The sequence below is a fragment of the Pseudomonas sp. EA_5y_Pfl2_R50 genome (assembly GCF_963970475.1).
Classification (GTDB): domain Bacteria; phylum Pseudomonadota; class Gammaproteobacteria; order Pseudomonadales; family Pseudomonadaceae; genus Aquipseudomonas.
Map to the genome: position 1 here is coordinate 115,344 of NZ_CAXAPT010000009.1, position 112,935 is coordinate 228,278.

Below are 112,935 nucleotides of genomic sequence, written 5' to 3' on the forward strand. Positions count from 1 at the left end.
CCGATCCTTATGCCGCCTATCGCAACGCGTTCTTCGACCGCAGCTACGACGATTACGCCGCCACCGTGCAACCGCAATGGCTGACAGCCCATGACGCCGCCGGCGAGTTCGTGAAGGAACACTTCGCACAACCTGGCGCCGATGCCGCCGTCGACAAAGCGCTGCGTCTGGACAGCACAGTGATGCTGGTGGACGACCCGGTCAAACGCGTCGACAACATGACCATGGCTTGGGGCCTGGAAGCGCGCACACCGTTTCTCGACTATCGACTGGTCGAACTGTCGGCCCGTGTACCCGGCCAATTCAAACTGCCTGACGGTGGCAAACAAGTCCTGAAAGAGGCTGCGCGCCGGGTCATTCCAAGTGAAGTGATCGACCGCAAGAAAGGCTATTTCCCGGTACCGGGTCTCAAGCATCTGCAAGGCGAAACGCTGAACTGGGTGCGTGAGCTGCTGCTTGATCCGAGTCAGGATCGCGGCCTGTTCAACCCGGCCATGCTCGACAAGCTGCTGACTGATCCGCAAGGCCAACTGACGCCGTTGCGCGGTTCGAAACTGTGGCAACTGGCAGCCCTGAACCTGTGGCTCAGTGAACAAGGAATCTGATCGATGAAACCCCACGCCACGGCCATCAACCAACGGCTGATTCGCGGTCAGACCCCGTCCTATGAACGCTTGCAGGCACGCCTGGCCGAAGACGGCAGCGCCCTCGCCGCCGATCCGATTGCCGTGCATTGCGGCTGGGGCCGGTTGTTGATCGGCCACACGTTTCCCGACGCGGCCTCACTGGCCCGGGAGCTGCTCAAGGAGCAGCCGGGCGAGCGCGATATCGCCCTCTACGTGGCTGCGCCGCAGCAGATTCTCGGTCTGGAGCCGACACAACTGTTTCTCGATCCGTCGGACACCCTGCGTCTATGGTTCAGCGATTACCGCCAGGCCACCCGGGTATTTCGCGGGTTTCGCATTCGCCGGGCGCAGAGCGAGGCGGACTGGCAGGCGATCAATCTGCTGTATCAGGCGCGGGGCATGCTGCCAATCGATGCCACCCTGCTCACGCCCCATCATCAGGGCGGCCCGGTGTATTGGCTGGCGGAGGACGAGGACAGCGGCGCGGTGATCGGCAGCGTTATGGGCCTGAACCATCACAAAGCGTTCAACGATCCGGAAAACGGCAGCAGCCTGTGGTGCCTTGCGGTCGATCCGCAGTGTTCGCGCCCGGGTGTCGGCGAAGTACTGGTGCGGCACTTGATTGAACACTTCATGAGTCGCGGTCTCAGCTACCTGGACCTGTCAGTGCTGCACGACAACCGCCAGGCGAAAAGTCTCTACGCCAAGCTCGGTTTCCGCAACTTGTCGACCTTCGCCATCAAGCGCAAAAACGGCATCAATCAGCCGCTGTTTCTTGGGCCGGGGCCGGAAGCGAACTTCAATCCCTATGCGCGGATCATCGTCGAGGAAGCCCATCGTCGTGGTATCGACGTACAGGTCGATGACGCCGATGCCGGGTTGTTCACCCTTAGCCACGGCGGTCGGCGGGTGCGTTGCCGGGAGTCGCTGAGCGACCTGACGAGCGCGATCAGCATGAGCCTGTGCCAAGACAAAAGCCTTACCCATAAAGTGTTGAAAGGCGCCGGTCTGAATCTGCCGTCGCAACAACTGGCGGGTAACGCCGACGACAATCTGGTGTTTCTCGATGAGCATCAACGGGTGGTGGTGAAGCCGCTCGACGGTGAACAGGGCCAGGGCGTGGCGGTGGATTTGCAGAGCATCGAAGAGGTGCAGCAAGCCATCGAAACGGCGAAGCAGTTTGACAGCCGCGTGCTACTGGAAAGTTTTCACGAAGGCCTCGATCTGCGGATCCTGGTGATCGGCTTTGAAGTGGTTGCGGCCGCCATTCGCAAGCCAGCGGAAGTGGTCGGCGACGGTCACCATTCCATCGGGGCATTGATCGAAGCGCAGAGCCGGCGTCGGCAAGCGGCGACCAGTGGCGAAAGCAAGATCCCGCTGGACCAGGAAACCCAGCGCACCTTGCACGCGGCCGGTTACGACTACAGCAGCATCCTGCCCGCCGGCGAGCATCTGTTTGTGCGGCGCACGGCGAATCTGCACACGGGCGGCACGCTGGAAGATGTCACGGCGATCCTGCATCCGACGCTGGTCGACGCGGCGGTACGCGCGGCGCGGGCGTTGGACATTCCGATGGTCGGCCTCGATTTGATGGTGCCGGCGGCGGATCAGCCGGAGTACGTGTTCATCGAAGCCAACGAACGCGCGGGTCTGGCCAACCATGAACCGCAACCGACGGCGGAGCGCTTTGTCGATCTGTTGTTCCCGCATAGTCAGCCGGCTGTTTCTTGATTCTGCTTTGTCTGGGCTGACGCCATCGCGAGCAGGCTCACTCCTACAGGGGAACGCATTTCAAATGTGGGAGTGAGCCTGCTCGCGAAGAGGCCCTCAGATTCATCACCCTTTTTCCTCATCGAAACCATCGATGTGCTCAACCCATCAGGAGTTTCCATGACCAGCAAAATCCCTGAACCGGATCTTAACTACCTGCAAAAAGTCCTTCTGGAAATGCTCGCCATTCCCAGCCCCACCGGCTTCACCGACACCATCGTGCGCTACGTCGCCGAGCGTCTGGAGGAACTCGGCATTCCCTTCGAAATGACCCGGCGCGGCACCATCCGCGCCACCCTGAAGGGCCGCAAAAACAGCCCGGACCGGGCCGTCTCCGCGCACCTGGATACGATCGGCGCCGCCGTCCGCGCGGTCAAAGACAACGGACGCCTGACCCTCGCACCGGTCGGTTGCTGGTCGAGCCGGTTTGCCGAGGGCAGTCGCGTCAGCCTGTTTACCGACAACGGCGTGATTCGCGGCAGCGTGTTGCCGCTGATGGCCTCGGGACACGCGTTCAATACGCAAGTCGATGAGATGCCGATCAGCTGGGATCATGTCGAATTGCGTCTGGACGCCTATTGCGCAACCAAGGCCGACTGCGATTCGCTGGGCATCAGCGTCGGCGATGTGGTGGCGTTCGACCCGCTGCCGGAATTCACCGAGAGCGGGCATATCAGCGCCCGTCACCTCGATGACAAGGCTGGCGTTGCAGCGCTGCTCGCATCGCTCAAGGCCATCGTCGACAGCGGCGAGGAATTGATGATCGACTGCCATCCGCTGTTCACCATCACCGAGGAAACCGGCAGTGGCGCGGCGGCAGCACTGCCTTGGGACGTCAGCGAATTCGTCGGCATCGATATTGCGCCGGTTGCCCCAGGCCAGCATTCCAGCGAGCACGCGGTGAGTGTGGCGATGCAGGACTCCGGCGGTCCTTACGACTATCACTTGTCGCGGCATCTACTGAGCCTGGCCAGTGAAAACGAATTGCCGGTGCGCCGCGACATGTTCCGCTATTACTTCAGCGACGCGCATTCGGCAGTGACGGCCGGCCACGACATCCGCACCGCCCTGCTGGCCTTTGGTTGCGATGCGACCCACGGCTACGAGCGCACGCACATCGACAGTCTGGCGGCGCTCAGTCGCTTGCTCGGCGCGTATATTCTGAGTCCGCCGGTATTCGCCAGCGATGCGGCACCCGCCAATGCATCGCTGGATCGCTTCAGTCATCAGATTGAACATGACACGCAGATGGAGAGCGACACCCGGGTGCCGTCGGTGGATAGCCTGGTGGGGCAGCGTTCCGACAGTTAAATCTTTGTTGGCAGGACCATCGCCTTCGCGAGCAGGCTCGCTCCCACATTCGGAATGTAATTGCCCGAGGGAGCGAGCCTGCTCGCGAATAGGCCAGAACAGGCAACACAAAACTGGCAGGCCAACCGCAATCGCCGTAGCATCCCGCCATTGATTCAGCCGAGGTGCCCCATGCTCATCCCCTACGACGCTCTTGAAGTCGACACCCTCACTCGCCTCATCGAGGATTTCGTCACCCGCGACGGCACCGACAACGGCGATGACACGCCGCTGGAGACTCGCGTGCTGCGCGTGCGTCAGGCTTTGACCAAGGGTCAGGCACTGATCGTCTTCGACCCGGAAAGCGAGCAATGCCAGTTGATGCTCAAGCACGACGTGCCCAAGCATCTATTCGACTGAAAATCCTCAGCGGATCCTCTCCACACCCTGCTTGCGCTTGATCCGCTCATACACCTCCGCACGATGCACATTGACCTTTTGCGGGGCCTCGACGCCGAAGCGCACGCTGGAACCGTTCACGGACAGAACGCGCAGGGAAATGTCGTCGCCAATGGAAATCAACTCACCGACAACACGGCTGAGTACTAGCATGGGGTTCGTCCTTCAGAATTAGCAAACCCTGAAGATGCGCGGCTTGCAGCCGCTGTTCAATGTGCGGCGAGCAAATCAGTTTTGCCTTACAGACCAGATAACACCGAGCCGTAAGACGCTTCCCACAAATGACGTCTCAGGCTGCAGAGAACCGTGGCCCGAACAGAATCACGCTGGCGCCGATCACGCACAACGCCACGCCGATCCAGTCCGAACCCAATGGACGAACCCGCTCGACCACCATCAGCCAGCCAATTGAAGCGACGATGTAAATTCCGCCGTAAGCGGCATAGGCACGTCCGGCGTAGTTGGCTTCGACACGGGTCAGCAACAGCGCAAACAGCGTCAGGCTCAGCAGCGCGGGAATCACCCACAGCGCGCTTTTGCCCTGACGCAGCCACATGAAGAAGGCGAAGCAACCGGCAATTTCAAACAATGCCGCGAGGAAGAACCACAGGTAATTGAGCATTCAGGTGTCTCGACAGGGTGACCATTGCGGCCACCCTAACGACGCCGCACACAACGAACAAGATCAGCCGTTGTTTTGTTTGGCCTTGGCGCGCATTTTCTCGGCCATCGAAGTCATTTCGTTGTAGAGCAGCTGCGGGTTTTTCTGCTTGATCGCCCACGCCATGCGCCCCTGTTCGTGGGGCAGAATCATGAACTCGCCGGCGGCGACTTGCTGGTAGATGTAGTCGGCGATATCCGCGGCGGTGATCGGCGAACTTTCCAGCAACTTGCCGACCTGCGCTTTCATCGCCGGGGTCGGACCACGGAACGAATCGAGCAAGTTGGTCTGGAAGAATGACGGGCAGACCACGTGCACGCCGACTTCCTGTTGCGCCAGTTCGATCAACAGACTTTCCGACAGCGCCACTACACCGGCCTTGGCCACGTTGTAGTTGCTCATGGCCGGGCCTTGCATCAATGCGGCCATGGACGCGATGTTGATGATCTTGCCCTTGCTTTGCTCCAGCAGCGGCAGGAACGCCTTGCAACCTTTGACCACGCCCATCAAGTTGATCGCGATCTGCCAGTCCCAGTCTTCCAGCGACAACTCGCTGAAGAATCCGCCCGACGCCACTCCGGCATTGTTGACGATGATGTCGATGCCGCCAAGTTTCTCTTCGCAGGCCTGGGCGAAAGCGGTGAGCTGGCTGTAATCACGCACGTCGCAGCGCTGGATAAAACCATCGCCGCCCGCCTCGCGCACCCTTTTCAGGGTTTCCTGCAGGCCCGGCTCGCTGACGTCGGACAAGGCCAGTTGCCAGCCTTCACGCGCCCAGCGCAGCGCGATTTCGCGACCCAGGCCTGAGCCCGCGCCAGTGATCATCATGCGATTTTGCATAGCAGACAGCCTTGTTGTTCTGGGGAAGATGCGCCGAGTGTAGCGAAGGATCGACGGGGGCCCACGCTCCATCAAGTTGCTGAATGGAGGATCAAAAGATCGCAGCCTTCGGCAGATCCCAAACCGATTCCTGCAGGAGTTGCCGATGGCTGCGATCTTTTGATCTTTCGCTTCAAAGGAAATAAGCGAGTAATCCAAATACATTAAAAAAACATTGAATTTTTGTTCATTCGCTCAGGTCGGAATTTGTAAGCCGTCTGGAATTACTTAGTCTCCAGTCGCCCCTTGAACAACAAGACTTCTCGAACTCTCTCAACAAGGAAATCGACATGGGCACAATTCTTATCATTATCCTGATCCTGTTGCTGATCGGTGGTCTGCCGGTCTTCCCGCACTCAAGAAGTTGGGGTTATGGCCCGTCGGGCATTATCGGTGTGGTCTTGGTGGTGCTGTTGGTGCTATTGCTACTTGGCCGGATATAACGATTTAACCGACAAAAAAAGAGGCCCTTTTCAGGGCCTCTTTTTTATTGCGCGAACGATCACTGCATAGAGCGTCAGTCCGGTTTGCCGTTAACCACTCCGGCGGTGTTGTCCATCAGGCTCTTGGTCGCCGTTTGCAGGAACGCCTCGAGTTTTTCTTTCAATTCGGCCGTGCGCGGTGCGTTCGCAATCACCTCGGCACTTGGGTTCGCGCCCAATTGGTACTGATAGATCTTCGGCGCCATTTCTTTCTCTTTCGGCAACACGAGAATCTGGTCAGCGGTGACGATGGCGGTCGTCTGCTCGCTGCCCGACGGCTTGATCACACCGAAACCGGTGTCGCCTTCCGGCAGGTTGAGCAGGTCGCGGCCCCAGCACTGGTGACGCACTTCACCACCGAGACGGCCCATGATGGTCGGCACGATGTCGATCTGTGTGCCCACGGTGTGGTCGCGGGTACCGAACTTCTCTTGAATGCCCGGCGCAATCATCAGCATCGGCACGTTGAAACGGCCCAGGTCCATTTCGGTGATCTGGCGTTCGTTGCCGAAACCGTGGTCGCCGACGATAACGAACAGGGTTTCCTTGAAATATGGCTCTTTACGCGCCTTCTCGAAGAATTGACCCAGTGCCCAGTCGGAGTAACGCATGGCGGTCAGGTGTTCGTTGAGGCTGCCACGGTCGGTCACGCGTTCAACCGGCAATGGCGTCGGCAACGCGTAAGGCGTGTGGTTCGACAGGGTTTGCAGCAGCGCGTAGAACGGCTTGCCGTTTTCCCGTGCCTTCAGCTCGACCAGACCACGATCAAACATGTCCTGGTCGGACACGCCCCAGGTCGGATCGGAGAACACCGGGTTGACGAAGTCGTTACGGCCAACGAAGTTGGTCATGCCCTGATTGCTGAAGAAGCCCGACTGGTTGTCCCAGGCGAAGTCACCGTTGTAGACATACACATCGTCATAGTCACGGGCGCTGAGCAACTGCGGCAGACCGGACAACTTGTGGCTGCCTTCCGGGGTCTGCATCAGGTACTCGAAACCTGGCAGGTTCGGGAAGCAAGCCATGGTGGCGAACATGCCCTGATGGGTATGCGTGCCATTGGAGAAGAAACGGTCGAACAGCAGACCTTCCTTCGACAGTTTGTCCAGGTATGGCGTGATGTTGCCCGGCGCGCCCAATGCACCGACCGAGTGACCGGCCATGCTTTCCATCAGGATCACGACAACGTTCTTGATCGGCAGGGTCTTGTCGGCCGGCGGGGTGTAGTCGCGACGTACGGCGGCGATGTCGTCATCGACCAGTTTGTCATCCGGCATCACCAGCATCTCGCGCACCACTTTCTGCGCTTGTTCCTGCGGCAGCGTTGCTTTCCAGATGTTGTCGCGATCCTCGCCCATGCGGTCCTTGGCGGCCGCGATCAGCGACAGCGTGCCGTTGAGGCCGAGCTGGTTGGCGAAGTTCGATTCCGTGGTGTACACGTCACCCCACCGCAGCGGCGGGCCCTGACGCAGGGTGCCGCGAGCGGAGACGACGCAGATCAGCAGGCAGACCACGAACACCGCAAGACGCGTGTACCACGGCGCGACCTGACGGGTGCCGACGCTGCCGCCACTGAACGGGCCGCGTGGACGGGTGGCACGGTCGGCGCCCTTGAACGCCAGGGTCAGAATGACGGTACCGATGACCCACGCCAGCAGATAGCGAACGACCGGAAAACCGTACCAGAGCATGCTCATTACGGTTTTCGGATCTTCCTTCACGTATTGGAAGACCAGGCCGTTGAGGCGCTGGTGAAACTCGCGGTAGAAGTCCATCTCCATCAGGCCAAGGAACAGCGCGATGCTCGAGGCCACGGTCAGCCACAGGCGGAAGAAACCGCGCGCAGCCATGGCACGGGCACTGAACAGTGCCAGCACCAGCGGGATGCACAAGTAGACCACCAGGCGCAGGTCGAAACGCAGGCCGTTGGCGAAGGCTTCAAGGAACGTCGAAGCCGGGGTGTCGAGGATCATCTCGCGGTTGTAGACCAGCAGCGCGAGGCGCAGCACGGAAAACATCACCATCATGACCAGCGCGCACAACAGCGTGTAGGCCAGATGCGATTTGACGGTCGGTTGCAGCAGGCGACTGGAAGATCGCTGCTGATTCAGGGCGTCCGGGTGTGCCATGTCGTTTTAGGACCCATTGGAAGTTGAAGTTGCAAAAATACAGCGGCGCCATGCCCTCTATTGGTCATTCCAGACCCCGGGGCGTGCGCGGTGCGCAAATGTTGCACGATCACCCGCACCATTGCCATTGATTACTGCCCCGCTGCCAGACACTTTCATTCAATGCGAAGGCAGAGCGGGACAGCGTGCAAACAGCGCGGGCGAATTGTCTTGAACGCTTTGTGAAAATTTCGTTCAACGCATATCTGGAAACACAATAAAGCGGCAAAACAAAACGCCCCGAATCGTTCGGGGCGTTTTGTCTGAAGGCGCGGTGATTACTTCTCGGCGCGTTCTTTCAGAGCTTTAAGCGTGTTGAACGGTGCATCTACCACGAACTTGTTGGCAACCATTGCCGGCACGCTGCCACCAGGCTCGGTGTGCACTTGATAGGTCACTTCGACCTGATCGCCTTTGGGCACGAACTTCCAGAAGCCTTTGACCTGCGTGACGCGGACAAAGCCTTTTTCTTCCGGAATGTACTTCGGCAGACCTTCGAGGTTACGGGTCAGGCTGCCATCAGCGCCTTCAACGGTGGTTATTTTCAGCACCGAGTCACGCGGGGTGACCGGCCAAGGGGTATTGAACTGGGTGTAGGTCCAGCTCTGGTCACCTTCGTGCTTGAGCAGCTTCTGGGTCTTGCATTCGTGAATCCAGGCGCACGCGCCGGAAACGTCTTCCTGCAATGCGCGCAGTTTGGCGACGGTGGTCTTCATCAGCGCAACGCCCTGGTAGGACTTGTAGTCCGAACCTGGCACTTCACTCAGGGAAACCTTGATGCCGTCCTCGTTCTTGGCGACTTTCCAGTCTTCAGCCTGAGCAACGGAGGTCGCCAGCACGGCGGTCAAACCACACAACACAGCGATACGATGCAGCGAACCCATAGTCTTGTTCCTTATTGTTGAAGTTCCGTTCGTTTGACACATCACGCCGCCGTCATTTGCTCCCACCAGCCGATCAGTCTGATCGCTTCTTCCGAGCTGCTGCCGCAGACTTCGACATCCGCCGCGAAGCCGGAACAGACTGGCGGGCGCTCCGGCTGACCGAAAATGCTGCACAGGTTTTCGACCGAGAGTTGCACGCAACGTTCGCCGGCAGGTTTGCCATCAGGCATGCCGGGAATCGGCGAACTGATGGACGGGGCAATGCAACAGGCGCCACAGCCTTCACGGCATTTCATGACGAACAAATCCTCGCGACGGGCGATGTGTAAAAGGGACGCGGAACAGAGTAACCGCTAAAACGGCTGTTTCAAATTCCTGAACCGGGGTTTTTAGCGATAACTGGATGTGACTGGCCAGTCTCCGACAAAGCGTCTGCTCTGCGGGTCACGGACGGTTTGGATTTACTGTTTGAATTCGAAATCCAGCGCAGCGCCTTCGACTTCGCGGCGCTCTTCGTTGCGCAGTTGCAACTGCATTTCGTTGCTGAGCAGACGGCCGTTGAGCTGGAAGCCGTTGTTCTTCTCGCCAAACATCTGCGGGAGGATCGCCTCGCGCTTGGGCAACTCAACCGTGCCTTGGGGTTTCAATTCCTCAACCATGTCCTTGGGCAGGCTCAAATCAAGTTTGGCCGACGGCAACCTGGTTTTTACCACTTCGCTGGCGGGTTTCGATTTTGAAGCGACTGGCTTGCGTTTCTTTATGACTTTTTGCTGGGTTTTCTTCGCGGAAGCCGCCTTCTGCGCTGGCGTGGTTTTTTTCGCCGCACTCGTCGCCGCTGGTTTGTCCTGAACCACAGCGGCCACGACGCCCGGCGCATGACCGGTCATCAGCAGACCCAGCAAAACCCAAGCGGCAGGAGCAATCGCTTTCATGAACCCAACAGTGGCAAACGGCAGAAGGCCATATGCTCGCTTGTCGGGCGCCACAAGACAAGCCTCACCCTCCGCTCGTTCAGAATCCGCCAGCGGTTTCCTGGCACAGTTGAGTCGCCAGCAGACCGAGCGTCATCAACGCCCGCTCCGCCTCGCGGTTCCACGGAATCCCGCAGTTCAGGCGGATACAGTGGTTGAATTGCTCGGTATTGCTGAAGATCAGCCCCGGCGCAATGCTGATGCCCTGCTGCAATGCCCTGACATGCAACTCCTGCGTATTGACCCGCCCCGGCAGACTCACCCAGAGGATGAAACCGCCGGTGGGCCGGGTCATTTGCGTGCCTTCGGGGAAGTACTGCTGCACCGCCAACTGGAAGGCGCTAAGGTTTTTTCGGTATTCCTGGCGGATGTAACGTAAATGCCGGTCATAACCGCCGTTTTCCAGATAAGCGGCGATGGCCATTTGCGTGACGCTGCAGGCCGAGTGGGTGCTGAACGTCTGCAGGCGCTGGATTTCCTGCTGATACTTGCCGGCGATCATCCAGCCGATGCGCACACCGGGCGACAGGGTCTTGGAGAAGCTCGAACAGTAGATCACCCGATCCAGTCGGTCGTAAGCCTTGAGGGCTTTGGTTTTGCCTTGCTCGAACATCAGTTCGCCATAGATATCATCTTCGACGATCTGGATATCGAAATCCGACGCCAGGCGCAGTAACTGCTTCTGCCGCTCTTCGGGCATGGTGCCGCCCAGCGGATTGCTCAAGCGCGTAGTCAGCACCAGCGCTTTGATCGACCATTGGTTCGCGGCGAGTTGCAGGGCTTCCAGGCTCATGCCGGTGGCAGGATCGCTAGGAATTTCGATGACCTTCAAGCCGAGCAGATCGGCCAGCTGCAGCAGACCGTAATAAGTCGGCGACTCGGCGGCGATCAGATCGCCCGGGCGGGTCAGCACGCGCAACGACATCTGCAAGGCATCAACGCAACCGTGGGTGATCACCACCTCGGACGGATCGACCACCACGCCGGCATCACGCATGCGGATCGCGACTTGCCGACGCAACGGCTCGAATCCGGGGCTGAACATGTAACTGAATGCGCGAGGACTATGGAACCGCGTCACTTTGGCCAGTTGCTGGTGCAAGGCGCGCACGGGCAAGTAGTCCACACTCGGCACCGCTGCGCCCAGCGGAAACACGCCTTCGCGTCGCGACTCGACGAGAACCTGTTGAATGATGCTGCTGCGGGTGACCAGACCTGGCCGCTCGACCCTGGCGATGTCCGGCGTCGGCGCCGTCAATGCTGGCGTCTGGTGCACGTAATAACCGGACTGCGGGCGCGCTCGAATCAGCCCCTGATCTTCGAGATTGGCGTAAGCCTGCAGCACCGTCGCATGGCTGACGTTGAGCTGCGAACTCATCTTGCGCACCGAAGGCACGCGCTCCCCCGGTTGATAGACACCACGGCGAATGTCTTCGGCCAGTTGCTGAGCAATACGTTGGTAGAGCAAGAGATTGGTCATGACGCAGCACTCGATTTCACGGGCATTTTATTCTTGTGTGAAACAATACCGGAACAGTTTAGAAGTGTACTGGGACAGTTGCCACATTACTCGACCATACAGTGCGGTGTCTGCCCCCGACTGTACGGATTTGCGAGCCATTCGACAGACGTAAAAAAGCCCGGCACTGCATGACAGGCCGGGCTTCCCAGAGACGCAACCCTCAGCGGGCGGCGCCGAGCTGGCCTTTTTCGTCGGAAAACACAATTTCTACTCGACGATTCTGCGCACGCCCCCGCTCGGAAGCGTTGGCGTCCACCGGATATTCGTCACCGTAGCCTTCGACCTGAATGCGTTTGTCGTCGATGCCCAGATCCATCAGCACATCGGCCACCGATTGCGCGCGGTCGCGGGACAGTTTGAGGTTTTCCTGCTTGCCGCCGGTGCTGTCGGTGTAGCCCTCGATGCGCACTACACGCTTGGGGTTCAGTTGCAGGAACTGGACAATTTTCAGCACCACGCGGTTGGCCGAGTTTTTCAGCTCGGCTTCCCCGGTGTCGAACAACACGTCGCCCAAGGTCATCACCAGACCACGGTCGGTTTGAGTGGTGGCCAGCGCGACGATCTGTTCTTCGAGCCACTTGCCCTGCTGCTGCACACTGAGCAACTTGGATTCACGCAGAGCCAGTTGCAGGCGCTGACGTTCCAGTTCGAGCTTGGCCGCGCGCTCTTCGTTGAGCACCTGATTGGTGTGCTCGCGGGCAATTTCGCTGTAGCGCCGGCTCAGGTAGGCGTAATGCACCACGTCCGAGCCACTGCCCCAATAGGTCGACAGGCGATCAGCACGGGCCAGGGACTCGCCGGCGCGGATCACGTCTTTCGGCGCGATGCGCAACACGTTGGAGTCTTCCTTGACCTTCTGGAAGTCGATCCCGGCCTCCTGCAGGGCGGATTCGCTGTGCTGCCCGGCGCAGCCATAAAGGCTGGCGCATCCGGCGAGGATCAAACCGCCGAGGAGTTTCGACTGGAGGCTCATTGGGCATCTCCCAGTTGCTTGCGCAGTCGGACGATGCGGGTGTTCAGCACATTGACCTGTTCTTCGCTTTTCTGGGTCAATACCTTGGCTTCAGCCAGACGAGCATCGAGTTCAGCCTGTTCGGCACGCATGCGCGCATTGCGGTAGGACTCGTCTGCCATGTTGCCTTTGGCGCGGTCGTACTTGGCTTCGGCCAGTTTCATTTCCGGCACTTCGTCGGCGGTGGCGCCTACAGCCTTGGCCTGGGTGATGGCCTGCTCGGTCAGACGCATTTGTTCATTGGGTGCCGGATCGGTTGCGCAACCGGCCAGGGCCAGAACGGCCACAGCCGCGAAAAGAGGTCGAATACTCACTAAGAATCCCTACTGTTTTGGGGCACTGACGGGTTGTTGCGGCTGTTGCTGCTGCGCCTTCCAGCGCTCGATATTGCGTTGCAGCACAGCCTCCGTCAGTCCGGACGCGGGCAATTCTGTCATCTTTTTGGCTAGCTGTCCGCGCAACCACGGATCGTTGCAGGCCGAGTTATGGGAAATCGCGAGGAACAGACCCGGTCGGTCGATGGGTTGCTCGAACGCCAGCAGATCATTGGCCATGCCCAACGCCTGTGCGGCGGCCATCCCGGAGTAGCGTCCGGCGAGTACATATTCCACTTCCCCCAACAGAAGTTTCTGAAAGGCTTGAGTGAGGCTGGCTGACCGCGTGAGGGTCAGATTCTGCTCGGCGAACGCGCTGAATGCCTGGGTAATTCGAGACTTTTCCGACAATGCGCCGGGGTGGCCGTGCAGGTCCTTCGCCTCGCTGTAGACCAGTGTCGAACCCTTGCGCGTCCACACCAGATAGTCGTTTTCCAGCAACGGTGGATAGATGTAGTCGAAGTGTTGCAGCTCGTTCAGCGTCAGCGATGCATCGGCCAGCATGTCCATGCGCCCGCTGCGCGTTTCATCAAGGGCTTGCGAGCGTTTGCCGGCGTAGAGCAACTCGACCTTAATGCCGAGATCTTTGGCCACTTGTTGCAACAGATCGGCACTCGCGCCGATCAGCTGTTTGGGATTCTGCGGGTCTTGCCACAAGTACGGCGGCGCATCCGGGCTGCCGGTGACGACAAGGCGCTCGCATTTGCCAGCAGCCATTGCCAGCCCCGGCAACAGCGCCAATCCCAATAACATTGTGCAGCGCAGATCCATGGCGAAACGCTCCCACTCAAATCCGAGACAAAAAAAAGCCCGACCAACAGGTCGGGCTCTTTATAAGTGAAGCCGCTGGATTAGACCAGCTTCTCCAGCTCAGGGACGGCTTCGAACAGATCCGCCACGAGACCGTAATCGGCGACCTGGAAGATAGGCGCTTCTTCGTCCTTGTTGATCGCAACGATCACTTTGGAGTCTTTCATGCCGGCCAGGTGCTGGATCGCGCCGGAGATGCCGACGGCGATGTACAGCTGTGGCGCAACGATCTTGCCGGTCTGACCGACCTGCATGTCGTTCGGTACGAAACCTGCGTCGACGGCGGCGCGCGAAGCACCGACCGCAGCGCCCAGCTTGTCGGCCAGGGCGTACAGGTGTTTGAAGTTGTCGCCGTTCTGCATGCCACGGCCGCCGGAAACGACAATCTTGGCAGCGGTCAGCTCTGGACGGTCGGACTTGGCCAGTTCTTCACCAACGAAGCTCGAAGTGCCAGCGTTGTGCGCAGCGGCTACAGCTTCAACAGCGGCCGAACCACCTTCAGCCGCGACCGGGTCGAAACCGGTGGCACGCACGGTGATCACTTTGATCGCAGCAGTCGACTGCACGGTAGCGATGGCGTTACCGGCGTAGATCGGACGCTTGAAAGTATCAGCGCTTTCGACCGAGATGATCTCGGAAATCTGGTCAACGTCCAGCTGCGCAGCAACGCGCGGAAGGATGTTTTTGCCGTTGGACGTCGCGGCAGCCAGGATGTGGCTGTAGCCAGCGCCAAGCTCGGCTACCAGCGGAGCTACGTTTTCCGGCAACTGATGCGCGTAAGCGGCGTTATCAGCGTTCAGGACTTTGCTCACGCCTGCGATTTTCGCAGCGGCTTCAGCCACGGCGCCAGCGCCTTGGCCTGCAACCAGAACGTGGATGTCGCCGCCGATTTTGGCAGCAGCAGCCACGGTGTTCAGTGTGGCCGGGGCCAGCACCTTGTTGTCGTGTTCAGCGATTACCAAGATAGTCATGATCAGATTACCTTCGCTTCGTTTTTCAGTTTCTCGACCAGTTCAGCCACCGACTTGACCTTGATGCCCGCGCTGCGTGCAGCCGGCGCTTCGACTTTCAGGGTCTTGTTGGTGGAGGCGGTGGAAACGCCCAAAGCGTCCGGAGTCAGCACTTCGAGAGGCTTCTTCTTGGCTTTCATGATGTTTGGCAGGGACGCATAGCGCGGCTCGTTCAAACGCAGGTCGGTGGTGACGATTGCTGGCAGTTTCAGGGAAACGGTCTGCGCGCCGCCGTCGATTTCGCGAGTCACGGCAACGCTGTCGCCGGAGACTTCGACTTTCGAAGCGAACGTGCCCTGACCGTAGCCGCTCAGTGCAGCGAGCATCTGGCCGGTCTGGTTGTTGTCGCTGTCGATGGCCTGTTTGCCAAGGATCACCAACTGAGGCTGTTCCTTGTCGACCACAGCCTTGAGCAGCTTGGCCACGGCGAGCGAAGTCAGCTCTTCAGCGGATTCGACGAGGATGGCGCGGTCGGCACCCAGAGCCAGTGCGGTACGCAGTTGCTCCTGAGCGGTGGTCGGGCCGATGGAGACGACGACGATTTCAGTCGCAACACCTTTCTCTTTCAGGCGCACGGCTTCTTCCACTGCGATTTCGCAGAACGGGTTCATCGACATCTTGACGTTGGCGAGATCGACGCCGGAATTGTCCGCCTTGACGCGAACCTTGACGTTGTAATCCACAACGCGTTTGACAGCTACAAGAACCTTCATGGATTCCTCGTTACTCTCCGGTGAAAAGAAAGTCGCCTAGGCGAACCTGGCGGTTGATGCTCATCAGGCTAAAAGGGCACCTCTAAAAACCCCGGCTCGGGTGTCAGGTAGCTGCACGGCATGAAGACCTGCGACCGTTCGTCAGGGGTGACCGACAAGTCATTGATCTTCATGCGGTGTAAACTGCGCGCCAGACTGCGCTACGCATCACCTTCCACTGCCTCTGCCCTGTCTTTAGACGTGCTCTTGAAACCGCCAGTCTGCCTACGACGAGCGCAAAACCGCCCGTATCTTGACCGGAACGCCCATTCCGGTCAATACAGCAAAATGACCATTCATAAGCCGCGCTTCTTTGATTTCTCTGGGCTGGAGCCGATTCAAACAAACGTTTGTATTGGACGCTTGGAGTGGTGTAGATATAATGCGCCGCCTAGAGAGAAAGGTCGGTTCCCCCTACTCCCCTTGACGTTAACGTAAAGGAGTAGCGGATGCGACACCAAACCTCCAAATTAGAAAAAAAACTGTTGAGCCTTGAGTAGGAGATAGCCTGTGGAACGCGAATACATGGAATTCGACGTGGTCATCGTCGGTGCCGGCCCCGCTGGCCTGTCCGCCGCCTGCCGTCTGAAGCAGAAGGCCGCCGAAGCCGGTAAGGAAATCAGCGTCTGCGTGGTCGAAAAAGGCTCCGAAGTCGGCGCACACATCCTCTCCGGTGCCGTGTTCGAACCACGGGCTCTGAATGAACTGTTCCCGGACTGGAAAGAACTCGGCGCGCCGCTGAACACGCCAGTGACCCGCGACGATATTTTCGTGCTGAAAAACGCTGACAGCGCGCAGAAGATTCCTGACTTCTTTGTGCCCAAGACCATGCACAACGAAGGCAACTACATTATTTCCCTCGGCAACCTGTGCCGCTGGCTGGCCCAGCAGGCGGAAAACCTCGGCGTGGAAATCTACCCGGGCTTCGCCGCTCAGGAAGCGCTGATCGACGAACAAGGCGTGGTTCGCGGGATCATCACCGGTGATCTGGGCGTCGACCGCGAAGGCAACCCGAAGGAAGGCCTGTACACCCCGGGCATGGAGTTGCGCGGCAAATACACGCTGTTCGCCGAAGGTTGCCGTGGCCACATCGGCAAGCAGCTGATCAAACGCTACAACCTCGACAGCGATGCCGACGCCCAGCACTACGGCATTGGCCTGAAAGAAATCTGGGAAATCGACCCGACCAAACACCAGCCAGGCCTGGTGGTGCACACCGCCGGTTGGCCGCTGGACATCATGGGCACCGAGAACACCGGCGGCTCGTTCCTCTATCACCTGGAAAACAACCAGGTAGTGGTCGGTCTGATCGTTGACCTGTCCTACAGCAACACGTACCTGTCGCCGTTCGACGAGTTCCAGCGCCTCAAGCATCACCCGGTGCTGGCTCAGTACCTGGAAGGCGGCAAGCGTGTCAGCTACGGCGCTCGCGCCATCTGCAAAGGCGGCCTGAACTCGCTGCCGAAAATGGTCTTCAAGGGCGGCGCACTGATCGGTTGCGACCTCGGCACCCTGAACTTCGCCAAGATCAAAGGCAGCCACACCGCGATGAAGTCGGGCATGCTCGCCGCTGAATCGGTAGCTGACGCGCTGTTCGCTGAAAAGGACGGCACTGAAGAACTGACCACTTACGTTGACGCGTTCAAGAAGAGCTGGCTCTACGACGAACTGTTCGCCAGCCGTAACTTCGGCCCGGCGATCCATAAGTTCGGCGCCATCGTCGGCGGCGGTTTCAACTGGCTGGATCAGAACATCTTCGGCGGCAAACTGCCGTTCACCCTGCATGACACCAAGCCGGACTACGCTTGCCTCAAGCTCGCGGCCGACTGCAAGAAGATCGACTATCCGAAGCCGGACGGCAAACTCAGCTTCGACAAGCTCAGCTCGGTGTTCATCTCCGGGACCAACCACGAAGAAGAACAGCCTTGCCACCTGAAGCTGACCGATCCAAGCATCCCGATCAGCAAAAACCTGCCACTGTACGACGAACCGGCGCAGCGTTACTGCCCGGCCGGCGTGTACGAAGTCATCACCAAGGAAGACGGCGAGAAACGCTTCCAGATCAACGCCCAGAACTGCGTGCACTGCAAGACCTGTGACATCAAGGACCCTTCGCAGAACATCACCTGGGTCACACCGGAAGGCGCCGGCGGCCCGACTTATCCGAACATGTAAGTCGAACCACTGAACAACGAGGCTCCCGAAATGGGGGCCTTTTTGTTGCCCAGAATTCCACTAACACCACAAAACAACTGTGGGAGAAGGCTGGCTCCCACAAGGGATCTTCGCTGAATCAAGCGACGCGTTCGTCTCCCGGGCTACGTTCGAAGTAGCGCTTGTACTCGCGACTGAACTGCGAAGTACTCTGATACCCCACTCGATGCGCCACCTGCGCCACACCCAGCCCTTCGGCGACCAGCAACGTCTGGGCCTTCAATAACCGCAAACGTTTCAGGTACTGCACCGGCGACAACAGCGTGCTGCGCTTGAAATGCTCATGAAAGGTCGACACGCTCATGTTCGCGCAACCGGCCAGGGTCTCGACGTTCAACGGCTCGGTGTAATGCGCATGCAGATGACTGATCGACGCGGCCACCCGGGCGAATTGCCCCTGCTGCTCGACCAGTGCGCGCAACACATCCGCCTGCGGCCCGCGCAAGGCGACGAACAACAATTCCCGTACCCGCGCCGGGCCGAGAATCTGGCATTCCAGCGGATCGTGCAGACAACTGAGCAGCCGCTCGACACAGCCGCGCATGTCATCGTCGAGCACCACCGAGGTCATCGACTCCGGCGTCTGCGCCGGAATATGCCGCCCCGGCGCCAGTCCCATCGCGAGCACCAGTTCGCCGAGCAATACGCGATCAATCGCCACCGACACACCGAGCAACGGCGCATCCGGCAGGGCAAAGGTCTCGCACTCGAACGGCACCGGCAGTGCCTGGATCAGGTAATGTCCGGCGCCGTATTCCATGGTGCGAGGCCCGAGGAACGCCAGCTTGCTGCCCTGAGCGATGATCATCAGGCTCGGCTCATAAATGTGCGGACCACGGGCAACGTCGCAACTGGCGCGCAACACTTGCACACCGGGCAATCCGGTCTGGGAATAACCGTCGCGTAGCGCCAGCGGTTCGATCAGCGAAACCAGACGCGCATTGGCATCAAGATGACGGGTCAATTGCATCGAATTGTTCTTCACAAAAAATCACGAAAATGAGGGATGAAAACATCATCGCAGATCCTTTTGCCAATGCGACCGATCAAACCCGCATGCCGGAGGATTAGGCATGAGACCCGGAGGAATCGTCATGGCCGCCCCGTCAGTCGACGCCCAGAATGCGCCGCCTCACTTGTTCCTGCTTTTGCGAGGTTTCACATGTACACCGCCATCGGTTATGCCGCCCAATCGGCCACCACTCCCCTCGCCCCGATCAAATTCGAACGTCGCAGCCCGCGCGCCGACGACGTCGCGATTGAAATCCTGTACTGCGGCGTCTGCCACTCCGACATTCACCAGGCACGCAACGAATGGGGCATCGCCGTTTACCCACTGATGCCTGGCCACGAGATAGTCGGAAAAGTCACCGCCATCGGTGCGAATGTCACCCAACACAAAGTAGGCGATCTGGTTGGCGTTGGCTGCATGGTCGACTCTTGCCGCACCTGCGAAGCCTGCCAGTCGAACCTCGAGCAATACTGCCTCGAAGGCCCGACCATGACCTACGCCACCCCGGATCGGGTCGATGGCAGCAACACCATGGGCGGCTACTCGGACAGCATCGTCGTCAGCGAACACTTTGTGGTGCGCATACCGGAAAAGCTGGCACTGGCCAGCGCTGCGCCAATTCTCTGCGCCGGCATCACCACCTACTCGCCGCTCAAGCACTACGGCATCAAGGCGGGCGACAAGGTCGGGATTCTCGGCATGGGCGGCCTCGGCCACATGGGCATCAAGTTCGCCAAGGCCATGGGCGCGGAAGTCACGCTGTTCACCCGCTCGGCGAGCAAGGCGCAAGAAGGCCGCCGTCAGGGCGCCGATCATGTGATCGTTTCCACCGACGCCGAGCAGATGAAAGCCGCTGCCGGTTACTTCGACTTCCTGCTCGACACCATTCCGGTGCAGCACGATCTCAACCCGTACCTCGACACCCTGCGTTTCGACGGCGTGCACATTCTGGTGGGCCTGATCGAGCCGGTTGATCCGCCAGTACACGCCGGCAAACTGGTGATGAGCCGCCGCGTATTGGCCGGTTCGTTGATCGGTGGCGTCGCCGAAACCCAGGAAGTGCTGGATTTCTGCGCCGAGCACAACATCACCTGCGACATCGAAATGCTCGACATCCGCCAGATCAACGAGGCTTACGCCCGCATGATCGCCGGCGACGTGAAATACCGCTTCGTGATCGACATGGCGACGCTCAAGGTTTAAACCTTTAAACCCAGTTCCGCCGACAGCCGGGCTGTGACCCCTTTGATCAGGGGAATCAGCTCGGCCATTTTTTCCAGCGGCATGTACGGCACGGTGCTGGCGATACTGATCGCCGCCACAATGCCCTTGCTCGCATCGCGAATCGGCGCCGCCACGCAGCGGATCGACGGTTCGTTATCCTCCAGATCGAAGGCGTAGCCACCGGCCACGTATTCGGCCATGCGCTGCTCAAGCTGCTCCCACGACTGCTGGGGATGCTGCGGCCAGAACTGACTTTTCCCACCCGCCGGCAGACTGATGTCGTACAGACGCTGCCAATCTTTCGGCGAGTCATCAAGCATCAACGCCTTGCCGATCCCGGTGCGCGCAAGCGGCATGCGATGGCCGACCCGCGAACGCATTTCCGGGCCATTGCGCCCCGGATTTTTCAGCAGGTACAACACCTCATCGCCTTCACGAATGCCCAAATGCACGGTGTCGCCGGTCAGCGCAGACAACTCATCCAGATACGGCCCGGCAAGGGTCACCAGCGGCAACTCTTCGCGCGCCTGGAAACCCAGTTCGATCAGCTTCGGCCCGAGCAGGTAACCGACTTGCGGCACTACGCGCAGGTAGCGCTCGTCAACCAGGCAACTGGCCAGACGATGGGTGGTGCTGCGCGTGGTGCCAATCAGCCGGGCAATCTCCTTGAGATCGCGGGCGCCACTGGCCACCGCTTGCACCACACCCAAGCCACGCAACAGCGTTTGGGTGCCGGTGGGTGCGGCGTCCTTGGTTTTTTCCGGGGCGTCTTCCTGCATATCCAGCCTTTTACCGTTGAGCGAAGGAACGGGCGGCATTATGGTCGCCCGACGCTGACCACTACAACTCGATACGCTCGACCTTGCCGACCAGCAACACGTAGGACAAAGCACCGATCAACGCGAGCACCGCGATATAGGTAATCGCCGGCGCGAACGAATCACCGCTGGCGAGGAAGCCGATGACGATCGGCGTGGCAATCGCCGACAGGTTACCGATGAAGTTGAACACCCCGCCGGTCAGCCCGAGCAAACGCGCCGGCGCCAGCGTCGAGACCAGCGACCAGGTGATCGAGGCCAGACCGTTGCCGAAAAACGCCAGCGCCAGAAAGGCAATCACCAGCGGCGTCGACTCCACAAAGTTAGCGCCGATGATCGAGGTGGAAATCAGCAGTCCGCCGATGATCGGCAACTTGCGGGCAAAACCGACGGTATAGCCGCGCCGAATCAGGAAGTCGGAAAAGAACCCCGAACACAGCACGCCGACGAATGCGGCCAGAAACGGCAGCGATGCCAGCAGGCCGGACTTGATGAAGTCCATGCCGCGATACTTCACCAGATAGGTCGGGAACCAGGTCAGGAAAAACCACAGCGTCGAGTTCAGGCAGAACTGGCCGAGATAGATGCCCCACAACTTGCGTTTGGTCAGGACGATACCGAGATCGGTCCAACTGAACTTGGCTTTGACCTTGGCAGACTCTTGTTGGATATCGACCAGACCACCGCCCTCGCGGATCAGATCGATTTCGGCCTCGTTGGCGCCGGGAAAATCCCGTGGCTCGCGATACACCGCGTACCAGATCACCGCCCAGAGAATGCCGACGGCGCCGGTGGCGACAAACACCATGTGCCAGCCGAATGCGTGTTGCAGCCAGGCCAGCACCGGGGTCAGGAATGCCAGACCCACGAATTGCCCCGAGGTGTAGAAACCAATCGCGGTGGCGCGTTCACGCTCGGGAAACCAGGTCGTGACCACGCGGCTATTGATCGGATAAGCCGGTGCTTCCAGCGCGCCGACCGCCATGCGCAACACGAACAGGGCAATAAAACTGGCAGCGAAACCGAGCATCACCGTGGCCAGCGACCACAGCAGCAACGCGACGCTATAAAGAATGCGCGGTGGCACACGGTCAACCAGCCAGCCACCGGGAATTTGCATCGCGGCGTAAGTCCAGCCGAACGCGGAGAAGATCAGGCCAACGTGGATAGGGTCGATGCCCAGATCACTGGTCAGCGCTGGCGCGGCAATCGACAGGTTGCTGCGGTCGAGGTAGTTGATGACCACGGTGATAAACAGCAACACCATGATGAAAAACCGCTTGCGGCTGGGCGTGACTAAAGACGCCTGCCCGGTGAGGGTTTGCGGTTGCATGAGAGAGGCCTCTTCTTATGTTTATTTGAGGTCATGACACATGATCTCCCATCCGGTGGAGATCAATTTGTGGGAGCCAGCCTGCTGGCGATGGCGGCGTGTCAGTCACATTGATGTCGGATGTGACATGGCATTCGCGAGCAGGCTCGCTCCCACAGGGGGCACAGGTGATTCAGCGACTCACCACTCGGCGAAGCTGCCGTCGGCATGACGCCAGATCGGGTTGCGCCAGCGATGACCGACGGCTGCGCGCTCGATCACGTATTCCTCGTTGATCTCGATACCCAAGCCCGGTCCGTTCGGGATCTTCACGAAACCTTTGTCGTAATCGAACACCCGTGGGTCCTTCACGTAGTCGAGCAAGTCGTTGCTCTCGTTGTAATGGATGCCCAGGCTCTGCTCCTGGATAAACGCGTTGTAACAAGCCGCGTCCAGTTGCAAACACGCCGCCAGCGCAATCGGCCCCAACGGGCAATGCAGCGCCAACGCGACGTCGTAGGCTTCGGCCATGTTGGCGATCTTGCGGGTTTCGGTGATGCCGCCGGCGTGGGAGGCATCCGGCTGGATGATGTCGACGTAACCTTCGCTCAACACGCGTTTAAAGTCCCAACGCGAGAACAGCCGCTCGCCGAGGGCAATCGGCGTGCTGGTCAGCGGCGCCAGCTCTTTCAGCGCTTCGTAGTTTTCGCTGAGCACCGGCTCTTCGATAAACATCAGTTTGTACGGATCGAGTTCCTTCATCAGCACCTTGGCCATGGGCTTGTGCACCCGACCATGGAAGTCGACGCCGATGCCGACATTCGGCCCGACCGCATCACGCACAGCGGCGACGTTGGCCAGCGCCAGATCGACTTTTTCGAAAGTGTCGAGGAATTGCAGTTCTTCGGTGCCATTCATTTTCACGGCGGTGAAACCTCGGCTCACCGCCTCTTTCGCCGCTCGCGCGGTGTCGGCCGGCCGGTCGCCGCCGATCCACGAATACACGCGAATCTTGTCGCGCACCTGGCCGCCGAGCAGATCGCTCACCGACACCCCGAGGGCCTTGCCCTTGATGTCCCACAGCGCCTGATCGATACCGGCCAGCGCGCTCATGTGGATCGCGCCGCCACGGTAGAAACCACCGCGATACAGCACCGTCCAGATGTCCTCGATATTGCGTGGGTCTTTGCCGATCAGGTAGTCGGACAATTCTTCAACGGCAGCGGCCACGGTGTGCGCGCGCCCTTCGACCACAGGCTCGCCCCAACCGGTCACGCCTTCGTCGGTTTCGACCTTGAGGAAGCACCAGCGCGGCGGGACGATGAAGGTGGTGAGTTTGGTGATTTTCATCTTTTTGTCTCTCTTGTAGATGCAGCGCACGCAGCGCCAAAAAGTCTCAGCGAAGGGCCTTCCACGCGGCAACGTAGGCCTTGGCATTCACGGCCACTTGTTCTGGCGTCATGCCCGGTTTGAACAGGCCGGAACCGAGACCGAAACCTTTCACGCCGGCATCGATAAATGCCTGCATGTTATCCGGGGTGATGCCGCCGACCGGCGCCAGCACCGTCCCGGATGGCAACACCGCGAGCCAGGCTTTGACGACCGCCGGGCCCATCTGCTCGGCCGGGAACAGCTTGAGAATGTCCGCGCCCTCCGCCAGCGCCGCGAACGCTTCAGTCGGCGTAGCCACACCCGGCGACAGAAACAGCCCGGCTGCTTTCGCCGCGCGCAACACCGTGGCATCGCTGTGCGGCATGACGATCACTTGGCCGCCCGCCTCTTTCACCCGCTCGACCTGTTCCGGCGTCAACACTGTGCCGGCACCGATCAGGCAATCGGCGGGCAAGGTCTTGCGCAGGATGCGGATACTTTCGTAAGGCGAAGGTGAATTGAGCGGTACTTCGATGACGCGAAATCCAGCGGCATACAGGACTTCTCCGACAGCGGCGGCTTCCTGGGGATGCAGGCCGCGCAGAATCGCGATCAGACCGTTTTGCGCCAATGCTTGCTTGAGCATGTCAGGCCTCCAGTCAGGGTTAACGGGATGAGGAATCGATCAGTCCGGCGGCCAGCGCCAGTTGCCACAAACCACGCTCTGTGGCTTGCTCGGCCAGCGTCACGTCGACAAAGCCACAGGCATCGAGGGCACGGCTGTAGCGCGTGCACAGCTGCACGTTGCCGATGAGGATGATCGCGGGAAGAACCGGTGTGGAGCGGCGACGTCGTTGCACCGTGGCGAGTGCCGCCAGTTCATGGCCGATCATCAGGCCGGACAGGTAATCCACTTGCGCCGTGGCGCTGAGCTCACCGGTCAGGCCCAGGGTGCGCGCACTGAACAGCGTCGACAGCACGCCGAGTTCGCCGTCAACTGACTGCGCAATCTGCACGCCCCGATCAAACGCCTGACTGTCGAACGTCGCACTGCGTTGTTGGGTGCGACCGAGGATGCTGTGCTCACTGAGCACGGCGAACACTTCGCCGGTCATGAACGTATCGAAATGGGTGATGCAGCCATCGACCACGTCCACCCATTTCGAGTGACTGCCCGGCAGGCCGATCAGCAGATCAACGCCCGCCTCAAGTGGCAGGTTCTGCAGCACGCCAAGCACTTGGGTTTCTTCACCGCGCATCACATTCGGCAGACGCGAACGCTGAATCACCCCCGGCACGATATGCACCACGGTGCCGCGCAGGCTGACAACTGTTTGTAGGGAGTTTCCGAGATTGGCGACGTTTGCCGGCGTCTCGCAGTAGGCTGCTTCGCGCCAGCCCTGTGCGCTGCCGACCATGCCGCAAGCGATCACCGGCAGATCTGGCTGCGCATCGAGCCAGTCGCCGCACGCCTCGTCGAAGGCCAATTCAAAACCATCGGCGCATTCGCGACCGTTGATGATTCGCGGGGTCTTGGGCAACTGCATGATCCCGGATGACAGCGCGCGCTGCTCCAGCACCACACCATCGGCCGCGAGTTTGTAAGCACGTAATGAGGTTGTCCCCCAATCGAGCGCGATCAATTGCGCCAGCATCGCTTCACCTGTTTTGTTTTTGGCAGTGAGTGCGACGGACTATAAACCCACGAACCAACAAATCTCAATATATAAATATCACTCCCATATTATGGGATTTACAAGTGTGCCAACCATTGCTCCGGCATGACTTTAAAAAGCCGACCCGCACGCCTGCGAAGCGGCCAGTCTCGAACGCTCAAGGACGCAAAAATGAAATCAGCTTCAAACATGCTTTTGCTGTGTAGCGCTCGCGAGGATTTGCGTGCGACACGAACGCCCGAATGACGGTGCCGCCCGCAGTTCGCCTATCGCCGGTCACTCATGGACGCAGCGCAGGCTCCACGGGCGTGGAGAAATTGTTCCAGAGGCATTGCAGGTGACGTCCGTGAGCGCGCAAAAATGGCGCTTGGAATGCCGGGCTAGAGGGTTGTCGACAATCGAATCAGGATTGGATTCAGCCTTCGGCAAAATCACGCAGAACCTTGCCATCCATGCGATACCGCACCCACTCTTCCTGGGGTTGCGCGCCGAGGGATTTGTAGAAATCGATGGCAGGGGTGTTCCAGTCGAGCACGCTCCATTCGAAGCGACCACAGTCGTTGTCGCAGGCGATTTTCGCCAAGTGACGCAGCAGGGTTTTGCCGGCGCCGCCACCGCGTTGATCCGGAGTGATGTAGAGGTCTTCGAGGTACAGGCAGTTGCTGCCCAGCCAGGTCGAATAGCTGAAGAAGAACACTGCGAAACCGATGGGCAGGCCGTTGCGCAGGCAGATCAGACCGTGGGCGGTGGCGCCTTCGCCGAACAGGCTGCGCTCGATGTCGGCGACGCTGGCGATGACTTCATGGCGGGCCTTTTCGAAATCGGCGAGTTCAGTGATGAAGGCGAGAATCTGTGGCGCATCGCTGGGGGTCGCCGGGCGGATTTCAATCGACATGGACGGGCCTTGCTGGAAATGGAAAGCGCCATACTAAGGCCATGCGTGGCGCTCGTCACATGGCAAAACACACCCTACCCTGCGCAATGTTGCAAACACTGCAGTCCCTTGTGGGAGCGGGCTTGCTCGCGAAGGCGTCCTTTCAATCAGCACCTCAGGCGACTGAAAGAATGTATTCGCGAGCCTGCCCGTTCCCACCAGGGATCTCGACAATCTGAAAGGATGCTTATGAACAGTGAATGTTTTACACCCGTGGCGGCACTGGCAGCAGAACTACTGCCCCATGCGCTGGAACCGTCCGACGACGGCGCCCACGACCTCGCCCACCTCCAGCGTGTCTGGCATAACGTGCGCACGCTGCATGCAGAAGAAGGCGGGGATCTGCAGGTGCTGCTCGCCGCCGTGCTCCTGCACGACTGTGTAGCCATCGAAAAGAACTCATCGCTGCGCGCACAAGCGTCGCGTCTGGCGGCGGAAAAGGCTTCGGCAGTACTGGCCACGCTGGGCTGGCCCGACGAAAAAATCAGCGCCGTGTTTCATGCCATCGAAGCCCACAGCTTTTCCGCCAACATCACTCCGCTCACTCTCGAAGCGAAAGTCATCCAGGACGCCGACCGTCTCGACTCTATGGGCATGCTCGGCGTTGCCCGCACTTTTTACGTGGCCGGGCGCATGGGTGCGGCCCTGTATGACCCGCAGGACCCTGAAGCGAAACACCGCGACTACAACGACACGCGTTTTTGCCTGGATCACTTCCAGACCAAACTGCTGCACCTCGCCGACGGCTTCCAGACCGCCGCCGGCCAGCGTCTGGCGCAGATTCGTCATCAACGCCTGAAGGAATTCATGGCGCAGTTCAAGGAAGAGATCGGCCTCGGCTGATGCTCCTGTGATTCGACCGTTCGTCGTTCATCAGGCACCAATCCGCGACGAGGGCAGACCAACAACAGGTAAGGATTTCAATCACTGGAGAAACCCTATGATCCCGTCAAGGTTGACCGCATTCGTATTCAGCGCCCTGCTCTGCCCCGCCGTTTTCGCAGCTTCCAGCACTGCTGCGGGCACCGGCCCTACCGATCCGACTCCGCCACGCGCGCCCGCCATCAACAGTGCTCCCGGCATGAACACCGATGGCTCGGGCGTGCCCCTGATCAATCAGCCTCCCGCCACCGGCACCGACCCGCGTACACAGGGCAGTGATCCGGGTCGTCAGGGTGGCATGAACACCCCCGGCGCCCCGGCCACGCCAGACAACGCGGGGCCTGGGGTCGGCTCTAAAACCACCACGGGTGGTTCCGGTTCCGAAGGCGCCGGAAAGTAGTTCGCCGACGCGAGCGTCCTATTCACTCCCATGAAGAGGTAACCATGAACGTCGATAAAAACCTGGAAAAAGAAGTCCTGACCCGCCTGCTGCACGCCCACCCAAGTGGTTTGGGCAAGGAGGTGCTCGACAATTACCGGGGCGAAAAAGTCGTGGCCAGCGCCCTCGCCGCTTTGCAGGAGCGTGGCCTGATTCATCATGGTCATGTGACCTGCAACGAAGCTGGCGAACATTCGTTGAACCTGCCGATCAAGCTCAGTGCAGCCGGGGTTGAAGCCGCGCGCAAACTGGATCTGCAATAGTGCTGAGGTCGCTCGCTGCCGGAGTGGCGAGCGACCGCATCTGCGCACAAGAGGAGAAATCCATGCCTCGTGGAAGCAAAGACACATACACCGCCGAGCAGAAGCGCAAGGCCGAGCACATCGAAGACAGCTACGAACACAAAGGCGTGCCTAAGGATGAAGCCGAGGCGCGAGCCTGGGCGACGGTGAACAAACAATCGGGCGGTGGCGAAAAGGCCGGCGGTTCGGCACGCAAAAAACCGGCGCCTGCCAAAGCCGAAGATCGCAAGGAATCATCGCGGCGCGCAGTGGCCAGCCGCGAAGGACATTCGCGTAACAGCAAGGCTTCGAAGGACACACAGACAGTGGACAGTTTGATGAAGGAGGCCCGGGCGAAGCAGATCCCCGGGCGGTCTTCTATGCGTAAGCAGGAGTTGATCGAGGCGTTGCGCAAAGCGGGCTGAGTGTTGCTGATGCTGATGGCCTCATCGCTGGCAAGCCAGCGATTGCCATAGATCAGACATCGCCGGATTCACGGATATAGGCATCCACCTCCGCCGCCCCCGGCGATGTCGCCGGCCCCCAGCGCGTCACCGCCAACGCCGCTGCCGCATTCGCCCGTCGCGCCGCTTCCCGGGCAGACAATCCCTGCGCCAGTCCGGCGACAAACACCCCGGCATGCGCATCGCCGGCACCATTGCTGTCTACCGCTTTCACGGCAAACCCCGGCACATGCAGACGTTCATCGCGCTGATGAATCCAGCAGCCTTGCGGCCCGTCTCGCACCACCATCAACACCTTCTCAGGCAGGTGTTCAGCGAGACGATCCAGCGCCCCCGCAATGTCCTCAGCCCCGGTGAACCGCAGCGCTTCAACGCTGTTGCTGGTCCACACGTCAATGCGCGGCAGCAGCGCCTGCATCATCGGTGCATCCGGCGATTCCACCAACGGGCCCGGATCGAACACGACATTGATCGACGCCGGCAACGCCAATGTCCAGTCGAGCAATGCTTGGGCTTTACCCTCGTGGAGCAGGCTGTAGCCACTGAGATAAACGTAATCGCCCGGTTCGACGGCGACGCTGTTCAGGTCCTCTTCAGTCACTTCACCTTCAGCGCCGATGTAGGAAATGAAACTGCGCTCCGCCGACGCATCCGTCAGCGCCACACACAAACCCGTATCGCGCTGCGCTGGCTGGTCGATGCCGATATGAATGCCTTCAACCTGCATCGCCTCACGCGCCAGATCGCCGAAGCGCCCCGTGCCATGCCGCCCGAGATAGACCACAGGGAGACCGTTGCGCACCGCCGCCGCCATCACATTGAACCCGCCACCGGCTTCAAAACCCGCCGACTGCGCGAGGACGTCACCGCCAATCTGCGGCAGTTTATCCACGGCCATGACCAGGTCGATGATGACCTGGCCGGTGTGCAACATCTTAGGCATGAGCATTCCCGGTTTGCGCGGCGCGGCGATCTTTCGCTCCGCCGAGGACAAAGTAAATGCCACCGGCCACGACGAAGGTCACGATCCAGCCGAGGCCGTTGTGGCCCAGCCACGAATCGGACAAAAAGCCTTTGAACCAGACGTTTTCAGCGGTGGTGCCGATGGTGGTGAAACTGAAACCGAGGACGATGGCAATCGCCCACGCACCGAATGCGCGCCATTCGATGCCGCCGCGATACCAGTAGGCGCTGCTCGGGCTGACGTCGAGCAGGTCTTTCGGGCTGTAGTAGTGACGGTGAATCAGGTCGACCACGAAGATCCCGACCCACGCCGTGATCGGCACCGCCAGCAGGGAAATAAAGGTAATGAACGGGCCATAGAAACTGTCGGCGATCAGCATGAAGTAAATCGAACCGGCGAAGATCGCCACGATGTCGACCACCACCGCGTAGACGCGCTTGACTCTGAGTCCGAGGGTCAGCGTGGTCAAACCGGCGGAGTACACCGACAGGTTGTTCGACAGCAGCAGGCCACCGAACGCGGTGATCAGGTACGGCACGGCCATCCAGGTCGGCAGCATGTCGCGGATCGCCACAATCGGGTCAGTCGCCGAGGCGAGATCGTTGTTGCCCACCGAAAGCAAGCCGCCGAGGGTGATCAGCAGCACCAGCGGAATACCCGCACCGAACGCGGCGGACGCCACCAGACGCACAGCCTTGACGCTGCGATGCTGATACCGCGACATGTCCGCACCCGCGTTGGCCCAACCGATACCGGTGCCGGCGGCCATGGTGCCGATGCCAATGATCATTGCGCTCATCGGTGCGGGCGTAGCGTTGAACACCGCGCTCCAGTCGATGGTCGCGCAAAGGAAGCCGCCGACCAGAATATTCAGCGCGCCGAACACGTAGGTCGCCCACTTCTGGATCACCAGCAAGGTCGCGTGACCGAGGCCGGACACCGACAGGGTCAGGAGGACGAAAATCGCGATGAAGATCAGCGTCAGTATCGGCGCACTTTTCGCCTCCACCGGTGAGCCGAACAGGATCGAACACAGCGACAGTAATACGAATGCAGCGGTGGTGGTGTTGACCGTTTCCCAACCCAGACGCGACATCAGCGAGACCAGCGTCGGGCCGATATTGCCGCGCACGCCGAAGATCGCCCGCGACAAGGTCAGGCTCGGCGCACGGCCACGGCGGCCGGCAATCGAGATGATCCCGACCACTGCGAAAGAGCCGGCGGCGCCGATGATCGCGACGATGATTGCCTGCCAGATCGCCAGCCCGCGAAACGCCACCAGCGTGGCGCCCAATGGCAGACCGAGAATGGAAATATTGGCGGCGAACCAGACCCAGAACAGCTGCAGCGGATGCCCGTTGCACTCGGCTTCCGGCACCGGTTCGATGCCGCGGGTTTCCAGTTGTCCGGCGCTTTGCCCGGCGTTTGATGAACTCATGAAGATGCTCCTGTTTGCCTTTTTTGTGGTTGTGGCAATGACGCAGAATGACAAGACATCGCGGCCGTCCCGGGCCCGTCTGCGCGATCCATTGCGGGGTGAATGATTCAAAAATCGTGGCGCGCCTATCGCTGGCAAGCCAGCGATGGCGTCAGTTCAATCAGCGCAAGACCAACAGCCCCTGCACCAACGGTTCCAGCTCCAGATGATTAACGGCCTTAACCGTCTCGATCATCTCGGCAGGCCAACACTCAAGGCCCAGGCAGGCCCCCAGCATTGCACCGAGAATCGCCGCGATGGTGTCAGTATCGCCGCCGAGGCTGGCCGCCATGCACAGCGCGTCGAACGCACTCATTTCACCGATAGCCACTTGCTGCGCCAGGGCGAACGAGACCACCACCGACTCCTGCGACGCCACCGACGTGCCGATCACGTCGTAGAGCAGATCGGCGAGCAACGCCTTGTCACTATCCACGCTGATGCTGCGCGCCCAACTGATCCGCGAGCCGATGCGGCCGCCGGCGACCCAGTGCCCGTGCGCCTCGGCTTGCTGAGCTATGTGCTGACCGAGGTTCAGCGCCTCGCCCAGATCCATGCCATTGATGCCGGCAGAGACCACCGCCGCCACCGCCGCCGCGCTGGAAATCCCCAGATTGGTGTTGTGCGTGACCTGGCAGGCCTGGACCACCGCCGCGATAAACCGCTGAGGGTCGGAAACATCCGCCGCGATGCCCACCGGGGTGATGCGCATCGCCGCGCCGTTGGTGGTGCCGTAACGCCCGGCGTCCTCCGGCGAATGGCCGGCGAGAATCATTTCAATGGCACGCTTGGTCGACGGGCCGAGCAGGTCCTGCGAGCCCTTGGCCTGCATCTCGGCTTCCCACTCGATCAAGCGTTGCGCGAGGATCGCCGGCTCGATCCGGCCCTTGCCTTCGACCAGCAGTTCACCGACCAGAATCGCCTGTTCGGTGTCGTCGGTGATCGAGCCTTTGGGCATGTTCGCGGCAATCGGCTGCAGCGGCCCGGCGTCCTGCAGATCGGTAATGGTGCCAAAGCGGGTCTTGATGGTTTCGCGGTTCAGCGATTGGGTCGGCATGCCCAGCGCGTCGCCGAGTGCCAGGCCATAAAAAGCGCCGAGGGCACGGTTGAGCGGGGTCATTTCGCTTCTCCAAATTGCAGGTGCAGACGGAAATGCACCGGGTCGAGCAAGCTTTCGACCTGTTCCATGAAGCGGTTCTGCCGGTCGTAGGTGGTGCGCAACGCTTTGAGAAAAACAGTGCCGACCGGGCGGCCGAGCAGTTCGGCGTCTTCGGCATTCAAAGGTTCGGCGCCGATCCATTGATCGCCACGTTCGCCGATGTAGCCGTAGGCGGCCAGGGTGATGGTCAGGGAATTGTCGATCAGGCCGACGCGGGGCAGGCTTTCCAGGCCGCCGCTGGCCGGCATCAATGAACGCTCGAGGGATACCAGCGTACCGTCAGTGGCACGCCGCCGACGGTCGAGGGTGATGAATTGGTCAGTGCCGAATCGCGAGAGCAAATCGGGGCGGGTCACCGCTTCCAGACGCAGCACTTCGGTATTGATCATCGCCCCGCTGTCGGCCAGGGCCTGGGCCCAGCCGCTGCGCTGATCGAGCACCACGCCGTCGAACGTGACGATAGAGCCGACCCCGCTTTGTGTAGCGATGTATTTGCGCCGTTTCAATTCGGCCAGCGCTTCGCGCAACGTGCCACGGCTGACGTTGAATTCTTGAGCCAACTGATGTTCGCCCGGCAACAGAAAACCGTCCTCCATGAGGCCGCTTTCGATGCGTCGGACGAGCTCGTCGACCACCCGTTGTTTCTTGTCAAATCGTACCTGTCTAATCATGTACAAAGTGATAACCGAAACGGGTGTGAGCGGGCAAGGGAAATTTGGGGATAGTGACGAAAGGCGGGAGAATCAAAAGCCCCTCACCCTGGCCCTCTCCCGGAGGGAGAGGGAACCGAACGGGGGATATTTTGGAGATACATCGACCTGAAAGTGCTTTGCCGAATCCATAGTCGACGACAACTTTCAGGTCGATGCAGGACGCAAAACACCTCGGTCGGCCCCCTCTCCCTCCGGGAGAGGGTTGGGGTGAGGGTAGCTGTTGATTCAGCGTTGTTTCAGGCGGTCAATCACTACGGCCAGCAACAGAATCGAACCGCGAATCACGTATTGGTAGAAGGTGTCGATGTTCTTCAGGTTCATCGCGTTCTCGATGATCGCCAGAATCAACACCCCGGCAATCACATGCCGAATCATGCCGATCCCGCCGCTCAGCGACACCCCGCCCAGCACGCAAGCCGAGATCACCGTCAGCTCGAAGCCCTGACCAATCATCGGCTGCCCCGAGGTCATCCGCGACGCCAGAATCACACCTGCCAGCGCACCAATCAGACCGTGCACGGCGAAGATGATGATCTTGGTCCGGTCAACGTTCACGCCCGCGAGCAGCGCCGCTTCCTGGTTGCCACCGATGGCCATGGTGTTGCGCCCGTAGGTGGTGTAATTCAGCAACCAGCCAAAAAACAGGAAGCAAACGATGGTGATCAGAATCGGCACCGGCACGCCAAACAACTGGCCGTTACCGAATACGAAGAACGATTCCTGAGACACACCTACCGCTTTACCGTTGGCAAAAATGTACGCCAGACCCCGAACTATCTGCATGGTCGCCAACGTGGTGATCAACGCATTGACCCGCAACTTGGCAATTACAATCCCGTTGATCAGACCAACAATCAGGCCCATCAGCAACGCCGCGCTGACACCGAGAAACACGCTGTCGGTGTCGCGCATTACCACCGCCGCAACCACCCCGGCGCAGGCAATCACCGAACCGACCGACAAGTCGAAATGCCCCGACGCCAGGCAGTACAACATCGTGCACGCCGCAATCCCGGTGGTGGAAATCGCCAGGCCCAGGCCGCGCATGTTCAGCGGCGACAGGAAGTTGTCGATCAGCAGCGTGCAGGCAATGAAGATGCCGACGGCCGCCAGCAGCATGACCCAGTCATCGAGGAAGCGGCGCATGTCCAAAGGTTTGCGCTCGGTCGGCAGGGTTTCGTTTTGGGTTGTCATCATAGTCACCTCTCAGTTCGCCGCGCCGTCAGCGCGGTGGCGCGGCAAAGCCAGTTGCAGCAGGTTGGATTCATTGGCCTGGTCGCGGTCGACTTCGCCGCTTAGGGCGCCTTCGCACAGCACCAGAATGCGGTCGGAAATGCCCATGACTTCCATCAGGTCGCTGGACACCACGATCACCGAAATACCCTCGGCGGCGAGGTTGTGGATGATCTGGTAAATCTCGGCCTTGGCGCCGATGTCGATGCCGCGCGTCGGTTCGTCGAGCAGCAAGACCTTCATCGGCATCGACAGCCAGCGACCAAGAATGGCCTTCTGCTGATTGCCGCCGGAGAGAAATTTGATCTGCTGCCCGGCGTGGGGCGTTTTGACTTTCAGCGCCTTGATCTGTTTGTCGGCGTTGCCCTTTTCCCACATTCCGCGCAGCAGACAGCCCAGGCCGGAGTTGGCACCACGGGCACTGATGTTGATGTTCTCGGCGACGCTGGCCAGGGGGATGATGCCTTCCTTCTTGCGATCTTCCGGGCACAACAGAATCCCGGCGGCAATCGCGTCACGCGGTGAGCGCAATTTCAGCTCATGACCACGCAACTGCAGGCGTCCGGCGGTGTTGCGCTCCAGGCCGCTGAGCAGGCGAAACAGCTCGGTGCGCCCTGCCCCGACCAGCCCGAACAAACCGAGGATTTCACCTTTGTGCGCCTCGAAGCTGATTGGCTCACGCAGGCCCGGGCCGAGCAAACCGTCGACCTTCAGCGCCACGGCGCCGCGCGGACGATGGCGGTAATCGTAGATGTCCTGAATGTCGCGACCGACCATGCAGGTCACCAGTTGATCGTGGGTCAACTGGCTCATGTCGTCGAAAGTGCGCACGTAGCGACCGTCCTTGAACACCGTCACGGCGTCGCAGATGCGGAACACTTCTTCCATGCGATGGGAGACGTAGAGCACGACTTTGCCCTCGTCACGCAGACGACCGATGATCGCCATCAAGCGGTCGATCTCGCGGGCCGAGAGGCTGCTGGTCGGTTCGTCGAAGGCGATCACATGGGCGCCGCGTGACAGCGCTTTGGCGATTTCCACCAATTGGCGCTGGCCGAGGGACAGGCGGCCGACCTTGGTCTGCGGATCGATTTCGTCGGCCAGGCCTTTCAGGCAGCTCAACGCCTGCTGACGCAGCGCACCGCGATTGATCAAGCCGAAACTGGCCGGCAGATGGCCGAGAAACAGGTTCTCGGCGACGGTCATTTCCGGCACCAGATGCAGCTCCTGGTGAATCACCGCGACGCCGCTGCCGATGCTCTCGGCGGTCGACTTGAACGCCATGGTCTGCTCGCCGATCTGCAACTCGCCGCTACTCGGAATGTAAGCGCCGCCAAGGATTTTCAGCAGGGTCGATTTTCCGGCGCCGTTCTCGCCCATCAAGGCGTGAACGGCGCCGGGGTGGGCAACAAAGCTGATGCCGTCGAGCGCCTTCACACCGGGAAACGTCTTGCCGATCCCGTTGAAGCGCAGGCTACCGCTGGCGCCGTGCTGTTCTTGTGTCTGTACTTGCGCGTGCATAAAGCCACCTCTTCACACCAATCAAACGGCCCGGCGACCCGGGCCGTTGTTTGCGTCAGTTCCACAAGCCGATTTTTTCCAGCTCTTGCTTGAAGTTGTCGCGGGTGATCAGGGTGACGTCGTCCATCGCGGTGTACTTCGGCGGCTCTTTGCCGGTGGTGACCCACTCGTACATCATCTCGGCAGTCTTGTAGCCTTCGATGTGCGGACTTGGCAGCATCGAGCCAAAGAAACCGCTATCAGGTTTTTTCAGCTCGCCAATGGCGTCGGTGCCGTTGATGCCGATGCCGATCACGTTGGCCGCCGCAAAACCGGCTGCTTCGGTGGCACGCACGCCGCCGAGCACGGTGTTGTCGTTCATGCCGCCGATGATCAGGTTTTTCGCCGCGCGCGGCAGTTTCACCAGCGCCGAGTTGGTGGCGTCCATGCTGCCCGGTACGTCGAGGGTTTTCAGGGCGGCGAAGAGGATGTGGTCTTTCGGCATCCCGGCGTCTTCGAGGGACTTCACCGAACCGTCGGTGCGCTTCTTGCCGGTGTCGAGTTCGTTGTAGGTGTTGACCACCGCGTAGGTGTCTTTCCAGTCCCAGTTGCGTTTTTTCGCTTCGGCGACCATGGCGTTGCCCTGCTTCTGGCCGACTTCGAACGCAGCCATGCCGAGGTACGGCACGTCTTCCATGAACTTGCCGCTGGCGTCGACGAAACGGTCATCGACGGCAATCACTTTCAGGTCATTGAGTTTGGCCTTGGCCATGATCGCTGGGCCGAGCGACACGTCCGGCGGGCAGATCACGAAGCCCTTGGCGCCGTTGGCCGCGAGGCTGTCGATGGCCGACAGGGTTTTCTCGCCGTCCGGTACGGCAATCTTGATCAGTTCGAAGCCCTTGTCCTTGGCGGCTTTCTCGGCGAAAGCCCACTCGGTCTGGAACCAGGGCTCTTCCGCCTGCTTGACCAGAAAACCGATTTTCACGGTGTCGGCAGCGAACAGCGAACTGCTCAGGCTGAACGCAGTGACTGCCAGAGCGGTACTGCACAGGGTACGAATCCCGAAACGACGTTTCATAAGCTGACTCCTTGTTATTTTTTTTGAGCAATGTTTGAAAAGCGTTAAAGCGTGTTACTGCAAAGCCTGTTGAAAATAGTCATATCGTATGATGATTGGATTTCAAGCGGCATTATCCGCAAGAAAGCCGCTTCGTTCAGTCGTGGTACATCACCGAACGCCCACCATCGATCGTGATGCATGAAGCATTGATGAACGGCGCTTCATCACTGGCCAGAAAGACGGCGGTCATCGCCACTTCAATCGGCTGACCGATGCGCTTGGGCGGATGCAGGTTCAAGGCGCGCTGCCGCTCGGCGTGCGGATCAGCGAAGCCGTTCCAGTAATCGACGTTCAACTGCGTTTCGATATAGCCCGGAGCGATGGCGTTGACGCGAATGCCCTTGGCCGCGTACTCGATACCCAGGGCGCGGGTCAGGCCGAGCAAACCGTGCTTGGCCACCGGGTACGGGAAGCAACCGGGGATGATATGCGAGGAATGGGTCGAAGCGATGTTGATGATGCTGCCGACACCCTGCTCGATCATCTGAGGCAGGACTGCCTTGCAGCCGAACCAGGCACCATCGAGGTCGATGGCGAAACAGCGGCGCCAGTCTTCCTCGGTCATCTCCAGAGGATCACGGAACACGTTGACCCCGGCACAATTGATCAGCACGTCAATGCGCCCGTGCAGTTCGACGGCGCGTCTGGCCATGGCATGCAAATCCACCTGACTCGACACATCAGTCTTCAGCGCTTGTACGTCGTAGCCCTGCTCGCGCCAGTGGGCGGCCACCTTCTCGACCTTGTCAGCCTGAATATCGCTGATCACCAATCTGGCTTGCTGCGCAGCGAACGCCGCGACGATGGCTTCGCCGATACCTTGTGCAGCGCCCGTCAGCAGCACCACTTTGTTTTTCAGACGCTCGCCCTTCGGCGGTGCGGGCACCGGCGGCAGGGAAAGAGGTTCAGCCATGGATCTGGACTCCTGTTTCGCAAGCGCAAAAAAACCGGGCATCTGACGATGTCCGGTCTGGAAGACGCTGGGAACGAAACAGGCAGGCGCGGCCGACAGCATGGGGCCGTTGCGAGACGCGGACTCCGCTCGGGAGTGCGAGAAAGATTCGCTGCATCACTTCACCTGTTTTGTTCTTTTTAAGTGTGAGTGCGTGTTACTGCTGGAGCCGACTATAAACCCGACCACCAAATAATCTCAATATATAATTTTGCATCCCATATTATGGGACTTAACCGGCAAATCGCGTACAGAGCTTTCCGGCCACATCGACGCGCATCGACAGCACCGCGCCATCCAGCGCATGGTTGTGCGGGCTTGCGGCGCTGGTGATGTACAGGGTTTTCAAGTCTTCGCCGCCGAACACGCAACTGGTCGGGCGGCTGATCGGTAGCTCGATTTTTCGATCAACCTTCCCGTCAGACGTCAGGCGCAACAGACAACTGCCATCCCAGCGGGCATTCCACACATAACCTTCAGCATCCATCGCCGAACCATCCGGGCCGCCCTGCGGGTCAGGGCCGTACCAGGATTGAGCATTGTCGAGATTGCCGTCGGCGTGAATGAAGTAGCGATAAAGCGTGCTGTCGAGACTGTCGCCGAACAGCACCGTGGTGCCGTCATCGCTCCACAACAACGTATTGGGAATCCCCAAACCGCGCAGCAATGGCGTTACGCGCTTATCCGGATCGATGCGGAACAGCCCTCCGGAACGTCGGGTGATCGGTAAATCTTCACCCTGCTCGCCGATATTGTTTTGCATGGTGCCGAGCCACAGCCGACCTTGGGCATCGCAGCGCGCTTCATTGGGACGATTGCCCGGTTGCGGGTCGGCGACACAGAACAGGCTCAGGCGGGGTTCGAGACCGGGCGAGTCGAGATCCAGGCGATAGACGCCGCTAGTCAGTGTGACCAGCGCATCGCCGTTGCTGCACGGGATGAACGCGGAAATATGTTCAGGCATCTGCCAGATCTGCACGTTCTGACCGATCAGGCGCAACGCCTGTTTGCCGGCGATATCGACCCAGTAAAGCGCCTGGGTCGGCGCGTCCCAGAACGGGCCTTCGCCGAGTCGGGCGCGGTGTTGGGTCAGGGCGGTCCACGGCATATAACGGTCTCCATTGTTCTTGTTATTAGTGTCGGGCCAGCCTGCTGGCGATGTCGGGCGACACCTGTTTCGCATGTGCTGCCGTCATCGCTAGCAGGCTAGCGCCCACAGGGAAAACGGGATGTTCAACTGGCCTTTCTGTCGGCCATGGCTTTCGGGTAAAACCGTTTGATCGCCAGGTCTGCATTGTCGATCAGGGTCATGCACGCCCACACGCCCCGCGCAGAATCGCGGGCGGTGATGGCGTCGGCCATGTCTTTGTGGATCGGCAAGGTGCGGCGCAATTCATCGGGGTCGGCAGCGGACACCTCGAATGACACCGCCAGTAACGCGCCGAGGGCCGGGACCATTTGTTCAATGAATTGATTGTGGCTGGCGGCGAGAATGCACTCGTGGAAGGCTTGGTCGGCGCGGTTGTAATCGACACCACTGTCCACTGCCCGCTCAAGGGCGTTGTAGGCCAGTTGCACGGCGTCGATCTGTTCCTGGGTCGCGCGCTCGCAGGCCCAGCGCACGGCCATTGGCTCGATGGTGCGGCGCAGATCGAGCAGGTCATCGACGAAGTTTTCCGGCAAGCCATTACGCGACAACCAACCGACGACTTGCGGATCGAACAGGTTCCAGCGTCGCACCGGCAGCACACGGGTGCCGACTTTCGGGCCGACTTCGAGCAGGCCTTTGGCGACGAGAGTTTTGATGGCTTCGCGGATGACGGTACGGCTGACGCCAAGCTGTTCGCCCAGATCGGCCTCGACCTTGATGGTCTGCCCCGGCTTGACCTGGCCGGCAGCGATCCAGCTGCCAAGCCAATCGACCGTTGACGCATGAAAGCTGCTGGACATGAACACCTCAAAGCAGATCGCGATGGGTGATCAAGCTAATGATCATATGATTAACAGTCAATCAGGATTTTTCAGGCAATCCACAAAACCAATGAGGGATTTGTGTTTACGGTTCGAGGCCGATACGGAAGAACTCGCCGCCACTCCACACGCCCAGCCAGCGCTGACCCTCGATCTCGCGGCTCACCGCCAGTTCCACCAGCTGATAGAACACATTGCGGTGAATCAACGCTTCAAGGTTGGTGCGCACGTGCACGTAAGGCGCAGGCTCTTGGGTCACCGGATCAATTTCGACACGAATCGGATGCTCAGGCCCGGCCTCGGCGGTTTCCTCGACGTTGGTGGTGAAGCGCAGGACCTGCGCCTCGCCCTCGCCTTCAACTTCGACGGCGATTGCCACGAACGGCGCGTCGTCGACCGTGATCCCGACTTTCTCGACCGGGGTGATCAGGAAGTAATCATCACCGTCGCGGCGAATGATCGTGGAGAACAACTTGACCATGGGCTTGCGCCCGATTGGCGTGCCCAGGTAATACCAGGTGCCATCGCGGGCGATGCGCATGTCAATGTCGCCGCAGAAGTCCGGGTTCCACAAGTGCACCGGCGGCAAGCCTTTGGTTTTGGGGATTTGTCCCAACAAGTCATTGGCTTTTTGCGGGCCACTCATGGCGTTCTCCTTGAATTACTGGTCGCTGACGCCCAACAGGCTGCGCGCATATTGAGCCAGCGGCGGGCCGATCAGGTCTTCGGGTTTGCTGTCGTGGAATGTCAGTAAACCGCCACGACTCTTGATCCGTGCAGTATCAATCAAATACTGGGTATTGGTCTCGATCAACATGATCTGAATCACGCCGCCGTCGATGCCCAAGCGATCCACGGCCTCCTGATCGAGCCACTCATCGGAATTGCCGATTCGGTCATCAGCCTTGGCGAAGCGCGTGTACAGCAGATAGTGCGCGCCGGCATCGCGAGCTTCACCCATCGCTTGATCAAGACCTTCCGGCGCACGTGCGCGGCGGACCATCGGGAAGTATTCGACGAAGCCTTTGAAGGCTTCTTCGGCGACCACGTTCGGACGCGGATAGGAACCACCCGGCGGGGCGAACGCGCCTTGGGCGATGTAGATGAAGGAGTCCGGCTGAATGCGGAAGTTGTTCACGCGACGACTGTCGCTGTGGTCCAGCAAACCGGCATCGCTCATCTGGTAGCGAGTGCCTTCGGCCATATCGCTGACAGTCATACAGCCGCCAAGCGCCAAAACGGCCAGCAGCAAAACCAGGCTACGCATCCTATTCCTCCAGAGGCCGGTGACGGAAAACCGGCGAATGGCCATTGGATGCAGCTTTTGCGCCAGCTCGGGATCCTTATCGAATGATGGATTGCTTTCGCGAGCAGGCTCGCTCCCACAGGATTGCGAAAAACCCTGTGGGAGCGAGCCTGCTCGCGAAAAAAAGGTATCAGCCGCCGATGATTTTCATGACGGTGGCACCGCCAGAAAACGCCACTTCCTGCTTGTCCCCCAACGCCTTGACCAGCAAACGCTGAAGCGCCGGCAACGCCTGATGGCGCGGCTTGTCGAGCAGATCGCCGACATAGTGGCGGTTGCTCGACGACAGGCAGCCATGCAGCCAACCGGTCGACGACAGGCGCAAGCGCGAGCAGGTCCGGCAGAACGGCACACTCTCGTTGGCGATCACGCCGAAGTTGCCCAGGCCGGGAATCGCGTAACGCACGGCGGTAGCGTCTACGGGCGCGTCGGTTTGCGCATACTCGTAGCGCTCGCCGATCAGTTCCAGCAATTGCTGCAGGCTGACGAACTGTTGCAGGAACGCGTTGGAGTCCTTGGCCAGGTGGCCCATGCGCATCAGCTCGATAAAGCGCAGTTCGTATCCGCGTTCCAGGCAGTAATCGAGCAAAGGCATCACCTGATCGAGGTTCTGCCCGCGCAACGGCACCATGTTGACCTTGATCTTCATCCCCGCCGCTTTCGCCTGGTCCATGCCGTCGAGCACTGTGGCCAGGTCGCCACCACGGGCAATGCTGCGGAACGCGCCGGCGTCCAGGGTATCGAGGGACACGTTGATCCGGCGCAAACCGGCATCGACCAGCAGCGGCAGTTTTTTTGCGAGGAGTTGCCCGTTGGTAGTCAGGCTGATGTCTTCCAGGCCCATCTTGCCGACAGCGGTCATGAACGATTCGAGTTTGGGGCTGACCAGCGGTTCGCCGCCAGTGATGCGCAGGCGCTCGATGCCGGCGGCTTCGATCAGGTACGCCACGCCGCGCGCCATGGCTTCGGCCGACAGTTCATCCTGCGCAGCCACCAACCGCTTGCCGTTGGGCACGCAGTAGGTACACGCGTAATTGCAGGCTGAGGTCAGGCTGATGCGCAAATTGCGGAAACGCCTGCCTTGACGGTCAACGATCATGATCACTCCGGCGAAAGAATTTCGAGCCGCTAAAACTTGACTCACAAATCAAGTTTTAGCAAGCCCTATGCCTGAGTATATTCCTGCGGTACTGCGTCATGTAGCGAAATCATGGCGCAATAAGGCTGCTGAATGGCTCAGCTGCTTGGGGTTTCCGGATCGCGCTTGCGCTTGTTGCCCATGCGCACGCCAATGTCCATCAGGAACTGGAAGAAACCTTCCTGATCTTCCAGCACATTGCTCCAGAACGGCGAGTGATACAGCGCAACAGCGCCATGCACCAGCGCCCAGGATGCGCAGTAGTGAAAGTACGGCGGCACGTCTTCGAGCTTGCCTTCGCTGATGCGGCCCTTGATCAACAAGGTCAGGCGTTCGAAGTTCGAGGCACGGATCTTGTGCAGCTCCTCGACCATCTCCGGCACTTGATTGCCCTTGACCACTTTCTCTTCGAGACGGTCGAACAGGCGATAGCGCTGCGGGTCGCGCATGCGGAATTCGAAGTAGGCGCGGGACAGCGCTTCCTTGTCCTTGTCGACATCGGCCGAATGCAGCAGCTCGTTCAAATCACGCTCGTAATCGAGCATCAGGCGCAGATAAATCTCGGCCTTGGATTTGAAGTGCTTGTAGATCGTGCCTTTGCCGATACCCACGGCATCAGCAATCATCTCGACGGTGACACTGTCTTCACCTTGTTCGAGGAACAGCTTGAGCGCGGTATCGAGAATTTCTTGCTCGCGGCGACGAAACTCACGGACCTTACGAGGTTCTTTGTGCATAAGAAAAGGTCTGAAGGGTCAAAATTCGAAGCCGCGTATTATGCCTAACTTGCGCAGAATTGCACGGATCATCCGACCATATCTGTGTTTCTTGTTCGTTTTGAGAACGTTTTGGGCGCAATGAGAACTCAACTGAAGCGAACGTATTCCAAATTTGTTTAAAAACCCCCACCGGCTCACTGGACTGCACGCCAGACTGATCAATACTTGAACTGTCGGGCGGCATCTCCCCCAAGTGCCGCGTCGATAAAGGTACCAACGGACCGCGTGCCTTTGTTTTACTCCTAATGGTCTTAACCCGGATTCACCCCCCAGAACCCGGGTTTTTTTTGCCTGCGATTTGGCAAACGACTACAGGGCAGATTTAACACTCGCCAGCGGGAACAGACGCTTGAAGTTCTCGGTGGTCTGCTCGGCGAAACGCTCGTAGTTTTCACCGCGCAGCATCGCGAGGAATTCCGCCACTTCGCGCACGTATTGCGGCAGGTTCGGTTTGCCGCGGTAGGGGATCGGTGCCAGATACGGCGAGTCGGTTTCCACCAGCAAGCGATCCGCTGGGACTTTGCTCGCGACATCACGTAACGCATCGGCATTGCGGAATGTGACGATGCCCGACAGTGAAATGTAATAGCCCATGTCCAGCGCGGCTTTGGCCATGTCCCAGTCTTCGGTGAAACAGTGCAGCACACCGGCCTGGGGCAGCGCGGCTTCGCGCAGCAACTCAAGGGTATCGGCGCGGGCGCCGCGGGTATGGATGATCACCGGTTTGCCGGTCTGCTGCGCCGCTTGCAGGTGCAGACGGAATGACTCCTGCTGCAATTGCGCGGCTTCCGGCTCGTAGTGATAGTCGAGGCCGGTTTCACCGATCGCCACCACCTTCGGGTGATTGAGCTCGTGCAGCAGCCAGTCGAGCGCCGGCGCGGCGCCCGGTTGAACATCCAGCGGATGCACGCCGACCGAGCAATCGACATCGTCATAACGCTCAGCCAGGGCTTTGACGTCGGCGGCGTTATCGGCACTCACGCCGATGCACAGGAAGTGCCCTACTCCGCGCTCGCGTGCCGCATCCAGTGCGGCATCCAGCGAGCCGTCATGGGCGGCGAGGTCGAGGCGATCAAGGTGACAATGGGAATCTACGAGCATAAAAAAGACGGCTACTTACATCGTGTGAGTGGGACGGTCGGACTTCAGGGCTCCGGCCAGATGGGTTTCGATGCGACTGCGCGCGGTGTTGTCACCCTCGTTGAACTGCACACCGACGCCGGCGGCCCGGTTGCCTTGCGCACCTTTCGGGGTGATCCAGGTGACTTTGCCGGCCACCGGAATCTTCTCCGCTTCGTCCATCAGGTTCAGCAACATGAACACCTCATCGCCCAACTTGTAGCTCTTGTTGGTCGGGATGAACAGACCACCGTTCTTGATGAATGGCATGTAGGCCGCGTAGAGCACCGATTTGTCCTTGATGGTCAGGGACAAGATGCCGTTGCGTGGCCCCGGGCTGACAGATTCATTCATGTTGACCTCCACTGCTGATCTTCAGAGTCTAGGTACACATTCTTATCGTTGGCCAGGCAATCCTGCCCATTGCACCAACAAGGCTTCCAGCAACAGGGTCGGATTGAGGTTGGCCTTGCTCAGGACTTTCTGCCGCTGAGCGAGAATCCAGTCCTGAATGCCGAGGACTTTGCCCTGCGCGCTTTTCTGCGCCAGGTACTGCACGACCTTGCGCATGTCAGTCAGGCCAAGGCCGCCTTCATCCTGGGTCAGTTGATAACGCAGGATCAAGCTCGACCAATCACAGAACCAGTCAAACAGGCGCAGCATCGGAATGCTTTTCCATTCTTCGGCCAGTTGCGTCGGCGATTGCTGTTGCTTGAGCAGCTTCTTCACCCCTTCGACGACTTGCGCCCGCTGCTCGCGCACGCCTTGCGACTGAAGACTGACGGCCATCAAGGGCGAGCCGGCGGCCAGCGTCAGCAATTCGACACGCTCTTCTTCGGAACAGTCCGGCAACGCTTGCGCCAGCCATTGCAGGCTCATCGCTTCGCCAGGCAACGGACAGGCCTGTTGCACGCAACGGCTCTTGATCGTCGGCAGCAAACGACTGGTCTGGTGGCTCACCAGCAACAACACGGTATCGCCGGACGGCTCTTCAAGACTCTTGAGCAAGGCGTTGGCGGCGTTGATGTTCATCGACTCGACCGGCTCGATCAGCACCACTTTGCGCCCGCCGAGTTGCGCGGTTTGCACCACGAAGCTGACCAGATCGCGCACCTGGTCGACCTTGATGGCCTTGTCGGCCTCTTCCGGTTCGAGAATGTAATTGTCCGGGTGACTGCCGGCCTTGAGCAGCAGACAGGACTTGCACTCGCCGCAGGCTTCCGGCGTCGGCCGCTGGCACAACAAGCTGGCCATCAAGCGTTCGGCCAGCGCCCGTTTGCCGATCCCGGCCGGACCGTGCAGCAAATAGGCGTGCGCATGCTGCTGGCGACCGGCCAGTTGCTGCCAGAGGCCGTCTTGCCACGGATAGGCCTCAGCCACGGGCCAGCTCCAGCAAATTCGGAATCAGGGTATCCAGCGATTGCTGAACCTTTACCAAGGACTGACCGGCATCGATGCGCACATAGCGCGCAGGATCGGCTTCAGCGCGTTTGAGAAACGCATTGCGTACTGCCTCGAAAAACGCCCGGCCCTCCAGTTCGAAACGATCCAGACGACCACGTGCGCTGGCGCGGGCCAGACCGATCTCTACGGGCAGATCGAAAATCAGTGTCAGGTCAGGACGCAGGTCGCCCTGTACGAAGGTTTCCAGCGTGGCGATTCTCTCCAGCGACAGACCGCGACCACCGCCCTGATAGGCGTAAGTCGAGTCGGTAAAACGATCACACAGCACCACCGCACCACGGGCCAGCGCCGGGCGGATGACTTCGGCCAGGTGCTGCGCGCGGGCGGCGAACACCAGCAGCAACTCGGCATCAGGGTTCATGACTTCGTCGGCCGGGGTCAGCAGCACATCGCGAATGCGCTCGGCCAGCGGCGTACCACCGGGCTCACGGGTCAGCACCACTTCGATACCGGCGGCGCGCAGGCGCTCGGCAAGGTATTCGCGGTTGGTGCTTTTGCCGGCGCCTTCCGGGCCTTCCAGGGTAATAAACAAGCCAGTCACAGGCAGTCCTTAATCAAAGTCATTGCGCGTTTTCCGGGGCCGGCGCAGGTTCCTGAGGCGGAACCTGTGGCAATGCCTGCGGCGCGGTGTCCGGCGAAGCTGCAGGAATCGATTCCTCCGCAGCCGGCGCCGACTCTGGCGCTGCCACCGGTGCGGGACTCGAGCGGTAATCCGCGCGCCGCTTGAGCTGGTATTCGCGCACCGCATTATTGTGCGCATCAAGATCATCAGAGAACACATGACTGCCATCGCCGCGCGCGACAAAGTACAGGCTGGTGCCCTCCACCGGGTTCAGCGCAGCATGAATTGCCTCGCGCCCGACCATCGCAATCGGCGTCGGCGGCAGGCCAGGGATCACGTAGGTGTTGTACGGCGTCGGCTCCTTCAGGTGCGCGCGCGTCAACTTGCCGGTGTAGCGATCACCCAGACCATAGATCACCGTCGGGTCCGTCTGCAATTGCATGCCCAGCGCCATGCGCCGGACAAACACGCCGGCAATCTGTCCGCGCTCCTGCGGCACACCGGTTTCCTTCTCGACCAGCGACGCCATGATCAGCGCTTGATAAGGTTCGGTGTACGGCACATCGGCGGAGCGGCTTTCCCACTCTTTCGCCAGGACTTCATCGAGACGATCAAAAGCTTTCTTCAGCAGTTCGGCATCGGACATGCCACGTACAAACCGGTAGGTGTCGGGGAAGAATCGCCCTTCCGGGAACAAGCCCTTATGACCAATCTTCGCCATCACAGCGCTGTCGCTCAAGCCGTTGAGGGTCTGCTCGATCTTGTCATCCTTGGCCAACGCCGCGCGCACTTGATGGAAATTCCAGCCCTCGACCAGCGTCAGGCTGTACTGCACCACTTCACCGCGCTTCCACAAGTCGATCAGACCGTTGACGGTCATGCCCGGCTGCATGCGGTATTCACCGCTGTGGATGGGCGTGCCCGCCAGATTGAAACGCCAATAGACCCGAAGCCAGAAAGCGTCCTTGATGACACCATCGGTTTCGAGTCCAAGGAAAGTTCGGGTCGGTGTCGAGCCTTTCGGCACATCCAGCAGCTCTTCCTGCGTGATGTTCAGGGGCTGTTCCAGTGCGGAATGAATCTTCCAGGCGCTGGCGCCCAACAGCAGCCCTGCCAAAACCAGTCCGGTTTCCAGCAGCAGCAAAAGTTTACGTCTCAAAATCAGGCATCCAGTAGGGCGCGGGCAATGGTTTGCAGTTTACGGGTGAGCGGGCCAACCGGCCAGCTCAGCGCAGCGTAGGCGCGTACCGGCCAGACGCCATAAACGCTGTTGCAGAGAAACACTTCATCGGCCCATTGCAGCTGTTCGAGGCTGATGTCGGCAATTTGTGTAGGGATGGTCAGTGACTCGGCCTGAAACAATATTTCTGCGCGCATCACGCCTGCCACGCCGCAGCGCTTCAAATCAGGTGTGATCAATATCCCGTCGCGCACCAGAAACAGATTGCTGAATACCCCTTCAATGACTCGGCCAGACTGATCGAGCATCAAGCCTTCGGCGTGCTCGCTGTCCTGCCATTCGGCGCGGGCGAGAACCTGTTCCAGTCGATTGAGGTGTTTGAGTCCGGCCAGCAACGGCTGTGCAGACAGACGCGTGTTGCAGGGAAACAGGCGAACGCCTTGTTGAGCATGCGCAGCGGGATAAGCCGCAGGCGGATTGCCTTGCAGAATGCGTCGGCCAGACGCCGCCGGATCGGGCGCATAACCGCGCAGACCGTCGCCACGGGTGAGGATGAGCTTGAGCACGCCCTCGCCCATTGCTGTCGCATAGCTCAGCAGTTCATGGCGAATCAGCTCGATATCGGCGCAGATCGCCAGACGCGAGCAGCCATCGGCCAATCGCGCCAGATGCCGACCCAGCAGGCTTGGCTGGCCGCCACGCACGGCGATGGTCTCGAACAGACCATCGCCGTAAGCCAGGCCGCGATCTTTCAGCGACAGACTGTCAGCCGGTTGACCGTCGACCCAGCAGTCCATCAACCTGCGAACCGGCGGAATGCCAAGGTGCCGTTGGTGCCGCCAAAGCCGAAGGAGTTGGACAGCACGACGTCGATGTCCATGTTGCGGGCCGTGTGCGGCACGAAATCGAGATCGCAGCCTTCATCCGGTTCATCGAGGTTGATGGTCGGCGGCGCGACCTGGCTGTTGATCGCCAGGACGCTGAAGATCGCCTCGACCGCGCCCGCCGCCCCCAGCAGGTGACCGGTCATCGATTTGGTAGAGCTGACCGCCAGTTTATAGGCGTGATCGCCAAACACAGACTTGATCGCATTGGCTTCGGCGAGATCGCCGGCCGGGGTCGAAGTACCATGAGCGTTGATGTACTGCACTTGATCGACATTGATCTTCGCATCGCGCAGCGCGTTGGTGATGCAACGTGCTGCACCGGCGCCGTCGGCAGGTGGCGAAGTCATGTGGAACGCATCGCCGCTGGTGCCGAAGCCGATCAGCTCGGCATAAATGGTCGCACCGCGCGCCTTCGCATGTTCAAGCTCTTCGAGAACCAGTGCACCGGCACCGTCAGACAGGACGAAACCGTCACGGCCCTTGTCCCAAGGACGGCTGGCACGAGTCGGCTCGTCGTTGCGGGTCGACAGTGCACGGGACGCGCCGAAGCCGCCCATGCCCAGACCGCACGCGGCCATTTCGGCACCGCCGGCAATCATCACGTCAGCTTCGTCGTACATGATGTTGCGCGCCGCCATGCCGATGCAGTGCGTACCGGTAGTACATGCAGTAGCGATGGCGTAGTTAGGCCCCTGTGCACCCAGGTGGATGGACAGGAAACCGGAAATCATATTGATGATCGAGCCTGGCACGAAGAATGGCGAGATTCGACGCGGGCCCGTCTCATGCAGGGTACGGCTGGTTTCTTCGATGTTGGTCAGACCGCCGATACCCGAACCCATGGCTACGCCAATGCGTTCACGGTTAGCGTCAGTAACTTCCAGGCCGGCATTGCGCACGGCTTGAAAGCCTGCAGCCAGACCGTACTGAATGAACAGGTCGAGCTTGCGTGCCTCCTTGACCGAGAGGTATTCCTCGACATTGAAGCCCTTAACCGAGCCGCCAAAGCGGGTGGAATAGGCAGAAAGGTCGGTGTGTTCGATCAGACCAATGCCACTGCGGCCAGCCAGAATGCCCTGCCAACTGCTTGGCACATCCGTGCCCAGTGGCGACAACATACCCATACCGGTGACTACGACGCGTCTACGCGACACAGCACTCTCCTTTTTCAAATGACGACGACTTTGCATCAGGCCTAAAGAAAAAACCGCACGCCATGATGGCAGTGCGGTTTTTCCATGACAGCAAACAACGATTACAAACTATTACTTCTGGTGAGTAGTAACGTAGTCGATTGCAGCTTGTACAGTAGTGATCTTCTCAGCTTCTTCGTCAGGGATTTCGGTCTCGAATTCCTCTTCCAGAGCCATCACCAGCTCAACGGTGTCAAGGGAGTCGGCACCCAGGTCTTCTACGAAGGAAGCGCTGTTAACCACTTCTTCTTCTTTAACACCCAGTTGCTCGGCAACGATTTTCTTGACGCGCTCTTCGATGGTGCTCATACCTTGTTTTCACTCCTAATGGACAAATTCAGGCAGCTGGCCGGTGGGTAAGTGTATAGAAAGACTTTTCAGCTTTTCAACTGAAAGCTTCACTCCTCAGACCCTGCAGCCCTCTGCCTATAAATAGATTGCAGCTTTATAACGGATTTTAGACAGCTCGTATGACATTTTTTTGAAGCAATCCGTCACATTTTACTTACATGTACATCCCACCATTCACCGGGATTGTAGCCCCAGTGACGTATGCCGCACCGTCGGATGCAAGAAAAGCGACCACGGACGCGATCTCTTGAGCTTGTCCCAGACGACCCAGCGGAATCTGCGTCTGCAAGGCTTCACGCTGTGCTTCAGGCAGCTCGCGCGTCATATCGGTGTCGATGAACCCTGGGGTTACCGAGTTGACCGTAATCGAACGCGAACCGACTTCTCGCGCCATCGCACGGCTGAAACCTTCCAGACCGGCCTTGGCGGCTGCATAGTTTACTTGGCCTGCGTTGCCCATGGCACCCACCACCGAGCCAATACTGATGATTCGCCCCCAACGCGCCTTGGTCATGCCGCGCAAGACACCCTTGGACAGGCGATACAGACTGTTCAGGTTGGTATCGATCACGTCGTACCACTCGTCGTCTTTCATGCGCATCATCAGGTTATCGCGAGTGATACCGGCATTATTGACCAGGATCGCCACTGGCGCACCAAACTGCTCCTGAATGCCTGCCAGCACCGCAGTGACCGATTCATCGCTGGTCACGTTGAGCTCGAAACCTGCGCCCTGAATACCATTTTCCTTCAGGGTCGCGGCAATGCGCTCAGCACCCGAAGCGGAAGTCGCGGTGCCAATAACGATAGCGCCCTGACGACCCAGTTCCAGCGCGATAGCCTGGCCGATGCCGCGGCTTGCACCGGTGACCAGTGCAACTTTACCTTGCAGACTCATGCAAGCTTCTCCTGATTCAGGCTTGCGCTGCGCGAGCGGCAGCGAAAGCATCTGGGGTATTGAGGTTGGATGTCGCCACGCCTTCGGCGCAACGCTTGTTCAGACCTGCCAGTACTTTGCCCGGGCCGCACTCAACCAGACTGGACGCGCCTTTGGCGGCCAGGGTCTGGACGGATTCAACCCAGCGCACTGGCTTGTACAGTTGCTCGAGCAGATCACGCTTGAGGGTTTCCAGATCCGCCGGCACTTGCGCGCTGACATTCTGCACCACCGGGATCTGCGGCGCCTGCCAGTCGATGGCGGCAATGGATTCGGCAAAGCGTTCGGCCGCCGGACGCATCAGTTCGCAGTGCGACGGCACGCTCACTGGCAGCGGCATCGCACGCTTGGCGCCACGAGCCTTGCAGCCTTCGATGGCGCGCTCAACGGCAGCCTTGGCACCGGCGATCACCACTTGGCCCGGCGAGTTGAAATTGACGGCGCTGACCACTTCACCCTGCGCAGCATCGGCGCAGGCTGCCAGCACGTCGGCATCCTCCAGACCGAGAATGGCGGCCATGCCGCCCTGCCCGGCCGGAACCGCTTCCTGCATGAGTTGACCACGGCGCTCAACGAGCTTCACCGCATCAGCCAGCGTCAGGCTGCCAGCAGCGACCAGCGCACTGTATTCACCCAGGCTGTGACCGGCAACGAATGCCGGACGCGCACCACCTTGCGCCAGCCACAGACGCCACAGGGCAATCGAAGCGGTCAGAATGGCCGGTTGGGTTTTATCGGTTTGATTGAGCAATTCTTCCGGACCCTGCTGGGTCAGCGCCCACAGGTCGTAGCCAAGAGCTGCGGATGCTTCTTTGAAAGTTTCGAGGATCAGCGGATATTCAGCGCCCAGCTCGGCCAGCATGCCGAGGGACTGCGAACCCTGTCCTGGAAAGACGAATGCGAGGGAAGCAGACATGTAACAAGCCCCTAATGATCTTGTCGTCGAAAAATGACGCCCCGCTTGGGGACGCAAGAAACTGACAGTTGGATGGCCCTTTGAACCGGGCGGTCACATTTAAGCATTGTCCGACGAAAACGCCTAAGACAACAGGTCCTCCAGACGACCGTGGAGGCGCTCGGGAAGATTCTCCTGAATCTCGATCAGCGCCCGTTGAATCGCGCTCTGAAAGCCCTGCACCCCGGCCGAACCGTGACTTTTCACGACAATACCCTGCAACCCGAGGAAGCTTGCGCCGTTATGTCGCGCTGGCGCCAGATCAGCCTGCAGACGCTTCATCAACGGCAGCGCCAAGACACCGATCACACGTGAAGCCAGATTCTTTTTGAACAAGGCTTCGATGCGCGCAGCAATCATCGTCGCCAGGCCTTCGCTGGATTTGAGCAAGATGTTGCCGACAAAGCCGTCACAGACCACCACATCCGCCTCGCCGCGATACAGACCATCGCCCTCGACAAAACCGATGTAGTTGATGCCTCGGGCAGCCTGCAACAGCGTCGCAGCCAGTTTGACCTGCTGATTGCCCTTGATATCCTCGGTGCCGATGTTCAACAGTGCCACGCGCGGACGGGCTATACCCCGCGTCTGCGCCGCCACCGAACCCATCACCGCGAATTGCAACAGATGCTCGGCACTGCAATCGACATTGGCGCCAAGGTCGAGCAACTGGCAATAGCCTTCCTGCGTGGGAATTGCGGCAACCATCGCTGGCCGATCAATACCTGGCAGAGTCTTCAGCACAAACCGCGAGAGCGCCATCAACGCACCGGTATTGCCAGCACTGACACAGGCCTGAGCCTTGCCGTCACGCACCAGTTCGAGGGCAACACGCATCGACGAGTCCGGCTTGCCACGCAAGGCCTGGGTCGGCTTTTCGTCCATGGTGATGACTTCGCTGGCCGCAACAATTGTCAGGCGCGCGCGATCTGCAGCCGATTGGCCGTGGATCAATTCTTCAAGTAAGGAGGGTTGACCGACGAGGGTCAGGTGTAGCGAGGGCGTAGCAGACAGGCAAGCGAGACTGGCCTGAACAATGCTGCGGGGACCGAAGTCCCCGCCCATTGCGTCAATCGCGATGACTTGAGCGGACAAGTGATTACTCGTCAGCGCCCTTGTCGATCACTTTACGGCCACGGTATACGCCTTCTGGCGATACGTGGTGACGCAGGTGAACTTCACCGGTGGTTTTTTCTACAGACAGGGTGCTAGCCTCGAGAGCGTCGTGCGAACGGCGCATGTCACGGGCAGAGCGGGATTTTTTGTTCTGCTGAACAGCCATAATTGATTAACTCCTAAACGTTTGGGTCACGCTTTAACTGCGCCAATACACTGAACGGGTTGGACCGCGTTACCTCGTCCTCGCTCGGTTCGGGCTCATCTGCTCCCGCCGGCTGCTGGCATTCTTCCGGATGATGAGCAGGCACAATAGGCAAGGCAAGCAGAAGCTCTTCCTCGACCAGTGACTGCAGATCCAATGGATCTTCGCCCAGTTCCAGCACGTCATAACCTTTCGGTAACGACTGGGTATTCGCACCCTCCTTCACAACAGCGTAACTGCATTCGCTGTGGATCGGCAGGGTGACCAGCTCAAGACAACGCTGGCAAACCATTTTGACTTCGGTGTCGATAAAGCTGTGGATCACCACAGATTTACGTTCATCTCGTTCAAAAACGAATTTCGCCTGCACCGTACCGACATCGTCGGAAAGCGGGTCGCAGAGTCTCTTCAAATCGGCCAGCAGCAGTTCACCTTGAAGGGTGGTGCCACGGTCAGCCAATTTGCGCGGGTCAACGTGAGGTGGAATCGGGTCATTCAACATAGGCGCAGCATTATAGGGATGCCCCCACCCATGTCAAAGGAAATTGTGCCCTGTCCGTCACTTGCGTGCCTCCGCTAGAATTCGCATCTGCCTCAGGAGACGCGAATGCTGCCTTTATTACTCGCTTCAAGCTCAACCTATCGTCGGGAATTGCTCGCCCGCCTGCACCTGCCGTTCGTCTGCAGCTCACCGGATATCGATGAAAGCCACCGCCCCGGCGAGTCAGCCGTCGAACTGGTCAAACGCCTGGCCGAGCAAAAAGCCCGGGCCTTGGCTGACAGCCACCCGGCTCATCTGATCATCGGCTCGGACCAGGTCGCCGTGCTCGGCGAACAGATCATCGGCAAGCCGCACACTTTCGAGAAGGCACGCGAACAACTGCTGGCCGCCAGCAGCGCCAGCGTGACCTTTCTGACCGGACTGGCGCTTCTTAATAGCCAGACCGGCGAGTGCCAGGTCGACTGCGTGCCGTTCACCGTACACATGCGCCAACTCGATCAGGCATGTGTCGAGCGCTACCTGCGCATCGAGCAACCATTTGACTGTGCAGGCAGCTTCAAGGCTGAAGGACTGGGGGTGAGCCTGTTTCAATCCACCGAAGGCCCTGATGCCACCAGCCTGATCGGCCTGCCGCTGATTCGCCTGATCGACATGTTATTGATTGAAGGCGTGCAAATCCCCTGACCCACAAAAAACCGGCCATCAAGGCCGGTTTTTTTATGCCGCGACCTTTTAACGCAGCGAAGGCCCGTGGAAACCCATCCACATCGCCAACTGCTCAGCCACGCTGGCGCCGAGCTTCTTGGAGAAGCGGTCGAACGGCGATTCCTGAACGGTGAAATCAACCAGTTCCTTCTCGCCAATCACATCACGCGCCACCGAACTGGCATTGCCCAGACCATCGATCAAACCCAGCGGCAACGCCTGCTCGCCCGACCAGACCAGTCCGGAGAACAACTCCGGATGCTCCTTGTCTTTCAGACGGTCACCACGACCCTGCTTGACGCTATTGATGAACTGCTTGTGCGTGGTGTCCAGCACGCTTTGCCAGAACGCAGTCTCTTCGGGCTTCTGCGGCTGGAACGGATCGAGGAACGACTTGTGCTCGCCCGAGGTATAGGTGCGACGCTCAACACCCAGTTTCTCCATGGTGCCGACAAAACCATAACCGGCCGCCGTCACACCAATCGAGCCGACCAGACTCGCCTTGTCGGCGTAAATCTGATCCGCCGCACTGGCGATGTAATAAGCACCGGACGCACCGAGATCGGAGATCACCGCGTACAGTTTGGTATCAGGATGCAGGCCACGCAGACGCTTGATTTCGTCATAGACATAGCCCGACTGCACCGGACTGCCACCCGGGCTGTTGATCCGCAGGATCACGCCCTTGACCTTCTTGTCCTCGAACGCTGCGCGCAGGCTGCCAACGATGTTGTCGGCACTGGCCGGCTCTTTGTCGGCGATCATGCCCGTCACGTCAATCAGCGCGGTGTAGTTCGTTCCGCGAGTGGCGCTTTTTTCCATGTCCATCAGCGGCGTGAACAGAATCAGCGCCACAAACAGATAAACAAAGGTCAGCAGCTTGAAGAAAATCCCCCAGCGCCGCGAGCGACGCTGCTCCTGCACACCCGCCAGCAGAGTCTTTTCCAACAGCTTCCAGCTTTTCTCGTCACCGCCGCCGGCACTTTCCTTGGCCGGTGCTTTCCATTCGTCGGTCATGCCATCCACCCCAGCAAAAACGTATTAAGCCCGCTGCCCCAGCCAGGCGTGCAATTCGGAAAAACGGTCGATCGACAGGCGAGGCTCGAACTGCTGCAGCGATTCAATCGACTGCGCACCGTAACTGACCGCCACCGAGTCCATCCCCGCGTTACGCGCCATCAACAGATCGAAGGACGAATCGCCGACCATCAGCGCCTGCCCGGCCCGCACACCGCAATGCGCGAGGATCTGCTCCAGCATCAGAGGATGCGGTTTGCTGGCAGTTTCATCGGCAGCGCGAGTGATGTCGAAATAATCTTCCCAACCATTGGCCTTGAGCACCCGATCCAGCCCGCGACGATTCTTGCCGGTCGCGACCGCCAGGTGATAACCCTGCTCGCGAAAGGACGCCATCGACTCGACAACGCCTTCGAACAATGGCGAAGGCACCGCTTCCGCAGCGATGTAATGATCAGCGTAATACTCGCGAAACAAGGTCAATTCGGCGTCGCTGATTTCGGGATACAAAGTGCGGATCGCTTCGGGCAAGCCCAGACCAATGATGCCCTTGACGGCAAAATCATCGCGCAACTCGAAGCCAGAACGCCCGGACGCCGAGTGCATGGCCTCGACGATTCGGTGAATGGAATCAGCGAGGGTGCCGTCCCAGTCGAAAATCAGCAGCTTGTAATCAGATGGGCGCACTCAATCGCTCCACGGTCTTGGCCCACATTTCATCGACCGGCGCCTGCAAGGTCAGCTTGCCGCCATCAGGCAGAGGCACGGTCAGCATGTAGGCATGCAGGAACAGGCGCTTGCCGCCCAGATCGCGAATTTCCCTGGTGAAATCGTCATCGCCGTACTTGCTGTCGCCGGCGATGCAATGCCCGGCGTGCAGGGTGTGCACGCGAATCTGGTGGGTACGACCCGTCACAGGCTTGGCCTCGACCATCGTTGCGAAGTCACCGAAGCGGCGTAGCACCTTGAACACGGTCAGGGCCTCCTTGCCTTCATCGTTGACTTCGACCATGCGCTCACCGGAGCGCAGATTGCTCTTTAGCAACGGCGCACTGACCTGCTTGATCGACGTCGCCCAGTTGCCGCGGACCAGCGCCATGTAACGCTTGTCGACGCCGTCGCCCCGCAGCTTTTCGTGCAGGTGGCGCAGCATGCTGCGCTTCTTGGCAATCATCAGCAGACCGGATGTGTCACGATCAAGACGATGAACCAGCTCCAGCTCCTTGGCATCGGGACGCAACTGACGAAAGGCTTCGATCACGCCGAAATTCAAGCCGCTGCCGCCGTGAACCGCAATGCCCGCAGGCTTGTTGATCACGATCAGGGCCTTGTCTTCGAAGACAATCGAGGCTTCCAGGCGCTGCAGAAGGCCTTGGGCCAGCGGCACCGGCTCATCGCGCTCAGGCACGCGAACCGGCGGCACGCGCACGACATCACCGGCCTGCAGCTTGTATTCGGGCTTGATCCGGCCTTTGTTCACGCGCACTTCGCCTTTACGCAAAATGCGGTAAATCAAGGTCTTGGGCACGCCTTTGAGCCGGGCAAGGAGAAAGTTGTCGATTCGTTGGCCGGCATACTCCGGCGAAACTTCAAGCAATTGAACGCCTGGAGTCGAAGGGGCAGTAGTTGTCATGCCGCGGATGATAACAATTTTTATGGAATTGAAGCACTTAATCATTGCTGCTATAGTCGCGAACGCCGCCAAAAGCGGCCTGGACAGCGGAATCACGGTCAAAAACCGGCCCTGACCAACGCAATTCACCAGGACGCGAGGCCGTCCTACGGGGCTTTCGCTACGTAACGGTGGAGTTTGCAGTTGTAACAAGCGCAGGTGACATGAGGCCTGAATTACACCGTCAAACAGAGTTTTTACTCGCTTGGCAGGCACACATTCAAGGCCAGTTCACAAAGTGCAGTCAGCTGCAGATGACCCCGAGCGAATGCTTCGGAAACAACGCCTGAATTAGCCATGATGCGTGACCTCCCCTTTCGGAGCTCACGGTAAATGCCAACCCGCTGCGGATTCTGCGCGCGGCAGCACCCGAATTATCAGGGATACGTGTAGGGTGGAGATGCACAACCGCTGGACTGTGTAGCAATAGGCTTTATCAAGACGCTTCATCTCGTCCACAGCCGCTGGTTGATTCCTCCTCCTGACTGAGTGCTTAAGTAGCCACAGCAAGCAGGACGCGTAAGTCGCGATTTCGGCCCAATTGGTCGACTATCGCTGGACACGGGATTGGCCAACCACTCCCGACGCACCTGACACCGACCGTGAGAAGTCGTGTGTGCCGAACGCCGTTTCCGGCAGCCCGGAAACCGACGGTACTACATGAAAAGAATGCTGATTAACGCAACTCAACCCGAAGAGTTGCGTGTTGCACTGGTAGATGGTCAACGCCTCTACGACCTGGACATCGAATCCGGTGCACGCGAGCAGAAGAAGGCCAACATCTATAAAGGCCGCATCACTCGCATCGAACCAAGCCTTGAGGCTGCCTTTGTCGATTTCGGCTCCGAGCGCCACGGCTTCCTGCCCCTCAAAGAAATATCCCGCGAATACTTCAAGAAAGCCCCTGAAGGCCGCGTCAACATCAAGGACGTCCTGAGCGAAGGCCAGGAAGTCATCGTTCAGGTCGAAAAAGAAGAACGTGGCAACAAGGGCGCTGCCCTGACCACCTTCATCAGCCTGGCCGGTCGCTACCTCGTGCTGATGCCGAACAACCCGCGTGCCGGCGGCATCTCCCGTCGCATCGAAGGCGAAGAGCGCAACGAACTGCGCGAAGCGCTGAACGGTCTGGTTGCACCGGCTGACATGGGTCTGATCGTGCGCACTGCCGGCCTGGGCCGCAGCAGCGAAGAAATGCAGTGGGACCTCGATTACCTGCTGCAACTGTGGACCGCCATCAAAGAAGCCTCGCTGGATCGCTCCGCACCATTCCTGATCTACCAGGAAAGCAACGTGATCATCCGTGCCATCCGCGATTACCTGCGCCAGGACATCGGCGAAGTGCTGATCGACAGCGTTGAAGCCCAGGACGAAGCCCTGACCTTCATTCGCCAGGTGATGCCGCAGTACGCCAGCAAGATCAAGCTGTACGAAGACAGCGTTCCGCTGTTCAACCGTTTCCAGATCGAAAGCCAGATCGAGACCGCTTTCCAGCGCGTTGTTGAACTGCCTTCCGGCGGCTCCATCGTCATCGATCCGACCGAAGCCCTGGTGTCCATCGACATCAACTCGGCGCGCGCCACCAAAGGCAGCGACATCGAAGAAACCGCCCTGCAGACCAACCTTGAAGCCGCCGAAGAAATCGCCCGTCAGTTGCGCCTGCGCGACATCGGCGGCCTGATCGTCATCGACTTCATCGACATGACCCCAGCCAAGAACCAGCGCGCCGTGGAAGAGAAAGTCCGCGAATGCCTGGAAGCCGACCGCGCTCGCGTGCAGATCGGCCGCATTTCGCGCTTCGGCCTGCTGGAAATGTCCCGTCAGCGCCTGCGTCCATCCCTGGGCGAAAGCAGCGGCATCGTCTGCCCGCGTTGCAACGGCACCGGCATCATCCGTGACGTTGAATCGCTGTCGCTGGCGATTCTGCGCCTGATCGAAGAAGAAGCCCTGAAAGACCGCACTGCCGAAGTCCGCGCTCAGGTGCCGATCCCGGTCGCTGCGTTCCTGCTCAACGAAAAACGCAACTCGATCACCAAGATCGAACTGCGCACCCGTGCCCGTATCGTCATTCTGCCGAACGATCACCTCGAAACGCCGCACTTCGAAGTTCAGCGCCTGCGTGACGACAGCCCGGAAGCCGCGACCAACCAGTCCAGCTACGAAATCGCTGCTGCCGCTGCCGAAGTCGAAGAAGTCCAGCCAGCCGCCGCGACCCGCACCCTGGTTCGCCAGGAAGCGGCGGTCAAGACTGCCCCGGCCCGCGCCAATGCTCCGGTTCCGACTGAAGCTGCCGCACCTGCCGCCGCTGCACCGGCTCCGGTTGCCGCGCCAGAGCCAAGCCTGTTCAAGGGCCTGGTGAAGTCGCTGGTCAGCCTGTTCGCCACCAAGGAAGAGCCAGCCGCTCCGGTTGTGGTTGAAAAACCAGCCACCGAACGTCCGGCCCGCAACGAAGAGCGTCGCAACGGTCGTCAGCAGAGCCGTAACCGTAACGGTCGCCGCGATGAAGAGCGCAAGCCACGCGAAGAACGTGCTCCACGTGAAGAGCGCGCACCGCGCGAGCCCCGTGAAGAACGCGCTCCACGCGAAGCCCGTGAACCACGTGAAGCCCGCACCGAAGCACCGGCAGCCCGTGAAGAACGTGCGCCACGTGCTCCGCGTGAAGAACGTGCACCACGTGCGCCGCGTGAAGATCGCAAGCCACGTGGCGAGCGTGAAGAGCGTGTCCGTGAACTGCGCGAGCCACTGGACGCCGTTCCAGCTGCTGCAGCCGCCGTTGCCGTCACCGCTGAAGAGCGCCCGGCCCGTCAGCCACGCGAAGAGCGCGCGCCGCGCCCGCCGCGTGAAGAGCGTCAACCGCGCGCCGAACAGGCCGCAGCTGCCGCCACTGAAGAAGAAGTGAACACCAACGAAGAGCAACTGCCGGAAGACGGTTCGGAGAACGCCGAAGGCGATCGTCCACGTCGTCGTTCCCGCGGTCAGCGTCGTCGCAGCAACCGTCGCGAACGTCAGCGTGATGCCAACGGCAACGTGATCGAAGGTTCGGAAGAGTCCGAGTCCGGCGAAAACACTGAAGCCCCAAGCACTGCCGACCTGGCTGCCGGTCTGGCTGTTACCGCCGCTGTCGCCAGCAGCGTGATCAGTGCACCGGCTGAAGCGCAAGCTCACGAGCAAGCCGAACGCGCCACTGCGGCGGTTCAGGAAACGGCTCCAGTGGAAGCGCCGGCTGTTGAAGCGACTACGCCGGTAGAAGTAGTTGCTGCTCCGGAAGTCGAAGTGGCTCCGGTTCAGGAAACACTGCCTCAGGTAGAGCCTGCGCCAGTTGTGGTTGCCGAGCCGGTTGTTGAAACCGCCGCTGAAACCGTGACCGAAACCGTGCGTGAAGTTCGTGAAGAACAAACCGCCTTCAACTGGGTTGCCGAGCCAGCCGTGACCGAAGCACCAGCACCTGTTGCTGAAGCCGAAGTCCCGCAACCGATGGTTTCCGAACCCGTGGTTGCGGCTGCCGAGCCTGCTCCAGCGCCAGTCGTTGAAGCACCGGTTGTTGAAGCGCCGGCAGTTGTCGAAGCGCCAGCCCCTGTGGTTGAAGCACCGGCTCCGGTTAGCGCCCTGACGCCAAGCGGCCGCGCACCAAACGATCCACGTGAAGTGCGTCGTCGCAAGCGTGAAGAAGAGCGTCTGCAGAAGGAAGCCGAACTGGCTGCCGCTGCTGCTCCAGTCGCTGCAGAGCCAGCCGTGATTGCTGAAGCTGAAGTAGTCGAAGCAGCTCCTGCCCCGGTGACTCAAGAAGCCGTGGTCGAGTCGGTGATTGCTGAAGCTCCACGCTCCGTTCAGGACGCGGCCGAGCAACACGAAGCGGCCGAGGAAAAAGAACACGAGCCTAAACCACTCGTGTAATTCCCAACGCCGTTAAAAAGCCCCGCCCGGTGAAAACCTGGCGGGGCTTTTTTATGCCTGCAATTCAAGCCTCAACACTGCCCTCCCACAGAAGGGCTCAGCAAGGCTCAGTTTTCGGGAAATACCAGAGACTCAGGCACATCGATATCCCATAAAACCCCGGGGTCATCGACGACGATCTCCTCCACCCTACCCTGCTTGAACAACGGCCGCGCCCCGCGATCACCGCTCAGCGCCTGCAGCCCCGCACCAAACGAGCGCCCAAACCCCACCGGATGTCCAAACTCGCCATCCTTCACCGGCACGCTCACCGCATCGTCAGCCATGGCCGCGACCACGCGCTCAATACTCGACGGCAAGATAAACGGCATATCCCCCAGCACAATCAGCCAGCCATCAGCATCCGGGCACGCGGCGACTCCGGCAGCAATGCTATCGCCCATGCCGCTCGATTCAATCGAAACGATATCGCAGCCATACGCCTGCGCCATGCGCATCGCCTGCGGTCTCGCTTCAGTCGTTACCAGCACGCGCTTATCAAGCCTTGCTGGCAAATTCACCAATACCTGCTCGATCACCGAACGCACCGCGCCATCCATGCCGGTGCAATCGGCCAGCAATTTGTCCTTGTCAGCGCCCGCCACCCGGCGAAAGCGACTGCCCTCGCCTGCCGCCAGCACAATCACGGCGATGGATCGACCCATGTGCCCTCCACGTTTTTCTTCTGTTTCAGCTCGACCCCGTTTTTGATCGCGACGATTTCCGCCAGCAAGGACAGGGCAATTTCCGCCGGCGAATGACTGCCGATGTGCAGACCGATTGGCCCGTGCAAACGCGCAATCGCCGCTGCCGACAAGCCTAGCTGAAGCAGATTTTCCCGGCGCTTGCGACTGTTGATCCGCGAGCCGAGCGCACCGACATAAAAGGCTGGCGAATCCAGCGCCGTGAGCAGCGCCATGTCATCCAGCCGTGGATCATGGGTCAACGCGACAATCGCAGTGCGCTCATCGGTCTGAATGCTCAGCACGGCCTCATCGGGCATGCCGGGCACGAAACGACCGTGGTGCCCTTCCCAGCCATACGCGAATTCGGTGCGTGGATCGCAGATCAGCACCTCGAAATCCAGCATCCGCGCCATGTCTGCGACGTAACGCGACAACTGCCCGGCGCCGATCAACAGCAGCCGCCAGCGCGGGCCGTAAATCGCGCGCAAGGTTTTGCCGTCGAATGTCAGCGAATCGGTTTTGCTCGCCGCCGCCAAAACCACAGCACCGGTTTCGATGTTCAACTCGCGGGCGACGATCTCATGGGCTTCACAGCGCCCCAACAATTCGGCGACCCACTGCGGATCGCTAACCCGTTCCTCGGTCAGGCGTAACGTACCGCCACAGGGCAAGCCAAATCGCGCTGCCTCCTCACGCGTGACACCGTAAGTGATCAATTGCACCGGCGGCCCATCGCTGGCGATCCGTCCGTCATGCAGACGGGCGATCAAATCGTCCTCGACACACCCGCCCGACACCGAGCCGATCACCACGCCGTCCTCCCGCAAGGCGAGCATGGCCCCAGGCGCCCGGGGCGCCGTGCCCCAGGTCTGCACCACGCTGAACAGCACCACCCGCTGTCCGGCGCGGCGCCATTCAAGGACGCTGCGCAGGACATTGAGGTCGACGCTGTCCATCAGGCTTGTGCCTTCTGCCAACCCTGCAACTGATAACGCACCGGCAGATTGCGGATGCGTTGACCGGTGGCGGCGAAGATTGCGTTGCACAACGCCGGCGCAATCGGCGGCACACCCGGTTCACCGACGCCACCCAACGGCACGTCACCCGGCGGGGTCACCAGATGCACGGCAACCTCCTTCGGCGCCAGCGACATGCGCGCGACTTCATACATATGGAAGTTGTCCTGCTGAACCCTGCCATCCTTGAAGCTGATCTCACCCAGTACCGCGTTGCCCAGGCCCATCACGCAGGCACCTTCGAACTGCGAGCGAATGCGCTCGGGGTTGATCTGCGGCCCGCAATCCACGGCAATGTCTGCCTTGTGCACGATCAGCGTACCGTCGTCTTTCACCTCGACTTCGATCACCGCCGCCACGTAAGTGACGAAGCTGTAATGCACCGCCAGGCCCAGACCACGCCCCTTGGGCAACTTGCGCCCCCAACCCGCAGCCTTGGCTGCGGTTTCCAGCACGGTGCGCATGCGCCCCGTGTCGATCGGATAGCGCTCGGGAGATTCGCCGTAGTTCCATTCCTCGCTCAACGTGCGCGGATCAATCTGACGATCCGGGCCGAGCAATTTGATCTGGTACTGCAGAGGATCGACACTGGCCTTGTGCGCGAGCTCATCGACGAAACTCTGAATCGCAAAGCCGTGGGGAATGTTGGACACCGAACGATACCAGCCAACCCGCGTATGCACCGTCGCTTCGGGGTTTTCCAGGCGGACATTGGGGATCGCGTAGGCCATGTTGGTAAAACCCATGCCCAGCTCGAACGCCGCCTCATGGTTCATGCCCGGCGCGAACAAAGCCGTGATGCTCGGCGCCACGGTGCGGTGCAACCAGCCGGACGGCATGCCGTCCTTGCCCACGCTGGCTTTCAGGTATTCGGCGGACACGGTGTGGAAGTACGAGTTGTGGATGTCGTCTTCGCGAGTCCACTGCACCCGCACGGCTTTGCCGGGAAACTCTTTGGCGAGAATCGCCGCTTCGACGACAAAGTCCGGTTTCGACTTGCGACCGAAACCGCCGCCCAGCAGCGTGACGTTGAAGGTGACGCTATCAAACGGCAGACCGAGGCGCTCAGCGATCCGTTCGCGGGTGACCTGCGGCGCCTGACTGGGCGCCCAGGCTTCGCAGACGCCATCCTTGAAACGGGCGATGGCGACCATCGGCTCCATCGGCGCCTGGGCAAGGTGCGGCAAATAATAGGACGCCTCCAAGGTGCTCGCCGCACCACTCAGGGCCTTGTCGATATCGCCGGTGTTGCGCACCACTTTGCCAGGTTTCTGCGAGGCGGCTTCCAGCGCCTTGCGATAGGCAATCGAGTCGTAACTGGCGTTCGGGCCATCATCCCATTCGATCTTCAGCGCCTCACGCCCCTTGATCGCCGCCCAGGTATTGCTGGCTACCACGGCAACGCCGCCCAATGGCTGGAACTCCGAGGGCAGCGGACGAGCTTCGATCTGCAGCACTTTGAGCACACCGGGGACCTTCAGCGCGGCGCTGTCGTCCAGCGATTTGACCTTGCCGCCATACACCGCTGGCCGGGCGATGGTCGCGTAGACCATGCCGTCGAAATGCACATCGGCGCCGTATACCGCACGACCGTTGACGATGTCGTCACCGTCGATGGCTTTGGTGCCTTCCTTACCGATATAGCGAAACTCCGACGGCTGCTTGAGACGCAGGCTGTCACGCGCCGGTACAGCCAACGCACTCGCGGCGGCGGCAAGCTCGCCATAACCCAGCGCGCGGCCGGACGGCTGGTGAATGACTTTGTGCAGTTGCGCGTGACACTCGCCAACCGGCACTTTCCATTGCGCAGCCGCCGCCTGTTCCAGCATCGTCCGTGCTGCCGCGCCGCAACGGCGCATCGGCTCGTACCAATGGCGCATGCTGCGCGAACCGTCAGTGTCCTGATTGCCGAAACGCACCTCATCGCCCGGCGCCTGCTGGACTTTAACGTGAGCCCAATCGGCCTCCAGCTCATCGGCAACGACCATGGTCAGACTGGTGCGCACCCCCTGCCCCATCTCCGAGCGGTTACACACCACGGTGACGGTACCGTCGGCGGCGATGCTCACATAGACCTTCGGATCATCAATCCAGCCATTGGGCATGCCATCGGCGCCGAATTGTTTCGGCTTGTCCGCGGCCAACGCGTCCTGCCAGCCCCAGCTTGCCGCCAACACCAGCGCACCGGTGGCGCCGACGCCTTTAAGAAACCCGCGACGGCTGAGATTGCTCAGAGCGAAATCATTCGGCAGGCGGCTCATGCTTTCACCTCCTTCAAATGTGTGGAGGCCTGGCGGATCGCGGTTTTGATGCGGTTGTAGGTGCCGCAACGGCAGATGTTGCCGACCATCGCTTCTTCGATCTGTTCGTCGCTCGGGTTCGGGTGGGTTTTGAGCAACGCGGTGGCCGACATGATTTGCCCGCCCTGACAGAAACCGCACTGCGCGACAGCCGTGTCGAGCCAGGCTTGCTGAACGACTTGCCCGACCGGGTCGGCGTGGAGGTTATCGATGGTGCTGACGTTTTTCCCGACCACCGAACCAATCGGTGTGATGCAACTGCGCGCCGGCAAGCCGTCGATGTGAATGGTGCAGGCGCCACACAGGCCCATGCCGCAGCCGAATTTGGTGCCGTTGTACCCGGCAACGTCGCGGATAGCCCAGAGCAGCGGCATGTCTTCCGTGACGTCGAGAGGATGGTCTTGACCGTTGAGTTTCAGGGTAATCATGGGCACGCCCGCATATTTTTGGTGTTTATGGGGTCGAGCAATCTGCCGCCGTTGAATCGGCGGTGGTTCACGCAGATCGGCTCAGGCTAATGAGGCTCTCTTGTGTCGACGCAAAACGCCTGCACCGGGCCTTTGGTGGAGCAAATGACGGTTATCGTTAGCTCGCTAAGTTAACCCAGCGTTAACAAAAAAGCCCTGCTGAGACAGGGCTTTCAGTTACAAGCTTTTAGCTACAAGCTGCAAGCAAAGGCAATAGCTGGTTCATGTTGGAAAGATTGTAGCTTGCCGCTTAAAGCTTGAAGCTCGCAGCTGCTTCAATAGCGGTTGGGCTCCATTTCCAGTTCGACATTGAAACGTTCTGCGATGTCTTTCTGGATACGCTGCGCCAGATCGAGCAATTGCAGCCCGGTCGCCGCACCGTAGTTGACCAGCACCAGCGCCTGCAGTTTATGGACGCCGGCGTCGGCCTCACGGAAACCCTTCCACCCGGCACGCTCGATCAGCCAACCGGCGGCGAGTTTCATTTGTCCGTCCGGTTGCGCGTAAGCCACGACATCCGGGTGCTGTGCCTTGATCTGCGCGACGATGGCCGCTGGCACCAACGGATTCTTGAAGAAGCTGCCGGCATTGCCGAGCACCGCCGGGTCCGGCAGCTTTTCACTGCGGATGCTGCAGATTGCGCGGCTGACATCCGATGGCGTCGGTTGCTCGATACCCTGTTCGGCCAAGCGCTGACGCACCGGGCCGTACTCCAGATGCAGGTGCGCAACGCGATTGAGCGTAAAGCGCACGCGCAGGATCAGCCAACGCCCCGGTTGCTGCTTGAACAGGCTGTCACGGTAGGCGAAATTGCATTCTTCCAGCGTGAAATCGCGCAACTCGCCGGTCTGGCGATCCAAAGCGGTAAGCCCGGCGAACACGTCCTTGATCTCGACCCCGTAGGCGCCAATGTTTTGCATCGGCGCCGCGCCGACTGTGCCGGGAATCAGGCTGAGATTTTCCAGCCCCGAAAAGCCCGACGCCAGCGTGTGCTGCACAAACGGGTGCCACGGCTCGCCGGCCTCGGCTTCGATCACCACGCGGCTGCCGTCATCACTGATCACGCGAATACCGCGCGTCGCCATACGCAGCACCAGCGCCGGGACGTCAGCGGTGAGCAACAGATTGCTGCCGCCACCGATCACCAGCAACGGCACATCGTGAGCCGAGGCATACGCCAGGGCTTCGCGAACATCGGCGTCGCTGTGGGCTTCGGCGAACAGTTGCGCGCGAACATCCACGCCAAAACTGTTGAACGGTTTCAGGGAAACCTGCGGTTGCACCTGCAAACTCATAACCGCCCCTTCACTTCGATCAACAGTTGGTCACAGGCTGCTTCGATCAGATCCAGCACCTGCTCGAAACCCTGATCGCCGTCGTAATACGGGTCCGGCACTTCATCGACCAACCCGGCATAACGACGCAGGAACAGATCCAGTTCAGCCTTGCCGGTGGACGGTTGCAGAGCCTTGAGGTTGCGCAGGTTGCTGTTGTCCATCGCCAGGATCAGATCGTAACTGGCGAAGTCGGCACGACTGACCTGTTGCGCGCGCTGCGCTGACAAGTCATAGCCGCGCACGCTGGCGGCGGCCTGACTGCGTTTGTCTGGCGGATTGCCAACGTGCCAGTCACCGGTGCCGGCAGAAGCCACCTCGACCTGATCCGCCAGCCCTGCTTCACGCAGCTTGTGCCGCAACACACCTTCGGCGGTGGGCGAACGGCAAATGTTGCCCAGGCACACAAACAGAACGCGCATCAGGCCCCCAGCAGGCGACGAACGCGCTCAAGGTCTTCAACGGTGTCGACACCGGTCGGCGGCGCGATCAACGCATCGGCGACATGAATGCGCACGCCGTGCCACAGGGCACGCAGTTGCTCGAGAGATTCGGTGTTTTCCAGCCAGCACGGCCCCCAGCTCACGAAGTCCTGGAGGAAACCGGCGCGGTAGGCATAGATGCCGATGTGGCGACGGTACGGTACACCTTCAGGCAATTGCTCACGGCTCTTGGCGAACGCATCGCGCGCCCACGGCAACGTCGCGCGGCTGAAGGTCAGTGCCAGACCGTTCGTGTCGCTGACGACCTTGACCACGTTCGGGTTGAACAGGGTGTCCACGTCTTCAATCGGCTCGGCCAGCGTGGCCATGCGCGCCTCGGTGTGAGCGGCGAGGTTGGCGGCCACCTGATCGATCACGCTCGGTGGAATCAACGGTTCGTCGCCCTGCACGTTGACCACAATGGCGTCGGGTTCGAGGCCCAGTTTCGCGGCCACCTCGGCCAGACGGTCAGTGCCGGAATTGTGGTCTTCACGGGTCAGCACCACTTCGGCGCCAAAGCCCTTGCACGCTTCGACGATACGCGGATCGTCAGTCGCAACCACGACGCGGGTGGCGCTGCTTTTGCTCGCCTGCTCCCAGACGTGCTGGATCATCGGCTTGCCGGCAATATCCAGCAACGGCTTGCCGGGTAGCCGGGTCGAGGCATAGCGCGACGGGATGACAACGGTGAAGGCGGTGGTCATTTATCCAGACGCTCGTCAGTGGTCAGGGTGCGCGCCTCGCTTTCGAGCATGACCGGGATGCCGTCGCGGATCGGGTACGCGAGGCCGGCGCCCTTGCTGATCAGTTCGGTCTTGTCGGCGCTGAGCTTGAGCGGGCCTTTGCAGATAGGGCACGCGAGGATGTCGAGCAATTTGGTGTCCATGAACATTCCCTGGATAAAGAGTTAAGGCAAAAGACGATCCGGCAACAGGCGCATCAGCTGTGTGTCGAACCAGGCCACGAAGGCTGGCGACGGCACGGCATCGACCGCCAGATACCACCAGTCGGCAGCAGCGAAGGCACGGCACTTCACCGCGTCCTTTTCGGTCATCACCAAAGGCAATGACGGTGTGAAATTCAACGCCTGCACGCTGTATTCGGCGTGATCGGCGAACGCGTGGGGGACTGCTCGCCAGTCTAGCGCTTCGAGGGTATTGAAGAAACGTTGCGGATTGCCGATCCCGGCGACCGCGTGCATGCTCTGGCCGGGTGGAAAGTGGTCGAGCGGTTGGCGCGCGCCGCTGCGCATGTTGACCAGCGCCGTCGGTTGCAGATGGAAGGCAAAACCGTCGTCGCGATCATCTGTGGCGCCGTTGAACAGCACGCCGTCGACACTTTGCAGACGCTCGATCGGCTCACGCAGCGGGCCTGCCGGCAAGCAGCGTTTATTGCCCAGACCTCGGGCCGCGTCGATCAGCACCAGCTCCAGATCCCGCGCCAAACGATAATGCTGCATGCCGTCGTCGGACAGAATCAGGTCCAGTGGCTCACTGGCCAGCAAGGCTTTGACGGCGGCGCTGCGATCAGGGTCGATCATCAACGGCACGCCAGTGCGCTGGACGATCAGCAGCGGTTCGTCGCCAGCGACATCGGCGCGTTGATCAGCCTCGACGCGCCATGGCAGCTGCGGCGGCTTGGCGCCGTAACCTCGGCTGACCACGCCAACGCGTAAACCACTGCGCCGGCAATGCTCGATCAACCAGAGAATCATCGGCGTTTTGCCAGTGCCACCGACGGTAATGTTGCCGACCACGATCAACGGCACCGGCGGCTGATAGATCTCGCCTTCACCGTCGAGAAAACGCTGACGCTTGTTGACCACCACACGGCGATACAACAACTCCAGCGGCCGCAGCAACGCCAGGGCCGGGTGTCCCTGATACCACGCGGCGAGCAAGCGATCAGACAGGCTCATCAGGATTTCGGCGCAGCCTCAACCGTGGTCATGCGCAGATGACTGAAACCGAGCTTGCCGGCCGCATCCATAGCGGTGATCACTGATTGATGCTGGGTCTTGCCGTCGGCACTGATCGACAACGGCATGTTGGTGTCACCGTTGGATTCTTTCTGCATGGCTTCCATCAAGGTCGCCAGATCGTTTTTCGGCAGAATCCTGTTGTTCACCGAAAACACGCCCTCGGCGCTGATCGCGACATCCAGTTGCTTGACCTGCTGGTCTTCGGCCGGCGAGCCGCTGACCGCTTCCGGCAGGTCCACGCGCAACTGGGTTTCACGGGTAAACGTGGTGGTCACGACGAAAAACAGCAGCAGGATGAACACCACGTCAATCAGCGACGCAAGATTGATGTCCACGGTTTCCCGGGGTTTGCGACGGAATTTCACGCGCGGCCCTCGGCCAGGTCGACGTCACGGTCGCCCTGCACCACCTCAACCAGTTTGATCGCTTCCTGCTCCATACCCACCACCAGTTCATCAATGCGGCGTTGCAGGAAACGGTGGAAGAACACGGCTGGAATACCGACCATCAGGCCTGCCGCCGTGGTGATCAGCGCTTTGGAGATACCGCCGGCCAGAACCGAGGCATTGGTGGTCATGCCGGAGCCGGTGAACGCGCTGAAAATATCGATCATGCCCAGCACCGTGCCGAGCAGACCCAGCAACGGGGCCATGGCGGCAATGGTGCCGAGCGCATTGATGTAGCGCTCCAGCTCGTGAACGACGCGGGCGGCAGCCTCTTCGATGCACTCTTTCATGATCTCGCGACCATGCTTGGAGTTGGCCAGGCCAGCGGCAAGGATTTCACCCAGCGGCGAATTGGCGCGCAACTCCTTGAGTTTTTCTTTATTGAGCTGCTTGTCCTTGATCCAGACCCAGACCTGACCCAACAGATGCTCGGGGGTGACGCGACTGGCGCGCAGGGTCCACAGGCGTTCGGCGACAATCGCCATGGCCGCGATGGAACTCAGAATGATCGGCAACATCATCCAGCCGCCGGATTTGACCAATTCCCACACAGTGACAGTCCCCTCGAAAAAGTGCGCCACTTTACCATACCGATCCGCGATTAAGACCCGCAGCCCCGACGACCGTGATGCCGTTTGCATGATGGCCCCGATCAACGGGCAAGCGCAGGCGGATCACGCCAGAAACGCCGCTGTTGACGCATCGTCGAGGGCGGTTTGAAGCTGCCCAGTTGCAAATGAATGGCCCCCTGCTCCGCGCTGTCGTAAATGCGCAGGCCTTGTTTGCGATAGCGCGCCAGCACGGTCGGATGCGGATGGCCGAAGGAATTGCCATGACCTCGGGAGATCAGCACCGACTCGGGCTGCAAGCCTTTGAGCAAGGCCATTGACGAGGAACTGCGGCTGCCGTGGTGAGGTGACTGCAGCCAATGCGTCGGCACGGCCAGGGGACTGTCGAGCAGGTCACGTTCAGCGTGGCGATCAATGTCACCGGTCAGCAGCAGCCGCTCGCCATTGGCTTCGATCTGCAATACGCAGGAGCGCTGGTTGCTGTCGCGGGCATCTGCCCATTGCCAGAGTTGAAAATGCACGCCGTCCCATTGCCATTGTTCGCCACTTTCGCAGGCTTCAGTGCTCAACTCGGCGGGCAGCCCCGGCGGATCGCCGCTCAGAACCCGGACGACCTTCATGCCACGTGCAATAGCCAGCGCACCGCCCGCATGGTCAGCATCGGCGTGACTGAGCAACATCAGATCGAGTTTTTCCACGTTCAGTTTGCGCAGCGCCGGCAACACAACACGTTCGCCGAGATCAAACTCGCCGAAGCGTGGGCCCGCGTCGTACAGCAGCGTGTGATGACGGGTTCTGATCAGGATTGCCAGGCCCTGGCCGACATCCAGCTGCCAGACATCCGCCAAACCTTCGTTCAGGCGCTCACGCGGCGGCATTACCAGAATCAGCAACAACGGCCAGCCCAGCAGTCGCATCGGCACACCACGCGGCAACAGCAACAACACCGCGCCGAGGCTGCCAATGGCCCAGACCCAAACAGGTATCGAAGGCGCAATCCACGCGGGCCATCGCCCGGCAATCAGCGCCAGTGCGCGAAACAACCCATCGATCAAGCCACCGGCCAGCCACAGTAGCCCTTCGCCGACATAAGGCACTGCCAGCAACAGCGTTCCAAGCAGAGCGGGCGGCAGCACCAGCAGACTGACCCAAGGCACCGCCACCAGATTCGCCAGCGGCCCGCTAAGGCTGATCGGCAGATTCAACGCCAGAAGCACCGGGCACAAGCCAATAGCAACCAGCCACTGCGCGCGCGTCCAGGTTTGCCACCAGCGCCACGCGCCCAAGCGTCCGCCAAAGATAAAGATCAGCACCGCCACCGCTGCAAACGACAGCCACAAACCCGGACGCAGACTGGCAAGCGGATCAAGCAACAGCACGCCGTTGAAGGCCAGCAGCAGCGGCCACCACGCCCCCAGATGGCGAAAACGAAGGCGCCACAACAACACCAGTCCGACCATCACGCAGGCGCGCTGTACCGGCACATCGAACCCAGCGAGCAAGCCGTAGCCGAGCGCTGCGGCAAACGCCAGCCCGCAAGCCCACGGCAACCATGGCCAGCGCAATGGCCACAGTCCATAACGAGCGAGCCCGGCGACCAACAGATACATCACCGCCGCCAGCATCCCGATGTGCTGACCGGAAATCACCAGCAAATGCACGGTGCCGGTGTCCTGCAGAATCTGCCAATCCTCACGACTGAGCCCCGATCCGTCGCCCAGCACCAACGCCGCCAGCGCACCGGCCCGACCGTGCGCGTCCACGGCAAGCAAACGCTGGCGAATGCCGTCGCGCCATGCCCAGCGCGCTTCGCTCAGGCGCTGGCCATCCTTGATCGTGCCCGTTGCACCGGTGCGTTGCGCCAGCAGCCACGCCTCATGATCGAAAGCGTCGGGGTTGAGCAAACCACCGGGGCGCTTGAGCTTGACCGCCAGCCGCCAGCGCTCTCCGCTGTAGACCGGTGGCCCGCCATACCAGGCCAGACGCAGCCGGGTGGGCAATTTTTCGTGACGCGAGTGCGCATCAGCCAATTCAAAACGCACCACGCCGTGCGCGTTTTGCGGCAAGCCGACCACTCGCCCTTCGAGCCAGCGGGTTTCGCCATCCAGACGGGTGGGCAGTCGATCATTCAACGCCCATTGCCCGCTGACACAAGCCCAGGTGAAGCCGAACAGCAACAACGCCAGTGGATAGCTGCGAAACGGCAGCAACATCAAACCCGACACCGGTAACAGCAACATCCACCCGACCGGCGGCAATACCGGTAAAAACATCGGGGCCAGCAGACCGACTGCCAACGCCATCATCCCTGTGCGCATAAGCCCGTCCTTGAGAGTTCCGGACTTAGGCATAGCGGGTGTCGGGCACCCGCGCCGTCAACAATTGTCACAAAGTCTGAATGGGCGGCTCATAGAATCCAGACATACTTGCCGCCTTAACCGACCGAGAAGCCTTATGCCCCGGCGCTTATTCAAACGTTACATGCCCGATCCGACGAGCATCAGGGAACACAAATCCTTACGCTTTCTCGGCAAGTTGCTGCATGACCCGAACCTCTGGCACCTCAATCGCCACTCGGTCGCCCGAGCGATGGCGGTCGGTTTGTTTGCCGCTTTCCTGCCGATTCCGGCGCAAATGCTGGTGGCTGCCGCCCTTGCCGTCACCGTGCGCGGCAACATGCCGATTGCTGTGAGCCTGGTGTGGCTGACCAACCCGATCACCATGCCGGCGGTGTTTTTCTGTACTTATCAGGCCGGTGCATTTTTGATGGACGTGCCCGCGCGGCATCTGCCAGATGAGTTGACCTGGGAATGGATCAGCGGCGAGTTGTCGACGCTGTGGCAGCCATTTTTACTCGGCTCGGTAGTGGTGGGGCTGGTCCTTGGCGCCCTCGCCTATTGTCTGGTGATGATGTACTGGCGCTGGTGGGTCGCGCGGCAATGGGCGCGGCGCAAGAAAAGTCGCAAATCCTGAATGCAAAACGGCCTCCGCGATGGGAGGCCGTTTTGTTTTGTGTCGTCTGCTCGCGAAGCGGTAGACGCGCTCTCGGATCAGGTACGCATCCCGCGCCCGCTCACCAGCAACCGCGCGCACCCGAAATACAGCACAACCGTCGCCACCAGCATAAAGGTGATCGCGATGCCGATCCTGATATCCGACACGCCGAGAATGCCGTAGCGAAAGGCGTTGACCATGTGCAGCACCGGGTTGGCGAGTGACACGGTCTGCCAGAACGGCGGCAGCAAGGTGATCGAGTAGAACACGCCACCGAGATAGGTCAGCGGGGTCAGCACGAACGTCGGGATGATCGAAATATCATCGAAATTGCGCGCAAACACGGCGTTGATGAAGCCCAGCAGCGAGAAGATCGTCGCCGTCAGCACCACGACCAGCATGGTCACACCCAGGTGATGCACCTGCAAATGGGTGAAAAACAGCGACAGGATGGTCACGATCACACCGACCATCAGACCACGCAACACGCCGCCGATGGTGTAGCCAATCAGAATCGTGTGCGGCGAAACCGGCGAGACCATCAATTCCTCAATGGAACGCTGGAATTTACTGCCGAAGAAACTCGACACCACGTTGCCGTAGGAGTTGGTGATCACCGACATCATGATCAACCCCGGCACGATGTACTCCATGTAGGTGAAACCACCCATGTCGCCGATCTGCCGACCGATCAGGTTACCGAAGATCACGAAGTACAGAACCATGGTGATCGCCGGCGGCAGCAGGGTCTGCGGCCAGATCCGCGTGAAACGGCGGACTTCCCGGTAAACGATGGTGTTGAGCGCGACGAGATTGGGACGGAACTCGGAACTCATACAGCCACCTTCGACAGATTTTTCTCCACCAGGGACACGAACAGCTCCTCGAGGCGATTGGTTTTGTTGCGCAGGCTCAGCACTTCGATGTGCTGCTGCGCCAACTGGGTGAACAACGCCGTGATGCCCATGGATTTGTCGACCTGGACTTCCAGGGTATGGCTGTCGATCAACCGCGCCGGGTAGCCGATCAACTGCGGCGCGGTGCTCACATCGTTTTTCAGGTCCAGCAGGAAGGTTTCCACATGCAACTGGCCCAGCAACTGTTTCATGCTGGTGTTCTCGACGATGGTGCCGTGGTCGATGATGCCGATGTTGCGGCACAACTGCTCAGCCTCCTCCAGATAATGTGTGGTGAGGATGATGGTGATGCCTTTCTGATTAAGCTCGGTGAGGAACGTCCACATCGAACGGCGCAACTCGATGTCGACGCCTGCGGTCGGTTCATCGAGGATCAGCAGACGCGGTTCGTGCACCAGCGCACGGGCAATCATCAAGCGGCGCTTCATGCCGCCGGACAGCGAGCGCGATGGCACGTCACGTTTGTCCCACAGGCCCAGTTGCGTCAGGTATTGCTCGGCGCGTTCCTTGGCGACCTTCGCCGGAATGCCGTAGTAACCGGCCTGGGTCACGACAATGTCGAAGGTCTTTTCGAACTGGTTGAAGTTGAATTCCTGGGGCACCACGCCAATCGAGCGCTTGAGCTGCGCAGGATTTTTGTCCAGGTCATGCCCGAAGATATTCACCGTGCCGCTGGTCTTGTTCACCAGCGTCGAGAGAATTCCGATGGTCGTGGATTTTCCGGCGCCATTGGGGCCGAGCAAGGCGAAAAAGTCACCTTCGGCAACGTCCAGATCGATACCACTCAAGGCCTGGAACCCGTTGCCGTAGGTTTTGGTTAGCTGCCGGATGGACAGAGCGGAACTCATATCTGATTTACGCACCAAGAAGGGAGGAAAGGAATAGATAAGGGCGAGCGGCGAAAGAAACAACCGCGACACGTGGCGCAATGTTGCGTGCCGTCGCCGCACAAGTACAGTCAAGTGTGTTGATAGTGAGTATTAAGTCAACGCGGTCATGACTGCTTTCTGATAGGCCGGACGCTGCTTCAGGCGTTCGTACCAGGCTTGCAGATGCGGTTGCGCGGTGCGTTCGATGGGCATCTCGAACCAGGCATAAATGAAGCTGCCGAGGGGAATATCGCCCATGCCGATGTCTTTTCCGGACAGATACGGTTGGCTGGCCAATGCCTGATCGGCCATGCTCAGCAACTCGCTGCACTCCTTGATCGCCGCATTGATCGCCGGCCAGTCCTGCTGGTCTGCCGGTGTGCGCAAGACACCCCAGAACACGGTGCGGAACGGTCCGGCAAAACTCGACGTGGTCCAGTCCATCCACTTGTCAGCGATGGCGCGAGCTTGCGGGTCCGCCGAATACCAGGCGCTATCGGGCGCATGTTTGGCCAGCAGGTAGCGGACGATGGCATTGGATTCCCACAGGACGAAACCGTCGTCTTCGATCACCGGCACCCGGCCATTCGGGTTCATCGCTCGGTACTCGGGCGTGTCGACCACACCGAATGCACCACCGGCGTCGATAGCCTCGTAAGCCAGGCCAAGTTCTTCAGCGGCCCACAACGGCTTCCTGACATTCGATGAGTTTTTCCGTCCCCAGATTTTCAGCATGACCGCCTCTCTTTCAAATGCGTGGGCAGGCAGCATACGCCGGATCAGGTGCGACTCAAATCACTCTGCATGTCGCCCAGCAGTTGCGCCTGGTGCTCGGTAAACAAGTGCGGATAGCACTTTTGCAGATGCTCGAAAAAGAATACTTCCGGCACGTCCGCGAACTGACCGTGATCGACCAGATACTCCATCAACTGCGCGCCGTCACGGTTGAACGGATGGAAAACGCTGTCATTGATCCCGTCGAAGTCCAGTGGTGCGACGTTGAACAATTCGCAGAGCTTCTGGTTGAACGCCGGGGTGGCCTTGACCCAGCGATCATTGAGAAAAAACTCGGTATAGCCGTGCATGGCGAACATGTCGCTTTTCAATAATTCGAGCAGACGCGGGGTCGACAGGTGATTTTTCACGTCCGCCAGCCCGATTCGCGCAGGGATGCCGCAATGCCGTGCACAGCCGGCGAGCAGCGTGGCTTTGGGTACGCAATAACTCTCTGCGGTCGCCAGCGCATAGCTGCCGCGCAAGGTCTGCGGATCACGACTGAAAGTGTAAGGGTTGTAGCGCACAGCCTCGCGCACGGCGTAATACAGACTGATCGCCTGCGCCACCGGATCGCGGCTGGCACCACGGTGCTGTTCGGCGAACTCCACCACCGCCGGGTGGTCACTATCGATGAAGCGGCCGGGACTCAGATACTCGCGCATGACGACAATCTCCTGGGTGAGCCTGGAGTCTAGCGACAGCTCAAGCACAGAGATAACGACGTTTCGGCCAAACTTGGACGCAAAGGCGCGGGATAAGCGAACGATTTCCCACACGTGTTGCCCACCGAACTTACGAAAACCGTCAGGGGTTTCCCACGATTTCAATCACCTTGGTCTGACCACCCGGTTTTGCAGATGCCGTCTAAGCTCTGGAGGGTCGATTTGCCTTGGTTCACGGAGGACTGAATATGCTGTTGTTGTGGATACTGGTTTTGCTCGTTGGCGTGGCGTATCTCGCCCACCGGCGTATGTCCCCTCTGCCTGCCTTGGGCATCGTTGCCGTCTACCTGTTGGCAATGGGTATTTTCAGTCACGCACCCGGCTGGCTGCTGCTGGTGTTCTGGGTGGTGCTGGCAGCGGTCGCCGCACCGTTGCTGCTGCCCGACCTTCGGCGCAGGCATTTCACTGCGCCGCTGTTCAACTGGTTCCAGAAAACCCTGCCACCGATGTCGCAGACCGAACGCGATGCCATCGATGCCGGCACCGTCTGGTGGGACGGCGAGCTGTTCAGCGGGCGTCCGGACTGGGACAAACTGCTGTCCTATCCGAAGGTGCAGTTGAGCGAAGAGGAACAGGCCTTCATCGACGGCCCGACCGAAGAACTCTGTGCAATGGTCACGGACTGGCAGATCGGCCAGTCGATGGACCTGCCCGCCGAAGCGTGGACGCACATCAAGGAACACGGCTTCTTCGCCCTGATCATCCCGAAAGAGTTTGGCGGTAAAGGCTTCTCCGCTTACGCCCACTCTCAGGTGGCGATGAAACTCGCGACCCGCAGCGGCGACCTCGCCTCCACCGTGATGGTGCCCAATTCCCTCGGCCCGGCCGAGCTGTTGCTGCATTACGGCACCGATGAACAACGCAATCACTACCTGCCGCGCCTGGCTCGCGGCGATGACATCCCGTGCTTTGCCCTCACCGGCCCGCTCGCCGGCTCCGACGCCGGTGCCATGCCCGACACCGGGATCATCTGCAAAGGTGAATGGGAGGGTCAGGAGGTGCTCGGCCTGCGCCTGAACTGGGAAAAACGCTACATCACCCTCGGCCCGGTCGCTACCCTGCTCGGCCTCGCATTCAAGGCCTATGACCCGGATCACTTGCTGGGCGACAAGGAAGACCTTGGCATCAGCCTGGCGCTGATCCCGACCGATACCGCGGGTGTGGAAATCGGTCGTCGTCACCTGCCGCTGGGCGCGGCATTCATGAACGGCCCGAACTCGGGCAAAGATGTGTTCATTCCGCTGGACTTCCTGATCGGAGGCCAGGAAATGCTCGGCAAAGGCTGGATGATGTTGATGAACTGCCTGTCGGTCGGTCGTTCCATTTCGTTGCCGGCAGTGGGTACCGGTGCGGCCAAGTTCACCAGCCTGGTCACCGGGCAATATGCGCAGATTCGCGAGCAGTTCAACGTACCGCTGTCGGCCTTCGAAGGCATTCAGGAGGCGATGGCGCGCATCGGTGGCAATGCGTGGATGATGGACGCGGCGCGGATGCTCACGGCCAACGCGGTGGATCTGGGCGAGAAACCTTCGGTGCTCTCGGCCATCCTCAAATATCACCTGACCGAACGTGGTCGCGAATGCATCAGCCACGCCATGGACGTCCACGGCGGCAAAGCGATCATCATGGGCCCGAACAACTACCTTGGGCGCAGCTGGAACGGCGCGCCGATCTTCATCACCGTGGAAGGTGCGAACATCCTTTCGCGCAACCTGATGATCTTCGGTCAGGGCGCGATTCGCTGCCATCCGTTCGTGCTCAAGGAAATGGCGCTGGCCGGCCGCGAGGACAAGGATCAGGCGCTGAAGGAATTCGACAGCCTGCTGCTCAAGCACATCGGTTTTGCCGTGAGCAACGCTGCCAGCACGCTGGTACTGAACCTCGGCGTCGGTCACTTCGAACGTGCCCCGGGCGACAAGATCAGCCAAGGCTACTTCCGTGCACTCAATCGTCAGGCGGCAGCATTCGCCATGCTCGCTGACTTCAGCATGATGCTGCTCGGTGGCGAGTTGAAGCGCCGCGAACGCCTGTCGGCGCGTCTGGGTGATGTATTGAGCAACCTGTATCTGGCGTCTGCCGCGCTCAAGCGTTATCACGACCTGGACTCGCCGGCGCACATGGAGCCTTTGTTCCGCTGGGCGATGGAAGAAAGCCTCGGCCAGTCGGAACGGGCGCTGGATGAATTGCTGAGTAACTTCCCCAACAAGGTGTTCGGCTGCCTGCTGCGGGTGATCGTGTTCCCGTTCGGTCGTCGTCACAAAGGCCCTTCAGACAAACTCGGCGCCGAAGTGGCTGGCGTGATCGGTCGCGCCAAGGGCGATCCGGCGCTGGAGGAACTGCTTGCCGGCTGTTATCGCCCGCAATCGGCGGACGATGCGGTGGGCGCACTGCAACATGCCAGCGATCTGTTGAACGCCGCGCAACCGTTGCACAAAAAGCTGCATACCTCGCTGAAAAGCGGTCAGGTCAAACCGGCCGCAGGCGAACACGCCATCGACGCGGCACTGGAGGCTGGCGTGCTGCAACCGGTGGAAGCGCAAAGTCTGCGTGATGCCGAAGCGGCGCGGCGCAAGGTCATCGATGTCGATGATTTCGACAAAGAGGAGCTGAAGCAGGCGGAAGGCAAAGTCCGCTGATCCCTTCTGGCGTATAAAAACGAACGCGGGAGCTTTATACTCCCGCGCCCGTTTTGCTCTTGAGGACTTATCTCGTGTCCAACCTCGTTGCCGACCATCTTGTTTTGCTCGACCACCTGCGCAGTATTCTGGTCGCCGTAGGTGAGGCCGATCAGGTTCCCGAAGAAAGCCATGCCTTGTTCCTGGAGCGCTTCGACGAGCTGCTGGCATCCTTGCCTATCGATCCGATCGAAAGCCAATACCTGGGCCAGGACATCCTGACTCAAGTGATCTCTCGCTACCCGCAAATTGCCCACCTGATCCCACGGGATCTGCTGTGGTTCTTCGCGGGTGACTGTCTGCATTACCTGTCCGACGAAGAAATCGACATGTATCAGGCACTGGAAGAACGTCGCTACGAAGCCGAACAGAACGACGAGCCGTTCGACTGGAATCAGGAAAAACAGCTGATGGCGATGTCCGCCCAGGACAGCAAGCACTGATTTTCACCGCACAATGAAAAGGCCCGCATGGTTGTCCATGCGGGCCTTTTTTTCGCGCAGTGCGTTAAAGCAGACCTTCGCTTTCGGGCAATTCATACTCCATCGAGACCGTGCTGCCGTCACCCGATTTACCGGGTTTACTCAGCGTCGGCTCCTTATCCAGAGACTCCACCAGAAAATCGATAAACACCCGCAACTTCGGCGGCAAGTACCGCGTTGGCGAGTGCAGCAGCCAGAGCCCACCGTGATAGGACGCGAGGAATGTCCAGTCCGGCAATACCTGCACGATCAACTTTTGCTCCAAGGCATACCGCGCAGTGAAATACGGCAGGCTGCCAATACCAATGTGCTGTAACACCGCGCCCAAACGCACGCCCGTGTGATTGGCGGCATAGCGCCCGCGCACGCCGACCGTGACCGCTTTGTTGCCCTTCTTGAATTTCCAGCGCGCATCGCTCGGGGTTTCGCCCAGATAAATGCAGCTGTGGTTGAGCAAGTCGTGGGGATGAGTCGGCGTACCGTGTTCGGCCAGATAGTGCGGCGTCGCGCAGAGCAAGTGGTCGATGGTCAGCAATTGTCGCCCGACCAATCCGGCCGGCGGACGGTCAGTGATGCGGATCGCGAGGTCGACATGATCGTCAATCAGATCGACCTGCCGGTCTTCCAGCAACAACTCGACATCGACCTTGGGATAACGCCGCAAAAACTCCGGCATATGTGGATGAATCACAAAGCGTCCTACCGCTTTCGGCACGCTGACCCGTACCAGCCCTTCTGCTTCGTGAGTGAACTGGCCACTGATCTCCATCACCGATTTCGCAGCGCTGACCATTTCCTGACAGCGCTTGAACACTTCTTCCCCGCCGTCGCTCAGGCGCAGTTTGCGCGTGGTGCGTTGCAGCAACCGTGTGGCCAGGGCTTTCTCCAGCCGCGAGATACTGCGACTGACCGCCGATGGCGATGAGCCGAGTTGCCGGGCCGCCTCAGAGAAGCTGCCCGTCTCGACGACCTTGACGAAAATCGCCATTTCACCCAGCAATGGCAACGGCAGATTGATGCTCACAGCGCACAAGTCCTTTGATGTTTGAACGGATTATCACGTTATTGCACGATTCATATAATAAAAATAGAAACTTTCATAAGGGCATCGAATATGACGCTTCGCCTGTTTTTCCATAGCGATGACCTCAAGGCGAACGTGGAAGTCCTCGACTGCACGCCACACGAGCATGAATTTGCCGTGGTACTGCGCGCCACGTTGTTCCACCCGCAAGGGGGTGGTCAGCCTTGCGATACCGGCTGGATCGGCGAAAGCCAGGTGCTGCGCGTGGTGCAGGAGCCGGATCGAATCGTGCACTTCGTCGATCAACCGGTAGCGCTCGGCATGACGTGCATTCGCGTCGACGAAGAGCGCCGTCGCTTCAACACCCGCATGCATTCGGCCGGGCATTTGATTGGCCACTTCGTCCAGGCCCTGGGCTGGACGCCGATCAAGGCGCACCACTGGCCGGACGAAGGCCGGGTGCAATTCAAACCCGGTGATGCCGCGCAGGAAGTCGAAGCAGAGACCGTTCAATACGGTATCGGCCAGTGGATCGAGCACGATTTGCCGCGCCTCGTCTCGCTGCGTGAAGGCGCGCGGGAAATCGGTTTTGGTGAACTCCCGGCCTATGGCTGCGGTGGCACCCATGTACGCAGCCTCAAGGATCTGGGCACAGTCACCATCGCGTCCCTTTCGCAGAAGAAAGGCACGCTGTCCGTCCACTACAGCGTGGATTGAGCATTTCGGACGCGGCTTTGCGCAGCGTCCGTCGCCGGGGGAACCGCATTCGCCGGTTCCGTTGACTATCGATAGATGGACCTACACAACATGATGCTAGACGTCGAGCGTCTCGATGAGACGTGCATAAAAAAACTGGCCAACGAAGAAGTCCTCGCCATCCGCGTCAAAGGCTTTTTGCCCCAGCCGCTGGCAATCGAGATTGGCGACAAGATTCTTGCGCCAGGCTTTGAGGGCTACATCAACGCTCCGAGCATCGGGCGCATCGGCATGGCGTTTTACGAGGCGGAAAACCAGCCGCTGCTGATCGAAGATTACTTTGAGCGCGCCACTCGCAACATTGCCGAGTTGCGTCATCGATGCGCGCCCTACTCTTCGCCGGTCGACACCTTGCGCTGCATGCTCGACGAATCCTGGCCCGCCGGTGCGCATCTGGAAAACCTCTACGGGCGCAAAATGTATGTCGGTCTTTCGCGGGTGGTGAAGCCCGGCGTGTGCTTCCTCGCCCACCACGACATCTTCGCCAAGGACGCCCCCGAGAGCTTCCAGGCGCGCAGCCTCGAGGCGCAGTTTGCCTGCAACGTCTACCTGAACATGCCCACCGAAGGTGGCGCATTGCAGATGTGGGACGACGACATCACGCCGGACCAATTCGACGAGATGCGCGGCGACAGCTATGGCATCGACCCGGCACTGCTCGGGGCGCCGGCCCTTGAAGTGCGGCCGGAGCCGGGCGATTTCATCATGTTCAATTCGCGCTGCATGCACTCGGTGACCCCGGGCGTGGCGGATGCGCGCTTGAGCCTTTCCTTCTTTGTCGGCTATCGCGGCAATGCTTCACCACTGACTTTCTGGAGCTGAGATGTATTCGAATTACCTGGGCGAGTTTCTCGCGCTGGCCACCATCCATTTTCTGGCTGTGGTCGCTCCCGGCCCGGACTTCGCCGTGACCATTCGTCAAAGCGTCCGCTTCGGACGATTAGTGGGGATTTGCACGGCGCTGGGTATCGGCGCGGGAATTTCCGTGCATGTGCTGTACACGCTGCTCGGAGTTGGCGCGTTGATGCACACCACGACATGGCTGCTGAACGTGGCCAAGGTCGTGGGGGGCGCCTACATTCTGTACCTCGGTGTCAGCCTGATCCGCAGTAAACCGAAAACCGCCCTTGAAGGAGAAAAAGCCACAGACGAACCTCTGGTTGAGCAATCGCTGTTCAAGGCGTTCAGCACCGGTTTCCTGACCAACGCCACCAATCCCAAGGCCACGCTGTTCTTTCTGGCGATCTTCACCACGATCATCAGCGCCACCACGCCGCTGCAAATCCAGGCGCTCTATGGCGTATGGATGTGTTTTGTAAACGCGTTGTGGTTCGTCATCGTCGCGCTGTTTTTCTCCAGCAGTAAAGTGCGCTTGCTGTTTATGCGCATGGGCCACTGGTTCGAGCGCAGCATGGGCGTGATTTTGATTCTGTTCGCCGGTCGCTTGGTGCTGTCGATGTGAATGCCCCGGCAACACACCCCGCCAGTCGACCTGGCGGGCTCCCCTTCGACACATTACGCAATGCGAAATTGCTCAAACTGCCACTGATCGATGCCCTCGGGTTCGCAACGCAGCAAGTGTGTCGGACAGTCCGTTGGACGCCAGTCTGTCTGGACTCCTGTCATTGTGCCGAGATACGGTCTGGCCAGTTGCAGGATCTCCTCGTGGTCCATTTGCTCCGCCTCGACGATGCCTCTGTCCGGGTGTCGTACCGCCCAGATAATGCCCGCAAGTACGCCGGCAACGACTTGCAGGCTGGTTGCCGTGTTGAAGGGTGCCACGGCCCTTGCTTCATCCACGGTCAACAGCGATCCATACCAATAGGCGTTTTTCGCGTGCCCCATCAACAACACCCCCAGCGCATCAACGCCACCCCGGGCGATCTCTGCACACATGATCCGTTGCCTGGTCTGGGGCCGCCACCCGTGTCCAATCAACTCATTGACCGATAGCAACGCGTCATCGCAAGGGTGATAGGCGTAGTGCACGGTAGGGCGATAAATCACTTTTCCGGACTTTCTCACCGTCAGAAAATCCGCCGTTGAAACGGTTTCGTGATGGGTAATCAGCAAGCCCAGGCAGGCGCCGCCTTCGGGCGTCCAGGTTTTTACTTGCACGCTCGCGCCCGGACGATCCAGATAGATGGCATTGCCCGATCCAAACAGATGACGCTTGGCGTCGACCGGCCAGGTTTTCTCATGAGTGCCAAGCGACAGTTCTGCAGCCTGGCGCCCCTCACTCAAAAAACCCTCGACCGACCAGGTATTGACGAATTCATCCTGGCTCTTGATGCGGCGCGAGCATTGCGTATCTCTTTCGGCGACATGGATGACTTTCACGTTCATTTCCATCGCCAGCGCGGCCCAGTCCACGCCTGCTCGCGTCTTGGGCACAGGGGTTTTCAGCTCCTGCGCCAGGCAGATCAAGGCCTCTTTGAGAAAATGAGATATCAATCCCGGATTGGCGCCATGTGCGATGACCGCCGTGGGGCCTTTGGCGAGCAACTCACGCAAGCGCAGCATTTGATGACGCATGGCGTAGTTTGTACGTTCGGACAATGACAATGAGGGGTTTTCATATCCGCCTTCCCAAGGTTCGACACAGGTATCGAGGTACAACACCCCTGCGGCGGCGCAGTAACTCACCAAATCGATCGAGCTGACATTCACCGATAGATTGACCAGAAAGTCACCGGCCGTCAGCACGCTGTCAAGAATCTGTGCGTAGTTTTCCGGGTTCAGGGCGCACCTGATCAAGGTGACTCCCTGCGCTTCGAACCACTGCGAGTCCTCAATAACCGGCGCTATAACCACAATGGTTTTGACGTTGATTTCGTGCTGTTCAAGCAGCAACGGCAGAACTGCCTTGGTAATGGAACCAAATCCGACGAATACGAAATTCCCTGTAAAGTGAAATTGACCGTCCATAGCCTGACTCCTGTGCATGCTCGCAAACTGATCCGTTCGCCTTCCGCTCCCGGACTCAGATTCTGTATGCGCCGGTCAAATACACCTGTCTACTGTCAACATTGACAGGTGCTGGCCGGGAACAACGCTCACTGCCACAAATAGCTTGCTCGGCTTGTTTCATTTCTGCGCCTCTTTTGCATTTCTGTGCGACAGATCAGGTTTCAAGACTCCCTTGGCAGTCACTCACGGTGTTAGGTTACAAAACGTTTCTGCCGCATCCGACAGAAACGTCCCTTCCACTGTCTGCAAGGAATGCCTGCGTAATGGACTCCACCCTCAAGCAACTGGCCGCCGCTACCCTGATGCTCGCCAGTCTCGCGTCGTTCACTACCGCCGCTCAAGCCAACATTACCCCACAGCAGAGTGCGGTCATCCTTAAATCCTTCGACGACAAAAGCGTCACGGACTTCCGCGAGTTTTTGAGCAGGCTGGCCAAGAGCGATATCGCCAAAAGCGACAATCTCGGTCCAGCCATCAACACTTTCCTCGACAACAAGGCATTGAATGCCGAGCAGCAGAACGAAATCCATCGCCTGCTGGGCATCTACACTCGCGTGAAGTACGGCAAAGCCGCGCTGGAAACCCTGCGCGAGCTGGTCGAAATCCCGACCTTCCAGAAGGAAGGTGTGGCGCAGCACGATAATCCTGAATTCATCAAGATCGCCGCCAGGATCAAAAGCCTGGCCGAGTCGTTCAACCTGAACTTCCGCAACGTCGATAACCGCGTCTACGAAATCTCCCTCGAAGGCCAGGGCGACGAAGTCGTCGGTATTCATGCTCACGCGGACGTGGTGCCGGTCACCCCGGAAAACTGGGTATTGAAGGACGGCACCAAACTTGATCCCTTCAAGGTCACTCTGATTGGTGATCGCATGTACGGTCGCGGCACCGAGGATGACAAGAACGGCATCGTCGTCGCGATGTACGCCATGAAAGTGATCAGGGAAGAGAAGCTGCCGCTGGCGCGCAACTTCAAACTGCTGATCGACACCACCGAAGAAACCACCGGTGACGCGATCCCTTACTACTTCGAAAAAAACCCTACGCCGGCCTACAACATGGCCCTGGACGGTGGTTACCCTGTCGTGATTGCCGAGAAAGGCTACGGCACCGTGATGGCCAGATTTACCAAGCGCACCGCTGAAGGCAAAGGCGCAGAAATCACTTCGATGACCGGCGGCCTGGCGACCAACCAGATTCCATCAGCGTCCGTCGTCACTTTGGCGAGCGACAAACCTGCCGAACTGGTAGCCAGCCTGCAAAAGGCCGGGGCTGAATTCGCCAAACACAATGGCGGCGACTTCGAAGTCGCTGCCAAGGTTGATGGCAAAGGCGTCAAACTGACGGTGACCGGCGTTTCCGCGCACTCCTCCGAGCCGGAATCCGGCGTTAACCCGGTGGCGCGCATGCTGGTGTTCATCAACAGCCTCGATGGCAAAGTCGCCCTCAAGCATAACCAGTTCACCGACGCGGCTCGTTACGCCGCCGACAACTGGGGCCTGGATTATCTGGGTAAAAAACTGGGCGTAGGCTTCGCCGACGATTTCATGGGGCCGCTGACCACGTCTCTGACTTACGTCGGCGAGGATGACAACGCGTTCAGGCTGGCAGTGAATCTGCGGGTGCCGAAGGGCAAATCCCCGGAACAACTCAAGGCTGAAATCGCCGACAAACTGAACGCATGGACGAAGAAAACCCACATTGCCGTGGCGTTCGATTACTCGATCGCCGACCCGATGTATCGCAATCCGGAAGGTGAATGGGTCAAGGCGTTGCTGGCGGTGTCCACGGAAAACCTCGGCATGAAGCACGAGTTCGGTACCTCTGCCGGCGCCACGTCGGTTCATGAACTGCCTAACGGCGTGCAATTCGGCCTGGCTCGACCTGAAGTGAAATACACCGGCCACACCGATGGCGAGTTCAAGAGCGTTGACCAGTTCTTGCTGGATCTGCAGATCGTCACCGAAATGATGGGCCGCATCGGGCAATTGCCGAAGCTCTGATTCATCGTTCAAACCCGGTCGCGGCTGTTGGGCCGGGCTCAGGCACAAAAAAAGGACCTGCAAAGGTCCTTTTTGGTGGGCGCGATAAATCGCGCACAAACAAAAACGCCGATCATCACTGATCGGCGTTTTTGTTGAATATGGAGCGGGAAACGAGACTCGAACTCGCGACCCCGACCTTGGCAAGGTCGTGCTCTACCAACTGAGCTATTCCCGCAATGGCGTCCCCTAGGGGACTCGAACCCCTGTTACCGCCGTGAAAGGGCGGTGTCCTAGGCCACTAGACGAAGGGGACACAGGCTACAACTTTCACTAATAAAAACGCCGCTCACAGAGCGGCGTTTCTAGAATTTGGAGCGGGAAACGAGACTCGAACTCGCGACCCCGACCTTGGCAAGGTCGTGCTCTACCAACTGAGCTATTCCCGCAAATGGCGTCCCCTAGGGGACTCGAACCCCTGTTACCGCCGTGAAAGGGCGGTGTCCTAGGCCACTAGACGAAGGGGACACGCTACCCGGAACACATGGTGTGTGTTTCGGTGTCCAGACCCGCATCCGAGGACTTGGTTCTGGTTTCACTCAGCACCGCCCGAAAGCACTGCTGTTTAAAATTGGAGCGGGAAACGAGACTCGAACTCGCGACCCCGACCTTGGCAAGGTCGTGCTCTACCAACTGAGCTATTCCCGCATTGGCGTCCCCTAGGGGACTCGAACCCCTGTTACCGCCGTGAAAGGGCGGTGTCCTAGGCCACTAGACGAAGGGGACACACTACAACATTCACTTCCTGCGGCGCTTAACTGTGTGCTTTACGCTGCAAGTGGCGCGCATTCTATGGATGGATTGAGAGGTCGTCAACCCCCAGATATAAATTTATTTAAATCAATGACTTCGCCCTGCTTTACCGGGCCGATCAGGCTTTTCCGTCGCCCAACGTTTGACGCCTATATTCCGCCACCCGCCAAGACGTTATAGTCCACGCCACAGTGATGGCAATCTGCACATCAAGCGCCAGCATTCATATAAGCCGCGCGCGGCCGATACAGATTGAACACGCCGATCCAACTCGTCGAGCGGCGCTAGGCGCGTCAATGCCCAGCCACTAAACTCGCATGCGAACCCTTTAAAGAGGTCTTACCGGTGACACCACTCATGATCACCCTGCTCGTCGTAGCCGGGATCGCAATCCTGATCGCCATTGGCTACATGAACCATGTAGTGGAAGCCAACAAGCTGGAAAAGGCTCGCACCAAAGTCGAACTCAACGACCGCCTGCGTCGCTGCGGCGAGCTGACCGAAACCTTCCCGGGCCAGTTCATGACGCCGGCGCTCAAGTTGCTGCTGACCCGCCTGGAGCTCAATGTCTGCCAGCGCCTGCTGAACCTTGAGAAAACCAGCGCCACCACCAAGGCACGCATCACCGAATTGAACGCCCTGGTCGCCCAAGGCGAATCGATCCCGGTGAACAACCCGCCCGCGCCGATCCAGACCGAAGCCAAAGCCAAAGACGTCCGTTTCCTCCTTGAAGCCCTCCACGGCCAGGTCACCCGCGCCGCCCACGACGGCTTCCTGGCACCGAACGAAGCCAAGCACTGGATTCGCGAAATCCGCCACATTCTGGTGCTGCTGCACATTGAGTTCTTCAACAACCTCGGCCAACAGTCCCTGCAACAAAACCAGCCCGGCCAAGCCCGCCTCGCCTTCGAACGCGGCGCGCAATACCTGCGCAAACAGCAAGACCCACAAATGTATGCAGAACAACTGCAGTATCTGGAAAAGCTCCTGGCCCGCGCCAATGCCCAGGTCATGGACAAGATTGCCCCGGTCGAAGGCGAAGAAAACCAACTGACCGCCGGCCTCAAAGATGTCGAGGCGGATGCGGACTGGAAGAAGAAAGTGATCTACGATTGATTACCGATGCAAAGAAGCCACCGAAAGGTGGCTTCTTTTTGGGTGATGGTTGTAGCGATGCGGCGGACAGCACAGTGCCATCGCTGGCCAGCCAGGCTCCTACAGTGATTGAGACCGACCGACAGAAAAGGTCGGCTGTCAGAGGGTGTCAGGCCCCAGCATCAAAAGCGTCAAAGCCGAAAATGCCCCACCATCCCCCGCAACTCACCCCCCAACTGCGCCAGTTCAACACTCGAAGCCGCATTGCCGCGCATCGCCAACGAAGACTGATCCGCACTCGCACGAATGCTCGTCACACTGCGATTGATCTCCTCCGCCACCGAACTCTGCTCCTCGGCCGCCGCCGCAATCTGCTGATTCATCTGCTGAATCAATGAAACCGCCGCCGCAATACTGCCCAACGCACTTTCCGTCTGCAGCGCATCACTGACCGCCAGCTTCACCAGTTCGCCACTGCTTTGAATCTGCTGCACCGATGCATGCGCCGCCGCCCGCAATGCACTCACCAGCCGCTCGATCTCCTCGGTCGATTGCTGTGTACGCCGCGCCAACGCGCGAACCTCGTCGGCCACCACCGCAAAGCCCCTGCCCTGCTCGCCGGCCCGCGCGGCCTCAATGGCCGCATTGAGCGCGAGCAGGTTGGTCTGCTCGGCCACGCTCTTGATCACTTCAAGCACCGTGCCGATATTCTGAATCTCCGCGCTGAGGCTCTCGATGCTGCTACTGGCCGAGTTCGCCGAATCCGCCAATTGCTCGATTCGCGCCATACTTTGACGCACCACCTGCTGACCACTCTCGACCTTGCCGTCCGCCGTCTGCGCCGCCAGCGCCGCCTCTTCAGCATTGCGTGCGACGTCATGCACGGTAGCGGTCATCTGGTTCATGGCCGTGGCGACCTGCTCGGTTTCCTCCTTCTGACTGCTGACCTCAAGGTTGGTCTGCTCGGTCACCGCCGACAGCGACTGGGCCGAACTGGCCAGTTGTTCGATGCCTGCCTGCAACCCGCTGACAATCGTGCTCAGCCCCGCGCCCATCTGCTGCATCGCCAGCATCAATTGGCCGATTTCATCACGACGGGTCACCTCGATCGACGCACTCAGATCGCCCGCCGCGATTTGCTGCGCGACCTCAATCACCCGGCGCAGCGGCGACACGATCAGCCGCGTGATCACCCACGCCGCGATCAGCCCGACCACCAGCGCCAGCACCGAAGAGCCGATGATCAGCAGCGAGTTTTTCTGCAGTTCGGCCTGCATCGCGGCGTCTTCAGCGGCGTAGGCCTGATCCACCCGCTCCACCACTTGGGCGGCGCGCTGGCGCAATTGCTCGTAGACGGTTTTTTCCTGCGCGAGCAGCCCGGTGTATTCGGCCAGTTTGTCGTTGAAACCGGCGATGTGCCCGGACACTTCGTTAAGCACGGTCAGATAGCCCTCATCCTTGACCGTGGCCTTCAACGCTTCGGCCTGGGTCTGCGCCTGCGCGGCCTGCTCGATATTGCCTTTGCCGGCACTGTCGGCATCGCCCTTGCGACTCTGATCCAGACGCACCCGTGCTTCGTTCATCGCCTGCAGCATCAACTGCGACACCTGGCTGACCTGACTGGCCTGCTCGATGAACTGCGCGCCATCCTTGCCCTCGGTGTCCTTGAGGGTATAAGCGCCATCATCGGCAAGCCCGGCCTGCAACACATCGAGGTTGTTCGCCACGCTGGACACCGACCAACTGGCCATTTCCAGCGCGAGATCCTTGGCCTGGGTCAACGAAACGAATTCATCGAACGCCTTGCGATAGGCCCCCAGGGATTGCTCGACATCGCTCATCACCGGCACATTGGCCGGCGATTGCGCCTTGAGCTGGTTGGCCTGGGCAATCAACCCGTCCACCCCTTCGCGCAAGGCGTCGGCGGTTTTCGGGTTGTTGCGCAAGGCGTATTCCTGCTCCAGCAGCCGCACGTTGAGCAGGCCACTGTTAAGCGCAGACATCTGCTTGAGCCCATCGAATCGGTGACTGATGGTTTGCAGTGACCAGACACCGATAGCCGCCACCAACGCGGTCAGCAGCAACACCAGTACAAACCCGATACCCAGTTTTTTCGCCATACCGAGGTTGGCAAAACGTCCTTGCACGGCCGAAATCATTGCGCGAAGCCCTCCTGCCAGAGTCGATGGACGAAGATTCGCAACGGCCATGAGGCAGCACAAGTCTCTGGCGTCGGAATAATGGCAAAAAGCTACGCTCGCGTCGTTTTCAGAACGCTTGAGGTCGATCCACACGAGTGCTGCGAAAAAACTGCCGGGCGCGTGGGTCGCAGGCATACGCTACATTGATGCGCTGCCAGTCGCTGGCTTCACCGCTGGGGCTGAACGTCTGCGCCATTGCCAGGCTAACGTCGCTGCCGTGAGCCTGCCGGCGCAGTCGTACCGGATCGGTCACCGGTGCACGCGCCCAGATGAACAAGCCACCGCACGGCTTGCCGAAAACCTCCCAATCGGCATCTTCCAGTGCCTGCAATGCGGCGGCCCGGTCGATATTCAAACGCTGACGCTGACGAGACACCAGCTTGCGGTAGGCGCCGCTGGCCAGAAGACTGGCCAGCACCGCTTCATTGAAGCTCGATGTGCCCAAGCTGCAGATCATCTTGACCCGGGCCAGACGGTTGATCAGCTCCTGATCCGCCAGCAGGAATCCGACGCGTAACGAACTGCTCAGGGTTTTCGAAAAACTGCCGACGTAAATCACTCGATCATCCAGCGCCGCCAGCCGCGTACCGTTGCCGTTGTGCAGATCAGCGTAGACATCATCTTCGATCAGGCGCACATCGAATGCCTTGCACAGCTTCAGCACCTGTTGTGCTACCGCAAGACTCAGGCACGAGCCCGTGGGGTTCTGGTGATGACTGTTGATGAATACCGCGACCGGCTGGAATTGCTCCAGCAGACTTGCCAGCGCGTCGGTATCGGGCCCGTTCGGCGTGCGGCGGACCTCGAGCAAATGCACCCCGTGCAGGCGCAACAGGTCAAACAGCGGCGCATACCCGGGACTCTCCACCACCACCGAGTCACCGGCCTTGAGCAATGTTCGCACAATCAGATCAAGGGCATGGGTAGCACCGCCGGTGGTCAGAATCTGCTCTGCATCGGCCTGGACATTGACCAGCCTGAGACGCTTGACGATTTGCTCGCGCAACGCCGGCAGCCCGAGGGGCGAACTGTAGCTGAACAGGCTACTCATGTCGGTCCGGGCGACCTGGCCGATGGCGTAACTCAAGTCATCCGACTCGCGCCAGCTCTCAGGCAAGCCACCGCCGCCGAGATTCAATTTTCCCGGCAATCCGCCACGTCCCGGGCCTGCGACGGTGCTTGCGATGGTTGCAGGCTCCAGGCGCCTTGAGCCTGCGCCGGGCAAAGCCGCCACCATGAATCCTGTTCCCGGCCGCGAGGCCAGAATGCCCTGCGCAACAAGGCGCTCGCAGGCCTGTACCACGCACGACTGATTGAGCAGATTGCACCGGGCTATTTGCCGCACCGAGGGCAGTCGTGTGCTCGGTGGGACGCCGTTTCGCGCGATCCAGTCGATCATCCCGTCAACAATCTGCTGCACGACCGGCACCATTGCCTGTCGATCAATTCTCAATTCCATGAGCACGCAAACTCCAGTCCGTTTTGCTGGCGGCAGTAAATCACAGCCTCGACACACAGCCTGTGCGACAACGCCGGCAAAAGCGAACGATCTAACTCCTTGATACACATTGTTTAAGAGAGTGTGGAACTAAAGCCAGGCATGAAAAAGCCCGCATTGCGCGGGCTCATCTGTAGCGTTCGGGCTCAGAACGCCGTAACGCCACCGTCAACCGCCAGCGAATGACCGGTGGTGAACGCGGCGCCATCGCTGCACAGGTACAGCACAGCGCTGGCGATTTCTTCGACTTTGCCGATTCGCCCGACCGGGTGCATGGCGTTGGCGAACTCGCCTTTCTTCGGATCGGCTTCATAGGCGCGGCGGAACATGTCGGTGTCGATCACCGCTGGACACACTGCGTTTACCCGGATTTTCTTTTTCGCGTACTCGATGGCCGCCGATTTGGTCAGACCGATCACCGCATGCTTGGAAGCGGCATAAATGCTCATCTTCGGCGCTGCACCCAGCCCGGCCACCGACGCCGTGTTGACGATCGCCCCGCCGCCTTGGGCCAGCAGCAACGGCAACTGATACTTCATGCACAGCCAGACACCTTTGACGTTGACGCCCATGATCGCGTCGAACTCGTCCATCGAGCCTTCGGCCAGTTTGCCTTTCTCGATTTCGATCCCGGCGTTGTTAAAGGCGTAATCGAGGCGTCCGTAGGTGTTGATGACCTCGTCCATCAGATTTTTCACTTCGCTTTCGACCGTAACGTTGCAGCGCACGAAGGTCGCTTCGCCACCGGCTGTACGAATCAGCGCCACGGTGCCCTCGCCGCCTGCCGCATCGAGATCGGCCACCACCACTTTCAAGCCTTCGGCGGCGAACGCCTGGGCGGTTGCGCGGCCAATGCCGTTGGCCGCTCCCGTGACGACGGCGACCTGACCGGAAAACGTCATGCTCATTGTTATGTCCTCGAACGAAGCGGCTGTGGAAAAGCTGGATGCTGCAGCATAGCCACACACTCGGGCCGGGCGTCAGCACTATCAAATGGCTGTTTATGCGCCCATGCATTGCAGTGATAAACATGTGCGGGTGACTATCACTGCACTGGATCGAAGTGCATTCGCCGCATGAGCCAACCTTGCGGGATGGACGTTGAAGGTCTATCAACAAGACTTCATCCATTCGAGTGACTGCCATGACTTCTCAGACCAATCGCCAGTTCCTGCTCGCCAAGCGTCCGGTGGGTGCCGCTACCCGCGAGACTTTCACCTATCAGGAAGTACCGCTGGGCGAACCGGCGGCAGGACAGATTCTGGTCAAGAACGAATACCTGTCCCTTGATCCGGCCATGCGTGGCTGGATGAACGAGGGTAAGTCCTACATCCCGCCGGTCGGTCTTGGTGAGGTCATGCGTGCACTGGGCGTCGGTAAAGTCGTCGCTTCGAACAATCCGGGGTTTGCGGTCGGGGACTACGTCAACGGTGCCATTGGCGTGCAGGATTATTTCCTCGGCGAGCCCAGAGGTTTCTACAAGGTCGATCCGAAACTGGCGCCGTTGCCGGTTTACTTGTCCGCGCTGGGCATGACCGGCATGACCGCCTACTTCGCCCTGCTGGAGGTCGGCGCCCCCAAGGCGGGGGACACCGTAGTGTTGTCCGGCGCAGCCGGCGCGGTGGGCAGCATCGCCGGGCAGATTGCCAAGATCAAAGGCTGCCGCGTGGTCGGCATTGCCGGTGGCGCCGACAAGTGCAAATTCCTCATCGATGAACTGGGCTTCGATGGCGCCATCGACTACAAGTCCGAAGACGTCGTGGCCGGCCTGAAACGCGAATGCCCGAAAGGCGTCGACGTGTATTTCGACAACGTCGGCGGTGACATCCTCGACGCCGTGCTGAGTCGCCTGAACATGAAGGCGCGGGTGGTGATCTGCGGTGCGATCAGCCAGTACAACAATAAGGAGGCGGTCAAAGGTCCGGCCAACTATCTGTCGCTGCTGGTCAATCGTGCGCGGATGGAAGGCTTTGTGGTGATGGACTACGCGGCGCAATACGCCAGTGCAGCGCAGGAAATGGCCGGCTGGATGGCCAAGGGGCAACTCAAGAGCAAGGAAGACATTGTCGAGGGACTGGAGACATTCCCGGAGACACTGATGAAATTGTTCAGCGGCGAGAACTTCGGCAAGTTGGTGCTGAAGGTTTAAGGCCACCACAAAACCAATGTGGGAGCGAGCCTGCTCGCGAAAGCGGTGGTTCAGTCAATATTGACTTCGACTGATACACCCTCTTCGCGAGCAAGCCCCCTCCCACATCTGGATCTTCAGTGTTGCTTAGGCGATTTCGGCCACGACCGAAGCCAGCGCCTTGGCTGGATTGGCCGCCTGGCTGATCGGACGGCCAATCACCAGATAATCGGAACCGGCATCCAGGGCCTGGCGCGGCGTCAGAATACGGCGCTGGTCGTCCTGGGCGCTGCCCGCCGGACGAATGCCCGGGGTCACCAGTTGCAGCGACGGGTGCGCGGTTTTCAGCGCAGTGGCTTCCAGCGCCGAGCACACCAGACCGTCCATGCCAGCCTTCTCGGCCAGCGCGGCAAGACGCAGCACTTGCTCCTGCGGCTCGATGTCCAGACCGATACCGGCCAGATCTTCACGTTCCATCGAGGTCAGCACAGTCACGCCGATCAGCAATGGCTGCGGGCCGCTGCGCTTGTCCAGCTCTTCACGGCAAGCGGCCATCATGCGCATGCCGCCGGAGCAGTGCACGTTGACCATCCACACGCCCATCTCGGCAGCGGCTTTCACAGCCATCGCGGTGGTGTTGGGAATGTCGTGGAATTTCAGGTCGAGGAAGACTTCGAAACCCTTGTCACGCAGGGTACCGACGATTTCCGCGGCGCAACTGGTGAACAGTTCCTTGCCCACTTTGACCCGGCACAGTTTCGGGTCCAACTGGTCGGCCAGCTTCAGTGCGGCGTCACGGGTGGGGAAATCCAGGGCGACGATGATAGGAGTCTGGCAGGCGGACATGAATGGGCTCTCAGGCAGGTCGAAATCGGCGCGCATTGTAGCGGAACCGGCGGCGGCGCGGCACCCGATGATCGGTAAATCGTCGAGCCAACCGTGATCAGCATAGCCTGCGCTGTTATTGTGTCGACTTCGATACACAACCGACATGCCGCCAACACGCGCCCGCGCTAGCCTCGCCAGCCGCAACACGTCCTTACATCAGCACTTCCCGCCTCTTGGCCGGACGCCTATGCTGAAACCACCACCTCGCAGCCCATCTTTTGTGGTTGGCGGCCTACTGGCAGATGAACAGCCCCATGCACAACCCCCAAACGACCGTGACGGATGAGCAGAAAGACGACAAACGCTGGAGCATTCGCGCCCTGATCGTCGACGATGACGTGCCGATCCGCGAGCTGATGATCGATTACCTCGCGCGCTTCAACATTCACGCCAGCGGCGTGACCGACGGCGCGGCCATGCGCAATGCGATGCAGGCCGAGCATTTCGATGTCGTGGTGCTCGACCTGATGCTGCCCGGCGAAGACGGCCTGTCGCTGTGCCGCTGGCTGCGTGCCGAATCGGATATCCCGATCCTGATGCTGACCGCCCGCTGCGAACCGACCGATCGCATCATCGGCCTTGAACTGGGCGCCGATGACTACATGGCCAAGCCGTTCGAGCCACGCGAACTGGTTGCGCGCATCCAGACCATTCTGCGTCGGGTACGCGATGACCGCACCGAGCAACGGGCGAACATCCGCTTCGACAACTGGCGCCTGAACAGCGTGCTGCGTCAGTTGATCGCCGACGATGGCCTGGTGGTGCCGCTGTCCAACGCCGAATTCCGCTTGCTCTGGGTCTTTATCGAACGCCCGCGCCGGGTACTCAGCCGTGAGCAATTGCTCGACGCCGCTCGCGGTCGTTCGATTGAGGCGTTCGACCGCAGCATTGACCTGCTGGTGTCACGTCTGCGACAGAAGCTCGGCGACGATCCGAAAGCACCGCAGTTGATCAAGACCGTGCGCGGTGAAGGTTACCTGTTCGACGCCAGGGACATCGGCTGATGCGGGCGCGCTTCGACACGCTGTTCGGACGCCTGTTTGGCGTGCTGTTCGTCGCGATTGTCCTGGCGCATCTGCTGGCGTTTGCCTGGTTCCGCTTCTACGGTCCGCCCCCGCCTCCGCCCCCGCCGGAGTTCGCCCAAGGCGCCGAGGGACAACCGATGGCGCATGATCCGCGTTACCCGCCACGGCCACCGCGTCCGTGGTTTGGGGGCCCGGTGGTGCCGCTGACTTTTCAGTTCATCACCTTGATGATCGCCGCGTGGTACGGCGCCAAACTGCTCAGTCGCCCGATCCAGCGCCTGAGCGATGCCGCCGAACGCCTCAGTGAAAACCTCGACAGTCCGCCCCTGGACGAGTCTGGCCCGCACGAAGCACGGCAAGCGGCGCACACGTTCAACCTGATGCAGCAACGTATCCTCGAGCAGGTGCAGCAGCGTGCGCGGATGCTCGGCGCGGTGTCCCACGACCTGCGCACGCCGTTGTCACGCCTGAAACTGCGCCTGGAGAACATCAGCGACGGCAAGCTGCAAGGCCAGATGCGCCAGGATCTGGACGACATGATCGGCATGCTCGACGCCACGCTCACCTACCTGCACGAACAGCGCACCAGCGAGGCGCTGCAAATGCTCGACGTGCAGGCGCTGGTCGAATCGCTGTGCGAGAACGCTCAGGATCAAGGCGCGGATGTGCAGGTCAGCGGTCATTGCGCGCCGATGCCGGTGCAGCCGATGGCGCTGCGTTCGTGCATCAACAACCTGATGGACAACGCACTGCGTTATGCCGGACAGGCGCGCATTGAACTGCTGGATCAGCGCGAACAACTGCTGATCCGCGTGATCGACCACGGCCCGGGGATCGCCGAGGACAAGCGAGAAGCGGTGTTTGAACCGTTTTATCGCCTGGAAGGTTCGCGCAACCGCAATTCCGGCGGCGTCGGACTGGGCATGACCATTGCCCGCGAGGCGGCGCAGCGATTGGGAGGCCAGCTCAATCTTGAAGAAACACCGGGCGGCGGCCTCACCGCCATCATTCGCCTGCCCCGCCCCTGAGAGCACCACCGACCCATTGTGGGAGCAAGCCTGCTCGCGAAGGCGTCAGTTGATCCAGTAACGCTTTTGCATGCATTGGCCTCTTCGCGAGCAGGCTCGCTCCCACGGGGGTCGGCGGCGTTCATTCCATCGTGTGTACCGACCGGTACAAACCCCACATACCCCCGACAACTTGCGCCCTGACGCTGCATAAGCCGGTACACCCACCGGTTTCCATTCCAGGGAGTGAGCCCGATGATCGGTAGCGTCAGCAACTACACGAGTTACACCAGCACCAGCAACACCGCCACGCAAAACGCACGCAGCACGCAACTGCAGAAGGAATTGTTCGCCAAGCTCGACAGCAATGGCGACGGCGCGGTGGATCAGGACGAACTGAGCAGCGCCCTGTCGCAGAAGTCCGACGATGGTCTGTTGGTCAACCTGAGCAAGCAATTCGGCGATCTGGACAGTGACGCCAGCGGCAGCCTCAGCGCCGAAGAAATGACCGCGATGACCCCGCCTCCGCCACCACAAATCAACAGCGACGAACTGTTCAGCCAGCTCGACGCCGATGGCGACGGCAGCGTAACCGCGACCGAACTCGACAGCGCACTGCAAACCAGCAACAACACCGCAACGACCAGCACCGACACCAGCGCAGCATTGCTCAAGGCACTGGATAGCGACAGCAACGGTGGCGTGAGCAGCGACGAACTGAAAGCCGCATTACAGGCAGGACGCGAGCGCCCGGACGACGAACAGACCGTCTCGACCCAAAGCACCACTGAAGCGCTGAACCGCATGATTGCCAACTTGAGCAAACAGTACTCGCTGGAAAAAACTGCGTCGGTGGGCAAATACCTGAATGTCGCGACGTGAGTTGATCAGGTGAAAGGTGATCGTTTCCAGGGCTGGGTTTGGGAACGGTCATTTGCGTACATTCCGGGGAGGGTTGGTTGATTGAATGGCCCCTTCGCGAGCAGGCTCGCTCCCACCGTTTGAATCGGGTGCATTCCGGAAGAGACTGATCGGCTCTCAGGCCGCCAGGTCCAGAGGCCTAGCGCCGATCCTCAACCCGCCCCTGACTCTTGCTCCAGTCCGTCAACAAACTATAAGCCACCGCCAACAACGTAGGCCCGATAAACAACCCGATAAACCCAAACGCGATCAACCCGCCAAACACCCCGAGCAGCACAATCACCAACGGCAAATTCCCACCGCGGCTGATCAGGTATGGCTTGAGCACGTTGTCCACGCCACTGATGATGAACATCCCCCAGATCCCGAGAAACACCGCCATCCCATATTCACCCTTCCACGCCAGCCAGGCCGTGGCCGGCACCCACACCAACGGTGGGCCCATCGGAATCAGACTGAGCAGGAACGTCACGATCCCCAGCACCAGCGCCCCCGGCACGCCGGCAATCAAAAACCCGATCAATGCGAGAATCGCCTGCGCCGCCGCCGTCCCGATCACCCCGTTGACCACCCGCTGCACCGTCCCGGCCACCAACTCGATGTAATACCCGGCGCGATCACCGATCAGACGCTCCAGCAGACTGTGCACGAATGCCGCCAGCCGCGGCCCGTCACGGTAGAAAAAGAACACGAAGACAATGCTCAACGTCAGTTCGAGGATGCCGCCGCCAATCTGCGCACTGCGCGCGAGCAACCAGTTGCCGACCTGCCCCAGGTACGGCTTGACCGAGGCCATCAACGCCGCACCCTGCTGATCGATGCTGTTCCACAAATTCACCAGCCGCTCGCCAACAAATGGCACCGTAGCGAGCCAGACCGGCGCCTCCGGCAAGCCATCGACCTGCACATCCTTGATGAACGCCGTGGCATCGCGCACATGATCGGCCAGGTTGAAACCCAGCCAGACCAGAGGCGCCGCCACCAGCAACATCCAGCCCAGGGTCAGGATTGCCGCTGCCAGCGATTCTCGGCCGTCGAGCCAGCGGGTCAGCAGGCGCATCAGTGGCCAACTGGCAAATGCCAGCACCGCGCCCCAGAACAGCGCCGACCAGAACGGTGCCATCACCCACAGGCTGGCGCCAAACAACACCAGCAGGAGGATCTGCACGAGCAGTCGATCATTATTGAGCATGTCAGGTCTCGAAAAAGTCAGTCAGGCCAAGAGTAGGCGAACACGCCGCGCGTGCTCGCCCGAAAGAGCTTAACGCAACAGCTCGATGCGCAGGCCAGAGCCGTCGACGCTTCCGGTTTCCATGCGCGCCGCACGCACGCCCTGGTTGATCAAGGCCTGGCGCCACGCCTCGGCTTTCGGCCCGGACACGGTGACGCGCTGGGTGGTGTCGAGATTCAGGCTCCGGGAGATCAGGCGCAGCCAAACGTCATCGGGATCATTCACCAGTTTCGGAAAATCCAGTTCGCCGGTGCTTTTGAGCTGGCGCAACAGGGTCGCCGAAGTCGGCAGCAAGTCGCCCAGCGGTGCCACGGCGTCGAACTGCTCGACATGCAGATAAGCTTTGCGATTGCCACGGGTGATGCTGTAGAGCGCCACCAGCGTATTGTCTTGTGGTGCGGCCAGCCTCAACAGCAGATACGCCTGCTGCTCGTCCGCGCCGTACAGCTTGGCGTTGCCGAACACTTCGTTGGCCCACAGGCTGCTTTCGCCGCAATCGCGCGCCTGACACCAGAACAGCAACTCGGCGTCCTGTTTTTGCAGGGCTTCGCGGGCGGCGGTGAAGGCTTCGGTGGCAGAGTGTTCGGGCGGTAATTCGTAGGTGACCGAGGTGGTTTGACCGCGAGCAGTGACATGCCCGTCGTAGCGCAACCGGCCGCTGATCTTGCGGATCGAGCCCAGCGGGTAGATCCGCTCAAGCTCGACGGGAGCGCGATAGTCGACGATTTGTGCGTCGGCCAGACGCGGCACGATTTGCAGGTCATGACTGCCTGCCACGTCGGCGGCGAAAGAAAAGGGACTGAAACTGCACAGCGTCAGCACCATGAGTGACCGCATCGGCCGCCTCATCGGACAGGCTTGGCGTGGCTAATAGGGGGCGCAGCAGTATAAAAATCCATCGTGGTCATCTCCCATTTCAACCCGACCAGCCTCGACAGTTGCCCGCAGCAAGTCAAGGAGTGGCGAAGAAGCGATTGAAACAGTCTGCGACAAGGTCCGCCCCGGCCTCGTCGTTCAGGTGCAAATGGTGCCCACCCGGCAGCTGTTCCCGGCTAAAGGGTAGACGTTCCAGCAGCTGCGGATGTTTGGCAAGCATGCCATCGGCAGCGACCACCAGTTGCACGGGGCATGCGATGCGCTGGACGAAGGCCATCGCTTGTTCCTGAGTCAGGCGTAGCGGCGATGGCAGGGTCAGACGATTGTCGGTGCGCCAGGTATAACCGCCGGGCACCGGCATCAAGCCGCGCTGGGCCAGCAGCTCGGCAGCTTCACGACTGACCGCCACCAAGCCTTTCATCCGCGCTTCGATGGCGCGGTCCAGCGTGTTGTAGACCGGTTTGCGCTTCTCCCGCAGATCCAGTTGCGCTTGCAGGGCCATGCCCATGCGTTCGGCAGCATTTTCGCCTTTGTCTGTGGGAGGAATCACTCCGTCGATCAGCGCGAGATGGCTGATGCGCTCCGGTAACGAACCGGCCAGCACCAGGGAGACAATCGCGCCCATCGAATGTCCGAGCAGACCAAAGCGTTTCCAGCCCAGTTGTTCGGCCACTTGCAATACATCATGGGCGTAATCCCATAGCGCATAACCGGCACCGTTCGGGCGATGCCCGGAATGCCCGTGCCCGGCCATGTCCAGAGCGATGATGCGCAAGCCTTTGAGCTTGGGCGCCAGTCGCGCAAAGCTGTTGGCGTTATCCAGCCAGCCATGCAGCGCGATCACCGGCAGACCGTCTTCGGGGCCGAACAAATGCGCCGCCAACTCGATATGCGGCAGGCTCAGGCGCACTTCCTCGAAGGTCGGGCTCATGCGCAATCCTTGTCCAGGCGGCGTTCCCAGCGATTGAACAGACTCTTGAGCAACCGTGCGGTGTCCTGCGGGCGCTCGAGGGGAAACATGTGCCCGCCGGGCATGCTCAGCGCTTCGCCCTGGGGCAGGCGCGAAACGAAACGGGTGTGATGACGCAGGACCACGCGGCTCTTGTGCCCCCGCACCACCGCTAGCGGCACCTGCAACTGCCGGGTCCGACCCGGGCTGGTGTGCGGCACACCGCGATAGATGCTGATCTCGGTGGCCGGGTCAAAACGCAGGCGCAGCTTGTCATCGACCTGATGCAGGCCGTGTTGCAGGTAGGCGTCGAAGCATTCCGGATCAAAACCGCGAAACAGGGTTTTACCGGCAAAGTAGCGGCGTGCCGTATCAAGGTCAGCGAACTCTTCACGCCGCCCCAGGGTACGTCCGGCCGGGGTCAGTTTGTCGATGAAGCCAAAGCGCTTGGCCGCACGGATCACCCACTGATCGGTGCGGGTCAGCACCGGCGAATCGAGCATCACCACGCCGCGATACAACTCGGGACAGCGCAGCGCAGCGTGCAGATGCAGCACACCGCCGAAGGAATGGCCGACACCCCACACCGGCTGCTCCTGCTGCTGCAAATGGTGGATCAACTCATCCACCAGGTTGTACCAGTTGTCATCCGCCGGGAAACGCGGGTCATGGGCATGTTGCTCCAGATGCGCGACCCGGTACTCGGGCGCCAGCGCCGCGAACAACTTGCCGTAGGTGCCCGAGGGGAACCCGTTGGCGTGAGCGAAAAAGATCGGTTGCGACATGCGGGTAAATCCATGAGCGGGAAACGTGGCGTTGATTGTCCGTAAGACCTCGGCTCACAGCAATGACCATAACTGCCAGAAATGGTGGTGGAGATGTTGCGACAGGCTGCGATCCATGGGTCTTCAAACCGTCAGCGCGCCGGCGGCTGTTCACCCAGCGGCACCACAGCCATGGTCAACCGCGACACACAACTCGCCTTGCCCTCATCACTGGTCAAACGGATATCCCACACGTGCGTGGTTCGACCGATGTGAATCGGCCTGGCCACCGCCGTCACCCGACCACTGCGCAAGCCGCGCAAATGGTTGGCGTTGATTTCGAGGCCGACGCAATAAAACCTGCTGGCATCGATGCACAGATAACTGGCCATCGAACCGACGCTTTCTGCCAGGACCACCGACGCGCCGCCATGCAGCAAGCCGTAGGGCTGATGGGTGCGATGGTCGATGACCATGCTCGCGGTCAGCGATTCTTCGTCGAACGCTTCAAAGCGGATATCCAGCAGTTCGCCGATAGTGTTCTTCTGGATTGCATTCAACTGTTCGATGTTGGGAACGGTGCGCCACACGCTCATCGCAGACTTCCTTTGTTGTTTTAGTCGTCGCTCAATCCTGCCACAGCACCGCCTCGTTGCGCTCGCTCCATTCCTCAAAGCGTGCGCCGTAAGTGTCTTCGATGACGTTGCGCTTGATCTTCAATGTCGGCGTGAGAAAGCCGTTCTCCACCGCCCAGATGTCCTTGACCACCACCAGTCGGCGCAGGCGCTCATGCTTGTCGAGCACGGCGTTGACCTCCTCCAGCAGTTTTTCCAGGCTCGAATGCAGACTCGCCCGACCCTCTTCCTGATTGACCGTGGAAAGCACGCATAAACCCAGCGGCGCGCTCAAACCATCGCCGACCACGCACACCTGTTCGATCCGTGAATGCACCGCCAGACGGTTTTCAATCGGCGCCGGGGCGACGTATTTGCCCTTGCTGGTCTTGAAGATCTCTTTCAGCCGCCCGGTCAGGCGCAGACGGCCTTCGCTATCCTGCTCGCCCTTGTCGCCGGTGCGCAGAAAGCCGTCCCCGGTGATGGTTTCAGCGGTTTTCTGTGGTTCCTTGAAGTAGCCGAGCATGTTTGCCTGGCTGCGTACCTGCACTTCGCCGCACTCGTCGATGCGCACCTCGACGTCCGGGCACGGTTTGCCGATCCAGCCCTGTTTGTACTGACCCGGCAGGCAGATGTGCGAGTAACCGCAGCTCTCGGTCATGCCGTACACCTCCAGCACGTCGAGCCCGAGCTTCTGATACCAGGCGAGCAAGGTCAGCGGCACCGGCGCCGCCCCCGATAACGCCACGCGCAAGGCATCCAGCCCCAGCCCGGCGAGCACTTTGTGCCCGACCCGTTTGCCAATGAATGGCAGACCCAGCAACCAATCGAGGCGTTTTGCCGGGATCTTGCTGTACACGCCCATCTGGAATTTGGTCCAGATGCGCGGCACGCCGAACATCGCCGTCGGCCGCGCGCGCTGCAGATCGGTAATGAACGTGTCGAGGCTTTCGGCGAAGAACACCGTTTGTCCGGTATAGATCGACGCCAGCTCAACGAACATGCGCTCGGCAACGTGGCACAGCGGCAGGTACGACAGCAGTCGATCATGCTCGTTGAGCCCGAACAGTTGCGTGCCGCGTGTGGTCGCAAAGCCGAGATTGGCAAAACTGTGCATCACGCCTTTGGGCAGGCCAGTGGTGCCGGAGGTATAGATGATGGTTGCCAGTTGCTCGGCGGCAGGACGTGGATCGCCCTGGATCGGCGAGCTGCGTTGCAGGTCGGCCCAGGTGAAATCGAAGTCGCCGGGCGGATGCAGCGGCAGGCTGATGGTTGGCAGATCGGCCGGCACGCCTTTGACCATGCTCGCCCAGTCATCAAGCTTGCCTATGAACGCCAGCACGCTTTCGGAGTGATTGAGCACCTGCGCCACGGAGTCGGCGGTGAGATTGGGGTAGAGCGGTACCGAGACATGCCCGGCCATCCAGATGGCGAGGTCGGCGATGATCCAGTGCGCACAGTTTTTCGAAATCAGGGCGATATGGCTGCCTTGCGGCAACTCACGGGCGCGCAGCCAATGAGCGGCGCAGCGAGCCTGATGGCCGACCTCGGCCCACGTCAGGGTTTGAACCTGCCCGCCGCCGACGGGCTGCACCAGAAAGCGCTGGCGCGGGTGCCGTGCTTCCCGTTCGTAGAACACGTCCAGCGGCAAACGGAATGCGGCAGACATGCGACTCGCTCCTGTGATTTTGGTCTGGAGCAAGCGTAGTCAACCAAGCAAGTGCTTGGTTGGAAAATTCAAACAAATAATTTCATGGGCGGGCAGAAATCAGTGTGGGAGCGAGCCTGCTCGCGAATGGACGCTGTCAGACACCTAAATGGTGAAAGACACGCCGCTTTCGCGAGCAGGGGGCCAGCCTTACGGGTGTTTCAGGCTGTTGAGGGTCATCGAGCCGATCAGCAACTCAGGGCTTTCCAGCTCGGCCAATCCTGCGGTGCTGACATTCTCCGGCGGATACCCGGCCCCATGCTGCAAATAACTCAGCAAATTGCCCACCAACGGGTTGTGGCTGACCAACAACACGTTGCTCACCGACACCAGTTGATCGGTGACCTTGTCCGGATCAACTTCCGGCGTCAGCCATTCAACCGTGCGAATCTCCGGCTCGAAACCCAGCGCCTCGCGCACGATCTGCGCGGTCTGCTGCGCGCGCAGATAGGGGCTGGCGTAGATCGCCGTCAGCGGCTGGCCGATCAAACGGGCCGCGCTGCTCAAGGCCTCTTTGCGACCGTGGTCGGTCAGCTCCCGTTCGGAATCGGGGCACGAGCCGTAAGGCACGGCTTCACCGTGACGCAGTACCCAGAGTTTCATAGCTTGGGTTCCTCATCTCGAACCGGATGTGGCGCCGGGGCAACAGCGTGCAGCGCTTCACCTTCCGGGGTACGCGGCGTCGGCCAGTCGGCAAACGGCCAGGGTTTCTGGTCGCTGTGAAAGCTGCCGAAACGGCCGATCTGCGCCAGGAACTGGCTCAGGCTGTCGCCGAAGTTCATCAGGCTGGCGCTTGGGGCGCCGTAAATCAAACGATAGATCAATTGCACCAGCACCACCGCGCCGAGGATGAACTGCGCCACTTGCCAGACCAGCACGTAGACGAGCATCCACAACACGCGCAGGAGGATGGATTCGTACTTGGCTTCGGTTTTCGGATCGTTCATGGCTCGCTTCCTGTTGATCAGTTGAAACCACTGGTGGAAATAAAGTCGACGTCGGTTTTCGGCTCGGCACGCATCAACAAACCAATCACTTGCTCCAGCGTGCGACCTTCGAAGAGGATCGCGTGCAGCCCGGCCACCAGCGGCATGTACACGCCGACTTCCTGGGATTTGGCCTTGAGCACTTTGAGGGTGTTGACGCCTTCGGCGACTTCACCAAGACGCGACACCGCTTCGTCCAGGCTCAGGCCCTGACCGAGGGCGAAGCCGACCTGATAGTTGCGGCTCTTGGGCGAAGAGCAGGTGACGATCAGATCACCGACACCGGCCAGTCCCAGGAACGTCATCGGGTTGGCGCCCTGATTCACCGCAAAACGGGTCATCTCTGCCAGAGCGCGGGTGATCAGCATGCTCTTGGTGTTCTCGCCCATTTCCAGCGCCACGGCCATGCCGGCGATGATCGCGTAGACGTTTTTCAGCGCCCCGCCCAGCTCGACGCCAAAGCGGTCGGCACTGGCGTAGACGCGAAAGGTGCGGCCATGCAGCGCGGCCTGCACCTGCTTGCAGAGTTCTTCGTCTTCACTGGCAACCACCGTGGCGGTCAGCGCGTGTTCGGCGATTTCCCGTGCCAGGTTAGGCCCGGACAACACGCCGATGCGCGCCTGCGGGGCGATCTCTTCGAGAATCTGGCTCATCAGCTTGAAGGTGTGGGCTTCGATGCCTTTGGTCAGGCTGACCAGCATTTTGCCGCTGAGGCGTTCGGCGTGGGCGGCCAGTACCGAGCGCAAGGCGCTGGACGGCAGCGCGACAAAGCACAGGTCACAGGCCTCGAGGGTGGCCTGCAGGTCAGTGACGGCGGTCACGCCTGGCAGAATCTTGATGCCTTTGAGGTAACGCGGGTTTTCGCGATTGACCCGGATGGCCTCGGCCTGCTCGGGGTCTCGCATCCACTGCAGGACCTGGTGGCCGTTCTCGGCCAAAAGATTGGCCACGGCGGTACCAAAACTTCCGCCTCCCAGGACCGCAATCGGGCGCTGTTCAGTCATATGCAATCCGTTAATCCATACCAGTGGCGATGGCGGCATTATACGGGGCAGCCCGGTTGCGGCCAGCCCCAGCAACAATTACCGACACTTGTAGGAAGAAGACCAATAAAACCTAGGAAAATGCCACTAACGTGAATGGAAAAGTCACTGTGCTCGGTTAACATGCGCGCCAATTCCTGACGATCAAGGCTGCGTCGTGTTTTTCGCTCCTCCCCCTCCCCGTTCGTCCCTGTTGCTGGCGCTGCTGTTCAGCCCGGCATTGCTGGCGGACGACCTGTTCATGGACAGCGAAGCACTGCCCCAGGTGCTGACGGCCACGCGCCTGAAGCAGACGCCGGCGGAAGTGCCGGGGAGCATGACCGTACTCGACAGCGAATTGATCAACGCCAGCGGCGCCCGGGACATCAGCGAATTGCTCAGACTGGTGCCGGGAATGATGGTCGGCAACATCAGCGGCAATCAGGCGGCGGTGAACTACCACGGCACCAACGCCACCGAAGCGCGCCGCATGCAGGTGCTGATCGATGGCCGCTCGGTGTACCGCGCGGGCCTGGCCACGGTGGACTGGAGCGATATCCCGGTCGCCATCGAAGACATCGAGCGCATTGAAGTGTTTCGCGGCCCGAATACCGTCAGCTACGGCGCCAATGCGCTGATGGCGGTGGTCAACGTCATTACCCGCCACCCGACGGACAGCCACGGCACGCGACTCAAATACACCCGTGGCGAACGCGGCATCAATGATTTCTATGCCAGCCAGGGCACCGGCTGGAATGGCGGCGATCTGCGCCTGTCGCTGTCCGGCCAGGAAGACGATGGCTTCGACACCGACCGCAGCGGCGCCGATTACCGTGACAGCCGTCGCTTGAATCGCTTCAGCCTTGCCGTCAGCCACACCCTCAGCGATAACCAGAGCCTCGACTGGCAGGTCAACGCGAAGGACGGCACCAACCAGCGCCCCTACACCTACCGCCCGGTGTTCTCGGGGATTACCGCCGCCGGGAACAATTCAGACGTGGTCGCCAAGGATTACGCCGGTTCGGTGCGCTGGAATCTCGACATCAACCCCGAGCACAGTCTCTATATACAAGGCTCGGCGCAGCACTGGGACCGCCAGCAAGTGTGGCGCGCATGTGATGCCGAGGTGTCGTTCAGCCCCGAGCTGACGCAACTGTGGCAACTCAACCCGAATTACACCGAACGTCTGGCGCGCAACATCACCCAATTCACCAGCCCCGGCGCCGCACCGGGCACGCCCCAGGAAATGGCCCTGGCCAATCAGGTGCTTGATCAGTGGCGTAACGGGGCCAGCCGAACCGTGTGCGGCGACATCGACCAGAGCGCCAGGGAATCGCGCTACGACCTCGAACTGCAGGACACCCTCAGCCTGTCCGACAGCCTGCGGCTGGTCAGTGGCATGAACTATCGTTACGACCGCGCCGATTCCGAAACCTATTTCAACGGCACACTGGACGACACCACATGGCGCGCGTTTGGCCAACTGGAGTGGCGTGCCACGCAACACTGGTTGCTACAGGGCGGGGCGATGTTCGAAGACACGCAACTGATCGGCAGTTCACTGACTCCGCGTTTCGCGATCAATTACCTGATCAATCCGCGCCACGGTTTGCGCGCGGTGTATTCGGAGGCGATCCGCTCGCCGGACATGTTCGAGAACAACGTCAACTGGAGCTATCAGGTCAGCAACCTGCGGCCCTCGGCCTCCGGCCAGTCCTCGGCACGATATTTCGTCAAGACCCGTGGCCCCGGCGATCTCGATCAGGAGCATATGCGCTCGCGGGAACTGGGCTACAACGGCTATTTCGCCGAGTGGGGCCTGGGCCTTGATGTGAAGCTGTTCTACGACGAAATCACCGGGATGATCAGCGAGCCGCTGCGCAATAACCAATACATTGCCAGCAACGCCAACAGCTCACGCTTTCGCGGCACCGAAACCCAGCTCGACTGGCGCGTGAGCCGGACCGACCGCTTGCGTTTCACCTATGCCTTCGTAGACGCTGAGGCAAGCAATCCGCTGGATCAACAATTCACTTCGCGCAACAGTGGTTCGGCCGGGTGGCTGCGCGATTGGGGCCACGGCTGGACCAGCGCCCTTTTCTATTACGGCGACAACGCACTCAACGGTTACCGCTTCGAACGGGTCGACACGCGCATCGCCAAACGCATCCCGCTGGGCAAGGCCCAATTGCAATTGGCCGGCGTGCTGCAACAGCGCCTCGACCATGAGCCGACCACCTTCGTCGACAACAATCATGACGAACGCCGGGTGATGTATTTCAGCGCCGAGCTGGAGTTCTAGGATGCATTATCGGCCATCACGGAAGATGCCTGCCCTTGGCCACTGGCTGGCCGGGGTCGGACTTTTTCTCACCGCATGGCTGCACGGCATGGCGGTGCAGGCCGCCGACATACTGTTGACCGGTGCCGAGGAAAGTCCCGGCGTGCAAGCATTCGTCCAGGCACTGAGCGAGTTGCGCCCGACCGACAACGTGCGCTTCCAGCCACTGGCCAGCCTGCCGGCGCCGGGCAAGTTGCCCGCGAATCTGCGTTTGATCCTGCTCGACCTGCCAAGCTTCGACTGGCGCCTGCAGGACTCCCAAGGCCCGACGACGCTGGTGTTGCGCATCAGTCGCCTGCAAGCCCGGCAACGTCTGGGCAGCGCGCAACCGCCACACTTGAGCCTGCTGTGGAGCGATCCGCCGCTGAGCCGGCAATTGCAACTGATCCGCCGGATCTTGCCGCAAGCCCGCAGGGTCGGTGTGCTGTTCGACCAGCACAGCGAATTTCTCCTCAAGGAGCTGCATCTGGCGGCGCAGCCGCTGAATCTGGACATCGTCAGCCAGCGCTGGGACAACACCAACGACAGTCGCCCTCTGCAAGCCGTGTTGAAAAACAGCGACGTGTTGCTGGGTCTCGACGATCCCGATCTGTACAACCCCAAGACCGCGAAGAACCTGCTGCTCAGCAGTTACTCGCGGCAAATGGCGCTGGTCGGCCCCAACGTGGCGTTTGTTCGCGCCGGCAGCCTGGCCAGCAGCTACAGCGACCAGAGAGACTGGCTGGCGGTGCTTGACCAGTTGCTCGACCAGCCACCGGCTAATTGGCCCCGAGCGCTCTACCCCGCACGCTTTAAAGTCTCAAGTAATGCGCAGGTCGCTCGTTCCTTAGGGATTGAACCGTTGAATGATGCGTCTGTGGCCACCGCGCTGGCCGAAGGAGAGCGCCGCCCATGATTTTCCGCCGCCGTTGGGACATCAACACCCGCACTCAGTTGATCAGCCTGGGCCCGGCGCTGTTGCTGACCTTGTTGCTGATCAGTTTCTTTACCTTCGTGCGTATTCAGGATTTGCGTCAGGAGCTGAACCACACCGGCCAACTGATCGCCAATCAACTGGCACCCGCCACCGAGTACGGGGTGATTTCCGGCAACAACGAAGTGCTGGAAAGCCTGCTCAAAGCCACGCTGGCCACGCCCAACGTGCGCTTTCTCGAGGTGCAGGACAGCGCCAACCGGATTCTGGTGTATGTCGAACAACCGGCGGATACGCACAATCGCCCGCATCAGGTCGAAGTGTTCCAGGCGCCGGTGCGGTTGCAGCGGATCGCTTTGCATAACGATTTTTTTCAGGACGGCAAAGTCAACAACGGCGCGGCCAGCGAGGATTATCTGGGGCGGGTGATCGTTGGCCTGTCCAACGACGCCTTCAGTCAGCGCCAACAGGAAATATTGCTCAAGGCCGGGATTCTCGCGCTGTTTGCCCTGCTCTTCACTTTTGTCCTGGCGCGGCGTCTGGCCGGCAGTCTGTCGCAGCCGATTCGCGATATCGGCGACGCGGTAAAGGCGATCCAGGACGGCGACTACAAGACGCCGCTGCCGATTGTCGATGACACCGAACTGGGCGCCCTGTCGCAGCACATCAACAATCTGGCCCAAGCGCTGGAGCAAGCCAGCCGCGAGCAGCATCAGGCGATGGCGCAGTTGATCCAGACGCGCGAAGAAGCGGAAAAGGCCAACAACGCAAAATCCGACTTTCTCGCCATGATGAGCCATGAACTGCGCACGCCCATGAACGGCGTGCTGGGCATGTTGCAGTTGCTGGAAACCACTGAAATGACCGAGGAGCAGGTCGAATACGCCGCGCTCGCGTCGGAGTCGACCGAGCATCTGCTGAAAGTCATCAATGACATCCTCGACTTCTCGCGGATCGAGCGCTCGGAGCTGGAGCTGGAACACATTCCGTTCAACCTTGCCGAGCTGATCGGCGCCTGCGCCCAGTCGTTTCAGCACAGCGCCGTGCAACGTGGCCTGGCGCTTAACCTGCAGATTCCCGAGGACATGCGCGGTTTGCAGGTGCAGGGCGATCCGACGCGTATCCGGCAGATTCTGGTCAATCTGGTGGGCAATGCCCTGAAGTTCACCGAACAGGGCCGGGTCAGCATCGAGGCGCAATGGCAGTCGCTGGATCACGAACTGCTGTGGTTCACCTGCTCGGTGCGCGACAGCGGCATCGGCATCTCGTCCGAGAGCCTGGAATTGATGTTCAACGCCTTCCAGCAGGCCGACAGTTCCATCTCGCGCCGTTATGGCGGCACCGGCCTTGGCCTGCCGATTGCCCGCACCCTCGCCGAGCGCATGGGCGGCACTCTGCGCGCGCAGAGCGAGGAAGGCCTGGGTTCGGTGTTCACCCTGGAAATCCCCTTGGCGCTCTATAAGCAGGCCCTGCCGCCACTGGCCGCCCCACGCGCAGCCAATGGTCACAGCCAGGGTGAGGGACGCAATGTCTTGCTGGTGGAAGACAACCCGGTCAACCAGACAGTGATCGAGGCGATGCTGCGCAGTCTGGGCTTTACTGTCAGTGTCGCCACCGATGGCGCCCAGGCCGTGCGCAGTGCCGAAACCGGTGATTTCGAGGTGATTCTGATGGATTGCCGTTTGCCGATCATCGACGGCTACGAAGCGACCCGACAGATCCGCCAGCTGCCGGGGCGCACGCAGGTGCCGATCATTGCGCTGACCGCCAACGCCTTGCAGGGCGACCGGGAAGCCTGCCTGTCGGCGGGCATGAACGATTATCTGGCGAAGCCGTTCAAACGTAATGATCTGCAGCAGATTCTGCAGCGGTGGGTGTCGTAACGAAGGCTTTTCGACCATCTGCGACTGGCATGAAAAGCGAAAGTGCGGCAGTCTTAGGCACCCGAACGAGCCTCAAAAGGGGCTTGAATAAAAATTTCAGTGCACAAGTGTACATTCATGTCCTTGGTGCTGTGACTTTCACCACAACGCAATAGTCTATGAGTAGGCTGCCGGTTCGAGGCATGAACGCTTCGAACGGTCGGGAAGATTTGCCCCACCTGCCGCATGGGATTATTGAGGAGCTCGCATGACCAAACAAAACGCCTTTACTCGGGAAGACCTGCTGCGCTGCAGTCGCGGTGAGCTGTTCGGCCCAGGTAACGCGCAACTGCCCGCCCCGAACATGCTGATGGTGGATCGCATCACCCATATCAGCGAAGAAGGCGGCAAGTACGGCAAAGGTGAATTGGTCGCCGAGCTGGATGTGAACCCTGACCTGTGGTTCTTCGCCTGCCACTTCGAAGGCGATCCGGTGATGCCGGGCTGCCTGGGTCTGGATGCCATGTGGCAACTGGTGGGTTTCTTCCTGGGCTGGCAAGGCCTGCCGGGCCGCGGTCGTGCGCTGGGTTCGGGCGAAGTGAAATTCTTCGGCCAGGTGCTGCCGACTGCCAAGAAAGTCACCTACAACATTCATATCAAGCGCGTCCTCAAAGGCAAGCTGAACCTGGCCATCGCCGATGGTTCGGTGACTGTCGACGGTCGCGAAATCTACACCGCCGAAGGCCTTCGCGTCGGCGTGTTCACCTCCACTGACGACTTCTAAGGGTTATCCGCATGCGCCGCGTCGTTATCACTGGTCTGGGCATCGTTTCGTGCCTGGGCAATGACAAAGAGACTGTCTCCGCTAACCTGCGTGCTAGCCGCCCTGGCATCCGGTTCAACCCGGAATATGCCGAAATGGGTCTGCGTAGCCAGGTTTCCGGCTCCATCGACCTCAACCTCGAAGAGCTGATCGATCGCAAGATCTATCGCTTCGTCGGCCACGCAGCGGCATATGCCTACCTGGCCATGAAAGACGCCATTGCTGACTCCGGCCTGACCGAAGAGCAAGTGTCCAACCCGCGCACCGGCCTGATCGCCGGCTCCGGCGGTGCTTCCACGCTGAACCAGATGGAAGCGCTGGACATCCTGCGCGAGAAAGGCGTGAAGCGCGTTGGCCCATACCGTGTCACGCGGACCATGAGCAGCACCGTTTCCGCTTGCCTGGCCACCCCTTTCAAGATCAAGGGCCTGAACTACTCCATCGCTTCTGCCTGCGCCACCAGTGCTCACTGCATCGGTACCGCCATGGAACAGATCCAGATGGGCAAGCAGGACATCGTCTTCGCCGGCGGCGGTGAAGAAGAGCACTGGAGCCAGTCGTTCCTGTTCGACGCCATGGGCGCCCTGTCCAGCAAGCGTAACGACACCCCGGAACAGGCTTCCCGTGCCTACGACGCTGACCGTGACGGCTTCGTCATCGCTGGCGGTGGCGGCATGGTCGTGGTCGAAGAGCTGGAACATGCTCTGGCCCGTGGCGCCAAGATCTACGCCGAAATCGTTGGCTACGGCGCAACGTCCGACGGCTACGACATGGTAGCTCCAAGTGGCGAAGGCGCGATCCGCTGCATGCAGATGGCAATGTCCACTGTCGACACCCCGATCGACTACCTGAACACCCACGGCACTTCGACTCCCGTCGGCGATGTCGCGGAAATGAAAGGTGTGCGTGAAGTGTTCGGCGACAAGGCTCCGGCGATCAGCTCGACCAAGAGCCTGTCCGGTCACTCCCTGGGCGCCGCCGGCGTTCACGAAGCGATCTACTGCATGCTGATGATGGAAGGCAACTTCATTGCCGGTTCGGCCAACATCGACGAACTGGACCCTGAAGTGGCCGATCTGCCGGTGCTGACCAAGACCCGCGAAAACGCCACCGTCAACACCGTGATGAGCAACAGTTTCGGCTTCGGCGGCACCAACGCGACGCTGGTACTGAAGCGCTGGGAAGGCAAGTAATTTCCCCCCGCTTGAGCCACACATGAAAACGCCCCGACTGGTTCGGGGCGTTTTTTTGCCTGAAGAAAATAGCCAAAACACCCAAGAACCCTGTGGGAGCTGGCTTGCCAGCTCCCACAGGGTTCTTGGGTGCTCTGGAGATGAAACTTCTGTCATGAAACTTTGCGCCCTGCGACTGAATGTCGCGGATTACGCGGGCTGCAGCAATGTTGCAAAAATCG

General features: G+C 60.1%; 111 protein-coding genes, 6 tRNA genes and 1 pseudogene (1 of these 118 cut by a window edge). 30 read left to right on the forward strand and 88 right to left on the reverse strand.

What is annotated here, in order from left to right:
- The 4 genes from AACY19_RS16970 to AACY19_RS16985 all read left to right on the forward strand — a co-directional run.
- On the forward strand, positions 1 to 605 hold the 3' portion of the coding sequence (locus AACY19_RS16970; RefSeq protein ID WP_339452099.1) for an N-acetylglutaminylglutamine amidotransferase. 1,168 nt of this gene lie to the left of the window's left edge; 605 of the gene's 1,773 nt are visible here — the last part of the coding sequence; its start codon lies off the left edge, out of view; the stop codon is at positions 603 to 605.
- Between the two features lie 3 nt (positions 606 to 608).
- Entirely contained in the window at positions 609 to 2,357 is a 1,749-nt protein-coding gene (gene ngg / locus AACY19_RS16975; RefSeq protein WP_339452101.1) for an N-acetylglutaminylglutamine synthetase, read from the forward strand.
- A gap of 159 nt (positions 2,358 to 2,516) precedes the next feature.
- A complete protein-coding gene (locus AACY19_RS16980) occupies positions 2,517 to 3,707 on the forward strand; it encodes an osmoprotectant NAGGN system M42 family peptidase (RefSeq protein WP_339452103.1) in 1,191 nt (396 codons plus the stop codon).
- A 171-nt stretch (positions 3,708 to 3,878) separates the two neighbouring features.
- Positions 3,879 to 4,106, forward strand: a complete 228-nt coding sequence (locus AACY19_RS16985; protein WP_003192759.1) for a YheU family protein — start codon at positions 3,879 to 3,881, stop codon at positions 4,104 to 4,106.
- Positions 4,107 to 4,112: 6 nt separating this feature from the next.
- On the opposite strand, the gene csrA is transcribed toward AACY19_RS16985, so the two are convergent.
- The 3 genes from csrA to AACY19_RS17000 all read right to left on the reverse strand — a co-directional run bounded on the left by csrA (position 4,113) and on the right by AACY19_RS17000 (position 5,646).
- A complete protein-coding gene (gene csrA, locus AACY19_RS16990) occupies positions 4,113 to 4,298 on the reverse strand; it encodes a carbon storage regulator CsrA (protein ID WP_339452105.1) in 186 nt (61 codons plus the stop codon).
- Between the two features lie 136 nt (positions 4,299 to 4,434).
- Positions 4,435 to 4,767, reverse strand: coding sequence for a YnfA family protein (locus AACY19_RS16995; RefSeq protein ID WP_008088571.1), 333 nt, complete (start codon positions 4,765 to 4,767; stop codon positions 4,435 to 4,437).
- Between the two features lie 63 nt (positions 4,768 to 4,830).
- A complete protein-coding gene (locus AACY19_RS17000) occupies positions 4,831 to 5,646 on the reverse strand; it encodes an SDR family oxidoreductase (protein WP_339452109.1) in 816 nt (271 codons plus the stop codon).
- A gap of 323 nt (positions 5,647 to 5,969) precedes the next feature.
- On the opposite strand from AACY19_RS17000, the gene AACY19_RS17005 reads away from it, so the two are divergent.
- Positions 5,970 to 6,128, forward strand: coding sequence for a DUF3309 family protein (locus tag AACY19_RS17005; RefSeq protein WP_169432680.1), 159 nt, complete (start codon positions 5,970 to 5,972; stop codon positions 6,126 to 6,128).
- Positions 6,129 to 6,202: 74 nt separating this feature from the next.
- On the opposite strand, the gene AACY19_RS17010 is transcribed toward AACY19_RS17005, so the two are convergent.
- The 10 genes from AACY19_RS17010 to AACY19_RS17055 all read right to left on the reverse strand — a co-directional run bounded on the left by AACY19_RS17010 (position 6,203) and on the right by AACY19_RS17055 (position 15,631).
- Positions 6,203 to 8,296 (reverse strand): LTA synthase family protein, encoded by a 2,094-nt coding sequence (locus AACY19_RS17010; RefSeq protein WP_339452111.1) that lies wholly within the window; start codon positions 8,294 to 8,296, stop codon positions 6,203 to 6,205.
- Between the two features lie 317 nt (positions 8,297 to 8,613).
- Complete coding sequence (locus AACY19_RS17015) at positions 8,614 to 9,219, reverse strand: START domain-containing protein (RefSeq protein ID WP_339452113.1); 606 nt, start codon at positions 9,217 to 9,219, stop codon at positions 8,614 to 8,616.
- Between the two features lie 41 nt (positions 9,220 to 9,260).
- Positions 9,261 to 9,515: a YkgJ family cysteine cluster protein gene (locus tag AACY19_RS17020; RefSeq protein ID WP_339452115.1), complete on the reverse strand. Its 255-nt coding sequence runs from the start codon at positions 9,513 to 9,515 to the stop codon at positions 9,261 to 9,263.
- A 165-nt stretch (positions 9,516 to 9,680) separates the two neighbouring features.
- On the reverse strand, positions 9,681 to 10,151 hold the full coding sequence (locus AACY19_RS17025) for a translation initiation factor 2 (RefSeq protein WP_339452117.1): 471 nt from the start codon (positions 10,149 to 10,151) through the stop codon (positions 9,681 to 9,683).
- Positions 10,152 to 10,230: 79 nt separating this feature from the next.
- Entirely contained in the window at positions 10,231 to 11,670 is a 1,440-nt protein-coding gene (locus AACY19_RS17030; RefSeq protein ID WP_016985994.1) for an aminotransferase-like domain-containing protein, read from the reverse strand.
- A 202-nt stretch (positions 11,671 to 11,872) separates the two neighbouring features.
- On the reverse strand, positions 11,873 to 12,685 hold the full coding sequence (locus tag AACY19_RS17035) for an OmpA family protein (RefSeq protein ID WP_339452120.1): 813 nt from the start codon (positions 12,683 to 12,685) through the stop codon (positions 11,873 to 11,875).
- On the reverse strand, positions 12,682 to 13,038 hold the full coding sequence (locus AACY19_RS17040; protein WP_339452122.1) for a DUF4398 domain-containing protein: 357 nt from the start codon (positions 13,036 to 13,038) through the stop codon (positions 12,682 to 12,684). Before AACY19_RS17040 ends, AACY19_RS17035 begins: the two co-directional genes overlap by 4 nt.
- 9 nt (positions 13,039 to 13,047) lie before the next feature.
- Positions 13,048 to 13,869, reverse strand: coding sequence for a substrate-binding periplasmic protein (locus AACY19_RS17045; RefSeq protein WP_339452124.1), 822 nt, complete (start codon positions 13,867 to 13,869; stop codon positions 13,048 to 13,050).
- An 80-nt stretch (positions 13,870 to 13,949) separates the two neighbouring features.
- Positions 13,950 to 14,879, reverse strand: a complete 930-nt coding sequence (locus tag AACY19_RS17050; protein ID WP_034155324.1) for an electron transfer flavoprotein subunit alpha/FixB family protein — start codon at positions 14,877 to 14,879, stop codon at positions 13,950 to 13,952.
- Between the two features lie 2 nt (positions 14,880 to 14,881).
- Complete coding sequence (locus tag AACY19_RS17055; RefSeq protein ID WP_024776877.1) at positions 14,882 to 15,631, reverse strand: electron transfer flavoprotein subunit beta/FixA family protein; 750 nt, start codon at positions 15,629 to 15,631, stop codon at positions 14,882 to 14,884.
- Between the two features lie 549 nt (positions 15,632 to 16,180).
- Here AACY19_RS17055 and AACY19_RS17060 point away from each other — a divergent pair.
- The gene (locus AACY19_RS17060) at positions 16,181 to 17,845 is read left to right on the forward strand and encodes an electron transfer flavoprotein-ubiquinone oxidoreductase (RefSeq protein ID WP_339452130.1); all 1,665 of its coding nucleotides are present in this window, start codon (positions 16,181 to 16,183) and stop codon (positions 17,843 to 17,845) included.
- Positions 17,846 to 17,963: 118 nt separating this feature from the next.
- Here the strand turns inward: AACY19_RS17060 and AACY19_RS17065 are convergent, their stop codons facing one another.
- Entirely contained in the window at positions 17,964 to 18,854 is an 891-nt protein-coding gene (locus AACY19_RS17065) for an AraC family transcriptional regulator (RefSeq protein ID WP_339452132.1), read from the reverse strand.
- Positions 18,855 to 19,046: 192 nt separating this feature from the next.
- On the opposite strand from AACY19_RS17065, the gene AACY19_RS17070 reads away from it, so the two are divergent.
- Positions 19,047 to 20,099 (forward strand): NAD(P)-dependent alcohol dehydrogenase, encoded by a 1,053-nt coding sequence (locus AACY19_RS17070; RefSeq protein WP_339452134.1) that lies wholly within the window; start codon positions 19,047 to 19,049, stop codon positions 20,097 to 20,099.
- Here the strand turns inward: AACY19_RS17070 and AACY19_RS17075 are convergent.
- The 6 genes from AACY19_RS17075 to AACY19_RS17100 all read right to left on the reverse strand — a co-directional run bounded on the left by AACY19_RS17075 (position 20,096) and on the right by AACY19_RS17100 (position 26,192).
- On the reverse strand, positions 20,096 to 20,899 hold the full coding sequence (locus tag AACY19_RS17075; RefSeq protein ID WP_283438967.1) for an IclR family transcriptional regulator: 804 nt from the start codon (positions 20,897 to 20,899) through the stop codon (positions 20,096 to 20,098). The genes AACY19_RS17070 and AACY19_RS17075 overlap by 4 nt on opposite strands.
- 61 nt (positions 20,900 to 20,960) lie before the next feature.
- Positions 20,961 to 22,271: an MFS transporter gene (locus AACY19_RS17080; protein ID WP_339452136.1), complete on the reverse strand. Its 1,311-nt coding sequence runs from the start codon at positions 22,269 to 22,271 to the stop codon at positions 20,961 to 20,963.
- Between the two features lie 180 nt (positions 22,272 to 22,451).
- On the reverse strand, positions 22,452 to 23,600 hold the full coding sequence (gene dgoD / locus AACY19_RS17085; protein WP_007908327.1) for a galactonate dehydratase: 1,149 nt from the start codon (positions 23,598 to 23,600) through the stop codon (positions 22,452 to 22,454).
- A gap of 46 nt (positions 23,601 to 23,646) precedes the next feature.
- Complete coding sequence (locus tag AACY19_RS17090; RefSeq protein ID WP_339452139.1) at positions 23,647 to 24,267, reverse strand: 2-dehydro-3-deoxy-6-phosphogalactonate aldolase; 621 nt, start codon at positions 24,265 to 24,267, stop codon at positions 23,647 to 23,649.
- 19 nt (positions 24,268 to 24,286) lie between these two features.
- Positions 24,287 to 25,276: a 2-dehydro-3-deoxygalactonokinase gene (locus tag AACY19_RS17095; RefSeq protein WP_339452141.1), complete on the reverse strand. Its 990-nt coding sequence runs from the start codon at positions 25,274 to 25,276 to the stop codon at positions 24,287 to 24,289.
- Positions 25,277 to 25,712: 436 nt separating this feature from the next.
- The gene (locus AACY19_RS17100) at positions 25,713 to 26,192 is read right to left on the reverse strand and encodes a GNAT family N-acetyltransferase (RefSeq protein WP_339452143.1); all 480 of its coding nucleotides are present in this window, start codon (positions 26,190 to 26,192) and stop codon (positions 25,713 to 25,715) included.
- A 228-nt stretch (positions 26,193 to 26,420) separates the two neighbouring features.
- On the opposite strand from AACY19_RS17100, the gene AACY19_RS17105 reads away from it, so the two are divergent.
- The 4 genes from AACY19_RS17105 to AACY19_RS17120 all read left to right on the forward strand — a co-directional run bounded on the left by AACY19_RS17105 (position 26,421) and on the right by AACY19_RS17120 (position 28,258).
- Positions 26,421 to 27,074, forward strand: coding sequence for an HD domain-containing protein (locus tag AACY19_RS17105; RefSeq protein WP_339452145.1), 654 nt, complete (start codon positions 26,421 to 26,423; stop codon positions 27,072 to 27,074).
- A 97-nt stretch (positions 27,075 to 27,171) separates the two neighbouring features.
- A complete protein-coding gene (locus tag AACY19_RS17110) occupies positions 27,172 to 27,513 on the forward strand; it encodes a hypothetical protein (protein ID WP_339452147.1) in 342 nt (113 codons plus the stop codon).
- Positions 27,514 to 27,557: 44 nt separating this feature from the next.
- Complete coding sequence (locus tag AACY19_RS17115) at positions 27,558 to 27,815, forward strand: hypothetical protein (protein WP_122609235.1); 258 nt, start codon at positions 27,558 to 27,560, stop codon at positions 27,813 to 27,815.
- Between the two features lie 62 nt (positions 27,816 to 27,877).
- Complete coding sequence (locus tag AACY19_RS17120) at positions 27,878 to 28,258, forward strand: Rho termination factor N-terminal domain-containing protein (protein WP_339452150.1); 381 nt, start codon at positions 27,878 to 27,880, stop codon at positions 28,256 to 28,258.
- A 52-nt stretch (positions 28,259 to 28,310) separates the two neighbouring features.
- On the opposite strand, the gene AACY19_RS17125 is transcribed toward AACY19_RS17120, so the two are convergent.
- The 27 genes from AACY19_RS17125 to AACY19_RS17255 form a co-directional block, all read right to left on the reverse strand.
- The gene (locus tag AACY19_RS17125; protein ID WP_339452152.1) at positions 28,311 to 29,240 is read right to left on the reverse strand and encodes a PfkB family carbohydrate kinase; all 930 of its coding nucleotides are present in this window, start codon (positions 29,238 to 29,240) and stop codon (positions 28,311 to 28,313) included.
- Complete coding sequence (locus tag AACY19_RS17130) at positions 29,233 to 30,699, reverse strand: purine-cytosine permease family protein (protein WP_339452154.1); 1,467 nt, start codon at positions 30,697 to 30,699, stop codon at positions 29,233 to 29,235. The genes AACY19_RS17125 and AACY19_RS17130 overlap by 8 nt, the downstream gene beginning before the upstream one ends.
- A gap of 160 nt (positions 30,700 to 30,859) precedes the next feature.
- A complete protein-coding gene (locus tag AACY19_RS17135; RefSeq protein ID WP_339452156.1) occupies positions 30,860 to 31,858 on the reverse strand; it encodes an ADP-ribosylglycohydrolase family protein in 999 nt (332 codons plus the stop codon).
- Entirely contained in the window at positions 31,855 to 32,568 is a 714-nt protein-coding gene (locus AACY19_RS17140) for a GntR family transcriptional regulator (protein WP_339452158.1), read from the reverse strand. Before AACY19_RS17140 ends, AACY19_RS17135 begins: the two co-directional genes overlap by 4 nt.
- 267 nt (positions 32,569 to 32,835) lie before the next feature.
- The gene (gene araH / locus AACY19_RS17145) at positions 32,836 to 33,804 is read right to left on the reverse strand and encodes an L-arabinose ABC transporter permease AraH (protein WP_339452160.1); all 969 of its coding nucleotides are present in this window, start codon (positions 33,802 to 33,804) and stop codon (positions 32,836 to 32,838) included.
- Positions 33,805 to 33,816: 12 nt separating this feature from the next.
- Positions 33,817 to 35,364: an L-arabinose ABC transporter ATP-binding protein AraG gene (araG, locus tag AACY19_RS17150; RefSeq protein ID WP_339452162.1), complete on the reverse strand. Its 1,548-nt coding sequence runs from the start codon at positions 35,362 to 35,364 to the stop codon at positions 33,817 to 33,819.
- Between the two features lie 55 nt (positions 35,365 to 35,419).
- Positions 35,420 to 36,424, reverse strand: coding sequence for a substrate-binding domain-containing protein (locus AACY19_RS17155; protein WP_339452164.1), 1,005 nt, complete (start codon positions 36,422 to 36,424; stop codon positions 35,420 to 35,422).
- Between the two features lie 136 nt (positions 36,425 to 36,560).
- Positions 36,561 to 37,379 carry an SDR family oxidoreductase gene (locus AACY19_RS17160; protein ID WP_339452166.1) on the reverse strand — a complete coding sequence of 273 codons (819 nt, stop codon included), beginning with the start codon at positions 37,377 to 37,379 and terminating at the stop codon, positions 36,561 to 36,563.
- Positions 37,380 to 37,650: 271 nt separating this feature from the next.
- The gene (locus tag AACY19_RS17165; protein WP_339452167.1) at positions 37,651 to 38,526 is read right to left on the reverse strand and encodes an SMP-30/gluconolactonase/LRE family protein; all 876 of its coding nucleotides are present in this window, start codon (positions 38,524 to 38,526) and stop codon (positions 37,651 to 37,653) included.
- Positions 38,527 to 38,651: 125 nt separating this feature from the next.
- Positions 38,652 to 39,368: a FadR/GntR family transcriptional regulator gene (locus AACY19_RS17170; protein ID WP_339452168.1), complete on the reverse strand. Its 717-nt coding sequence runs from the start codon at positions 39,366 to 39,368 to the stop codon at positions 38,652 to 38,654.
- Positions 39,369 to 39,474: 106 nt separating this feature from the next.
- Entirely contained in the window at positions 39,475 to 40,035 is a 561-nt protein-coding gene (locus AACY19_RS17175) for a DUF1285 domain-containing protein (RefSeq protein ID WP_339452170.1), read from the reverse strand.
- Positions 40,036 to 40,050: 15 nt separating this feature from the next.
- Entirely contained in the window at positions 40,051 to 40,656 is a 606-nt protein-coding gene (locus AACY19_RS17180) for a DUF4823 domain-containing protein (protein ID WP_339452172.1), read from the reverse strand.
- 169 nt (positions 40,657 to 40,825) lie between these two features.
- Complete coding sequence (locus AACY19_RS17185; RefSeq protein WP_339452174.1) at positions 40,826 to 41,794, reverse strand: GTP 3',8-cyclase MoaA; 969 nt, start codon at positions 41,792 to 41,794, stop codon at positions 40,826 to 40,828.
- Positions 41,795 to 41,931: 137 nt separating this feature from the next.
- Positions 41,932 to 42,570 (reverse strand): TetR/AcrR family transcriptional regulator, encoded by a 639-nt coding sequence (locus AACY19_RS17190; RefSeq protein ID WP_007950805.1) that lies wholly within the window; start codon positions 42,568 to 42,570, stop codon positions 41,932 to 41,934.
- Positions 42,571 to 42,921: 351 nt separating this feature from the next.
- Positions 42,922 to 43,713: a TatD family hydrolase gene (locus AACY19_RS17195; RefSeq protein ID WP_339452177.1), complete on the reverse strand. Its 792-nt coding sequence runs from the start codon at positions 43,711 to 43,713 to the stop codon at positions 42,922 to 42,924.
- 15 nt (positions 43,714 to 43,728) lie between these two features.
- On the reverse strand, positions 43,729 to 44,085 hold the full coding sequence (locus tag AACY19_RS17200; RefSeq protein ID WP_339452179.1) for a PilZ domain-containing protein: 357 nt from the start codon (positions 44,083 to 44,085) through the stop codon (positions 43,729 to 43,731).
- A 42-nt stretch (positions 44,086 to 44,127) separates the two neighbouring features.
- Positions 44,128 to 45,111, reverse strand: a complete 984-nt coding sequence (locus tag AACY19_RS17205; protein ID WP_339452181.1) for a DNA polymerase III subunit delta' — start codon at positions 45,109 to 45,111, stop codon at positions 44,128 to 44,130.
- On the reverse strand, positions 45,104 to 45,736 hold the full coding sequence (tmk, locus tag AACY19_RS17210) for a dTMP kinase (RefSeq protein WP_339452183.1): 633 nt from the start codon (positions 45,734 to 45,736) through the stop codon (positions 45,104 to 45,106). Before tmk ends, AACY19_RS17205 begins: the two co-directional genes overlap by 8 nt.
- Before the next feature lie 19 nt (positions 45,737 to 45,755).
- Positions 45,756 to 46,916: an endolytic transglycosylase MltG gene (gene mltG / locus AACY19_RS17215; protein ID WP_339452185.1), complete on the reverse strand. Its 1,161-nt coding sequence runs from the start codon at positions 46,914 to 46,916 to the stop codon at positions 45,756 to 45,758.
- A gap of 2 nt (positions 46,917 to 46,918) precedes the next feature.
- Positions 46,919 to 47,734 carry an aminodeoxychorismate lyase gene (gene pabC / locus AACY19_RS17220; RefSeq protein ID WP_339452187.1) on the reverse strand — a complete coding sequence of 272 codons (816 nt, stop codon included), beginning with the start codon at positions 47,732 to 47,734 and terminating at the stop codon, positions 46,919 to 46,921.
- Positions 47,734 to 48,978, reverse strand: coding sequence for a beta-ketoacyl-ACP synthase II (fabF, locus tag AACY19_RS17225; RefSeq protein WP_007908259.1), 1,245 nt, complete (start codon positions 48,976 to 48,978; stop codon positions 47,734 to 47,736). The genes pabC and fabF overlap by 1 nt, the downstream gene beginning before the upstream one ends.
- A gap of 111 nt (positions 48,979 to 49,089) precedes the next feature.
- A complete protein-coding gene (gene acpP, locus AACY19_RS17230) occupies positions 49,090 to 49,326 on the reverse strand; it encodes an acyl carrier protein (RefSeq protein ID WP_339452189.1) in 237 nt (78 codons plus the stop codon).
- A gap of 196 nt (positions 49,327 to 49,522) precedes the next feature.
- Positions 49,523 to 50,266, reverse strand: a complete 744-nt coding sequence (gene fabG / locus AACY19_RS17235) for a 3-oxoacyl-ACP reductase FabG (protein WP_339452191.1) — start codon at positions 50,264 to 50,266, stop codon at positions 49,523 to 49,525.
- Positions 50,267 to 50,282: 16 nt separating this feature from the next.
- Positions 50,283 to 51,221, reverse strand: a complete 939-nt coding sequence (gene fabD, locus AACY19_RS17240; protein WP_339452193.1) for an ACP S-malonyltransferase — start codon at positions 51,219 to 51,221, stop codon at positions 50,283 to 50,285.
- A 123-nt stretch (positions 51,222 to 51,344) separates the two neighbouring features.
- A complete protein-coding gene (plsX, locus tag AACY19_RS17245) occupies positions 51,345 to 52,355 on the reverse strand; it encodes a phosphate acyltransferase PlsX (protein ID WP_339452195.1) in 1,011 nt (336 codons plus the stop codon).
- Between the two features lie 4 nt (positions 52,356 to 52,359).
- Positions 52,360 to 52,542, reverse strand: a complete 183-nt coding sequence (gene rpmF, locus AACY19_RS17250; RefSeq protein WP_003179396.1) for a 50S ribosomal protein L32 — start codon at positions 52,540 to 52,542, stop codon at positions 52,360 to 52,362.
- Positions 52,543 to 52,555: 13 nt separating this feature from the next.
- On the reverse strand, positions 52,556 to 53,083 hold the full coding sequence (locus AACY19_RS17255; protein ID WP_038364482.1) for a YceD family protein: 528 nt from the start codon (positions 53,081 to 53,083) through the stop codon (positions 52,556 to 52,558).
- Between the two features lie 105 nt (positions 53,084 to 53,188).
- Between AACY19_RS17255 and AACY19_RS17260 the strand changes: the two genes are divergently transcribed.
- Positions 53,189 to 53,767, forward strand: coding sequence for a Maf family protein (locus tag AACY19_RS17260; RefSeq protein WP_339452198.1), 579 nt, complete (start codon positions 53,189 to 53,191; stop codon positions 53,765 to 53,767).
- A gap of 48 nt (positions 53,768 to 53,815) precedes the next feature.
- Here AACY19_RS17260 and sppA read toward each other — a convergent pair whose 3' ends face one another.
- Genes sppA through rluC form a run of 3 tightly spaced genes read right to left on the reverse strand, consistent with a single transcriptional unit; the run spans position 53,816 to position 56,438 of the window.
- A complete protein-coding gene (gene sppA / locus AACY19_RS17265) occupies positions 53,816 to 54,805 on the reverse strand; it encodes a signal peptide peptidase SppA (RefSeq protein ID WP_339452200.1) in 990 nt (329 codons plus the stop codon).
- A 24-nt stretch (positions 54,806 to 54,829) separates the two neighbouring features.
- A complete protein-coding gene (locus tag AACY19_RS17270) occupies positions 54,830 to 55,492 on the reverse strand; it encodes an HAD-IA family hydrolase (RefSeq protein ID WP_339452201.1) in 663 nt (220 codons plus the stop codon).
- Positions 55,479 to 56,438 carry a 23S rRNA pseudouridine(955/2504/2580) synthase RluC gene (gene rluC, locus AACY19_RS17275; RefSeq protein ID WP_339452203.1) on the reverse strand — a complete coding sequence of 320 codons (960 nt, stop codon included), beginning with the start codon at positions 56,436 to 56,438 and terminating at the stop codon, positions 55,479 to 55,481. The genes AACY19_RS17270 and rluC overlap by 14 nt, the downstream gene beginning before the upstream one ends.
- Before the next feature lie 699 nt (positions 56,439 to 57,137).
- On the opposite strand from rluC, the gene rne reads away from it, so the two are divergent.
- Complete coding sequence (gene rne, locus AACY19_RS17280) at positions 57,138 to 60,368, forward strand: ribonuclease E (protein WP_339452205.1); 3,231 nt, start codon at positions 57,138 to 57,140, stop codon at positions 60,366 to 60,368.
- A gap of 107 nt (positions 60,369 to 60,475) precedes the next feature.
- Here the strand turns inward: rne and AACY19_RS17285 are convergent, their stop codons facing one another.
- The 12 genes from AACY19_RS17285 to AACY19_RS17340 form a co-directional block, all read right to left on the reverse strand.
- The gene (locus AACY19_RS17285; RefSeq protein ID WP_339452207.1) at positions 60,476 to 61,072 is read right to left on the reverse strand and encodes a nucleotidyltransferase family protein; all 597 of its coding nucleotides are present in this window, start codon (positions 61,070 to 61,072) and stop codon (positions 60,476 to 60,478) included.
- Positions 61,051 to 62,049 (reverse strand): XdhC family protein, encoded by a 999-nt coding sequence (locus AACY19_RS17290; RefSeq protein WP_339452209.1) that lies wholly within the window; start codon positions 62,047 to 62,049, stop codon positions 61,051 to 61,053. The genes AACY19_RS17285 and AACY19_RS17290 overlap by 22 nt, the downstream gene beginning before the upstream one ends.
- The gene (locus AACY19_RS17295; RefSeq protein WP_339452211.1) at positions 62,049 to 64,370 is read right to left on the reverse strand and encodes a xanthine dehydrogenase family protein molybdopterin-binding subunit; all 2,322 of its coding nucleotides are present in this window, start codon (positions 64,368 to 64,370) and stop codon (positions 62,049 to 62,051) included. The genes AACY19_RS17290 and AACY19_RS17295 overlap by 1 nt, the downstream gene beginning before the upstream one ends.
- On the reverse strand, positions 64,367 to 64,837 hold the full coding sequence (locus AACY19_RS17300) for a (2Fe-2S)-binding protein (protein ID WP_339452213.1): 471 nt from the start codon (positions 64,835 to 64,837) through the stop codon (positions 64,367 to 64,369). The genes AACY19_RS17295 and AACY19_RS17300 overlap by 4 nt, the downstream gene beginning before the upstream one ends.
- 314 nt (positions 64,838 to 65,151) lie before the next feature.
- A complete protein-coding gene (gene murB, locus AACY19_RS17305; RefSeq protein WP_339452215.1) occupies positions 65,152 to 66,171 on the reverse strand; it encodes a UDP-N-acetylmuramate dehydrogenase in 1,020 nt (339 codons plus the stop codon).
- Positions 66,168 to 66,632 carry a low molecular weight protein-tyrosine-phosphatase gene (locus AACY19_RS17310; protein ID WP_339452217.1) on the reverse strand — a complete coding sequence of 155 codons (465 nt, stop codon included), beginning with the start codon at positions 66,630 to 66,632 and terminating at the stop codon, positions 66,168 to 66,170. The genes murB and AACY19_RS17310 overlap by 4 nt, the downstream gene beginning before the upstream one ends.
- Positions 66,632 to 67,396 carry a 3-deoxy-manno-octulosonate cytidylyltransferase gene (gene kdsB, locus AACY19_RS17315; protein WP_339452219.1) on the reverse strand — a complete coding sequence of 255 codons (765 nt, stop codon included), beginning with the start codon at positions 67,394 to 67,396 and terminating at the stop codon, positions 66,632 to 66,634. Before kdsB ends, AACY19_RS17310 begins: the two co-directional genes overlap by 1 nt.
- A complete protein-coding gene (locus AACY19_RS17320) occupies positions 67,393 to 67,578 on the reverse strand; it encodes a Trm112 family protein (protein WP_003174668.1) in 186 nt (61 codons plus the stop codon). Before AACY19_RS17320 ends, kdsB begins: the two co-directional genes overlap by 4 nt.
- Positions 67,579 to 67,599: 21 nt before the next feature.
- Entirely contained in the window at positions 67,600 to 68,610 is a 1,011-nt protein-coding gene (gene lpxK / locus AACY19_RS17325; protein ID WP_339452221.1) for a tetraacyldisaccharide 4'-kinase, read from the reverse strand.
- On the reverse strand, positions 68,610 to 69,038 hold the full coding sequence (locus AACY19_RS17330) for an ExbD/TolR family protein (protein ID WP_339452223.1): 429 nt from the start codon (positions 69,036 to 69,038) through the stop codon (positions 68,610 to 68,612). Before AACY19_RS17330 ends, lpxK begins: the two co-directional genes overlap by 1 nt.
- On the reverse strand, positions 69,035 to 69,670 hold the full coding sequence (locus AACY19_RS17335) for a MotA/TolQ/ExbB proton channel family protein (RefSeq protein ID WP_339452225.1): 636 nt from the start codon (positions 69,668 to 69,670) through the stop codon (positions 69,035 to 69,037). The genes AACY19_RS17330 and AACY19_RS17335 overlap by 4 nt, the downstream gene beginning before the upstream one ends.
- Before the next feature lie 101 nt (positions 69,671 to 69,771).
- The gene (locus AACY19_RS17340; RefSeq protein WP_339452227.1) at positions 69,772 to 72,006 is read right to left on the reverse strand and encodes a DNA internalization-related competence protein ComEC/Rec2; all 2,235 of its coding nucleotides are present in this window, start codon (positions 72,004 to 72,006) and stop codon (positions 69,772 to 69,774) included.
- Between the two features lie 136 nt (positions 72,007 to 72,142).
- Here AACY19_RS17340 and AACY19_RS17345 point away from each other — a divergent pair, with 136 nt between their 5' ends.
- On the forward strand, positions 72,143 to 72,661 hold the full coding sequence (locus tag AACY19_RS17345) for a DUF2062 domain-containing protein (RefSeq protein WP_339452229.1): 519 nt from the start codon (positions 72,143 to 72,145) through the stop codon (positions 72,659 to 72,661).
- Between the two features lie 77 nt (positions 72,662 to 72,738).
- On the opposite strand, the gene AACY19_RS17350 is transcribed toward AACY19_RS17345, so the two are convergent.
- From AACY19_RS17350 to AACY19_RS17365, 4 genes are all read right to left on the reverse strand, one after another.
- Positions 72,739 to 73,518: an ABC transporter permease gene (locus tag AACY19_RS17350; protein ID WP_339452231.1), complete on the reverse strand. Its 780-nt coding sequence runs from the start codon at positions 73,516 to 73,518 to the stop codon at positions 72,739 to 72,741.
- The gene (locus tag AACY19_RS17355; RefSeq protein ID WP_339452233.1) at positions 73,515 to 74,447 is read right to left on the reverse strand and encodes an ABC transporter ATP-binding protein; all 933 of its coding nucleotides are present in this window, start codon (positions 74,445 to 74,447) and stop codon (positions 73,515 to 73,517) included. Before AACY19_RS17355 ends, AACY19_RS17350 begins: the two co-directional genes overlap by 4 nt.
- Before the next feature lie 132 nt (positions 74,448 to 74,579).
- Positions 74,580 to 75,203 carry a glutathione S-transferase family protein gene (locus AACY19_RS17360; protein ID WP_339452235.1) on the reverse strand — a complete coding sequence of 208 codons (624 nt, stop codon included), beginning with the start codon at positions 75,201 to 75,203 and terminating at the stop codon, positions 74,580 to 74,582.
- 44 nt (positions 75,204 to 75,247) lie between these two features.
- Complete coding sequence (locus AACY19_RS17365) at positions 75,248 to 75,907, reverse strand: transglutaminase-like domain-containing protein (RefSeq protein ID WP_339452237.1); 660 nt, start codon at positions 75,905 to 75,907, stop codon at positions 75,248 to 75,250.
- Positions 75,908 to 76,155: 248 nt separating this feature from the next.
- On the opposite strand from AACY19_RS17365, the gene AACY19_RS17370 reads away from it, so the two are divergent.
- Together AACY19_RS17370 and AACY19_RS17375 are read left to right on the forward strand one after the other, a co-directional pair.
- Positions 76,156 to 78,603: an acyl-CoA dehydrogenase gene (locus AACY19_RS17370; RefSeq protein WP_339452239.1), complete on the forward strand. Its 2,448-nt coding sequence runs from the start codon at positions 76,156 to 76,158 to the stop codon at positions 78,601 to 78,603.
- A 74-nt stretch (positions 78,604 to 78,677) separates the two neighbouring features.
- Positions 78,678 to 79,085, forward strand: a complete 408-nt coding sequence (locus tag AACY19_RS17375) for a PA2817 family protein (protein ID WP_339452241.1) — start codon at positions 78,678 to 78,680, stop codon at positions 79,083 to 79,085.
- A gap of 64 nt (positions 79,086 to 79,149) precedes the next feature.
- On the opposite strand, the gene AACY19_RS17380 is transcribed toward AACY19_RS17375, so the two are convergent.
- Positions 79,150 to 80,148, reverse strand: a complete 999-nt coding sequence (locus AACY19_RS17380; RefSeq protein WP_339452243.1) for a LysR family transcriptional regulator — start codon at positions 80,146 to 80,148, stop codon at positions 79,150 to 79,152.
- A 90-nt stretch (positions 80,149 to 80,238) separates the two neighbouring features.
- Here AACY19_RS17380 and AACY19_RS17385 point away from each other — a divergent pair, with 90 nt between their 5' ends.
- The 3 genes from AACY19_RS17385 to AACY19_RS17395 all read left to right on the forward strand — a co-directional run bounded on the left by AACY19_RS17385 (position 80,239) and on the right by AACY19_RS17395 (position 82,366).
- A complete protein-coding gene (locus AACY19_RS17385; RefSeq protein WP_339452245.1) occupies positions 80,239 to 80,865 on the forward strand; it encodes an alanyl-tRNA editing protein in 627 nt (208 codons plus the stop codon).
- 90 nt (positions 80,866 to 80,955) lie between these two features.
- Positions 80,956 to 81,726, forward strand: a complete 771-nt coding sequence (locus tag AACY19_RS17390; RefSeq protein ID WP_339452247.1) for a 2OG-Fe(II) oxygenase — start codon at positions 80,956 to 80,958, stop codon at positions 81,724 to 81,726.
- Position 81,727: 1 nt separating this feature from the next.
- A complete protein-coding gene (locus AACY19_RS17395; protein ID WP_339452249.1) occupies positions 81,728 to 82,366 on the forward strand; it encodes a LysE family translocator in 639 nt (212 codons plus the stop codon).
- Positions 82,367 to 82,419: 53 nt separating this feature from the next.
- Here AACY19_RS17395 and AACY19_RS17400 read toward each other — a convergent pair whose 3' ends face one another.
- Positions 82,420 to 83,832 (reverse strand): saccharopine dehydrogenase NADP-binding domain-containing protein, encoded by a 1,413-nt coding sequence (locus AACY19_RS17400; RefSeq protein ID WP_339452251.1) that lies wholly within the window; start codon positions 83,830 to 83,832, stop codon positions 82,420 to 82,422.
- Between the two features lie 305 nt (positions 83,833 to 84,137).
- On the opposite strand from AACY19_RS17400, the gene AACY19_RS17405 reads away from it, so the two are divergent.
- Positions 84,138 to 85,877 (forward strand): dipeptidase, encoded by a 1,740-nt coding sequence (locus AACY19_RS17405; RefSeq protein ID WP_339452253.1) that lies wholly within the window; start codon positions 84,138 to 84,140, stop codon positions 85,875 to 85,877.
- A 141-nt stretch (positions 85,878 to 86,018) separates the two neighbouring features.
- Here the strand turns inward: AACY19_RS17405 and AACY19_RS17410 are convergent.
- The 6 genes from AACY19_RS17410 to AACY19_RS17435 form a co-directional block, all read right to left on the reverse strand.
- Positions 86,019 to 86,094, reverse strand: a tRNA-Gly gene (locus AACY19_RS17410).
- A 2-nt stretch (positions 86,095 to 86,096) separates the two neighbouring features.
- Positions 86,097 to 86,172: transfer RNA gene (locus AACY19_RS17415), tRNA-Glu, on the reverse strand.
- Positions 86,173 to 86,229: 57 nt separating this feature from the next.
- Positions 86,230 to 86,305: transfer RNA gene (locus AACY19_RS17420), tRNA-Gly, on the reverse strand.
- A 3-nt stretch (positions 86,306 to 86,308) separates the two neighbouring features.
- Positions 86,309 to 86,384 (reverse strand) — tRNA-Glu (locus AACY19_RS17425).
- A gap of 104 nt (positions 86,385 to 86,488) precedes the next feature.
- A tRNA-Gly gene (locus tag AACY19_RS17430) sits at positions 86,489 to 86,564 on the reverse strand.
- 2 nt (positions 86,565 to 86,566) lie between these two features.
- Positions 86,567 to 86,642, reverse strand: a tRNA-Glu gene (locus tag AACY19_RS17435).
- A 384-nt stretch (positions 86,643 to 87,026) separates the two neighbouring features.
- On the opposite strand from AACY19_RS17435, the gene AACY19_RS17440 reads away from it, so the two are divergent.
- Complete coding sequence (locus AACY19_RS17440) at positions 87,027 to 87,785, forward strand: hypothetical protein (protein ID WP_339452255.1); 759 nt, start codon at positions 87,027 to 87,029, stop codon at positions 87,783 to 87,785.
- A 170-nt stretch (positions 87,786 to 87,955) separates the two neighbouring features.
- Here the strand turns inward: AACY19_RS17440 and AACY19_RS27940 are convergent, their stop codons facing one another.
- The 4 genes and pseudogenes from AACY19_RS27940 to AACY19_RS17455 form a co-directional block, all read right to left on the reverse strand.
- Complete coding sequence (locus AACY19_RS27940) at positions 87,956 to 88,837, reverse strand: methyl-accepting chemotaxis protein (RefSeq protein ID WP_445262315.1); 882 nt, start codon at positions 88,835 to 88,837, stop codon at positions 87,956 to 87,958.
- A pseudogene (locus tag AACY19_RS27945) lies at positions 88,817 to 90,100 on the reverse strand (HAMP domain-containing protein); the annotation flags it as partial. The pseudogene AACY19_RS27945 and the gene AACY19_RS27940, both read right to left, overlap by 21 nt.
- Complete coding sequence (locus AACY19_RS17450; RefSeq protein ID WP_339452259.1) at positions 90,033 to 91,424, reverse strand: aminotransferase-like domain-containing protein; 1,392 nt, start codon at positions 91,422 to 91,424, stop codon at positions 90,033 to 90,035. The gene AACY19_RS17450 and the pseudogene AACY19_RS27945, both read right to left, overlap by 68 nt.
- A gap of 185 nt (positions 91,425 to 91,609) precedes the next feature.
- A complete protein-coding gene (locus tag AACY19_RS17455) occupies positions 91,610 to 92,371 on the reverse strand; it encodes an SDR family oxidoreductase (RefSeq protein ID WP_007917441.1) in 762 nt (253 codons plus the stop codon).
- A 236-nt stretch (positions 92,372 to 92,607) separates the two neighbouring features.
- Here AACY19_RS17455 and AACY19_RS17460 point away from each other — a divergent pair, with 236 nt between their 5' ends.
- Positions 92,608 to 93,612 (forward strand): NADP-dependent oxidoreductase, encoded by a 1,005-nt coding sequence (locus AACY19_RS17460; protein WP_339452263.1) that lies wholly within the window; start codon positions 92,608 to 92,610, stop codon positions 93,610 to 93,612.
- Positions 93,613 to 93,738: 126 nt separating this feature from the next.
- Here the strand turns inward: AACY19_RS17460 and pyrF are convergent, their stop codons facing one another.
- Positions 93,739 to 94,437, reverse strand: a complete 699-nt coding sequence (gene pyrF, locus AACY19_RS17465; protein ID WP_339452265.1) for an orotidine-5'-phosphate decarboxylase — start codon at positions 94,435 to 94,437, stop codon at positions 93,739 to 93,741.
- Between the two features lie 296 nt (positions 94,438 to 94,733).
- On the opposite strand from pyrF, the gene AACY19_RS17470 reads away from it, so the two are divergent.
- The 3 genes from AACY19_RS17470 (at position 94,734) to xopAW (ending at position 97,393) form a co-directional block, all read left to right on the forward strand.
- On the forward strand, positions 94,734 to 95,483 hold the full coding sequence (locus AACY19_RS17470; protein WP_445262314.1) for a response regulator: 750 nt from the start codon (positions 94,734 to 94,736) through the stop codon (positions 95,481 to 95,483).
- Positions 95,483 to 96,532 (forward strand): sensor histidine kinase, encoded by a 1,050-nt coding sequence (locus AACY19_RS17475; RefSeq protein WP_339452269.1) that lies wholly within the window; start codon positions 95,483 to 95,485, stop codon positions 96,530 to 96,532. Before AACY19_RS17470 ends, AACY19_RS17475 begins: the two co-directional genes overlap by 1 nt.
- 234 nt (positions 96,533 to 96,766) lie before the next feature.
- The gene (xopAW, locus tag AACY19_RS17480) at positions 96,767 to 97,393 is read left to right on the forward strand and encodes an EF-hand domain-containing protein (RefSeq protein WP_339452271.1); all 627 of its coding nucleotides are present in this window, start codon (positions 96,767 to 96,769) and stop codon (positions 97,391 to 97,393) included.
- Between the two features lie 178 nt (positions 97,394 to 97,571).
- Here the strand turns inward: xopAW and AACY19_RS17485 are convergent, their stop codons facing one another.
- The 9 genes from AACY19_RS17485 to AACY19_RS17525 all read right to left on the reverse strand — a co-directional run bounded on the left by AACY19_RS17485 (position 97,572) and on the right by AACY19_RS17525 (position 105,564).
- Positions 97,572 to 98,624: an AI-2E family transporter gene (locus AACY19_RS17485; protein ID WP_339452273.1), complete on the reverse strand. Its 1,053-nt coding sequence runs from the start codon at positions 98,622 to 98,624 to the stop codon at positions 97,572 to 97,574.
- 69 nt (positions 98,625 to 98,693) lie between these two features.
- A complete protein-coding gene (locus tag AACY19_RS17490; protein WP_339452275.1) occupies positions 98,694 to 99,500 on the reverse strand; it encodes a DUF4892 domain-containing protein in 807 nt (268 codons plus the stop codon).
- A gap of 115 nt (positions 99,501 to 99,615) precedes the next feature.
- A complete protein-coding gene (locus AACY19_RS17495; RefSeq protein WP_339452277.1) occupies positions 99,616 to 100,470 on the reverse strand; it encodes an alpha/beta hydrolase in 855 nt (284 codons plus the stop codon).
- Positions 100,467 to 101,273 (reverse strand): alpha/beta fold hydrolase, encoded by an 807-nt coding sequence (locus AACY19_RS17500; RefSeq protein WP_339452279.1) that lies wholly within the window; start codon positions 101,271 to 101,273, stop codon positions 100,467 to 100,469. The genes AACY19_RS17495 and AACY19_RS17500 overlap by 4 nt, the downstream gene beginning before the upstream one ends.
- Positions 101,274 to 101,404: 131 nt before the next feature.
- Positions 101,405 to 101,848, reverse strand: a complete 444-nt coding sequence (locus tag AACY19_RS17505; protein WP_339452281.1) for a hotdog fold thioesterase — start codon at positions 101,846 to 101,848, stop codon at positions 101,405 to 101,407.
- Between the two features lie 31 nt (positions 101,849 to 101,879).
- The gene (locus AACY19_RS17510; protein ID WP_339452283.1) at positions 101,880 to 103,535 is read right to left on the reverse strand and encodes an AMP-binding protein; all 1,656 of its coding nucleotides are present in this window, start codon (positions 103,533 to 103,535) and stop codon (positions 101,880 to 101,882) included.
- Positions 103,536 to 103,724: 189 nt separating this feature from the next.
- The gene (gene sixA, locus AACY19_RS17515) at positions 103,725 to 104,177 is read right to left on the reverse strand and encodes a phosphohistidine phosphatase SixA (RefSeq protein ID WP_339452285.1); all 453 of its coding nucleotides are present in this window, start codon (positions 104,175 to 104,177) and stop codon (positions 103,725 to 103,727) included.
- On the reverse strand, positions 104,174 to 104,521 hold the full coding sequence (locus AACY19_RS17520; protein WP_339452286.1) for a DUF4389 domain-containing protein: 348 nt from the start codon (positions 104,519 to 104,521) through the stop codon (positions 104,174 to 104,176). Before AACY19_RS17520 ends, sixA begins: the two co-directional genes overlap by 4 nt.
- Before the next feature lie 17 nt (positions 104,522 to 104,538).
- Positions 104,539 to 105,564, reverse strand: a complete 1,026-nt coding sequence (locus tag AACY19_RS17525) for an NAD(P)H-dependent glycerol-3-phosphate dehydrogenase (RefSeq protein ID WP_339452287.1) — start codon at positions 105,562 to 105,564, stop codon at positions 104,539 to 104,541.
- A gap of 196 nt (positions 105,565 to 105,760) precedes the next feature.
- On the opposite strand from AACY19_RS17525, the gene AACY19_RS17530 reads away from it, so the two are divergent.
- From AACY19_RS17530 to fabB, 5 genes are all read left to right on the forward strand, one after another.
- On the forward strand, positions 105,761 to 107,884 hold the full coding sequence (locus AACY19_RS17530) for a TonB-dependent receptor plug domain-containing protein (protein ID WP_339452289.1): 2,124 nt from the start codon (positions 105,761 to 105,763) through the stop codon (positions 107,882 to 107,884).
- A gap of 1 nt (position 107,885) precedes the next feature.
- A complete protein-coding gene (locus AACY19_RS17535; RefSeq protein WP_339452291.1) occupies positions 107,886 to 108,818 on the forward strand; it encodes an ABC transporter substrate-binding protein in 933 nt (310 codons plus the stop codon).
- Positions 108,815 to 110,719 (forward strand): response regulator, encoded by a 1,905-nt coding sequence (locus AACY19_RS17540; RefSeq protein WP_339452293.1) that lies wholly within the window; start codon positions 108,815 to 108,817, stop codon positions 110,717 to 110,719. The genes AACY19_RS17535 and AACY19_RS17540 overlap by 4 nt, the downstream gene beginning before the upstream one ends.
- 247 nt (positions 110,720 to 110,966) lie before the next feature.
- Positions 110,967 to 111,482: a 3-hydroxyacyl-[acyl-carrier-protein] dehydratase FabA gene (gene fabA, locus AACY19_RS17545; RefSeq protein WP_339452295.1), complete on the forward strand. Its 516-nt coding sequence runs from the start codon at positions 110,967 to 110,969 to the stop codon at positions 111,480 to 111,482.
- A gap of 11 nt (positions 111,483 to 111,493) precedes the next feature.
- Entirely contained in the window at positions 111,494 to 112,714 is a 1,221-nt protein-coding gene (gene fabB, locus AACY19_RS17550; protein ID WP_339452297.1) for a beta-ketoacyl-ACP synthase I, read from the forward strand.
- Positions 112,715 to 112,935 lie beyond the last annotated feature (221 nt).

Excerpts from the sequence above, each read along its gene's own strand:
- fabD (WP_339452193.1), bottom strand. The coding sequence starts at position 51,221 with ATGTCTGCTTCCCTCGCATTCGTCTTTCCAGGACAGGGTTCGCAGTCC.
- AACY19_RS17475 (WP_339452269.1), top strand. The coding sequence starts at position 95,483 with ATGCGGGCGCGCTTCGACACGCTGTTCGGACGCCTGTTTGGCGTGCTG.
- AACY19_RS17045 (WP_339452124.1), bottom strand. The coding sequence starts at position 13,869 with ATGGATCTGCGCTGCACAATGTTATTGGGATTGGCGCTGTTGCCGGGG.
- AACY19_RS17030 (WP_016985994.1), bottom strand. The coding sequence starts at position 11,670 with ATGACCAATCTCTTGCTCTACCAACGTATTGCTCAGCAACTGGCCGAA.
- AACY19_RS17135 (WP_339452156.1), bottom strand. The coding sequence starts at position 31,858 with ATGACCCCGCTCAACCGTGCCCTCGGCGCTTTTTATGGCCTGGCACTC.
- AACY19_RS17540 (WP_339452293.1), top strand. The coding sequence starts at position 108,815 with ATGATTTTCCGCCGCCGTTGGGACATCAACACCCGCACTCAGTTGATC.
- AACY19_RS17125 (WP_339452152.1), bottom strand. The coding sequence starts at position 29,240 with ATGCCTAAGATGTTGCACACCGGCCAGGTCATCATCGACCTGGTCATG.
- AACY19_RS17390 (WP_339452247.1), top strand. The coding sequence starts at position 80,956 with ATGATGCTAGACGTCGAGCGTCTCGATGAGACGTGCATAAAAAAACTG.
- AACY19_RS17500 (WP_339452279.1), bottom strand. The coding sequence starts at position 101,273 with ATGTCGCAACCGATCTTTTTCGCTCACGCCAACGGGTTCCCCTCGGGC.
- AACY19_RS17510 (WP_339452283.1), bottom strand. The coding sequence starts at position 103,535 with ATGTCTGCCGCATTCCGTTTGCCGCTGGACGTGTTCTACGAACGGGAA.
- rne (WP_339452205.1), top strand. The coding sequence starts at position 57,138 with ATGAAAAGAATGCTGATTAACGCAACTCAACCCGAAGAGTTGCGTGTT.
- AACY19_RS17340 (WP_339452227.1), bottom strand. The coding sequence starts at position 72,006 with ATGCGCACAGGGATGATGGCGTTGGCAGTCGGTCTGCTGGCCCCGATG.
- rpmF (WP_003179396.1), bottom strand. The coding sequence starts at position 52,542 with ATGGCTGTTCAGCAGAACAAAAAATCCCGCTCTGCCCGTGACATGCGC.
- xopAW (WP_339452271.1), top strand. The coding sequence starts at position 96,767 with ATGATCGGTAGCGTCAGCAACTACACGAGTTACACCAGCACCAGCAAC.
- AACY19_RS17385 (WP_339452245.1), top strand. The coding sequence starts at position 80,239 with ATGACGCTTCGCCTGTTTTTCCATAGCGATGACCTCAAGGCGAACGTG.
- AACY19_RS17105 (WP_339452145.1), top strand. The coding sequence starts at position 26,421 with ATGAACAGTGAATGTTTTACACCCGTGGCGGCACTGGCAGCAGAACTA.
- AACY19_RS17260 (WP_339452198.1), top strand. The coding sequence starts at position 53,189 with ATGCTGCCTTTATTACTCGCTTCAAGCTCAACCTATCGTCGGGAATTG.
- AACY19_RS17180 (WP_339452172.1), bottom strand. The coding sequence starts at position 40,656 with ATGCGTAGCCTGGTTTTGCTGCTGGCCGTTTTGGCGCTTGGCGGCTGT.
- AACY19_RS17120 (WP_339452150.1), top strand. The coding sequence starts at position 27,878 with ATGCCTCGTGGAAGCAAAGACACATACACCGCCGAGCAGAAGCGCAAG.
- AACY19_RS17460 (WP_339452263.1), top strand. The coding sequence starts at position 92,608 with ATGACTTCTCAGACCAATCGCCAGTTCCTGCTCGCCAAGCGTCCGGTG.
- AACY19_RS17190 (WP_007950805.1), bottom strand. The coding sequence starts at position 42,570 with ATGCACAAAGAACCTCGTAAGGTCCGTGAGTTTCGTCGCCGCGAGCAA.
- AACY19_RS17405 (WP_339452253.1), top strand. The coding sequence starts at position 84,138 with ATGGACTCCACCCTCAAGCAACTGGCCGCCGCTACCCTGATGCTCGCC.
- AACY19_RS27940 (WP_445262315.1), bottom strand. The coding sequence starts at position 88,837 with ATGCTGGCGATGCAGCAGATGGGCGCGGGGCTGAGCACGATTGTCAGC.
- AACY19_RS17050 (WP_034155324.1), bottom strand. The coding sequence starts at position 14,879 with ATGACTATCTTGGTAATCGCTGAACACGACAACAAGGTGCTGGCCCCG.
- dgoD (WP_007908327.1), bottom strand. The coding sequence starts at position 23,600 with ATGAAAATCACCAAACTCACCACCTTCATCGTCCCGCCGCGCTGGTGC.
- AACY19_RS17075 (WP_283438967.1), bottom strand. The coding sequence starts at position 20,899 with ATGCAGGAAGACGCCCCGGAAAAAACCAAGGACGCCGCACCCACCGGC.
- AACY19_RS17155 (WP_339452164.1), bottom strand. The coding sequence starts at position 36,424 with ATGAAACGTCGTTTCGGGATTCGTACCCTGTGCAGTACCGCTCTGGCA.
- AACY19_RS17115 (WP_122609235.1), top strand. The coding sequence starts at position 27,558 with ATGAACGTCGATAAAAACCTGGAAAAAGAAGTCCTGACCCGCCTGCTG.
- fabB (WP_339452297.1), top strand. The coding sequence starts at position 111,494 with ATGCGCCGCGTCGTTATCACTGGTCTGGGCATCGTTTCGTGCCTGGGC.
- AACY19_RS17400 (WP_339452251.1), bottom strand. The coding sequence starts at position 83,832 with ATGGACGGTCAATTTCACTTTACAGGGAATTTCGTATTCGTCGGATTT.
- AACY19_RS17065 (WP_339452132.1), bottom strand. The coding sequence starts at position 18,854 with ATGCAATTGACCCGTCATCTTGATGCCAATGCGCGTCTGGTTTCGCTG.
- araH (WP_339452160.1), bottom strand. The coding sequence starts at position 33,804 with ATGACAACCCAAAACGAAACCCTGCCGACCGAGCGCAAACCTTTGGAC.
- AACY19_RS17110 (WP_339452147.1), top strand. The coding sequence starts at position 27,172 with ATGATCCCGTCAAGGTTGACCGCATTCGTATTCAGCGCCCTGCTCTGC.
- AACY19_RS17485 (WP_339452273.1), bottom strand. The coding sequence starts at position 98,624 with ATGCTCAATAATGATCGACTGCTCGTGCAGATCCTCCTGCTGGTGTTG.
- AACY19_RS17320 (WP_003174668.1), bottom strand. The coding sequence starts at position 67,578 with ATGGACACCAAATTGCTCGACATCCTCGCGTGCCCTATCTGCAAAGGC.
- AACY19_RS17395 (WP_339452249.1), top strand. The coding sequence starts at position 81,728 with ATGTATTCGAATTACCTGGGCGAGTTTCTCGCGCTGGCCACCATCCAT.
- AACY19_RS17170 (WP_339452168.1), bottom strand. The coding sequence starts at position 39,368 with ATGTCCAGCAGCTTTCATGCGTCAACGGTCGATTGGCTTGGCAGCTGG.
- AACY19_RS17020 (WP_339452115.1), bottom strand. The coding sequence starts at position 9,515 with ATGAAATGCCGTGAAGGCTGTGGCGCCTGTTGCATTGCCCCGTCCATC.
- AACY19_RS17440 (WP_339452255.1), top strand. The coding sequence starts at position 87,027 with ATGATCACCCTGCTCGTCGTAGCCGGGATCGCAATCCTGATCGCCATT.
- AACY19_RS17350 (WP_339452231.1), bottom strand. The coding sequence starts at position 73,518 with ATGAGTTCCGAGTTCCGTCCCAATCTCGTCGCGCTCAACACCATCGTT.
- AACY19_RS17365 (WP_339452237.1), bottom strand. The coding sequence starts at position 75,907 with ATGCGCGAGTATCTGAGTCCCGGCCGCTTCATCGATAGTGACCACCCG.
- AACY19_RS17175 (WP_339452170.1), bottom strand. The coding sequence starts at position 40,035 with ATGAGTGGCCCGCAAAAAGCCAATGACTTGTTGGGACAAATCCCCAAA.
- AACY19_RS17290 (WP_339452209.1), bottom strand. The coding sequence starts at position 62,049 with ATGGACAGCGTCGACCTCAATGTCCTGCGCAGCGTCCTTGAATGGCGC.
- AACY19_RS17370 (WP_339452239.1), top strand. The coding sequence starts at position 76,156 with ATGCTGTTGTTGTGGATACTGGTTTTGCTCGTTGGCGTGGCGTATCTC.
- lpxK (WP_339452221.1), bottom strand. The coding sequence starts at position 68,610 with ATGAGCCTGTCTGATCGCTTGCTCGCCGCGTGGTATCAGGGACACCCG.
- AACY19_RS17505 (WP_339452281.1), bottom strand. The coding sequence starts at position 101,848 with ATGAGCGTGTGGCGCACCGTTCCCAACATCGAACAGTTGAATGCAATC.
- AACY19_RS17200 (WP_339452179.1), bottom strand. The coding sequence starts at position 44,085 with ATGAATGAATCTGTCAGCCCGGGGCCACGCAACGGCATCTTGTCCCTG.
- AACY19_RS17090 (WP_339452139.1), bottom strand. The coding sequence starts at position 24,267 with ATGCTCAAGCAAGCATTGGCGCAAAACGGTCTGATCGCGATTCTGCGC.
- fabG (WP_339452191.1), bottom strand. The coding sequence starts at position 50,266 with ATGAGTCTGCAAGGTAAAGTTGCACTGGTCACCGGTGCAAGCCGCGGC.
- AACY19_RS17015 (WP_339452113.1), bottom strand. The coding sequence starts at position 9,219 with ATGGGTTCGCTGCATCGTATCGCTGTGTTGTGTGGTTTGACCGCCGTG.
- acpP (WP_339452189.1), bottom strand. The coding sequence starts at position 49,326 with ATGAGCACCATCGAAGAGCGCGTCAAGAAAATCGTTGCCGAGCAACTG.
- AACY19_RS17130 (WP_339452154.1), bottom strand. The coding sequence starts at position 30,699 with ATGAGTTCATCAAACGCCGGGCAAAGCGCCGGACAACTGGAAACCCGC.
- AACY19_RS17185 (WP_339452174.1), bottom strand. The coding sequence starts at position 41,794 with ATGATCGTTGACCGTCAAGGCAGGCGTTTCCGCAATTTGCGCATCAGC.
- AACY19_RS16980 (WP_339452103.1), top strand. The coding sequence starts at position 2,517 with ATGACCAGCAAAATCCCTGAACCGGATCTTAACTACCTGCAAAAAGTC.
- ngg (WP_339452101.1), top strand. The coding sequence starts at position 609 with ATGAAACCCCACGCCACGGCCATCAACCAACGGCTGATTCGCGGTCAG.
- AACY19_RS17360 (WP_339452235.1), bottom strand. The coding sequence starts at position 75,203 with ATGCTGAAAATCTGGGGACGGAAAAACTCATCGAATGTCAGGAAGCCG.
- AACY19_RS17520 (WP_339452286.1), bottom strand. The coding sequence starts at position 104,521 with ATGAACGATCCGAAAACCGAAGCCAAGTACGAATCCATCCTCCTGCGC.
- AACY19_RS17490 (WP_339452275.1), bottom strand. The coding sequence starts at position 99,500 with ATGCGGTCACTCATGGTGCTGACGCTGTGCAGTTTCAGTCCCTTTTCT.
- AACY19_RS17525 (WP_339452287.1), bottom strand. The coding sequence starts at position 105,564 with ATGACTGAACAGCGCCCGATTGCGGTCCTGGGAGGCGGAAGTTTTGGT.
- AACY19_RS17300 (WP_339452213.1), bottom strand. The coding sequence starts at position 64,837 with ATGATTACCCTGAAACTCAACGGTCAAGACCATCCTCTCGACGTCACG.
- AACY19_RS17160 (WP_339452166.1), bottom strand. The coding sequence starts at position 37,379 with ATGGCTGAACCTCTTTCCCTGCCGCCGGTGCCCGCACCGCCGAAGGGC.
- AACY19_RS17000 (WP_339452109.1), bottom strand. The coding sequence starts at position 5,646 with ATGCAAAATCGCATGATGATCACTGGCGCGGGCTCAGGCCTGGGTCGC.
- kdsB (WP_339452219.1), bottom strand. The coding sequence starts at position 67,396 with ATGACCACCGCCTTCACCGTTGTCATCCCGTCGCGCTATGCCTCGACC.
- pabC (WP_339452187.1), bottom strand. The coding sequence starts at position 47,734 with ATGGACTGCTGGGTCGACGGTCAACCGGCTGACAGTCTGTCGCTGAAA.
- fabA (WP_339452295.1), top strand. The coding sequence starts at position 110,967 with ATGACCAAACAAAACGCCTTTACTCGGGAAGACCTGCTGCGCTGCAGT.
- AACY19_RS17095 (WP_339452141.1), bottom strand. The coding sequence starts at position 25,276 with ATGCTGGCGCAATTGATCGCGCTCGATTGGGGGACAACCTCATTACGT.
- murB (WP_339452215.1), bottom strand. The coding sequence starts at position 66,171 with ATGAGTTTGCAGGTGCAACCGCAGGTTTCCCTGAAACCGTTCAACAGT.
- AACY19_RS17035 (WP_339452120.1), bottom strand. The coding sequence starts at position 12,685 with ATGAGCCTCCAGTCGAAACTCCTCGGCGGTTTGATCCTCGCCGGATGC.
- AACY19_RS17025 (WP_339452117.1), bottom strand. The coding sequence starts at position 10,151 with ATGAAAGCGATTGCTCCTGCCGCTTGGGTTTTGCTGGGTCTGCTGATG.
- AACY19_RS17450 (WP_339452259.1), bottom strand. The coding sequence starts at position 91,424 with ATGGAATTGAGAATTGATCGACAGGCAATGGTGCCGGTCGTGCAGCAG.
- sppA (WP_339452200.1), bottom strand. The coding sequence starts at position 54,805 with ATGACCGACGAATGGAAAGCACCGGCCAAGGAAAGTGCCGGCGGCGGT.
- AACY19_RS17310 (WP_339452217.1), bottom strand. The coding sequence starts at position 66,632 with ATGCGCGTTCTGTTTGTGTGCCTGGGCAACATTTGCCGTTCGCCCACC.
- AACY19_RS17140 (WP_339452158.1), bottom strand. The coding sequence starts at position 32,568 with ATGATTAGACAGGTACGATTTGACAAGAAACAACGGGTGGTCGACGAG.
- AACY19_RS17495 (WP_339452277.1), bottom strand. The coding sequence starts at position 100,470 with ATGAGCCCGACCTTCGAGGAAGTGCGCCTGAGCCTGCCGCATATCGAG.
- AACY19_RS17055 (WP_024776877.1), bottom strand. The coding sequence starts at position 15,631 with ATGAAGGTTCTTGTAGCTGTCAAACGCGTTGTGGATTACAACGTCAAG.
- AACY19_RS17255 (WP_038364482.1), bottom strand. The coding sequence starts at position 53,083 with ATGTTGAATGACCCGATTCCACCTCACGTTGACCCGCGCAAATTGGCT.
- csrA (WP_339452105.1), bottom strand. The coding sequence starts at position 4,298 with ATGCTAGTACTCAGCCGTGTTGTCGGTGAGTTGATTTCCATTGGCGAC.
- AACY19_RS17080 (WP_339452136.1), bottom strand. The coding sequence starts at position 22,271 with ATGCAACCGCAAACCCTCACCGGGCAGGCGTCTTTAGTCACGCCCAGC.
- pyrF (WP_339452265.1), bottom strand. The coding sequence starts at position 94,437 with ATGTCCGCCTGCCAGACTCCTATCATCGTCGCCCTGGATTTCCCCACC.
- AACY19_RS17070 (WP_339452134.1), top strand. The coding sequence starts at position 19,047 with ATGTACACCGCCATCGGTTATGCCGCCCAATCGGCCACCACTCCCCTC.
- AACY19_RS17100 (WP_339452143.1), bottom strand. The coding sequence starts at position 26,192 with ATGTCGATTGAAATCCGCCCGGCGACCCCCAGCGATGCGCCACAGATT.
- sixA (WP_339452285.1), bottom strand. The coding sequence starts at position 104,177 with ATGAAACTCTGGGTACTGCGTCACGGTGAAGCCGTGCCTTACGGCTCG.
- AACY19_RS17345 (WP_339452229.1), top strand. The coding sequence starts at position 72,143 with ATGCCCCGGCGCTTATTCAAACGTTACATGCCCGATCCGACGAGCATC.
- AACY19_RS16995 (WP_008088571.1), bottom strand. The coding sequence starts at position 4,767 with ATGCTCAATTACCTGTGGTTCTTCCTCGCGGCATTGTTTGAAATTGCC.
- AACY19_RS17355 (WP_339452233.1), bottom strand. The coding sequence starts at position 74,447 with ATGAGTTCCGCTCTGTCCATCCGGCAGCTAACCAAAACCTACGGCAAC.
- rluC (WP_339452203.1), bottom strand. The coding sequence starts at position 56,438 with ATGACAACTACTGCCCCTTCGACTCCAGGCGTTCAATTGCTTGAAGTT.
- AACY19_RS16985 (WP_003192759.1), top strand. The coding sequence starts at position 3,879 with ATGCTCATCCCCTACGACGCTCTTGAAGTCGACACCCTCACTCGCCTC.
- AACY19_RS17165 (WP_339452167.1), bottom strand. The coding sequence starts at position 38,526 with ATGCCGTGGACCGCCCTGACCCAACACCGCGCCCGACTCGGCGAAGGC.
- AACY19_RS17285 (WP_339452207.1), bottom strand. The coding sequence starts at position 61,072 with ATGGGTCGATCCATCGCCGTGATTGTGCTGGCGGCAGGCGAGGGCAGT.
- AACY19_RS17195 (WP_339452177.1), bottom strand. The coding sequence starts at position 43,713 with ATGCTCGTAGATTCCCATTGTCACCTTGATCGCCTCGACCTCGCCGCC.
- araG (WP_339452162.1), bottom strand. The coding sequence starts at position 35,364 with ATGCACGCGCAAGTACAGACACAAGAACAGCACGGCGCCAGCGGTAGC.
- AACY19_RS17295 (WP_339452211.1), bottom strand. The coding sequence starts at position 64,370 with ATGAGCCGCCTGCCGAATGATTTCGCTCTGAGCAATCTCAGCCGTCGC.
- AACY19_RS17455 (WP_007917441.1), bottom strand. The coding sequence starts at position 92,371 with ATGAGCATGACGTTTTCCGGTCAGGTCGCCGTCGTCACGGGAGCGGCC.
- AACY19_RS17010 (WP_339452111.1), bottom strand. The coding sequence starts at position 8,296 with ATGGCACACCCGGACGCCCTGAATCAGCAGCGATCTTCCAGTCGCCTG.
- AACY19_RS17470 (WP_445262314.1), top strand. The coding sequence starts at position 94,734 with ATGCACAACCCCCAAACGACCGTGACGGATGAGCAGAAAGACGACAAA.
- AACY19_RS17535 (WP_339452291.1), top strand. The coding sequence starts at position 107,886 with ATGCATTATCGGCCATCACGGAAGATGCCTGCCCTTGGCCACTGGCTG.